The organism is Vreelandella alkaliphila, from assembly GCF_016107625.1.
Taxonomy (GTDB): domain Bacteria; phylum Pseudomonadota; class Gammaproteobacteria; order Pseudomonadales; family Halomonadaceae; genus Vreelandella; species Vreelandella alkaliphila.
Genome location: NZ_JABASV010000002.1, coordinates 171,260 through 284,815 on the forward strand (window position 1 = coordinate 171,260; position 113,556 = coordinate 284,815).

109 protein-coding genes (2 of these 109 only partly in view) are annotated in these 113,556 nt (G+C 53.8%); 55 read left to right on the forward strand and 54 right to left on the reverse strand.

Going from position 1 to position 113,556, the window contains the following annotated elements; genetic code table 11:
- On the forward strand, positions 1-82 hold the 3' portion of the coding sequence (locus tag JFC11_RS03965; protein ID WP_198348767.1) for a tyrosine recombinase XerC. Its footprint begins 827 nt before the window's first position; only the last 82 of its 909 coding nucleotides appear in the window; its start codon lies beyond the left edge, outside the window; its stop codon occupies positions 80-82.
- Between the two features lie 2 nt (positions 83-84).
- Complete coding sequence (locus tag JFC11_RS03970; RefSeq protein WP_038479591.1) at positions 85-822, forward strand: HAD family hydrolase; 738 nt, start codon at positions 85-87, stop codon at positions 820-822.
- 85 nt (positions 823-907) lie between these two features.
- Here JFC11_RS03970 and yihA read toward each other — a convergent pair whose 3' ends face one another.
- Positions 908-1,543 carry a ribosome biogenesis GTP-binding protein YihA/YsxC gene (gene yihA, locus JFC11_RS03975; protein WP_038479588.1) on the reverse strand — a complete coding sequence of 212 codons (636 nt, stop codon included), beginning with the start codon at positions 1,541-1,543 and terminating at the stop codon, positions 908-910.
- Between the two features lie 310 nt (positions 1,544-1,853).
- Between yihA and JFC11_RS03980 the strand changes: the two genes are divergently transcribed.
- The 10 genes from JFC11_RS03980 to dtd all read left to right on the forward strand — a co-directional run bounded on the left by JFC11_RS03980 (position 1,854) and on the right by dtd (position 10,573).
- Positions 1,854-2,483, forward strand: a complete 630-nt coding sequence (locus JFC11_RS03980; RefSeq protein ID WP_038479585.1) for a c-type cytochrome — start codon at positions 1,854-1,856, stop codon at positions 2,481-2,483.
- 105 nt (positions 2,484-2,588) lie between these two features.
- On the forward strand, positions 2,589-3,221 hold the full coding sequence (locus JFC11_RS03985) for a thiol:disulfide interchange protein DsbA/DsbL (protein WP_038479582.1): 633 nt from the start codon (positions 2,589-2,591) through the stop codon (positions 3,219-3,221).
- A gap of 2 nt (positions 3,222-3,223) precedes the next feature.
- Positions 3,224-4,054, forward strand: coding sequence for an endonuclease/exonuclease/phosphatase family protein (locus JFC11_RS03990; RefSeq protein WP_038479579.1), 831 nt, complete (start codon positions 3,224-3,226; stop codon positions 4,052-4,054).
- 101 nt (positions 4,055-4,155) lie between these two features.
- Positions 4,156-4,716 (forward strand): TRAP transporter small permease subunit, encoded by a 561-nt coding sequence (locus tag JFC11_RS03995; protein ID WP_038479576.1) that lies wholly within the window; start codon positions 4,156-4,158, stop codon positions 4,714-4,716.
- On the forward strand, positions 4,716-6,119 hold the full coding sequence (locus JFC11_RS04000; RefSeq protein WP_198348768.1) for a TRAP transporter large permease: 1,404 nt from the start codon (positions 4,716-4,718) through the stop codon (positions 6,117-6,119). The genes JFC11_RS03995 and JFC11_RS04000 overlap by 1 nt, the downstream gene beginning before the upstream one ends.
- Before the next feature lie 185 nt (positions 6,120-6,304).
- Entirely contained in the window at positions 6,305-7,414 is a 1,110-nt protein-coding gene (locus JFC11_RS04005) for a TRAP transporter substrate-binding protein (RefSeq protein WP_051626398.1), read from the forward strand.
- Positions 7,415-7,571: 157 nt separating this feature from the next.
- The gene (gene thiD, locus JFC11_RS04010; protein WP_095603421.1) at positions 7,572-8,402 is read left to right on the forward strand and encodes a bifunctional hydroxymethylpyrimidine kinase/phosphomethylpyrimidine kinase; all 831 of its coding nucleotides are present in this window, start codon (positions 7,572-7,574) and stop codon (positions 8,400-8,402) included.
- A gap of 157 nt (positions 8,403-8,559) precedes the next feature.
- A complete protein-coding gene (locus tag JFC11_RS04015) occupies positions 8,560-9,405 on the forward strand; it encodes a universal stress protein (protein ID WP_038479567.1) in 846 nt (281 codons plus the stop codon).
- Between the two features lie 70 nt (positions 9,406-9,475).
- Positions 9,476-10,057 carry a chalcone isomerase family protein gene (locus JFC11_RS04020; protein WP_038479564.1) on the forward strand — a complete coding sequence of 194 codons (582 nt, stop codon included), beginning with the start codon at positions 9,476-9,478 and terminating at the stop codon, positions 10,055-10,057.
- A gap of 78 nt (positions 10,058-10,135) precedes the next feature.
- Positions 10,136-10,573: a D-aminoacyl-tRNA deacylase gene (dtd, locus tag JFC11_RS04025; RefSeq protein ID WP_038479561.1), complete on the forward strand. Its 438-nt coding sequence runs from the start codon at positions 10,136-10,138 to the stop codon at positions 10,571-10,573.
- A 49-nt stretch (positions 10,574-10,622) separates the two neighbouring features.
- On the opposite strand, the gene JFC11_RS04030 is transcribed toward dtd, so the two are convergent.
- Positions 10,623-12,569 (reverse strand): ATP-binding cassette domain-containing protein, encoded by a 1,947-nt coding sequence (locus JFC11_RS04030; RefSeq protein WP_038479559.1) that lies wholly within the window; start codon positions 12,567-12,569, stop codon positions 10,623-10,625.
- Between the two features lie 29 nt (positions 12,570-12,598).
- On the opposite strand from JFC11_RS04030, the gene JFC11_RS04035 reads away from it, so the two are divergent.
- From JFC11_RS04035 to JFC11_RS04065, 7 genes are all read left to right on the forward strand, one after another.
- A complete protein-coding gene (locus JFC11_RS04035; RefSeq protein WP_198348769.1) occupies positions 12,599-13,171 on the forward strand; it encodes a TIGR02444 family protein in 573 nt (190 codons plus the stop codon).
- Between the two features lie 227 nt (positions 13,172-13,398).
- Entirely contained in the window at positions 13,399-14,445 is a 1,047-nt protein-coding gene (locus JFC11_RS04040) for a TRAP transporter substrate-binding protein (RefSeq protein WP_038479553.1), read from the forward strand.
- 298 nt (positions 14,446-14,743) lie between these two features.
- Positions 14,744-15,322, forward strand: a complete 579-nt coding sequence (locus JFC11_RS04045; RefSeq protein ID WP_038479550.1) for a TRAP transporter small permease — start codon at positions 14,744-14,746, stop codon at positions 15,320-15,322.
- 28 nt (positions 15,323-15,350) lie between these two features.
- Positions 15,351-16,634 (forward strand): TRAP transporter large permease, encoded by a 1,284-nt coding sequence (locus JFC11_RS04050; protein ID WP_038479547.1) that lies wholly within the window; start codon positions 15,351-15,353, stop codon positions 16,632-16,634.
- 21 nt (positions 16,635-16,655) lie between these two features.
- Positions 16,656-17,099 carry a universal stress protein gene (locus JFC11_RS04055; protein WP_009723217.1) on the forward strand — a complete coding sequence of 148 codons (444 nt, stop codon included), beginning with the start codon at positions 16,656-16,658 and terminating at the stop codon, positions 17,097-17,099.
- Between the two features lie 135 nt (positions 17,100-17,234).
- Positions 17,235-17,915, forward strand: a complete 681-nt coding sequence (locus JFC11_RS04060) for a BamJ family beta-barrel-assembly machinery protein (protein WP_038479544.1) — start codon at positions 17,235-17,237, stop codon at positions 17,913-17,915.
- The gene (locus tag JFC11_RS04065) at positions 17,916-18,965 is read left to right on the forward strand and encodes an alpha/beta hydrolase family protein (protein WP_198348770.1); all 1,050 of its coding nucleotides are present in this window, start codon (positions 17,916-17,918) and stop codon (positions 18,963-18,965) included.
- A 44-nt stretch (positions 18,966-19,009) separates the two neighbouring features.
- On the opposite strand, the gene JFC11_RS04070 is transcribed toward JFC11_RS04065, so the two are convergent.
- Together JFC11_RS04070 and JFC11_RS04075 are read right to left on the reverse strand one after the other, a co-directional pair.
- Positions 19,010-19,618 (reverse strand): SCO family protein, encoded by a 609-nt coding sequence (locus tag JFC11_RS04070; RefSeq protein ID WP_038479538.1) that lies wholly within the window; start codon positions 19,616-19,618, stop codon positions 19,010-19,012.
- A 5-nt stretch (positions 19,619-19,623) separates the two neighbouring features.
- The gene (locus tag JFC11_RS04075; RefSeq protein ID WP_038479535.1) at positions 19,624-20,127 is read right to left on the reverse strand and encodes a hypothetical protein; all 504 of its coding nucleotides are present in this window, start codon (positions 20,125-20,127) and stop codon (positions 19,624-19,626) included.
- Positions 20,128-20,233: 106 nt separating this feature from the next.
- On the opposite strand from JFC11_RS04075, the gene JFC11_RS04080 reads away from it, so the two are divergent.
- Both JFC11_RS04080 and JFC11_RS04085 read left to right on the forward strand, forming a co-directional pair.
- The gene (locus JFC11_RS04080; protein ID WP_038479532.1) at positions 20,234-21,148 is read left to right on the forward strand and encodes an AEC family transporter; all 915 of its coding nucleotides are present in this window, start codon (positions 20,234-20,236) and stop codon (positions 21,146-21,148) included.
- An 855-nt stretch (positions 21,149-22,003) separates the two neighbouring features.
- A complete protein-coding gene (locus JFC11_RS04085) occupies positions 22,004-23,005 on the forward strand; it encodes a 2-hydroxyacid dehydrogenase (protein WP_198348771.1) in 1,002 nt (333 codons plus the stop codon).
- A 30-nt stretch (positions 23,006-23,035) separates the two neighbouring features.
- Here the strand turns inward: JFC11_RS04085 and trmB are convergent, their stop codons facing one another.
- The 3 genes from trmB to thiS are packed head-to-tail and all read right to left on the reverse strand — an operon-like array spanning position 23,036 to position 24,874.
- The gene (gene trmB / locus JFC11_RS04090) at positions 23,036-23,806 is read right to left on the reverse strand and encodes a tRNA (guanosine(46)-N7)-methyltransferase TrmB (RefSeq protein ID WP_198348772.1); all 771 of its coding nucleotides are present in this window, start codon (positions 23,804-23,806) and stop codon (positions 23,036-23,038) included.
- A gap of 12 nt (positions 23,807-23,818) precedes the next feature.
- On the reverse strand, positions 23,819-24,613 hold the full coding sequence (locus tag JFC11_RS04095; RefSeq protein ID WP_198348773.1) for a thiazole synthase: 795 nt from the start codon (positions 24,611-24,613) through the stop codon (positions 23,819-23,821).
- Between the two features lie 39 nt (positions 24,614-24,652).
- Positions 24,653-24,874: a sulfur carrier protein ThiS gene (thiS, locus tag JFC11_RS04100; protein ID WP_009723207.1), complete on the reverse strand. Its 222-nt coding sequence runs from the start codon at positions 24,872-24,874 to the stop codon at positions 24,653-24,655.
- 203 nt (positions 24,875-25,077) lie between these two features.
- Between thiS and JFC11_RS04105 the strand changes: the two genes are divergently transcribed.
- Positions 25,078-25,455, forward strand: a complete 378-nt coding sequence (locus JFC11_RS04105) for a DUF423 domain-containing protein (RefSeq protein ID WP_198348774.1) — start codon at positions 25,078-25,080, stop codon at positions 25,453-25,455.
- Positions 25,456-25,463: 8 nt separating this feature from the next.
- Here JFC11_RS04105 and JFC11_RS04110 read toward each other — a convergent pair whose 3' ends face one another.
- Together JFC11_RS04110 and JFC11_RS04115 are read right to left on the reverse strand one after the other, a co-directional pair.
- Complete coding sequence (locus JFC11_RS04110) at positions 25,464-25,886, reverse strand: PaaI family thioesterase (RefSeq protein WP_038479517.1); 423 nt, start codon at positions 25,884-25,886, stop codon at positions 25,464-25,466.
- A gap of 67 nt (positions 25,887-25,953) precedes the next feature.
- On the reverse strand, positions 25,954-28,128 hold the full coding sequence (locus JFC11_RS04115) for a malate synthase G (protein ID WP_038479514.1): 2,175 nt from the start codon (positions 28,126-28,128) through the stop codon (positions 25,954-25,956).
- A 206-nt stretch (positions 28,129-28,334) separates the two neighbouring features.
- Between JFC11_RS04115 and JFC11_RS04120 the strand changes: the two genes are divergently transcribed.
- Positions 28,335-29,315, forward strand: a complete 981-nt coding sequence (locus tag JFC11_RS04120; protein ID WP_038479511.1) for an alpha/beta hydrolase — start codon at positions 28,335-28,337, stop codon at positions 29,313-29,315.
- Positions 29,316-29,403: 88 nt separating this feature from the next.
- Here JFC11_RS04120 and JFC11_RS04125 read toward each other — a convergent pair whose 3' ends face one another.
- Positions 29,404-30,714 carry an esterase-like activity of phytase family protein gene (locus tag JFC11_RS04125; protein ID WP_232482764.1) on the reverse strand — a complete coding sequence of 437 codons (1,311 nt, stop codon included), beginning with the start codon at positions 30,712-30,714 and terminating at the stop codon, positions 29,404-29,406.
- Between the two features lie 220 nt (positions 30,715-30,934).
- Between JFC11_RS04125 and JFC11_RS04130 the strand changes: the two genes are divergently transcribed.
- Positions 30,935-31,516 (forward strand): NADPH-dependent FMN reductase, encoded by a 582-nt coding sequence (locus JFC11_RS04130; RefSeq protein WP_198348776.1) that lies wholly within the window; start codon positions 30,935-30,937, stop codon positions 31,514-31,516.
- On the opposite strand, the gene JFC11_RS04135 is transcribed toward JFC11_RS04130, so the two are convergent.
- From JFC11_RS04135 to JFC11_RS04160, 6 genes are all read right to left on the reverse strand, one after another.
- Positions 31,513-33,021 (reverse strand): YifB family Mg chelatase-like AAA ATPase, encoded by a 1,509-nt coding sequence (locus tag JFC11_RS04135; RefSeq protein ID WP_038479502.1) that lies wholly within the window; start codon positions 33,019-33,021, stop codon positions 31,513-31,515. The genes JFC11_RS04130 and JFC11_RS04135 overlap by 4 nt on opposite strands.
- An 86-nt stretch (positions 33,022-33,107) precedes the next feature.
- Positions 33,108-34,013: an ABC transporter substrate-binding protein gene (locus tag JFC11_RS04140; protein WP_198348777.1), complete on the reverse strand. Its 906-nt coding sequence runs from the start codon at positions 34,011-34,013 to the stop codon at positions 33,108-33,110.
- A 170-nt stretch (positions 34,014-34,183) separates the two neighbouring features.
- Complete coding sequence (locus JFC11_RS04145; protein ID WP_422822558.1) at positions 34,184-36,301, reverse strand: TonB-dependent siderophore receptor; 2,118 nt, start codon at positions 36,299-36,301, stop codon at positions 34,184-34,186.
- A gap of 181 nt (positions 36,302-36,482) precedes the next feature.
- Positions 36,483-37,451, reverse strand: a complete 969-nt coding sequence (locus JFC11_RS04150; RefSeq protein ID WP_232482765.1) for a helix-turn-helix transcriptional regulator — start codon at positions 37,449-37,451, stop codon at positions 36,483-36,485.
- 49 nt (positions 37,452-37,500) lie between these two features.
- Positions 37,501-39,636: a TonB-dependent receptor gene (locus JFC11_RS04155; protein ID WP_232482766.1), complete on the reverse strand. Its 2,136-nt coding sequence runs from the start codon at positions 39,634-39,636 to the stop codon at positions 37,501-37,503.
- 187 nt (positions 39,637-39,823) lie between these two features.
- Positions 39,824-40,165 carry an accessory factor UbiK family protein gene (locus JFC11_RS04160; RefSeq protein WP_038479490.1) on the reverse strand — a complete coding sequence of 114 codons (342 nt, stop codon included), beginning with the start codon at positions 40,163-40,165 and terminating at the stop codon, positions 39,824-39,826.
- A gap of 363 nt (positions 40,166-40,528) precedes the next feature.
- On the opposite strand from JFC11_RS04160, the gene JFC11_RS04165 reads away from it, so the two are divergent.
- From JFC11_RS04165 to glnK, 3 genes are all read left to right on the forward strand, one after another.
- Complete coding sequence (locus JFC11_RS04165) at positions 40,529-40,867, forward strand: P-II family nitrogen regulator (protein WP_198348780.1); 339 nt, start codon at positions 40,529-40,531, stop codon at positions 40,865-40,867.
- 45 nt (positions 40,868-40,912) lie between these two features.
- Positions 40,913-42,160 (forward strand): ammonium transporter, encoded by a 1,248-nt coding sequence (locus JFC11_RS04170; protein ID WP_038479484.1) that lies wholly within the window; start codon positions 40,913-40,915, stop codon positions 42,158-42,160.
- Positions 42,161-42,363: 203 nt separating this feature from the next.
- A complete protein-coding gene (gene glnK, locus JFC11_RS04175; protein ID WP_009098335.1) occupies positions 42,364-42,702 on the forward strand; it encodes a P-II family nitrogen regulator in 339 nt (112 codons plus the stop codon).
- 143 nt (positions 42,703-42,845) lie between these two features.
- On the opposite strand, the gene JFC11_RS04180 is transcribed toward glnK, so the two are convergent.
- The gene (locus JFC11_RS04180; protein WP_038479478.1) at positions 42,846-43,622 is read right to left on the reverse strand and encodes a ferredoxin--NADP reductase; all 777 of its coding nucleotides are present in this window, start codon (positions 43,620-43,622) and stop codon (positions 42,846-42,848) included.
- Positions 43,623-43,805: 183 nt separating this feature from the next.
- On the opposite strand from JFC11_RS04180, the gene JFC11_RS04185 reads away from it, so the two are divergent.
- Positions 43,806-44,732 carry a LysR family transcriptional regulator gene (locus JFC11_RS04185; protein WP_009723195.1) on the forward strand — a complete coding sequence of 309 codons (927 nt, stop codon included), beginning with the start codon at positions 43,806-43,808 and terminating at the stop codon, positions 44,730-44,732.
- A 36-nt stretch (positions 44,733-44,768) separates the two neighbouring features.
- On the opposite strand, the gene JFC11_RS04190 is transcribed toward JFC11_RS04185, so the two are convergent.
- From JFC11_RS04190 to phnD, 8 genes are all read right to left on the reverse strand, one after another.
- Positions 44,769-46,625 carry a methyl-accepting chemotaxis protein gene (locus JFC11_RS04190; protein ID WP_198348781.1) on the reverse strand — a complete coding sequence of 619 codons (1,857 nt, stop codon included), beginning with the start codon at positions 46,623-46,625 and terminating at the stop codon, positions 44,769-44,771.
- Positions 46,626-46,931: 306 nt separating this feature from the next.
- The gene (locus tag JFC11_RS04195) at positions 46,932-49,049 is read right to left on the reverse strand and encodes a methyl-accepting chemotaxis protein (protein ID WP_198348782.1); all 2,118 of its coding nucleotides are present in this window, start codon (positions 49,047-49,049) and stop codon (positions 46,932-46,934) included.
- Positions 49,050-49,059: 10 nt separating this feature from the next.
- Positions 49,060-50,931 carry a methyl-accepting chemotaxis protein gene (locus JFC11_RS04200; RefSeq protein ID WP_198348783.1) on the reverse strand — a complete coding sequence of 624 codons (1,872 nt, stop codon included), beginning with the start codon at positions 50,929-50,931 and terminating at the stop codon, positions 49,060-49,062.
- A gap of 105 nt (positions 50,932-51,036) precedes the next feature.
- A complete protein-coding gene (locus JFC11_RS04205) occupies positions 51,037-51,468 on the reverse strand; it encodes a host attachment protein (RefSeq protein ID WP_038479465.1) in 432 nt (143 codons plus the stop codon).
- 87 nt (positions 51,469-51,555) lie between these two features.
- Positions 51,556-52,365, reverse strand: coding sequence for a phosphonate ABC transporter, permease protein PhnE (gene phnE / locus JFC11_RS04210; RefSeq protein WP_038479462.1), 810 nt, complete (start codon positions 52,363-52,365; stop codon positions 51,556-51,558).
- On the reverse strand, positions 52,359-53,168 hold the full coding sequence (phnE, locus tag JFC11_RS04215; protein ID WP_038479459.1) for a phosphonate ABC transporter, permease protein PhnE: 810 nt from the start codon (positions 53,166-53,168) through the stop codon (positions 52,359-52,361). The genes phnE (JFC11_RS04210) and phnE (JFC11_RS04215) overlap by 7 nt, the downstream gene beginning before the upstream one ends.
- Complete coding sequence (phnC, locus tag JFC11_RS04220; protein ID WP_038479456.1) at positions 53,155-53,961, reverse strand: phosphonate ABC transporter ATP-binding protein; 807 nt, start codon at positions 53,959-53,961, stop codon at positions 53,155-53,157. The genes phnE (JFC11_RS04215) and phnC overlap by 14 nt, the downstream gene beginning before the upstream one ends.
- Positions 53,962-54,018: 57 nt before the next feature.
- The gene (phnD, locus tag JFC11_RS04225) at positions 54,019-55,008 is read right to left on the reverse strand and encodes a phosphate/phosphite/phosphonate ABC transporter substrate-binding protein (protein ID WP_038479453.1); all 990 of its coding nucleotides are present in this window, start codon (positions 55,006-55,008) and stop codon (positions 54,019-54,021) included.
- Positions 55,009-55,165: 157 nt separating this feature from the next.
- Here phnD and JFC11_RS04230 point away from each other — a divergent pair, with 157 nt between their 5' ends.
- Positions 55,166-55,759 (forward strand): histidine phosphatase family protein, encoded by a 594-nt coding sequence (locus JFC11_RS04230; protein ID WP_038479450.1) that lies wholly within the window; start codon positions 55,166-55,168, stop codon positions 55,757-55,759.
- Here the strand turns inward: JFC11_RS04230 and JFC11_RS04235 are convergent.
- From JFC11_RS04235 to hemE, 8 genes are all read right to left on the reverse strand, one after another.
- The gene (locus JFC11_RS04235) at positions 55,756-56,163 is read right to left on the reverse strand and encodes a RidA family protein (RefSeq protein WP_198348784.1); all 408 of its coding nucleotides are present in this window, start codon (positions 56,161-56,163) and stop codon (positions 55,756-55,758) included. The two genes, JFC11_RS04230 and JFC11_RS04235, sit on opposite strands and share 4 nt — an antisense overlap.
- Positions 56,164-56,265: 102 nt before the next feature.
- Positions 56,266-56,994 (reverse strand): amino acid ABC transporter ATP-binding protein, encoded by a 729-nt coding sequence (locus JFC11_RS04240; protein WP_009723183.1) that lies wholly within the window; start codon positions 56,992-56,994, stop codon positions 56,266-56,268.
- 86 nt (positions 56,995-57,080) lie between these two features.
- Positions 57,081-58,181 carry an amino acid ABC transporter permease gene (locus tag JFC11_RS04245; protein ID WP_095603451.1) on the reverse strand — a complete coding sequence of 367 codons (1,101 nt, stop codon included), beginning with the start codon at positions 58,179-58,181 and terminating at the stop codon, positions 57,081-57,083.
- A 21-nt stretch (positions 58,182-58,202) separates the two neighbouring features.
- Positions 58,203-59,393 carry an amino acid ABC transporter permease gene (locus JFC11_RS04250; protein WP_038479441.1) on the reverse strand — a complete coding sequence of 397 codons (1,191 nt, stop codon included), beginning with the start codon at positions 59,391-59,393 and terminating at the stop codon, positions 58,203-58,205.
- A gap of 91 nt (positions 59,394-59,484) precedes the next feature.
- Positions 59,485-60,510, reverse strand: coding sequence for an amino acid ABC transporter substrate-binding protein (locus JFC11_RS04255; RefSeq protein WP_038479438.1), 1,026 nt, complete (start codon positions 60,508-60,510; stop codon positions 59,485-59,487).
- 265 nt (positions 60,511-60,775) lie between these two features.
- Complete coding sequence (locus JFC11_RS04260) at positions 60,776-61,786, reverse strand: amino acid ABC transporter substrate-binding protein (protein WP_038479435.1); 1,011 nt, start codon at positions 61,784-61,786, stop codon at positions 60,776-60,778.
- A gap of 92 nt (positions 61,787-61,878) precedes the next feature.
- Entirely contained in the window at positions 61,879-62,739 is an 861-nt protein-coding gene (gene speE / locus JFC11_RS04265) for a polyamine aminopropyltransferase (RefSeq protein WP_038479432.1), read from the reverse strand.
- Complete coding sequence (gene hemE, locus JFC11_RS04270) at positions 62,739-63,851, reverse strand: uroporphyrinogen decarboxylase (protein ID WP_038479429.1); 1,113 nt, start codon at positions 63,849-63,851, stop codon at positions 62,739-62,741. Before hemE ends, speE begins: the two co-directional genes overlap by 1 nt.
- Before the next feature lie 230 nt (positions 63,852-64,081).
- Here hemE and ribA point away from each other — a divergent pair, with 230 nt between their 5' ends.
- From ribA to trhA, 4 genes are all read left to right on the forward strand, one after another.
- Complete coding sequence (ribA, locus tag JFC11_RS04275) at positions 64,082-64,717, forward strand: GTP cyclohydrolase II (protein WP_030071109.1); 636 nt, start codon at positions 64,082-64,084, stop codon at positions 64,715-64,717.
- A 226-nt stretch (positions 64,718-64,943) separates the two neighbouring features.
- Positions 64,944-66,173, forward strand: a complete 1,230-nt coding sequence (gene fmdA / locus JFC11_RS04280; RefSeq protein ID WP_089040306.1) for a formamidase — start codon at positions 64,944-64,946, stop codon at positions 66,171-66,173.
- Positions 66,174-66,263: 90 nt separating this feature from the next.
- A complete protein-coding gene (locus JFC11_RS04285) occupies positions 66,264-66,596 on the forward strand; it encodes an FmdB family zinc ribbon protein (RefSeq protein ID WP_038479420.1) in 333 nt (110 codons plus the stop codon).
- 84 nt (positions 66,597-66,680) lie between these two features.
- Positions 66,681-67,379, forward strand: coding sequence for a PAQR family membrane homeostasis protein TrhA (gene trhA, locus JFC11_RS04290; RefSeq protein WP_198348785.1), 699 nt, complete (start codon positions 66,681-66,683; stop codon positions 67,377-67,379).
- Here the strand turns inward: trhA and JFC11_RS04295 are convergent.
- The 5 genes from JFC11_RS04295 to JFC11_RS04315 form a co-directional block, all read right to left on the reverse strand.
- Positions 67,376-68,002 carry a glutathione S-transferase family protein gene (locus JFC11_RS04295; RefSeq protein WP_038479414.1) on the reverse strand — a complete coding sequence of 209 codons (627 nt, stop codon included), beginning with the start codon at positions 68,000-68,002 and terminating at the stop codon, positions 67,376-67,378. The two genes, trhA and JFC11_RS04295, sit on opposite strands and share 4 nt — an antisense overlap.
- A gap of 62 nt (positions 68,003-68,064) precedes the next feature.
- On the reverse strand, positions 68,065-68,826 hold the full coding sequence (djlA, locus tag JFC11_RS04300) for a co-chaperone DjlA (RefSeq protein ID WP_038479411.1): 762 nt from the start codon (positions 68,824-68,826) through the stop codon (positions 68,065-68,067).
- 29 nt (positions 68,827-68,855) lie between these two features.
- A complete protein-coding gene (dxs, locus tag JFC11_RS04305; protein ID WP_198348786.1) occupies positions 68,856-70,781 on the reverse strand; it encodes a 1-deoxy-D-xylulose-5-phosphate synthase in 1,926 nt (641 codons plus the stop codon).
- Positions 70,782-70,810: 29 nt separating this feature from the next.
- Positions 70,811-71,707: a (2E,6E)-farnesyl diphosphate synthase gene (gene ispA / locus JFC11_RS04310; protein WP_038479405.1), complete on the reverse strand. Its 897-nt coding sequence runs from the start codon at positions 71,705-71,707 to the stop codon at positions 70,811-70,813.
- Positions 71,701-71,997: an exodeoxyribonuclease VII small subunit gene (locus JFC11_RS04315; RefSeq protein ID WP_038479402.1), complete on the reverse strand. Its 297-nt coding sequence runs from the start codon at positions 71,995-71,997 to the stop codon at positions 71,701-71,703. Before JFC11_RS04315 ends, ispA begins: the two co-directional genes overlap by 7 nt.
- Positions 71,998-72,280: 283 nt before the next feature.
- On the opposite strand from JFC11_RS04315, the gene serA reads away from it, so the two are divergent.
- Positions 72,281-73,525 (forward strand): phosphoglycerate dehydrogenase, encoded by a 1,245-nt coding sequence (serA, locus tag JFC11_RS04320; RefSeq protein WP_009723168.1) that lies wholly within the window; start codon positions 72,281-72,283, stop codon positions 73,523-73,525.
- Between the two features lie 74 nt (positions 73,526-73,599).
- Here serA and JFC11_RS04325 read toward each other — a convergent pair whose 3' ends face one another.
- Complete coding sequence (locus JFC11_RS04325; protein ID WP_095603456.1) at positions 73,600-74,289, reverse strand: pirin family protein; 690 nt, start codon at positions 74,287-74,289, stop codon at positions 73,600-73,602.
- 222 nt (positions 74,290-74,511) lie between these two features.
- Between JFC11_RS04325 and trhO the strand changes: the two genes are divergently transcribed.
- From trhO to ybiO, 5 genes are all read left to right on the forward strand, one after another.
- The gene (gene trhO, locus JFC11_RS04330; protein ID WP_198348787.1) at positions 74,512-75,471 is read left to right on the forward strand and encodes an oxygen-dependent tRNA uridine(34) hydroxylase TrhO; all 960 of its coding nucleotides are present in this window, start codon (positions 74,512-74,514) and stop codon (positions 75,469-75,471) included.
- A gap of 106 nt (positions 75,472-75,577) precedes the next feature.
- The gene (locus tag JFC11_RS04335; protein WP_198348788.1) at positions 75,578-76,384 is read left to right on the forward strand and encodes an enoyl-CoA hydratase; all 807 of its coding nucleotides are present in this window, start codon (positions 75,578-75,580) and stop codon (positions 76,382-76,384) included.
- 117 nt (positions 76,385-76,501) lie between these two features.
- Entirely contained in the window at positions 76,502-77,323 is an 822-nt protein-coding gene (locus tag JFC11_RS04340; protein ID WP_038479391.1) for an IclR family transcriptional regulator, read from the forward strand.
- A gap of 46 nt (positions 77,324-77,369) precedes the next feature.
- The gene (locus JFC11_RS04345) at positions 77,370-77,801 is read left to right on the forward strand and encodes a YqaA family protein (protein ID WP_198348789.1); all 432 of its coding nucleotides are present in this window, start codon (positions 77,370-77,372) and stop codon (positions 77,799-77,801) included.
- Positions 77,802-78,029: 228 nt separating this feature from the next.
- A complete protein-coding gene (gene ybiO / locus JFC11_RS04350) occupies positions 78,030-80,411 on the forward strand; it encodes a mechanosensitive channel protein (RefSeq protein WP_198348790.1) in 2,382 nt (793 codons plus the stop codon).
- Between the two features lie 92 nt (positions 80,412-80,503).
- On the opposite strand, the gene JFC11_RS04355 is transcribed toward ybiO, so the two are convergent.
- Positions 80,504-80,788: a BCCT family transporter gene (locus JFC11_RS04355; RefSeq protein WP_232482768.1), complete on the reverse strand. Its 285-nt coding sequence runs from the start codon at positions 80,786-80,788 to the stop codon at positions 80,504-80,506.
- A 285-nt stretch (positions 80,789-81,073) separates the two neighbouring features.
- Positions 81,074-81,820: an SDR family oxidoreductase gene (locus JFC11_RS04360; protein WP_038479381.1), complete on the reverse strand. Its 747-nt coding sequence runs from the start codon at positions 81,818-81,820 to the stop codon at positions 81,074-81,076.
- A 204-nt stretch (positions 81,821-82,024) separates the two neighbouring features.
- On the opposite strand from JFC11_RS04360, the gene folK reads away from it, so the two are divergent.
- Positions 82,025-82,471 (forward strand): 2-amino-4-hydroxy-6-hydroxymethyldihydropteridine diphosphokinase, encoded by a 447-nt coding sequence (folK, locus tag JFC11_RS04365; protein ID WP_198348791.1) that lies wholly within the window; start codon positions 82,025-82,027, stop codon positions 82,469-82,471.
- A 74-nt stretch (positions 82,472-82,545) separates the two neighbouring features.
- Entirely contained in the window at positions 82,546-83,367 is an 822-nt protein-coding gene (locus tag JFC11_RS04370; RefSeq protein WP_120387312.1) for a flagellin N-terminal helical domain-containing protein, read from the forward strand.
- 29 nt (positions 83,368-83,396) lie between these two features.
- Here the strand turns inward: JFC11_RS04370 and JFC11_RS04375 are convergent, their stop codons facing one another.
- Positions 83,397-84,950, reverse strand: coding sequence for a BCCT family transporter (locus JFC11_RS04375; RefSeq protein WP_198348793.1), 1,554 nt, complete (start codon positions 84,948-84,950; stop codon positions 83,397-83,399).
- Between the two features lie 344 nt (positions 84,951-85,294).
- Positions 85,295-86,038: a DUF481 domain-containing protein gene (locus JFC11_RS04380; RefSeq protein ID WP_198348902.1), complete on the reverse strand. Its 744-nt coding sequence runs from the start codon at positions 86,036-86,038 to the stop codon at positions 85,295-85,297.
- A gap of 208 nt (positions 86,039-86,246) precedes the next feature.
- Between JFC11_RS04380 and JFC11_RS04385 the strand changes: the two genes are divergently transcribed.
- From JFC11_RS04385 to urtE, 10 genes are all read left to right on the forward strand, one after another.
- Positions 86,247-87,932 (forward strand): ATP-binding protein, encoded by a 1,686-nt coding sequence (locus JFC11_RS04385; RefSeq protein ID WP_198348794.1) that lies wholly within the window; start codon positions 86,247-86,249, stop codon positions 87,930-87,932.
- A 33-nt stretch (positions 87,933-87,965) separates the two neighbouring features.
- Entirely contained in the window at positions 87,966-88,697 is a 732-nt protein-coding gene (locus JFC11_RS04390) for a response regulator (protein ID WP_038479369.1), read from the forward strand.
- Positions 88,698-88,890: 193 nt separating this feature from the next.
- Positions 88,891-89,886, forward strand: a complete 996-nt coding sequence (locus tag JFC11_RS04395) for a Bug family tripartite tricarboxylate transporter substrate binding protein (protein WP_198348795.1) — start codon at positions 88,891-88,893, stop codon at positions 89,884-89,886.
- 106 nt (positions 89,887-89,992) lie between these two features.
- Positions 89,993-90,475 (forward strand): tripartite tricarboxylate transporter TctB family protein, encoded by a 483-nt coding sequence (locus JFC11_RS04400; RefSeq protein WP_038479364.1) that lies wholly within the window; start codon positions 89,993-89,995, stop codon positions 90,473-90,475.
- A 49-nt stretch (positions 90,476-90,524) separates the two neighbouring features.
- A complete protein-coding gene (locus JFC11_RS04405) occupies positions 90,525-92,024 on the forward strand; it encodes a tripartite tricarboxylate transporter permease (protein ID WP_038479361.1) in 1,500 nt (499 codons plus the stop codon).
- 386 nt (positions 92,025-92,410) lie between these two features.
- A complete protein-coding gene (gene urtA, locus JFC11_RS04410) occupies positions 92,411-93,763 on the forward strand; it encodes an urea ABC transporter substrate-binding protein (protein WP_038479358.1) in 1,353 nt (450 codons plus the stop codon).
- A 101-nt stretch (positions 93,764-93,864) separates the two neighbouring features.
- Positions 93,865-95,478 carry an urea ABC transporter permease subunit UrtB gene (gene urtB / locus JFC11_RS04415; RefSeq protein WP_120386088.1) on the forward strand — a complete coding sequence of 538 codons (1,614 nt, stop codon included), beginning with the start codon at positions 93,865-93,867 and terminating at the stop codon, positions 95,476-95,478.
- A gap of 24 nt (positions 95,479-95,502) precedes the next feature.
- Positions 95,503-96,645 (forward strand): urea ABC transporter permease subunit UrtC, encoded by a 1,143-nt coding sequence (gene urtC, locus JFC11_RS04420; RefSeq protein WP_232482770.1) that lies wholly within the window; start codon positions 95,503-95,505, stop codon positions 96,643-96,645.
- Positions 96,642-97,478, forward strand: a complete 837-nt coding sequence (urtD, locus tag JFC11_RS04425) for an urea ABC transporter ATP-binding protein UrtD (RefSeq protein ID WP_198348797.1) — start codon at positions 96,642-96,644, stop codon at positions 97,476-97,478. The genes urtC and urtD overlap by 4 nt, the downstream gene beginning before the upstream one ends.
- Positions 97,478-98,185, forward strand: a complete 708-nt coding sequence (gene urtE, locus JFC11_RS04430; protein WP_198348798.1) for an urea ABC transporter ATP-binding subunit UrtE — start codon at positions 97,478-97,480, stop codon at positions 98,183-98,185. Before urtD ends, urtE begins: the two co-directional genes overlap by 1 nt.
- An 83-nt stretch (positions 98,186-98,268) precedes the next feature.
- On the opposite strand, the gene JFC11_RS04435 is transcribed toward urtE, so the two are convergent.
- The 10 genes from JFC11_RS04435 to JFC11_RS04480 form a co-directional block, all read right to left on the reverse strand.
- On the reverse strand, positions 98,269-99,189 hold the full coding sequence (locus JFC11_RS04435; protein ID WP_038479330.1) for a metal ABC transporter permease: 921 nt from the start codon (positions 99,187-99,189) through the stop codon (positions 98,269-98,271).
- Complete coding sequence (locus JFC11_RS04440) at positions 99,186-100,280, reverse strand: metal ABC transporter permease (RefSeq protein WP_120386093.1); 1,095 nt, start codon at positions 100,278-100,280, stop codon at positions 99,186-99,188. The genes JFC11_RS04435 and JFC11_RS04440 overlap by 4 nt, the downstream gene beginning before the upstream one ends.
- Before the next feature lie 3 nt (positions 100,281-100,283).
- Complete coding sequence (locus JFC11_RS04445; RefSeq protein ID WP_198348799.1) at positions 100,284-101,066, reverse strand: metal ABC transporter ATP-binding protein; 783 nt, start codon at positions 101,064-101,066, stop codon at positions 100,284-100,286.
- Positions 101,067-101,089: 23 nt separating this feature from the next.
- On the reverse strand, positions 101,090-102,058 hold the full coding sequence (locus JFC11_RS04450) for a metal ABC transporter solute-binding protein, Zn/Mn family (RefSeq protein ID WP_198348800.1): 969 nt from the start codon (positions 102,056-102,058) through the stop codon (positions 101,090-101,092).
- A gap of 285 nt (positions 102,059-102,343) precedes the next feature.
- Positions 102,344-103,714: a PepSY-associated TM helix domain-containing protein gene (locus tag JFC11_RS04455; protein WP_198348801.1), complete on the reverse strand. Its 1,371-nt coding sequence runs from the start codon at positions 103,712-103,714 to the stop codon at positions 102,344-102,346.
- Between the two features lie 84 nt (positions 103,715-103,798).
- A complete protein-coding gene (locus tag JFC11_RS04460) occupies positions 103,799-105,940 on the reverse strand; it encodes a TonB-dependent receptor domain-containing protein (RefSeq protein ID WP_198348802.1) in 2,142 nt (713 codons plus the stop codon).
- A gap of 703 nt (positions 105,941-106,643) precedes the next feature.
- Positions 106,644-107,759 (reverse strand): molybdenum ABC transporter ATP-binding protein, encoded by a 1,116-nt coding sequence (modC, locus tag JFC11_RS04465; RefSeq protein WP_198348803.1) that lies wholly within the window; start codon positions 107,757-107,759, stop codon positions 106,644-106,646.
- A complete protein-coding gene (gene modB, locus JFC11_RS04470) occupies positions 107,749-108,450 on the reverse strand; it encodes a molybdate ABC transporter permease subunit (RefSeq protein ID WP_198348804.1) in 702 nt (233 codons plus the stop codon). Before modB ends, modC begins: the two co-directional genes overlap by 11 nt.
- On the reverse strand, positions 108,447-109,235 hold the full coding sequence (gene modA / locus JFC11_RS04475) for a molybdate ABC transporter substrate-binding protein (protein WP_198348805.1): 789 nt from the start codon (positions 109,233-109,235) through the stop codon (positions 108,447-108,449). Before modA ends, modB begins: the two co-directional genes overlap by 4 nt.
- A 92-nt stretch (positions 109,236-109,327) precedes the next feature.
- Positions 109,328-109,714, reverse strand: a complete 387-nt coding sequence (locus JFC11_RS04480; RefSeq protein WP_089040353.1) for a winged helix-turn-helix domain-containing protein — start codon at positions 109,712-109,714, stop codon at positions 109,328-109,330.
- A gap of 316 nt (positions 109,715-110,030) precedes the next feature.
- Between JFC11_RS04480 and JFC11_RS04485 the strand changes: the two genes are divergently transcribed.
- The 4 genes from JFC11_RS04485 (at position 110,031) to JFC11_RS04500 (ending at position 113,100) form a co-directional block, all read left to right on the forward strand.
- Entirely contained in the window at positions 110,031-110,915 is an 885-nt protein-coding gene (locus JFC11_RS04485) for an urease accessory protein UreD (protein ID WP_198348806.1), read from the forward strand.
- Positions 110,916-111,012: 97 nt separating this feature from the next.
- Positions 111,013-111,294: a hypothetical protein gene (locus tag JFC11_RS04490; protein ID WP_198348807.1), complete on the forward strand. Its 282-nt coding sequence runs from the start codon at positions 111,013-111,015 to the stop codon at positions 111,292-111,294.
- Between the two features lie 19 nt (positions 111,295-111,313).
- Positions 111,314-112,828 (forward strand): PepSY-associated TM helix domain-containing protein, encoded by a 1,515-nt coding sequence (locus tag JFC11_RS04495; protein ID WP_198348808.1) that lies wholly within the window; start codon positions 111,314-111,316, stop codon positions 112,826-112,828.
- Complete coding sequence (locus tag JFC11_RS04500) at positions 112,825-113,100, forward strand: DUF3325 domain-containing protein (protein ID WP_083007594.1); 276 nt, start codon at positions 112,825-112,827, stop codon at positions 113,098-113,100. Before JFC11_RS04495 ends, JFC11_RS04500 begins: the two co-directional genes overlap by 4 nt.
- On the opposite strand, the gene JFC11_RS04505 is transcribed toward JFC11_RS04500, so the two are convergent.
- On the reverse strand, positions 113,101-113,556 hold the 3' portion of the coding sequence (locus JFC11_RS04505; protein WP_198348809.1) for a FecCD family ABC transporter permease. It continues 594 nt past the right edge of the window; only the last 456 of its 1,050 coding nucleotides appear in the window; the start codon falls outside the window, past its right edge — the gene reads right to left on this strand; the stop codon is at positions 113,101-113,103.

Below are 113,556 nucleotides of genomic sequence, written 5' to 3' on the forward strand. Positions count from 1 at the left end.
CACCCGCCTGGATTGGCAGCACTTGGCCGCAAGCTATGATGCTGCTCACCCCCGCGCAAAACGCCGCCCGACACGGAGTTAACCATGGCTTCTTTGCAAGCGATTACGTTTGATCTTGACGATACGCTATGGGACAACCAAGGCGTGATGTTAAAAACGGAAGAGGGTCACTATCGTTGGCTAATTGAAGCGCTGGCAACGTGGCGCAAAGCACGCCATGAAGCGCCATTAGCGCTAAGTTACCAGCAGGGGCTGGCTGATTATCTGGAGCGCCGCCAAGAGTGGGCCAAGCGGGTGCCAGAACGGCGTGGTGATTTTACCTGGCTGCGTTTGCGGGCGTTAGAAGCACAGTTGGAAGCCCAAGGCTTAGCACGTAGCAGTGCGTTGCTATGGGCTGCCGCTGCTATGAATGAGTTTCATCGCTTGCGGGTACAAGTAACGCCGCACCCCGAAGCCGCGGGGCTATTAACCGCGTTGAGCGAGCGTTATCAACTAGCCGCTATTACCAATGGCAATATTCACCTTAAGCGTCAGCCGTTAGCAGCGTACTTTCCAGTCGCTATTGCTGCAGGCGAATTACTGGCACCAAAACCAGATCCTAAGCCGTTTCTCACCGCCCTGGAGCGTCTGAATGTTGTGCCACACCAGGCCATGCATGTAGGTGACTCTTGGCAAGAGGACGTACTACCCGCACAGCAGTTGGGCATGCACGCCGTATGGATCGCCGCACAAGGCGACCAAACCTTGCCAGCACGCACCCACCGCATTGCCCACGTGAAAGAATTGCCCGAGCTGATCGAGTGGTTGGAGCGACGCTCGTGAAAAAGTGGCTTATTTAAGAAGACTGAGTTTGTTTGGCAAGATTCCGTTTAATGGTGAAAGCTTGGCTTGTTCGGCGATCCTTGGTTTACTCAGGGGTATGCAGCCACTGGTCGAGCTTTTGAGAAAGCGTATCTACACCGTCGCGCTTGAGCGATGAGAAGAGCTGAACGGAGACTAAGTCTTCCCACTCTTTAAGACGAGAGCGGACTTTTTGCAGCGCGGCACTAGCAGGGCCTTTTTTTAATTTATCGGACTTAGTAAGCAGAATGTGCACAGGCATTTCGCGCTCATCTGCATAGTTGAGCATCATTTGGTCGAACTCGGTTAGCGGGTGGCGCACGTCCATTAGCAGTACAAGGCCACGTAGGCTAAAGCGGCCACGCAGATAGTCAGACAGGTGCTGCTGCCACTCTAGCTTTACCGCTTCAGGCACTTTGGCGTAGCCGTAGCCGGGCAAGTCGACTAAGCGACGCGATTCGTCGTTCATGACGCTGAAAAAGTTGATCAATTGAGTGCGGCCTGGCGTACGCGAGGTGCGGGCAAGGGCATTTTGTTGAGTAAGTGCGTTAATCGCGCTTGATTTACCCGCATTTGAGCGCCCAGCAAACGCGACTTCTGCGCCGGTATCGTCTGGACACAGAGCAAGTGTTGGTGCGCTAATCATAAAACGCGCTGTGGGGTAGTTCAGTCGAGCGACTGGGTGATCATTGGCAGTAGACATGGTGTTAATCCTGAAAAACAGACGTATAAGACGGCCCGTTTCACCACGTTAACGTGAGTAAATGACGGTACCGCGACGAATTACCCCAAAAGCAGACCTGGACTTGCATTCCCGCCGCTAGGGTGATTCGTTATAATGCAAGCGGTTTATAACTGCGACCTGGGGCGCTAGTGTACCATCGCGCTCTAGCCAGCAGCGACCAACACGGCATGTTGTTCGTTTTGGCGGAGCTGACCCTGGTAAAGTGCTGAACCTGGGCAGCGCCCGGGATGCGTACCAGTCAATAATCAAACGGCATAGTGGAATAGCAATGAGAAAGTTACTGGCAAGCCTGGCAATTACCATGGGTGCCGTTGGCACCGTGCACGCTCAAACCGACCACCAAGCTGACGCGGATGCGGCGGCAGGTCGTGAACTGGCTCAAACCTGTGCGGCCTGTCATGGTCAGCAAGGTATCAGCGCAGTGGGTACCTTCCCTAATTTGGCAGGGCAGCAGATGTCCTATCTGGCCAAGCAAATCATGGATATTCGCGACGGCAACCGCTTGGTTCCCACCATGGCTGGTCAAGTCGATGCATTCTCTGATCAAGACGCTTGGGATGTTGCGGCTCACTTTGCAGGCCAAAACGCCAATCTTGGCCAAACTAACGATGAAGACTCAGAGTTTTTAGCACGCGGTGAAGAGCTGTACCGGGCGGGTGATATGTCCAAAGGTATTCCTGCTTGCAGTGCTTGTCATACACCTACGGGGGCTGGTATTGGCAGCGCGGTATATCCAGCGCTTTCAGGTCAGCACGCAGAGTATACGGTGTCCACGTTGCAAGACTTTGCTTCCGGTGAGCGTGCTAACAGCCCGAACAACATCATGGGTGATATCGCTTCCAAAATGAGCGATAACGATATGGAAGCTGTAGCGAATTACCTGTTAGGCTTGAACTAGTCGTAGCTAATCAAGGTTCCCTATCTCGCTGGTAATTAAAGAGATAGGGAACCTCTATGCATGCTCGGCAGTCACAGTCTCGCTCATTCTTGGAGAATTTTCGCTATGTTGAAAACGTTAATGGTCGCGATTGCTGGCTTAGGTTTATCTGCGGCAGTAAGTGCTCAGGAGTTGGTAGAGGGTCAGCACTACACACTGCTTGAGTCGCCAGTGGAGACACAGGTCGACGAAGGGCAGATTGAAGTGACCGAAGCGTTTTGGTTTGGTTGCCCGCATTGCTATCGGCTGCAAACACCAGTAAATGAGTGGTACGAAACACTTGAAGACGACGTTAGCATTGTGCATATGCCGGCTACCATGGGTGGTGCCTGGAATACCCACGCGACGGCATTTTATGCAGCAGAATCTCTAGGTATCGAAGATGAACTGCACGCTGATTTCTTTGAGGCCATTCATGAAGATGGTCGCTCACTGACAGATGAGGATGAAATCGCCGAGTTTTTCTCTAATTACGGTGTAAGTGAAGAAGAAGCTAAGCAGGCGTTGAAGGCGTTTGGCGTTCGTAGCGAAGTCAATAAAGCCAACAGCCGCATGCGTGAAATGCGCCTGATGGGTGTGCCAGCGCTAATTGTTGATGGCCGCTACGTTGTGTCGCCAAGCACGGCGGGTAGCTTGGAAAATATGCCGCAAATTGCGGATGCGCTTGTCGAGCGCGTGCGTAACGAGCGTGCACAATAACGGTGTTAAAGCATGGTCACGCAGGTGGGCAAGTAGGCTCGTCTGCGTTGTCTTTGGTTGAACGTGGCCATATCCGCTTACTGACGTTTAATTTGCAGGTAGGTATTCAAACGTCAGCGTATCACCACTACCTCACGCGGAGTTGGCAGCATGTTTTGCCTCACCCTCAACGTCTGGAACGCTTGGCGCAAATGGGTAATGTGCTAGAGCCATTTGATGTGGTGGGCCTGCAAGAGGTTGATGGCGGTAGTTTTCGTTCCGGTCGCGTAAACCAAGTTGAATACCTTGCCGCTAAAGCACGCTTTCCCCACTACTTTCAGCAGCTAAATCGTAATTTAGGGCAGTTTGCTCAGCACAGTAATGGGCTATTGTCACGTATCGTGCCTAGCCACATCGAAGAGCATCGTCTGCCAGGGATGTTGCCAGGGCGTGGTGCAATTCACGCACGCTATGGTGAGGGGCCAGATGCACTGCATATCTTTGTCGCCCACTTGGCGCTGAGTCAGCGCGGGCGTGTGCGTCAGCTGAATTACTTAAGCAATATTATTGAGCCGCTGCGCCATGTGGTGGTCATGGGTGATTTAAACTGTACGCCTGACCAGCTTCATGCTCATGAACGTTTTAGTACCTCGTTGCCACTTCACCCGGTTAAGCCGCTGCTTAGCTATCCATCCTGGCAGCCCCGGCGCGCCCTGGATCACATCCTGCTTTCCCAGACACTTGAAGTCGCAGATGTCCATGTACTGGACCATCTGTTTTCTGACCATTTACCGATTGCTGTCGATTTACCGTTACCTCCAGCCTGCCTAGCGGCGATTCGCCAAAGCGTTTAATAATAAGCTTGCTAGGCAGTTTATGGGCGCTGCATTGTCTGCGTATATGCGCTATTGTCTGGGGCGCTGACCCCCTTAGTCGTTTTACGCGAGACACTTCCATGTCAGATACAACACAACTACCTGCGTTTATCGCTGCGCTGGACCGCGCTTCGGAGTGGTTCGGACGTAGCCTTGCGTGGCTGATCATCATTATGATGTTGATTCAGTTCGCGATTGTACTGCTTCGTTATATTTTCAGCGTTAACAGTATTTTTATGCAAGAACTGGTGATGTACATGCACGCCAGTGTCTTTATGCTCGCTGCGGCCTACACCTTTCGCCACGATGGCCATGTGCGTGTCGATATCTTCTACCGTGGAATGACGCCACGTCGCCAAGCGATGGTTAACATCGTGGGTATTATCACGCTGTTGATGCCTGTGATGGCTTTTGTCATTGCTTCCAGTTTAGGCTACGTTGCTAACTCCTGGCGTATTATGGAAACCTCCTCCGATTATGGTGGCATTCCAGCCGTCTTTGCACTGAAAACGTTAATACCGCTCTTTGCCGCGCTGATGATCGTACAAGGCATCATTGAAGTGGTGCGCAACGGCTACGTATTTACTGGCCGGATACCCCCATCTGTTGGTGATGATAACCACCTTGAGGAGCGCGTTTAATGTTGGAATTTATGCCGCTTATTTTATTTGCCACCATCTGTATCGTACTGATGTTCGGCTTCCCGGTGGCGCTTTCGTTAGCGGGCACCGCGCTGTTGTTTGCAGGAATGGGCCTAGGCCTTGAGACCATCGGCGTCGATGCCAATTTCGACAGTGGTTATCTCGCCGCGTTGCCCAACCGGCTTTACGGCATTATGACCAATCAAACGTTATTGGCAGTGCCATTATTTGTCTTAATGGGCGTTTTATTGGAGAAGTCCAAAGTAGCTGAAACACTGCTTGATGCGATGGCGCTGCTGTTTGGTGCCATGCGTGGCGGTTTAGGTATTTCAGTGACATTGGTAGGTATGTTGATGGCAGCATCTACCGGCATTGTGGGGGCCACCGTGGTTACCATGGGGCTGATGTCGCTACCTACCATGCTAAAGCGCGGTTATAGCACCTCGCTGGCGACCGGCACCATTTGTGCGACCGGTACGCTTGGCCAGATCATCCCGCCCTCCATTGCATTGGTACTGCTTGGCGATGTGCTTTCGTCCGCTTACCAGCAGGCACAGCTCTCGATGGGTATTTTCAGCCCTAAAACGGTCTCTGTGGGTGATCTGTTTATGGGAGCGCTGGTGCCTGGGTTACTCCTGGTCGTTATGTACATGATTTACGTGGCTCTGGTAGCGTGGTTTCGCCCGCAAATGGCCCCAGCTGCAGACCGTGAAGAGCTAATGGCGGAGCTTGGTCACACTTCAGGCCTGGGGATGCTGCTGTTGAAAGGCTTAGTGCCGCCTGTGGTGCTAATTGTGGCGGTGCTTGGCTCGATTTTAAGCGGTTTTGCAACGCCTACTGAAGCGTCGGCTGTCGGTGCCTTTGGTGCCCTGGTGCTGGCGCTGGCTTATCGTCAACTGGATTGGGCAACGCTGAAAGACGTGCTGCGTTCAACTACCCATGTGACGACCATGGTATTTATGATTTTGATTGGTGCGGCGCTGTTTTCGTTGGTCTTCCGGGCCTACGGCGGCGAGCATATGGTCACCGACTTGTTCGAAGGTATGCCCGGTGGAGTGGTGGGGGCGACCATTATCGTGATGCTGGTCATCTTCCTACTTGGCTTTATTCTCGACTTTATCGAAATCACGTTTGTGGTGGTGCCCATCGTTGGGCCGATTCTGCTGGCCATGGGGCTTGACCCAATTTGGCTGGGCATCATGATCGCTATTAACCTGCAAACGTCATTCTTAACTCCGCCGTTTGGCTTTGCGCTGTTTTATCTGCGCGGCGTAGCGCCACCCTCGGTGCCGACCTCGGCAATTTACCGTGGGGTTATCCCGTTTATCCTGATGCAGCTTGGCATGCTGCTGATGCTAACGTTTTTCCCCCAACTAGCTACATGGCTACCTACTCAATTTTAGGCTACGTCTTTTTGATTAGTGCCAAGTTGAAAACTATCGTGACTATCAACGCAACTAAGTGGCAACCTTAATCAAAAGCAGCCAAGCTGCATAAACGAACGGCTTGTAACAAACCGCCTAGCCAATTGGGCTAGGCGGACTCCTCCTACCTATAACAGTAATAATAGAAGCAAGAGGGTTAATATATGAAAGCCAACGCTTTACCTGTCGCCATTGCGATGACAGCCGCTCTATCCACTAGTTTGCTGGTAGTTTCAAGTTTTGATAATCAGGCCCAAGCACAAGAAAACTTCCGCTGGAAAATGGTCACTTCCTGGCCAAAAAATTTCCCAGGTGTAGGGCAGGGGCCTGAGCGGCTCGCGCAACTGGTGGAAGAGATGTCCGATGGTCGCCTGACCATTGAAGTATTTGGTGCTGGCCAGTTGGTACCTGGGTTTGAAGTCTTTGATGCTGTGTCTGACGGCACTGCTGAGCTTGGCCACTCTGCTTCTTATTACTGGAAGGGCAAAGCCCCTGAAGCACAGTTCTTCGCTGCCGTGCCGTTTGGCATGAACGCACAGGAAATGAATGCCTGGCTGCATTTTGGCGGTGGCATGGAGTTGTGGAACGAAGTTTACGAGCCTTTTGGTGTGGATGTCATGGTGGCGGGTGCTTCTGGCGTTCAAATGGGGGGCTGGTATAACAAGGAAATCAATTCGATTGAAGACCTTGATGGTCTGAAAATGCGCATGCCAGGCCTAGGTGGTGAAGTGATGAGCCGTATGGGCGTTGCCATTGTGAACATGCCTGGCGGCGAAATCTTCACATCACTTCAGTCAGGTGCCATTGATGCGACCGAATGGATTGGCCCCTATAATGATTTAGCTTTCGGTCTGCATCAGGCTGCCGATTATTACTACTATCCTGGCTGGCACGAGCCGACGGTGATGTTTGAAACCATTGTCAACGAAGAAGCCTTAGCCGAATTGCCCGCTGATTTACAGGCTATTTTGACGACCGCAGTGCGCGATATTAATGCGAATGTGCTTGATGAGTACACCGCGCGTAATAACGATGCGTTGGAGACGTTGGTCAACGAGCATGAGGTTGAACTGCGCCGTATTCCTGACGACGTGTTGGCTCAGGCCCGTGAGCATTCAGAAGACGTTATTGCTGAATTGGCTGAATCAAGCGAGCTGGGTACACGGATTTATGACTCCTATCGTACCTTCCAGGATAAGGTCGAAAACTACCATGCGATTTCTGAACAGGCGTACTACAACGCACGGAATCCAGATGGAGACACAACGCAGTAGCGGCTCAATAGCGATGTAACTATGCTATTAGCATTCTGCTCCCGTTGAACACACAATGGCCGCCTAAGGGGCGGCCATTGTTTTAGTTAAGAAGCCCCTATTGAGCGCTGTACTTGGGTATTCTAGAGCGCTACTGAACCGTTAAGTAAGGAGCCCCATGTCCAACGATTCTCGCCTTCGCAATGTACTTACCATCGCAGGATCTGACCCCTCGGGTGGCGCTGGCTTGCAGGGTGATCTGAAAACTTTTTCGGCGCTGGGTGTCTACGGCACCAATGTCATCACTGCTGTCATCGCCCAAAATACCTGTGGTGTGGCTTCCGTTTATCCGGTTTCGCCTCACGCTATTCGCGAGCAGCTAGAAAACCTGATAAATGATGTGGCATTAGATGCCGTTAAAATTGGCATGGTCGCCAGCCGTGAGGTTGCCGAGGTAATCGCTGAAGTCTTGCGGCAAAACCGTCCCCGCTGGATCGTACTGGACCCGGTAATGGTGGCCAAAAGCGGTGATATTCTGGTCGATGACGCAGGCATTCGTGCTGTGCGCGATATATTGGTACCGTTGGCTGACGTAATTACGCCCAATTTGCCTGAAGCGGCTGTGCTCTTAGACGCCGAGTCACCGAATTCGCTGGATGACATGGAAGCGATGCTGCCAGCGCTGGTGGAGTTGGGCGCGCCTTATGTGGTGCTGAAAGGTGGGCACCTACGCGGAGATACCTGTCCTGACTTACTGGCAACCCCTGACGGCCACACATGGCTTCCTGCCTCGCGTATTGACACTGACAACCTGCACGGCACGGGCTGTGCTCTCTCGTCTGCGATCACTGCGTGTCTAGCAAAACTACCCGCCGATGCGGCGCCAAATGCGCCTAAGCAAGCGATTGGTGAAGCCAAGTTGTGGCTACATGCCGCATTAGAAGCGAGCACTCGGCTAAATGTCGGTCATGGGCGTGGGCCAGTGCACCATTTCCATGCGTGGTGGTGATGTAAATGACCTAGCGCAATAAGCGTGCAGAGCAGCAATCGAAAAGGTAAGACACACCTTGCAGTATGCGCAAACGAACACCATGCTGAACAGTGCCTGTTTGGCTATCTAACGTGCCTACTGACGGTGCCGACTTGATCGGCCAAGGAGTTGCGCCATGTCTCGCACGCTGCTGTTCGCTACGGACCTTTCTCAGGATAACCGCGCTGCGTTTGCCCGCGCTCTTCGGCTGGCCTATGCCCAAGGGGCGCAGCTCGACATTCTTCACGTCCTTGACCCTTACTTGCCCCACCGTGTTCTTCACGACGTTGAAAGCGCGGTTAACGAAGATATCAGTGCCACATTGACCGACCTGCGCGAAGATTACGCGCTGGAAGCGCCTTCGTTGCTTATTCAAACCGTTGTGGGGGCGCCTCATGTTGAAATTGTGCGAGAAGCCCACGAACGCAATGCCTCGTTAATTATTATGGGCATGCACCGTAAGCGCGGACAGAAAGATCTCCTTTTGGGAACCACCGTGATGCGTGTGCTGAGAAGTGCGCCCTGCCCAGTGGTGGTCGCCTCTTATCTACCAACTCAGCCTTGGCAACATATCCTGGTGCCGATCGACTTTTCGCTGACTGCTCGTCAAACGCTCAGGGAGGCGCTCATTCGCTTTCCAGAAGCTAAGTTGACGCTCCTACATGCCTGGAGCTTGCCTGGAGAGCGTGAGTTGGGCTCCCAGGCTAATTTTGCCCAGTGGAGAGACCATGAAGTAGAACGCTTACGTAGGACGCTGGATAACGAGATTGAGAGTTTAATGCGCGATCTTGATGGCGTCCCTGATGTTGAGTTAGTGCTCGAGCCAGGGCAACCTTGTGATGTGCTTCAAGATTACATGAAGCGACACTCTCCAGATTTGGTGATTATTGGAAGCCGTGGCCAGCCCCAGCACACCAGCCAAGTGACTGAAATGCTGTTAGGCGAACCTCACTGCGACCTCATGCTATGTCGCTCCTGGTAGTTGTTGTACGGAACCTTTATTTTTGTTTTGTGTATGTATAGTTAGTGTTCCGAAAAATAGAGGTTTCGCTATGCTATATGTACACAAACACCCTTTAATGCTGGGCACGCTGCTGTCAGTCGGTACACTTTTATTGGCACCCAGTGTGCTGGCAGATAGTGTGACTGAACGAGGAGAGCGTTTTGAGCGCGTCGTGGAAATTAACGGTCAGCACTACGCGTTAATGGGTAGTGGTGTGTTCCGCTATATGATCTGGACCGCCTATGCAGGGGCTTACTACCAGCTTGAGGGAGAAACTGAGCCGCTGCCATTGAGCGATGTCCCTCGTCGCCTTGAGTTAGCTTATTTTCATGACATTGAGGCGGCTGATTTTGCTGAAGCGACTGAGAAAACGCTAAAAGAGTCGCTGACACTCTATGAGTTTAGCCAGATTGAGGAGGACCTAGAGCGGCTGAATCAGCGCTATCGTGCTGTAGTGCCTGGTGATCGCTATCTACTCAGCTGGGATGGAGAGTCGCTGCAGCTCGCCCTGAATGGCGATGTGGTATTTGAAGATGACAGTGCTGAATTCGCCAGCGCTATGTTTGGTATTTGGTTGGGCGAGCGTCCTCTAAGCGATGATTTTCGCGATGCGCTACTGGGCCAGGGTTAATTCAAATAAGGGTTTTGTCTGACGCCTGTGCCAGCGAGTACACTGTATTTTCTTTGGGACACATCGCAAGAGGCAAGTGTGAAGGCACTGATTCAGCGGGTAAAAAACGCCAGCGTGACGGTCGAAGGTAAGATGGTAGGGGCCATTGACCATGGTCTCCTGGCTTTAGTGGGCGTTGAAAAGGGCGACAGTGAGGCTGATGCTGAAAAACTACTGCATAAGCTGCTGCACTATCGCGTTTTCAGTGACCAAGAGGGCAAAATGAATCATAACCTTCAACAGGCTAACGGAGGCTTACTGCTGGTATCTCAGTTTACGTTGGCCGCTGATACTCGCAAAGGTTTGCGCCCCAGCTTCTCTAGCGCTGCACCACCTGCTGAAGGCGAGCGCCTGTTTGACTATTTGGTGGCTAAGACATCCGCTGCCTGGCCCAACGTTGCAACCGGCCAATTTGGCGCTGATATGCAAGTGGCGTTAATTAACGATGGGCCGGTAACGTTCATGCTTGAAAGCTAGTTTACTTAATTTGACTAGATTAAAGCAGCCAGTATTAGTCAGCGCAGGGCTAGGCGTCTTCGCTGGCTAATAGCTCTGCTTCCATTGTTTCCAGCGCTTCCTCGGCGGCGAGCCACTGCTGCTCGGCGGTGTCCAAGCGGCTTTTGATTTTCGCCTGTTGGGCAAGTGCTTCGGTCAGTTCTGCTTTACGAGCGCTGTCGGTATAAAGTGTCGGGTCAGCCAAAATAGCTTCTACTTCTTCAAGCGCCTGCTGAGTTTTCTCCAGAGTTTTTTCAGCTTGATCACGCTCTTTTTTCAGTGGTCGCAGTTTCTCGCGCAGCTCCGCCGCTGCTTTGCGAGCGGCTTTTCGGTCACCGCTAGGCTGCTGACTTTGGCGTTCGCTTTTTTCGCTACGCGCATCGCGTCTGCCCTCTTCCAAACGCGCCTTTAACCATGCTCGATAGTCATCGAGATCGCCATCAAAGGGTTCAACACGATGGTCTGCTACCCGCCAGAATTCATCAACCGTGGCACGCAATAAATGCCGGTCGTGAGACACAAGAATGACCGTGCCCTCAAAACTTGCCAGCGCCTCGGTGAGCGCCTCGCGCATTTCCAAGTCCAAGTGGTTGGTTGGCTCATCGAGCAGCAGCAGGTTGGGTTTCTGCCAGGCGACCAGCGCGAGCGCCAAGCGCGCTTTTTCACCGCCGGAGTAAGTGCCAACTTCGCCAAAGGCGTCATCGCCCTTAAAGCCAAAGCCACCTAGGAAATTGCGAATTTCCTGGTCACTCGCCTTGGGAGAGAGCCGTTGCACATGTACAAACGGCGTCGTCGTCACGTCCAAGCTTTCCAACTGGTGCTGGGCAAAATAGCCAATGGCTAAATGCTCACCTGGCACGCGCTTGCCCTCTAGCAGCGCAAGTTCACCGGTCAGTGATTTAATCAGTGTCGATTTGCCCGCGCCGTTGGGGCCTAACAGGCCGATGCGACTACCGGGTAATAACGTAATGTTGACCTTCTCTAACTGCGCGACATCGCCTGTTTCGCTGCGATAGCCGAGGGTCGCTTGGTCAAGCACGAGCAGCGGATGTGAGGTCTTATCTGCGGCAGGCAGCGTGAAGTGAAAAGGCGAATCCGTATGAGCAACAGCAATATCCCCCATACGCTCCAGCATTTTTACACGACTTTGCGCCTGCTTTGCTTTGGTTGCCTGGGCGCGAAAGCGCGCTATAAAGCGCTCAATTTCTTCGCGGCGAGCCTGCTGTTTGGCTGCTTCTGCTTGCTGTAGAGCGAGTTTTTCAGCCCGCGTGCGCTCAAAGCGAGAGTAGTTGCCGCGGTAAAGCTCGAGCGTTTGATGATGCATATGCACAATGTGATCACACACGGCATCCAGAAAGTCGCGGTCATGAGAAATCAGCAGTAATGTGCCAGGGTAGCGGGTTAGCCACTGTTCTAGCCAAAGTAGGGCATCGAGATCCAGGTGGTTAGTCGGCTCATCAAGCAGTAATAAGTCGGAAGGCATAAACAGCGTGCGGGCTAGGTTCACCCGCATACGCCAGCCACCGGAGAAGTCTGACAAAGGCCGCTTAAGATCCGCTTGCACAAACCCGAGCCCCACTAACAGCTGTGATGCCCGCGATTCTGCCGTGTAGCCATCCAGGGTTTCGATAAGCCCATGTAGCTCGGCTTCCCGATGTGCATCGTCTGCTTTGCGCGCGGCCAGTAGATCAGCCTCCGCTTGTCGCAGCGCATAATCGCCATCCAGCACGTACTCCACAATGGGGCGATCCAGCGCTTCAACTTCCTGGGCCATGTGGGCTATCCGCTGGCCGCCGCTCATCTCGACGTCGCCCTGGTCGGGGCCGAGCTCGCCTAGCAGAAGTTTGAATAAGCTCGACTTACCGGCGCCGTTTGCCCCGATAATGCCTGCCTTTATACCGCTGTGGAGCGTAAGGTCAGCGTTATCGAGTAGCGTTTGTGTACCCCGTTGCAGGGCGACTTGGCGCAGTGCGATCATGCATTCTCCCGAAAAAAGTGGGTAAATCAATGTTCGATTCTAACCGATTCCAGCGCTTACAGCAGGCTCCACTATGGGATTTTGCGCTGACATTTTATGCCCAGCCTGGAGTCGAGCAAGCATGCCTTGTTCTGCAAGATAGTGCAGGGGTGGATGTGTGTGAGCTTCTAGTGCATAGCTGGCTCTACCACTACGGTCTTCAGGTAACGCCTGGCGCGCTGTCAATGGAGCGCAAAGCGCGGGAGTGTTGGCAGCAATCGATCACCGCTGTTTTGCGGCAGTTGCGTCGTGATCTTAAGCCACAAGCAGCAGAAAGTGAGGGCATTGCCCAGTTGCGAAAGACACTTCAGCAGGCCGAACTTCAAGCTGAGCGTGAGAACCTTCAACGCTGGCAACACTGGATATTGCAAACGTCTGAACTTAACCAGCAATTAACAAACTGCGCTATAAGTAAGCAAGATGTCGCACAATGGCTGCAAAGTAAGCTGTTTTATGATGGCCTTGCGTTTGATCAAGTAGTTGTGTCACCCGAGCGCGAGAACGCCAGAGAGGCGATTGCTATACTTGCGGAACGGCTTGACCGCTACGAGCGACCGCGCTAGCCTGAAATTAAGCTATTTTTGAATAACGCGTGTTTTAAGGTTGTTATTGCTTGTGTAACTGTTTCTAAACGTATTCAAAAAGATAGGCTTTATGAATGATGATTTTATAAATAGTTACTCTAAAGTCACTGGCAACTAACAGAGCGTTTAAGAGCGACACGCATTATACAAAAATTAAATATTAGCGCACTCGCATAGCGCGCTTACCACTGCTAGGGGAACTCTGCATGAAGGCAAGCAAGTTAATTTCGACTCGTTCAGTAACGACTAAGTTAATGACGACGGCGAGCGTTGGTGCACTACTATTTGGTCTCAGCGCAGCTGCTCAAGCAGATAACTGGCGTTACGCCCACGAAGAGTACGAAGGCGATGTCCAAGATGTGTTTGCTTACGCATTCAAAGACTATATTGAAGAGAATTCCGATCACAGCGTTCAGGTTTACCGTTTTGGTGAGTTAGGTGAATCTGATGACATCATGGAGCAGACCCAAAACGGCATTCTTCAGTTTGTAAACCAGTCGCCTGGTTTCACGGGTTCTCTTATCCCAGAAGCGCAAATCTTCTTTATCCCTTACCTGCTACCAACAGATGAAGAAACCGTCCTGACTTTCTTTGATGAGAGTAAGGCCATCAACGAGATGTTCCCTGAGCTCTACGCTGAACAAGGCCTTGAGCTACTGAAGATGTACCCTGAAGGTGAAATGGTCGTTACCACCGACGAGCCGATCAGCTCGCCGGAAGATATGAATAACAAGAAAATTCGTACCATGACGAATCCATTGCTTTCAGAAACGTATGATGCTTTTGGTGCAACACCAACGCCGCTACCGTGGGGCGAAGTATATGGTGGCCTGCAAACCGGCATTATCGATGGTCAAGAAAATCCGATTTTCTGGATCGAGTCTGGCGGTTTATATGAAGTATCACCGCACCTTACCTTCACAGGCCATGGCTGGTTCACTACCGCCATGATGGCTAACCAAGACTTCTATGAAGGCTTGTCCGATGAAGACAAAGAGCTAGTGCAGGAAGCGTCTGCTGCTGCCTATGATCACACAATCGAGCACATTAAAGGGCTAGCCGACGAGGCATTAGCTAAAATCCAGGAAGCTTCGGATGAAGTCACTGTGACACGTTTGGATGAAGAACAAATCCAAGCTTTCCGTGACCGTGCTCCTCAGGTTGAAGAAGCCTTTTTAGAAATGACGGGTGATAAAGGTGCTGAGCTGTTGGAGCAGTTTAAAGCTGATCTCGAAGCCGTAACTAACGAATAATTTACCGTTTAGTGCACTTGTTTTGAACGGTAAATCACCTAGGGGGGGCAGCCAGCGCTGCCCTTTTTTTATTTTTATACGCTCACCCGGTGCTGATAGCCATCTAACAAAAAAAAGCTCGTTACCTTGCGTAAAACACAGAAAAATTTACGTACATCCAGCGTTGAAGCGGAAAGAGTTATTAACCGTTACGCTACAAAATGAGTAAGGCTGGACACGCTCCGTTCGGTGGTCAGTGAAAGAAGAGGCACTAGGTTTTTAATCGTTAGCTGCCACGCTGCATAAGAGGAGATCGGCCATGACCGAAGAAGAATCCGAAAAGAATTACAGCTCTGGTTTGCCCGGCATACTAGGCGTGATCGACACTGCAATTAGCAAAATCGAGTCAGTCATACTGGCGATGGGGGTTTTGCTAATGGCGCTGAATACGGTCACTAATGTTATTGCCCGCTTTGTATTTGGCAATAGCATTATGTTTTCAGGGGAATTAAACCGTATTTTGATCATTATGATTACCTTTGCGGGTATCGGCTACGCTGCTCGACACGGTCGTCATATTCGTATGTCAGCCATCTACGATGCCTTGCCTGTCGGGGGGCGCAAGGTATTGATGATAGGTATTTCGTTCTTTACCTCCCTCGTCATGTTTTTCCTGCTGTACTACTCCGTGGTGTACATCCTCGATCTCCAAAGCAAAGGTCGCGTGTTGCCGTCACTCGGGCTACCTATTTGGATCATTTATATCTGGGTACCGATGGGTTTTCTCATTACGGGCATTCAGTACCTGTTAACGGCAATTAAAAACCTTACCTCTCGGGATGTATATCTCTCGACAGGGGTAGTTGACGGTTACAAAGACACCGAAACAGAAGTGTAAAGCAGGGCTTGCACTCTAGGGGAACGCTATGACGACGATAATGGTAGTCACCATGATTGCCCTGCTACTGCTGGGCTTTCCTATGATGATCCCGCTGATTACGGCAGCGGTGATCGGTTTTTATATGATGTTTAACGGCTTCGGCCAAATGGATACGCTGATTCAACAGATGATGGCGGGTATTCGGCCTGCTTCGCTGATTGCGGTGCCAATGTTTATATTGGCGGCAGATGTAATGACACGAGGTCAGTCGGCCAATCGCTTAATTGATATGGTGATGTCCTTTATAGGTCATATCAAAGGCGGTCTTGCGGTCAGTACGGCGGCCTCCTGTACGCTGTTTGGCGCGGTTTCTGGTTCTACTCAGGCAACCGTAGTAGCAGTGGGCTCACCGCTGCGACCCAAGATGCTAAAAGCGGGCTATTCTGATCCCTTTACGCTGGCACTGATCATCAACGCGAGTGATATTGCCTTTTTGATACCCCCAAGTATTGGCATGATCATCTATGGGGTTATTTCAGGAACATCCATTGGCGAGCTGTTTATTGCGGGTATTGGGCCAGGGCTTCTGATCCTGTTTATGTTTTCAGTTTATTGCATCGTTTACGCTGTGGTAAAAGGCGTGCCTACCGAACCCCGCGCTAGCTGGAAAGAGCGTGCTGTAGCTGTGCAAAAAGCACTGTGGCCGCTAGGCTTTCCAGTCATTATCGTTGGCGGTATCTACGGAGGCATTTTTAGCCCGACAGAAGCCGCTGCAGCTTGTGTGCTATATGCCGTATTGCTTGAGTTTGTGGTATTCCGTTCGCTCAAAATGAACGATATTTATGCGATTGCTAAATCCACCGGCTTAATTACCGCAGTGGTGTTTATATTGGTCGCTGTTGGTAATGGGTTCTCCTGGATAATTTCGTTCGCGCAGATTCCACAAATGATTTTGGAAGCGGTAGGCGTCAATGAAGCTGGGCCGACAGGCGTACTGATTGCAATCTGTATCTCTTTCTTTGTCGCTTGTATGTTTGTTGACCCGATTGTGGTCATTTTGGTGCTTACGCCAATTTTTGCTCCGGCAATTGCGGCGACCGGTCTGGATCCTGTTCTGGTAGGTATTTTGATTACGCTGCAGGTAGCCATAGGTTCGGCGACCCCACCCTTTGGCTGCGATATATTTACCGCGATTGCGATCTTTAAGCGGCCTTACTGGGAAGTCATCAAAGGCACACCGCCCTTTATCTTTATGCTGATTTTAGCGGCGGCGCTGCTGATCATGTTCCCGCAAATTGCGCTGTTCTTGCGTGATGTTGCCTTCCGCTAAGCAGTCACAAGGAGAACGCGGATGTTTAATCGCATTTTAATTCCCGTAGATGGCTCGAAAGGGGCGATTAAGGCGCTCGATAAAGCGGTTGGCCTGCATATGCTTACCGGTGCAGAGCTTTATTTGCTGTGTGTCTTTAAGCACCACAGCTTATTGGAAGCATCGCTTTCCATGGTGCGGCCGAATAAACTTGATTTGCCCGATGATGCACTGAAAGAGTACGCCACGGAAATTGCAGTCCACGCCAAGTCCTATGCCATAGAGATGGGGGCGGACAGCGCGCGAATAAGGGCGTTTGTGAAAGGCGGCCGCCCCTCACGAACCATTGTGCGCTTTGCCCGAAAGAGGGAGTGCGATTTAATCGTGATTGGCGCTCAAGGAACCAACGGTGAGAAAAACCTGCTGTTGGGTAGTGTCTCCCAGCGTGTGGCGGGTGCGGCACACTGTCCCACATTGGTCGTTTAAGACACCAAACTACTGAACTTAATAGCGGTCTTACTAACACCCGTTTTCTCAGGTAATGCAGCTTGAGGTGGCGGGTGTTAGTCTTTGAGCTACTCAAACATTTGGCGCGTTGCGCCGTTGGATAAGGTTTTTTACATGAAAGCATTGTTTTCTTCCACCGCCTTGGCGAGTTTGTTACTGGTTGCTCCGTTCGCGGCAGCGGCTCCTGAAACCGACGAACAGCGCCTTGCTTATAGCTTAGGTGTCACTCTAGGCGAGAGCATGCAGGCTGATATTGAAGACCTCGATCTAGATACATTTACGGACGGTATGCGCGATGTCTTTGATGGCAAAGAGTTGGCGTTAAGCGAGGAAGAAATGATGGAGGCGCTGGTCGCTTTCCAAGAGCGTTCTATGGCAGAGCGCGAGCAAGAAGCCGCTGAAATTGCCCAGCTTAATCTAGAGGAAGGTCAAGCTTACTTAGCGGAAAACGCTGAGCGTGAAGAAGTTGAAGTGACTGAGTCTGGCTTGCAGTATGAAGTGCTTGAGTCCGGTGACGGCGCAACTCCTGGCGCTGAAGACACCGTTGAAGTGAACTATGAAGGCATGCTGTTGGACGGCACCGTATTCGACAGTTCCTTTGAGCGTGGTCAGCCGGTGAGTTTCCAGGTAAATCAAGTCATTGAAGGTTGGCAGGAAGCGCTTCAACTGATGAGCGTTGGCGACAGCTGGATGCTATATATCCCTGCTGAGCTGGCTTATGGTGAAGGCGGCCAAGGCCCTATTGGTCCAAATGAAATGCTGACGTTCCGTGTTGAACTGTTAGGCGTCGAGTAAATGACACGTCCCGCCGCTTCTACATCTTGTTTTTTGGGTGCGCTGTTACTGCTGGGCAGCACGGTTGTTCACGCTGAAGCAGATGCCGTGCCTGGTGATTTACCTGCACTAAGCGCAGCGAGCGATCACGCGAGCGTGGTAGGTGTCTCTTCTGGCGGTTACATGGCCGCACAGTTGGCGGTTGCTTGGCCTGAGCGCTTTAGTGGTGTAGGTGTATTAGCGGCGGGCCCTTGGAGCTGTGCCCAGGGCGCGCTCAGTTTGGCCCTTAACCAGTGCATGAGCACCCGCCGTGGGTTGCCTTCCTTGGATGAGCTGGACCGTCGGCGCGAGCGTTACGAGTCGCTTGAGCAGGTGGGGGAGCGCGACGCATTAAGCCAGCTGCGTGCCTATGTATGGCACGGTGATGAAGATGACACGGTTTCTCCAGAGCTGGGGAGTTTGTTAGCAGAACAGTGGCAGCGCTGGCTGGCATCTTCAGAACAGCTGCGTTTCGTGCGCAGTGAGAACACAGGCCATGGCTGGCCCATCAAACTGCCGAAGCAGGCCAACGCTAGCCCCCAGGCACTTGGCGACTGTCGCCAGGGCGGTGGTAGCCATGTGCTTGCCTGTGATGAGAACGTGGCTGGCGATATGCTCTCATGGATTTACCCTGAGCGTGAGGCTAATGCTAGCGAGGGCGAAGTGATGGCCTTTGATCAGTCGGAGTTCGCGGTTAAAGGCTTGGCTGATGTGGGGTATCTGTTTATTCCTGGGGCGTGTGAGGCGGGAGGGTGTCCTGTCACAATAGCCTTGCATGGTTGTCAAATGAGCGTTGATGCCATTGGCGATACGTTTGTACGCCACAGTGGTTTGAACCGTTGGGCAGCAGACCATGGTCAAGTGGTGCTATACCCGCAGGCGGAAAGCAGTATGGCTAATCCTCAGGGGTGCTGGGATTGGTGGGGCTTTGCCGAAAGTACTTGGCAGCTCAACCCGCTGCACGACACGCGTGATGGCACTCAAGCCAGAGCGCTAATGGCGATGCTTGAACACCTACAAAGCACGCCTTAATTCCAAGTACATCCTAAATCCAGATACTTCGTCGTGTATTTTGGCTAGCTACCTAACTCATTCTCCAGCGCTGACACTAAGCCGTGCGGTGCTGGGGAGTAGAGCACTCTCTGTAAAATTTCACCGTTGCGGTTAACCAAGAAAAGCGAGGCGCTATGGTCAATGGTGTAGGCCATGGCTGAATCGGGTGCCTCTACTCGCCGCCAAATAACGCCATAGCGTGCTGCTACATCTTCAAGCTGCTCTTGACTGCCCACCAAGCCGATAAACGCATCACCAAAGAACTGCATATACTCTTCCATGCGTGGCAGCGTATCGCGTTCAGGGTCAACCGTTATCATTATCGGCACCACGCGTTCGCGCTGTGCGTCGCTTAGCTGGGCCAATGCCTGGCGTTTAACGGCCTGATTCATTGGGCAAACATCTGGGCAGTAGGTGTAGCCAAATGAAACAATCGCAATGTCGTCTTTATCTAGCTGGGAGAGAGAGAAATCACCTTGAGTAGACGGCATTTCTATTGGTCCCCCCGTCACGTCATCACTGCCTGGCTGGAAAGCAAACTGGTAAAGGCCGATAGCCGAAATGGTCAGCAAGACAAGTATTAGCACTAAGCCCAGCCAGAGTGCTTTACGATTGTTTGGTTTAGCGGCCATACGTACTAACTCCTAATCACGTCAAAGTCGAACCAACTGCCCAACTTGCCTTCCGGTGTTTCCAGGATAACCCGCGCCCGCCAGGGCATCACGTCTTGCGTGCAGATACCGACTTGCCCTTGGCCATGAAAGTGCCCGGGTGCAGTAGCGGTTAATCCAAAACGGTGTAAGCCCATATCCATATCACGCCCAATAAAGTCGACCGTCACATGGCTTGGGTTGAGGCCCTCTACTTCTACATCCAGTGGCAGAATATCCAGCGCGTCGATACGGCCATCGGCATCAACGGTCAGTGTTAGGCGGCCTTTATCGCCCAGTACTGCCGAGCACGTACTGGTGTGTAGGTTGCAGTTGGCATCTGGTGTAAACCATGCAATATCACCATCATCGCGCAGCCAATTGGCAAACACGTACCACGTGCAGGCGGCCAGTGAGATGCCCGTGATGAGGATAAGCACTTTCAGTGCTGGAAAACCCGTAAAGTAGACAGGTTTAGGCAAGTTCTTCATGGCAGAATGGTCACTACGCAGGCCGTAAGATGGAAGTTAGTTTCATGGTAACAGTAATCGCACGGATGTCGCTGTGCTGGGATGTCGCAGTTAACAAGGAATAACAATGGAGAGCATTACTGGTGCACTTGGGCCACTGTTTTTATTGATTTTATTGGGTGCTGCCATTGGCTATGGTCGTTGGCCAAGTGCTACGTTCTGGCCGCAAATGGAGCGTATGATCTACTTTGTGCTATTTCCAGCAATGCTGATAGGCACGCTGGCCACTGCAGATGTCAGCCAAGTACCGGTTGGGCGCATAGCGTTGGTATTGCTCGGCACGATGGGGGGGTTGGGTCTGTTGCTATGGCGCTGTCGTGGTTACCTTGGCTTAACGCCTGCGGCGTTCACGTCGGTGTTCCAAGGCGCCGTGCGTTTTAATACCTACGTGGGTGTCGCAGGAGCCGCGGCGCTGCATGGCAGCATGGGGGCGACTACCGCTGCTGTGGCGGTGGCACTCATGGTACCGGTGGTGAACGTAATGTGCGTCGCAAGCTTTGTCGCGGCAGGGACGCTGGGCAGTGGAAGCCTTGGCCAAAGTGCCCTCGCACTGGCTAAAAATCCGCTGATTTTGTCCTGCCTGGCAGGTATCGGACTCAATCTTTCGGGGGTTGGTTTGCCCGGTTGGAGCGAGGATACCGTAGGATTATTGGGAGGCGCGGCGCTGCCGTTAGGGCTCATTGCTGTGGGCGTGGCGCTGCGCCCTGCAGCACTGCTACGGCTTGATCGTGGCGTGATAGCGACGAATAGCATCAAGCTGCTGTTAATGCCTGCGGTGGTGCTGCTATTAGCGTGGCTGGTGGGGCTGGACCCTATCAGTCGTGATGTGGCGCTGCTGTTTGCAGCGCTGCCTACCGCCACATCTGCTTATATTCTTGCTCGGCAGTTGGGAGGTGATGCAGAGCTTATGGCGGCAATTATTACCGGCCAGACGCTGTTAGCGATGCTGACGCTGCCCGTCTGGTTGCAGTTAGTGGGGTAGTGTAAAAAAATTGTCTTAAAAATAAATAAAAAGTATTCGCATTTAGGTTGACGTGGTAAATGAGAATGATTATATTGTGATTGTCAGCGTTTAATGAGACGTTGGCAACCACGACAGAAACCGCCAGTTTCCTGTCATGGTTTCTCCCTCTCATTGCTAGTCACGGTCTTTTGCCGCTCCCGCTTGGAGCGGCTTTCTTTTTTTAATGCTCTACGTTTTTGTGATTTTCCTTGAGATGCCATGCGGGGGCTGTGGTCAGCGTTTGATGAGACGATGGCAACCACGACGCTATTTCAAAGATCAGCGCCAGTTTCCTGTCATGGTTTCTCCCTCTCATTGCTAGTCACGGTCTTTTGCCGCTCCCGCTTGGAGCGGCTTTCTTTTTTTAATGCTCTACGTTTTTGTGATTTTCCTTGAGATGCCATGCGGGGGCTGTGGTCAGCGTTTGATGAGACGATGGCAACCACGACGCTATTTCAAAGATCAGCGCCAGTTTCCTGTCATGGTTTCTCCCTCTCATTGCTAGTCACGGTCTTTTGCCGCTCCCGCTTGGAGCGGCTTTCTTTTTTTGATGCTCTACGTTTTTGTGATTTTCCTTGAGATGCCATGCGGGGGCTGTGGTCAGCGTTTGATGAGACGATGGCAACCACGACGCTATTTCAAAGATCAGCGCCAGTTTCCTGTCATGGTTCCTCTTTCCTTGCTAGTCACAGTCTTTTGCCCTTCCCCTGGAGCGGCTTTCTTTTTTTATAGCGGCATCTTTCTTTGATCTCGGTGAATACCTCCTCTGACGTTTGGGCAGACAATAGGCCAATCGCCTATGCTGATCATTTATCCAAAGCCAGGAGACATGCCATGCGCGTTGCCGTTTTTAGCGCTAAGCCTTATGACGAAACCTTCCTTACTCGTGCTAATGCCGCGAATCGACACGAATTAAGCTTTTTTGATGCGCGCTTGACCGTCGATACGGCGCCTCTAGCGAAAGGGGTTGAAGTTGTGTGCGCTTTTGTAAATGACCATCTGTATGCGGACGTTTTAGAGCAGCTACATACTAGCGGCATACGATTGGTAGCACTGCGCTCGGCGGGCTTTAACCATGTTGACTTGGCGGCGGCCGAACGGTTGGGAATTACCGTAGTGCGGGTGCCCGCTTATTCGCCTCATGCCGTAGCAGAGCACGCGGTGGCCTTAGTGTTAAGCCTGAACCGCATGACCTATCGCGCTTACAACCGAGTGCGCGAGGGCAACTTTGCCCTAGACGGACTGCTGGGGTTCGATCTGCATGGCAAAACCGTGGGCGTGATTGGCACTGGGCAGATTGGCTTGATCTTTGCCAATATCATGCATGGCTTTGGCTGCCGAGTAGTTGCCAGCGATCCTTTTCCAAACCCGAATGCCGAGCCGTTTGTGGAGTACGTGCCGCTGGCGTCGCTCTATGCTCAGGCAGATATTATCTCGCTGCACTGCCCGTTAACACCCGATACTGATCACCTGGTTAACGCCGATGCCATCGCGCAAATGAAGCAGGGTGTCATGCTGATCAACACTGGCCGCGGCCGAGTGGTCGATACTCAAGCGGTGATCGCTGGTCTGAAAAGCGGCAAAATTGGTCGCTTAGGGCTAGATGTTTACGAAGAGGAGGAGCAGCTGTTCTTCGAAGATCTATCGCACAAAGTGATCGATGATGATCAGTTCATGCGTCTGACGACCTTTCACAATGTGCTGATTACCGGTCATCAGGCTTTCTTCACTACCGAGGCGCTAACCAATATTGCTGAAACCACGCTGGCCAATATCGACGCCTTTGAAAGCGGTAGCGGTACGCTGCATCGCGTCGTCTACGATAAGCGAACGTAGACGACGCTGAGCTATCTTTAGTCGCTGTGTTTAAACGTCACGGCGGTAAATCAAATCCCATACGCCGTGGCCAAGTTTCTCGCCACGGGCTTCAAACTTAGTTAGCGGGCGAAAGTCTGGGCGTGGAACGTAGGGCGCTTTGTCGGCGCTGGCGGTATTCGCGTAGCCGGGTGCGGCGTCCATGACCTCGGCCATCCACTCGGCATAGGCTTCCCAGTCGGTCGCCATGTGGAAGGTGCCACCAGGTTTTAAGCGCGTACGAATCAGCTCAACAAACGCAGGCTGCACAATACGCCGCTTGTGGTGCTTCTTTTTTGGCCATGGATCGGGGAAAAAGAGCTGTAGCGTGGTTAATGAGTCTTCAGGCAGACACTGCTCCAGCACCGCTAAGGCATCTTCGCGGTAAACGCGCAGGTTGGTTAGGCCGCGTTTATCTACCTCATCTAGCAGCTTGCCCACCCCCGGCGCGTGAACCTCAATACCGATAAAGTCAGTGTCTGGGTGGCGTTCGGCTTGCTCGACGAGTGAGTTGCCCATACCAAAGCCAATTTCCACCACGCGCGGTGCTTCGCGGCCAAACAGGGTGTCCAGATCCTGACGCCCATCGGCAATCGTCAGTCCTAAGCGTGGCCAAACGTCTTCTAAACCGCGGCTTTGCGCTGGGGTCATGCGCCCTGCGCGAATCACGTAGCTCTTAATTCCCCGCCGGTGTAGCGGGGCATCAGCATTTTCAGGGCCTGTGGTGTTGCTCTCAGCGCCAGCAGTTTTGCTTTCAGGCGTGGTGTCGTTCGTATCGGTCATGGTGTCTCTGTATCAGCCGTTAATTCGGCCTGCAAAAGGCGAAGAGGGGTCGGCGCTTTGGCGGCGTGGCATACGGCCAGCTAAGAAGGCATCGCGGCCAGCTTCTACGGCAAGCTTCATGGCGTTAGCCATACGCAGCGGGTCGCGGGCGTGAGCGATCGCGGTGTTGAGTAGCACGCCGTCACACCCTAGCTCCATTGCCATGGCGGCGTCAGAAGCGGTGCCGATGCCCGCATCGACCAGCACGGGTACACTGCTTTGCTCAACAATCAGGCGTACATTATGCGGGTTTTGAATGCCATGCCCCGAGCCAATCAGCGAACCTAGCGGCATGATGGCGCAGCAGCCCATGGCTTCTAGTTCACGTGCCACAATGGGGTCATCACTGGTGTACACCATGACGTCAAAGCCATCAGCCAACAGTGTCTCAGCAGCTTTTAGCGTCTCAACCACATTGGGATAGAGGGTGTGATCGTCGCCGAGCACTTCCAGCTTGACCAAGTTGTGGCCGTCTAGCAGCTCACGCGCCAAGCGGCAGGTGCGCACAGCGTCTTTGGCGTTGTAGCAGCCCGCGGTGTTGGGCAGCAAGGTGTAGCGTTGGGGGGAAACGACATCGAGAAGGTTGGGCGCGTCGGCATCCTGACCCAAGTTGGTGCGGCGCACAGCAAAGGTGACAATTTCCGCTCCGCTTTGGGCAATGGCCGCGCCGGTCTCGGTAAAGTCTTTGTATTTGCCAGTGCCCACCAGCAGGCGGGAGCTGAACGCGCGCCCAGCAACGGTAAACGGTGTATCAGTCAGTGGCGTCATAGCGGTTCCTTTTGAAAGCAAAAACGGTGGTGGGCTACGCTAGCCGCCGCCGATGGCGTGAACGACTTCTATCTGGTCGCCATTGGCTAAATGCGTTTGAGCAAGCTGGCTTTTGGGCACGATCTGTTCGTTAATTTCCACAGCGATACGGCGCCCGGTCAGGCCTAATTGCTCGATTAGATCAGCGGCGCTAAGGCCAGCTGCCAGCGTATGCGATTCGCCATTGAGCGTCAGTTGTATCGACTCATTAGGAGTAGGCATAACGGTAAGTGTCCCATTCGGTGAGGCAAAGCACTGTCTATTGTAGCGGTTTCGCACCGCTCAAGGTATGTGACAACGTTAATCATCTCAGTGAAATATCGAGTGCGTATGTCGAGTACTTATCTCAAGTACTTATCTCAAGTACTTATCTTAAGTACTTCTCTCAAGTATTTATAATGAGTATTGATAAACAGGAGTAACGCATGCAGCGAGCAGACAAACCCTGGTGGTGCCTAGTCGCACTCTCAGGAGCATTAATGGTGATACTAGGCGCCTATGCGGCTCACGGGTTGGCATCGCGTACCACTGCTGCCATGGTCGACATCGTTGAAACTGGCGTGCGTTACCAAGCGTGGCATACGTTGGCCATGTTAGCGGTACTGGCTTGGCGCAGCCAGTGCCCTCAGCCAGGACAGCGCATCGTGCTAGCGCTATGGGCGTTGGGTATCACCGCATTTTCGGGCTCGCTGTACCTAATGGCCCTAGCAGGGCTTAGCGTTGGTATTGTAACGCCCATCGGTGGTTTGCTGCTGATGGCAGGCTGGTTAGGCTTAGCCGTCACTGCGCTGCTCAGCCGTTAGCGCGGTGGTTAGCCAGTTGGGCTGTCTGGCAGCGCATAGCTGGCGGTAATATGCGCAACCGGCTTAGTGTCATCGCTGGCAGAGAAAATCTGCACTTCGCCTACCGCTAAACGGCGGCCTAACTTGATGAGTTTGGCGTGAGCAACAATATCGTGCTCGCCGGAAGCGGCGCGTAAGAAATGGCAGTTCAAGTCACTGGTGACCGCCATGGCTTCGGGGCCTATTTGCGCCAAAATGGCCACATACAACGCCACATCAGCAAAGCCCATCATGGTCGGACCAGATACCCTGGGGCCAGGGCGAAGGTGTTGCTCACCGATGGTTAGTCGCAGGGTGGCACTCATCGCACCAACGCTTTCAATTCTGCCCATCCGCTGGGGGAACACCTCATCTAAAAAGTGCTCAATCTGCTCGGCAGTCATTACGGTCATTATTATTGTCCTTTATAAAAAAGCCCCGAGGCATGCGCCTCGAGGCTGATGATACCGCAAAGCGCGTTTACTTCGCCTTATGTACCTGACGCCACGCGTGAAGTAGTGGTTCGGTGTAACCAGAAGGCTGTACGCGGCCTTTGAAAACTAAGTCAGAGGCTGCTTTAAAGGCGGTTGAGCCTTCGAAGTCGGCGCTCATGGCCGTGTAGGTGGGGTCGCCAGCGTTCTGCTGATCAACCACTTTCGCCATACGCTTCAGCGTTTCTTCCACCCGCGGCGCATCGACAATGCCGTGGTGCAGCCAGTTGGCGATATGTTGGCTGGAAATACGCAGCGTAGCGCGGTCTTCCATTAGGCCAACGTTATGAATGTCCGGCACTTTCGAGCAGCCCACGCCATGCTCAACCCAGCGTACCACGTAGCCAAGAATGCCCTGGCAGTTGTTATCCAACTCTTGTTGAATCTCCTCATCCGACCAGTTGGCGTTTTCGGCTACTGGCACGGTGAGCAGGTCATCTAAAAAGTCGGGTTCGCCTTGGGCTTCCAGCTCGCGCTGTACGTCCGCTACGTTGACTTGGTGGTAGTGAAGCGCATGTAGCGTAGCCGCCGTTGGAGAAGGCACCCATGCCGTGTTAGCACCCGCTTTCGGGTGACCAATTTTTTGCTCTAGCATGCTATGCATCAGATCCGGCATTGCCCACATGCCTTTACCGATTTGAGCACGACCACGCAGGCCACAGGCTAAGCCTACCTGCACGTTGTTCTTTTCGTAGGCGGTGATCCACGCAGCGCTCTTCATATCGCCTTTGCGAACCATCGGGCCTGCTTCCATGGCGGTGTGCATTTCGTCACCGGTGCGGTCAAGGAAACCGGTGTTGATGAACACAACACGAGAAGCCGCTTCAGCAATACACGCCTTCAAGTTGACGGTGGTGCGGCGCTCTTCATCCATGATGCCCATTTTCAGGGTGTCACGACTCATGCCCAGGATGTCTTCAACGCGACCAAACAGTTCGTTGGCGAACGCCACTTCTTTCGGCCCGTGCATTTTCGGCTTCACGATATACACTGAGCCAGCGCGAGAGTTGCGTGGCTGATCGGCGTCTTTCTTCAGATCGTGCAGTGACAGCAGCGAGGTCACTACCGCGTCCAGAATACCTTCCGGCAGTTCGTTGCCATTTTCGTCCAGGACGGCAGGCGTGGTCATCAGGTGGCCAACGTTGCGCACGAACATCAGCGAACGACCCGGCAGTGTAACGGTGCTGCCATCAGTGGTTTGCCAAGTACGATCGGCGTGCAGCGTCCGCTTGAAGGTTTTGCCGCCTTTGTCGATGCTCTCTTCCAGGTCGCCCTTCATCAGGCCAAGCCAGTTGCTGTAAACACCGACTTTATCTTCAGAGTCGACAGCAGCAACGGAGTCTTCACAATCCATAATCGCGGTCAGTGCCGCTTCCACCACCACGTCTTTCACGTGAGCGGGGTCGGTTTTACCGATCGGGTGGCTGTCGTCGATCTGGATTTCCAGATGCAGGCCGTTGTTAGTAAGCAGGATAGCTTCAGGCGCGGATGCATCGCCGTTAAAGCCGATCAGCTTGCCGGAATCTTTTAGGCCGGTTTCACGACCGCCTTCCAGACTAACGACCAAGTGGCCATCACGAATAGCGTATTTCACCGCATCGCGGTGAGAGCCAGTGGCCAGTGGGGCAGCACGATCAAGCACACCACGGGCATAAGCGATAACTTTTTGGCCACGTTTCGGGTTGAAACTGGTGCCTTTTTCAGCGCCATCTTCTTCTGAAATCGCATCGGTGCCGTATAGGGCATCGTACAAACTACCCCAGCGAGCATTAGCGGCGTTTAATGCATAGCGGGCATTGCTCACAGGCACCACCAACTGCGGGCCTGCTTGAACAGCCACTTCACGATCTACATTGGCCGTGGTGGTTTTAACGCTATTCGGCGCATCCACTAGGTAACCAGCGTCTTTTAAGAAGCTGCGGTAAGCCTGCATATCGCTAACCGGGCCCGGATTTTCACGGTGCCAGGCATCCAGTTTTTCTTGGAGCGTGTCGCGCTCTTCAAGCAGTTGGCGATTTTTCGGTGTCAAATCATGGAACAGGGCGTCAACGCCAGCCCAAAAGGTGTTTTCGTCAACACCGGTACCCGGTAAAGCCTGCTCATTGATGAAACGGTCCAGGTCTGCTGACACCTGTAAACGGTGACGCGTGATACGCTCGCTCATGGGGTTCTCCTGTAAAGGTGCCCGTGGGATATTATCGTGCCACGGTCAGGGTAAATATATATTTATGGAAAATACTTCCACAACTGCGCGGGCATGTAAACAGCCGATGCCGTAAAGCAGCAAAATGCTCGACCAAATGATGAGAGCGACAGTGGTCTCCGCTGTCATTCAGCCAATGGATAGGTGGCGTTCACGGAGAGACGTTAATGCATAATTTCCAACACCTGGAAGGCTTGTTTAGGCAAGCAGCAGGCGAGTCATCGCTCTCCCAGCTTCGGCCGGGCGACACGCTAACGGACGCTGTGCATGACTATTTTCGCCACTACGGTTTAGAAACGCTATTAAACGACACCAGCGAAGTGCACGCGGGATTTATTGATACTGGACGCTTTGCTCTGTGGTGCCAAGTATGGAGCCCGCCTGTTCCCACTGGCACCGCGTTTGTGATTCATGGTTACTTTGACCATTTAGGCCTTTACCGCCATTTGCTCGGCTGCCTGCTGGCCAAAGGGTGGCGAGTGGTGTTGTGGGACCTTCCTGGTCACGGTCTTTCCAGCGGCCCACGCGCTGATATTGACGATTTTGACGACTATCAGCACTGCCTTGCGCATTTACAGACGACATTGCAAACCCAGGGCATGGCCCCTACGCCGTGGCTAGGTGTTGGGCAGAGTACGGGGGCGGCCATCTTGGCGACCGATGCGCTCACCCGTCGTGAAACGGCAGGCTGGGCCGGTATTGTGCTGCTAGCGCCATTGGTACGCCCCTGGCGCTGGAGTCAGTCTAGCTGGCTGCACTTGATTGCCAGCCCTTTTCTAAAGGAGCTACCACGTAAGTATCGCCCCAATTCCACTGATGAGCAGTTTACGGCGTTCCTACGTGACCAAGACCCGCTGCAACCTGAACGGTTAAGCGTCGCCTGGATAACCGCGATGCGACGTTGGATGCCCCGTTTACTAGCGTTGGAACCTAACCCGCTGCCGACGCTTATTTTACAGGGTGAGCAAGACCTTACCGTCGATTGGGAGTGGAATTTAGCGGTATTGGAGGAGAAATTTCCTAATGCCGAGGTCCACCGCCATCCAGAAGCCCGGCATCACTTAGTTAACGAGGCCGATCCCATTCGTGAAGTGTTGTTTGAAGCTCTTGATAGTTTCGTAGATAACGTTGTTGAGAGTGTTCAATAACGTAAATGTTTAAAGCTCAGGGGGGCAGCTTGAGGCTAGGGCGCCAGAGCGCGCCCTGCCTCGTGCTTAATTTCGCTACTGAGTTTCGCTACTGAGCGTTCAGGAAGTCCTCCACATTGAGCAGTATCAGCTCATTATCATCAGCGCGTCCTTGCTGGCGGCCAATCGAGAAAGGATAGTTGTTGTCATTGGCGACCACGATAGTGCTCTCATCGACGCGATCGACGTTCTCAATGGTCACAAAGGGAAAGTTAAAGGTGCCGTTGATCGTGCCGCGGGGTGCGATGCCATCTGGATCCTGGATGTTCATCAGGTCTATATAGGCGATTTTCTCAAGCACTCCCTGCTCGTCTGTACGGTCGAGGTCGATAAGATAGATACGTTTGAACTCAGCGGGGTTGTCTGCCCACTCTTCTCGCGGGTCACCCTGACGGCTATCACGCTCGATAATCAGGCCGCGTGTTCCGCCAATGAGGTTGAAATCTCCAATAGCATGATCCGCTGATTCCAAGGGATAGTAGCGGGTTGTGTCGCCCCACTCTCCGGTTTCAGTGTCGAGCTCGAACATTCTTAATACGGGAGTGCCATCAATGGTTTCCGGGGCGTTGGCGTTGCTGTCCCAGATCGGTTTTTCCAGCAAGGGATAGAGCGTTGTTTGATCTTCGGAAAGCGCCATGCCTTCATAGCCGCCGGAGCGAAACACCACCACCTCATCAGCGAGAGACGCGCCAGGGTTCGGGGTAAGGGCAAAGGCATTGTCAGGTGAGCGCATCAGAGTGCCGTCGGGGTCTGTGGCCAACACTTGCAGCACTTCACCCTGATTATCGACCTGGATAATCCAGGGGCCAAACTCATCGCCAATCCAGTAGCTATCGCCCACCGGCTGTATCGACTCAATATCGAAATCAGCGCCGGTTAAAAAGCGACCAGGAGTGGCTTCATTCATAATCGGGAAGGGCACTTTACGGTTTGGGTCCGATAGTTGAACAGTCTCCTCGACGATGACACGCCCGGTGTCCCAGTCAGTCTTTATGATGTTAAACATCAGAATGACGTCAGAGGAGTTGGCTTTAGAGCCAAAGCCATTATCGGTTAATACCAAGAAACGGTCATCGCCTAGCGAGCGAATACCTGAAAACCCCTGCAATGGCTGGCTGGGGAAAGGTAGCGCTAAGCCGGTGGCTTGCATGTTGGTATACAACTGCTCAGCACGGCCCTCTGGGCCAGTAAAACGGCCTGAAACGTTGTAGTGCTCAGCAGCGCCGGAAGGAGCCGCCACAAAGGTGCTGCCGGGTAGCTGGGCATGGCCGGACAATGTGGCGCTAAAATCCTGCTGGGCGTGTGCCGCACTGGTAAATACAAAGGCGAATAGGGCGGTCGCTAGTAACGGCTTGGTCATCACGGTTTCACCATTTAGGAAGAGAAAGTAGAGCAGCTTCAGCTTTTGCTAATTTTCACCCGTAATAGTGATAGTTGAATGACAAGGTGCAGACGTTTTAATGGCAGCAGGGTTTCACGTCGCGTTTGGCCCTGAGTCGTAAAATACGCCTTGCTCAAAAGACACAAATATTAAATGGTGGGACTTTAAGATACGTTCTTATAAAAAAGAGGAAATGGTAATGGCGTCATCAGTAGCAAAAGTTCTCGTATTAGCGGGCAGTGCCCGTGAAGGTTCGCTTAATAAACAGCTCGCGAAGCTTGCTGCCAAGCGCATTGAGGTTTTGGGTGGAAAGGCAACCTTTATCGATTTAAAAGACTACCCTTTCCCGCTGTTCGATGAGGACATTGAAGTCCAAGGCATGCCTGATAATGTACTGAAGCTGCGCGAAATACTGGCCGATCACCAAGCGCTATTGATCGCCTCGCCGGAGTACAACGGTTTTATTACGCCGTTGCTGAAAAACACGTTAGATTGGCTCTCCAGGCCTTACAACGATACGCCAGGGCTTGGATTATTCGCCGGTAAGTGGGCAGCGCTGGTGGCGGCTTCCCCTGGTGGGCTGGGCGGTATTCGAGCACTGCCCCTTGGACAGCAGTTGTTGGCTAATCTGGGGTTGGTCGTACTGCCGCAGCCACTATCATTGCCGAAGGCAGGCAGTGCGTTTAACGAGTCAGGCGCGCTAAAGGATGAGGCAACGGGTGGAAAGCTCGACGCCTTATGCCAACGGCTTGTCGATGTAATGGCCAATGACCATCGCTAGGCACCTTTCAACAGCCTATCCAACTGCCGGTAGCCGATAGCCTCGATAAAGTGAGGCTGGGTGGGCTTGGGTTCGCCTTGTAAGTCGGCCAGGGTAAGCGCGACCCGCAGGACGCGGTGGTAAGCGCGGGCAGAGAGTTTGAGTTTTTCCAGCACGCCTGCCAACCAGGCGCGCTCTTCATCGTTAAGCGCGCAGGCGGCTTCTAAGGCTTTGCCGCTTAGCTGGCTATTGAGTGCGCCTCGCGCCATTTGGCGCTCTCGGGCGGCCATCACTCGCTCGCGCACGGCGCTGGAAGGTTCGCCTTGGGTTTGGGCGGTGAGTTGCTCGGGCGGCAGGGCGGGCACTTCCACTTGCAGGTCAATGCGGTCTAGCAGCGGGCCAGAAAGGCGTGCCTGATAGCGCTGAATCTGGCTGGCGCTGCACTGGCAGCGCTGACGCGGATCGCCCAGGTGGCCGCAGGGGCAGGGGTTCATAGCGGCAACGAGCTGAAACTGTGCCGGATAACGGCGTTCATGACTGGCGCGTGAGAGGTGAATTTCCCCCGTTTCCAGTGGCTGCCTTAACACTTCTAAGACGTTGCGGGAAAACTCCGGCAGCTCGTCTAAAAACAGCACGCCGTGGTGAGCAAGCGAGATTTCCCCAGGTTTGGGCTTTGAGCCCCCACCCACTAACGCGGCGGCGCTGGCGCTGTGGTGGGGCTGGCGAAAGGGGCGCTGGCCCCAGTCTGCTTCAAGCGGTAGCCCACAGACTGAACGTACAGCGGCCACCTGCAGCGCATCGTCTTCGCAAAGCGGCGGCAAAATGCCCGGTAAGCGGCTAGCGAGCATGGTTTTTCCGGTGCCAGGAGGCCCTGCTAGCAGCAGGTTATGGCCACCAGCGGCCGCCACTTCCAGTGCGCGGCGTGCCTGCTGCTGACCGCGAACGTCGGCTAAGTCGGCAATGGGGGCCGTGGATCTCACCGAGGCAGACAGTTGGTGGGGCGGTATTTTCTCTTGTCCCAGCAAGTGAGCAACGACCTGCCATAGGGTGTCGGCAGGTAAAACCGGTAAGTCGCCTGCTAACGCGGCTTCGTCGGCACAGGCGCGGGGAATAATCAGTGCTTTGTTGACGCGCCGCGTGGCGAGAGCAAAGGGTAATACGCCGGGTACGGCGCGTAGTTTGCCATCCAATGCCAGTTCGCCTGCGCACTCCATGCCTTCTAGCGCATCTACTGGAATCTGGCCAGAGGCGGCCAGAATACCGAGTGCAATCGGCAAATCGAAGCGGCCACCCTCTTTAGGTAGGTCGGCGGGGGCAAGGTTGAGGGTAATGCGCTTGGTGTTGGGGAAATCAAACCCGGCATTGATGAGCGCGCTGCGCACCCGCTCGCGGCTCTCTTTGACAGCGGTTTCCGGCAGGCCCACCAGCGTTAGTCCCGGCAAGCCGTTGGCTAGATGTACCTCGACATGCACGGCGGGTGCTTCCAGCCCAACCCCTGCGCGCGTGGCCACAATGGCTAGTGTCATGGCGCTCCCTCGCTAGTTTTTTATTCCTGACATAACCCTACGTTAATTGGAACGTTTAAAAATAGCGTGTGCCTGGAAAACTGACCTTAGTTAACAGTTGAGTCGGTTACTTGAGCTGGGCTGCCTGCCGACAGTGCAGCAAACAACTCTCTTGCAAAACGCTGGGCAGAGGGCAGTGCGCCAAAGCTCCATACCGGCGGTAGGCGAACTATCCTGTCATGCCTGACGCTGGGAAGTTGCTGCCACAGGCCGCTGTTTGCAAGCTGCTCTTCGACTCCGATGGGCAGTGGATCGATGATCACCAGCGTTGCTTCTGGGTAGCGCGCCAGCGCTTCAATCCCCACCAGTGAAAACCCCCAGGCATTGGTCGCTTGATCCCAGGCATTGGGGAGGTCGAGCTGCTCCAGCACGGCGTTGTATAAGCTGTTTTCCCCAAACACCCGCACGTGACGGGCATCCATAAACTGTACCATCAGCAGCGTCGCAGTTTCAGACTGAGATAGGGGGCGAGATTCGCGCAGCGTGGTCATCAATATTTGGGTCTCTTCAATAAGCTGCTCGGCCTGGGGCTGGTGCTTGGTTAACTCGCCCAGCTCACGGGTCAGGGTTTGCATCTCTTGCCAGGTATCGGTGCCGGGCGAGTAGAGCGAGAATGAAGTGACCGGGGCAATGCGCTCCAGGCGCGGTGTTAAACCGGCAAACATGGGCGAGATCAACGTCTGTTCCGGAGGCACTTGGGCCAGCAGTTCTAAATTAGGTTGGGCGCGTAGTCCCATATCGGTGGCACTGTCGGGTATCTGTGGCTCGCCCACCCACTGGTGATAATCACTCTGTTGGGCAACGCTGCTAACCGGCGCATCAATGGCTAGTAGTGTTTCAGCGATGGTCCAGTCCACCGTGGCCCACTGCGCCTGGGCAGTAGAAACGCTCAGCATACAAACGGCGAACAGCCCGCAGCGCGCGAGCAAAGAGAACAGGTTAGTGTGGCGCATGGTGGTGAGAGGCTATCCAGAAAATAAGAACTGTATTTAAACGATAATATTTATTGTTTGCAAACCTGTATTCAAGGAAAAATGCCCAGGCTGAGTGGCCTGGGCAGGTGGGGTTACAATAAATTAGCAATACTTAGATAAGTGCTTGGAACGTCGCTTAGCACAAGCGTTTAGAAACGGTAGTGAACGCTGGCGGTCACACCGCGCTCGGCGCCGAAGTAGCAGTACTCCAGCGAGTTGCAGGAGGCCACGTACTCCTTATCCAGCAGGTTGTTCACATTGAGGCGCGTTTCCACCCCTTCAACGCCGAGTTGGCTTAGATCGTAGCCAATAGTGGCATCCACCAGGGTGTAGTCAGGGACAGTTTCAGTGTTGGCTCGATCGGCGGCAATATCCGCATAGTGGCGTACGCCAACACCGACATCCACGCCGTTTAGCCAGCCCTTATTGGCCTCGTAGTGGCCCCACAGCTGTACTTGGTGGCGTGGGGAGTAAATCGCGTTGTTGCCCTGGTTGCCATCATCGCTTTTAGCGTAGGTGATGTCGGTGAAGCTATAGCCTGCCTGAACCGAGAGGGTATCCGTTAGCTGGGTTTGTGCTTCCAGCTCCAGTCCTTGGGATTCAATTTCACCTACCGCGCGGTAAGGGTCGGATGGCTGCACCTTGGTCGCGACATTCTCTTGGCTGATATGGAACAGCGCTGCACTGAATTGGCTGGCGCTGCCGTTAGGCTGGAATTTTAGGCCGGCCTCCCACTGTTCGCCTTCCATTGGTTGAAGCAGGTCGCCACTCTCATCGACGAAACTAGTGGGGGTGAAGGCAGTGGAGTAGCTTAGGTAGGGCGCTACACCATTATCAAACAAGTAGACCACACCGGCGCGGCCGCTGAACTGGGTATCGCTAAGTGAGCTGGTGTCACCGCTATCGCGGTTGGTATTGTCGATATTCACCCAGTCGTAGCGGCCGCCTAGCGTAAAGCGCCAGTTATCGACGGCGATTTGATCCTGTAGATAAACACCCGTTTGATCGATCTCGTGGCGTTCACGGGTAGGTGCGTAAAATTCAATCGGCCCGCTGCCATAAACAGGATTAAAGGCATTGACGGGGTGGAAATACCCAGTGGGCCACGATACGTCGTTTTCCCGCTGTTGGTAATCAACCCCGACAAGCAGGGTGTGATCCATAAAGCCGCTGCTGATGGTGGCTTCAAGCTGATTGTCGATAGTCCAAGCTTCTAGAGATTCATCGCTGCCAGAATAGTAGCGGGTTAATTCGTCAGAGGTGGGTGACGTCCAGCCATAGCCATAGACTTGATTAAGCACCACATCGGAGTTGAGATAACGCAGTAGCTGGCGGCCCGTTACGTCGTCATTAAAGCGATGCTCCAGGGTATAGCCAGCCATGCGCTGAGTACGCTCGTAGGCGTTGTAGTCGGCTTCGCCATCAAAGAAGTTGTTACTGATCTGCTTGCCGTTCCTGGGTACTACCGCTCCTTCATAGGGCACGCCGGAGTGGTAGCCGCCTTCGGGTTCATCCTGTAGATAGGCCTCAACCGTTAGGCTGGTGTCGTCGGTGATATCCCAGGTTAGCCGTGGCGCAATGGCATAGCGCTCCTCTTCGGCGGGGCCAAACTGGGTGTCGGCGGTACTGGCAATACCGGTCAGGCGAAACGCTACTCGCTGCTCTGCGCCAATCGGCCCAGTGAGGTCAAAGGCGGCACTGCGCTGGTTATTATTGCCTACCCGAAAACGTAGCTCACCGCCTTGTTCAAATTCAGGGCGCTTACTGTTTAGCGCCACCACACCACCCGGCGACGCGCGGCCATAGAGCACCGAGGCAGGCCCGCGTACCACTTCAATGCTGTCTAGAAACCACGGATCGATGCGCATACTGCTATGGGAGTTGGCATCGCCCATCACTTTAAGACCATCTAAGAACGTGTTGCTCAAGCTGCCGTCAGAAAAGCCACGTAGTACCAGGTAGTCGAAGCGGTTGGAGGCACCCACCTGGTTGCTGTAAACACCGGGCGTGTAATCGGTGGCGCGCTGAACGGTGCTGACCCCACGGTGATCCATTTGTTCGCGGGTAATGGTAGAAACGCTTTGCGGCGTTTCAATAAAAGGGGTGGTGACTTTAGTGGCCGCCTGCTGGGCGGTTACCGTCACAGTGCCTAGCGCTGTACTTTCCAGAGTACTTTCCTGCGCACTTGCCTGAGCGTAAACCGATGGTGCCGCGAGCGCCGCGAGAATAGCGGCACTGAGTGGAGAGCGTAACAAACGGCGAGGCATAAAAGACATGGGGGTGTACCTGCAATAAGAAGCAATTAACTAACGTGTTAATGAGAATTATTGCGTTTAATTGCTTTGGAAAGGTATGCGCTATGACAAAGAGGTTATGCGTGCTGCCAAAAAATGCAGCGCAGGGGAACTTACGGCAAGACGTTATGGGTAGTACGTTATGGATAGTACGTTAGCGATACTTGAAGACTTCATGCGGCGTGACACCAAAGGCCCGCTTATATGCTGTAGCAAAGTTGCTGGCGTGGCGGTAGCCGCAGGCGTGGGCAGTTTGCTGCACGCTATAACCTTTGCGCAAGTACGCCTGAGCTTGGGTCAGGCGACAACGCCGTAGGTAGTCGAATATCGAGCAGCCGTAACAGCGCTGGAACTTGGTGCGTAGGCTACTAGGGCTCATAGCGGCATTTCGGGCTAACTGCTCCAGCCGGTAATTCTGGTTGGGATAATGTTCGAGCTGCTTGCGCAAGAGCTCCAGGCGTTGGTGGTCGCGATGCGAAAGGTCTGGAGGGAGGCCTTCTTGTGTGTTTTTGTCACCGGGTTCCAGGCCAGCGGCAGGCAGGCCATGAGCTAGCAACTGGAACGCAAGGCCTTGCCATAATAGGCACAGCCGTTCTGCTGGCCAGTTCGATGCCAGTGCTGTCTCTAGGCTATGGCGAAGGAGCGGTGGTACTTGCCAAGTGTGTAGCACTGGGGTGGCTGGAGGGGCAACGTTAACAGGCGAGGAAGAGAGAGGCTCGAGACCATCTAGAATCGACACGTTGAGGGTGCTTAAGCGTTGTGGTGCAGGCTGGAATACCTCAAGCCTGGTCTGCTGGTTGAAGTGTGCACTGAAGGCGTCGCCAGCCTGTAACTGAAATGACTGGTGGCCGAGCCCCACATGGATGCAGCCCTCAAGTACCACACTGAGAAACCACGGAGCGGTACGACGGGAGGTGGAGGCATAAGCGTGCAGGACATCAAGATCTGAGTGCGTCACGCGTAGGGCCGGGGTGATCTCGATATCCATCACACGCCCGCGAGCTACGTAAGGCGATGGGGGGCGGTCAGGCGCTTCGGGAAAGCGGTAATCGATCCCGAAGCGCTGACCAAGGGCCAGCAGGTCATAGGTGGTGAGTGGCGCGAGTGTGTCGAGTGTCGCCATTCCCATTACCTCGCTGTTGAGCGGCTGCCTGCGAGTAGCGGGGCGGTGCTTAATACGCCATCGACCAGTTCAGGGTGTAGGTACGTCCGCGCCCTTGATAGTCGTAGAGGTATTCTGGACCGTAGTAGGGCGAATAGAACATGGCGGCCCGCTGGCCCCAAACGGTGGAGTACTGATCATCGAGTAGGTTCTGTATGCCCAGACTCACGGTGCCAAAATCGGTCTCCTGGCTGAGCGATAGATCGAGGGTAGTGTTGCCATCGATCTCACGATCCGCATCGTCTTTCAGGTCGAAAGTATGGCTGGCTTGCAAGCGCGCCGAACGCACGTAGTCGGTCCAGCCGATAAAGGCAGTGGAAGAGGAGAGCGAAGCATAGCGGGCGTCACGCTTCTCCCACTCCCCTTGGTCGTTCTCCTGCTCGGAGCGCACCAAGTGTAGGGTGCCGCCGACCTCCAGGCCGTTGTCGAAGTAACGGGTTACCGCGCTCTCTAGGCCAAAGTCGCGCTTCTTTTCGTCCACTACGCTGACGCTCAGATCCTGGGCGTTCTCTACCGCTTTGTCCGACCAAGCGTAGTAGAGTGCCGTTTGAGCCATCCAGTTACCCCCCTGGTAGCGCCAGCCTAGCTCCACCTGATCTGTCTCGATGGCAGATAGAGGGTTGTTATTGACACTCACCTCGGGGCTCTTGCCGTAGTATTTGGCGGGATCTGGCAGCTCGAAGCCCTGGCTAAACTGCAGCCAGTTCTGGTGACCGTTGCCGTAATCGTAGAGGGCGCTGGCATTCAATAGCGTGGCTTCGTAATCGTTCTTACCGCCGGGAATACCCTGGAAATCGTCCACTTCGACATCCATATGCTGCTGCCGCAACCCTGCGGAGAGCTTAAGCGCCTGGGTGGCTTGCCAGTCACCTTGGACGAAGCCCGAAAGCCCGTCCACCTGATAGCCTGGATAGCGGGGCTCAACACTTGAAGCCTGCTGCACCAGACCACCGGTGGTATCCGAGATATCGGTATCGAACAGCATCTGGCTGGCATCGAATTTTTCTCGATCCAGGTCGAGCCCGTAGGTCAACGAAACGTCATCACCCAGGCGCGACTCAAATAGCGCTTTAATGCCGCTTAAATCAGTGTTTTGTTGCGATGCGCGAAACTGCAGACCGTCGGCGACTGGGTAGGGAAATGCCTGAAAACTGGACTCTTCCTCCCGGTGAAACGCCTGCAGGTAGAAGTTTTGCCCCCACAGGTTAGCGTGGTGATAGTTGACGTTGACCAGCTTGCGGTCGGTTTCCGGATCGCGCTGTGAACGGTAGCCGTCGCGAATCTCGGCATCGTTCAAGTTGGGCGTGGCTGCGTCGAGGTTGGGAAAGTAAACACCCCGATTACCTTCGTAGCCGGAACGATACAGCTGGGCGCCCAGTTCCAGGCTCTGTTCGTCGGTCAAACGGAATGAGAGGTTGCCCAATACATCAATGCTGCGATTGTCCTGCAGGTCGGTCTGGGCAATATCGGGAAAGATCTCTTGGCCGCCGCCGTCGTAGTGACGGCCGTTGTCCACAATTGAGGTACCCAGGTAGCCCTGAACCCGCTCATTGCCGCCGCTGATCGATTGCGACAGGCGTCGATCCATATCATCGCTGTTGTTGAGGCCCGTGGTGATGCCAGCTTCGGTGCGCCAGTTCAGGCCTTCTTCGCCTTTGCGCGTAATGATATTGATCAAGCCCCCCGTAGCACCGCCGCCATACAGGCTGCTGGCGCCGGAAAGCACTTCTACACGCTCAATATTGAAGGGGTCAATGGCGTCGAACTGACGGGAAAGCCCACGCGAACTGTTCAGAGATACGCCATCGATAAGCACCTGCACGCCCCGACCACGCATGTTTTGCCCATAATTGGTGCGCCCTTGCGGTGCCAGATCCAGCCCCGGCACAAGTTGCCCCAATGCCGTCTTTAGGTCTGCACCATTGCGGGTCTGCTGTTGCAGCATCTCTTTGTCAATCACCCATACCGCGCCAGGTATCTGACTGATCTGGGTCGGGGTGCGGGAGCCAACCACTACCATGGTATCTTCAGCGTTTGCGTTTAGCGTGGATCCAGACGTTGTGTTTTGGGCGAAAACATTGCTGGAAAAGCCTAGTAATAGACCCGTGCCAATGAGTGCAGCCGTTGAAGAAGACCAGTCAGACATGATGAACAATCCGCGAGCAGTTAGGGAATAGGAGGCGGAGAGTATCACCACAACAGTCAATGTCAATGATATTGATTCGTGTTTATTGAGTGGGTATGACGCTCTTTACGTCATCAACATCAACGTATTAAGCCACCACTTAGTGTCGGCAATAGGCGTCGTAAGCCTATTGCCGTCCGTTCTGGGTTTAGGCGGGCTTGTTATCCTCTGAACCATCACTGTTCGGTTCAGGAGCGGGGGTTGGTGGTGCTTCTGCTTCAACGGGGGAAGGGCTCGTTGAGGTAGAAGCTTCCACGGCTGCCTCAAGGCTGGCCACTTGGCGCTCTAGAGCTTCAACGCGGGAGCGGGTGCGCTGTAATACATCCATCAAAATATCAAAGTCTTCCCGTGACACCAGCTCCAGCCTGTCAAAGGCACCACGCACTACCTGCTGTACGCCTTTTTGGATATCTTCCGGGGCTTGGGACGCGTTCTGTAAACGATCCCCAATTTGCTGGGCTAAACGGCTAATGCGATCTTGAGGCGCCATCGCTCTCTCCTTAAATGACCACGCATAAATGTGCACTGCTTACTAACTATAAGGATACGCAACCCGCAGTCGATGCGCATGCATCGTTTACAAATTAGCCTCTGGCTTCTCTTTATCGGCGGGGTGTATCGAAGGAGTGCATCGAAATGGAGCGCCGCGTTTTTATTAATGTTCTTTTATGGTGCAAGCAGGCAGTGGCGGCTGCTGCTAAGTCTTCCTTGCCACCGAATAATCTTGAGTTTTATAAAACAAACTGCTGACTTATAAGAAAAAAAAGTTGGGTGGCATGGTATGCGCATTAACGAGATAAGCAGTTAATTCGGGCGGCGCTGCCGCTACCTAATCCAGCAGGGGAGATCCGGGATGAAACTCATCACCGCTATCATCAAGCCATTCAAACTTGACGACGTTCGTGAAGCGCTCGCTGACAACGGCGTTCAGGGCATCACGGTGACTGAAGTTAAAGGCTTCGGTCGTCAAAAGGGGCATACCGAGCTGTATCGTGGTGCGGAGTACGTCGTCGACTTTCTACCCAAGATAAAAGTTGAAGTGGCCGTGGACGACACCCGGTTAGAGAGCGTATTGGAAGCGATCTGTAGCGCGGCTAACAGCGGCAAGATCGGTGACGGCAAGGTGTTTGTGACACCGCTTGAAGACGTTATTCGGATTCGGACAGGCGAACGCGGTGCAGACGCCGTTTGAAGCTGTTTTTTCGGATCATTTCTATAGTTCAACGGGGAACTTAAAATGAATGAGTTGACTGATCTGAGCTACGCGCTCGACACGTTTTACTTCCTAATTTGCGGCGTGCTCGTCATGTGGATGGCCGCTGGCTTCTCAATGCTTGAGGCTGGCTTGGTACGTTCAAAAAACACCGCCGAGATTCTGACCAAAAATATCGCGCTATTTGCGATTGCCTGCACCATGTACTTGCTGGTGGGTTACTACATTATGTATTCCAGCAGCGCGGGTGGCTTCCTACCCAACCTTGGTTTCTTGATTGGCGCTGAAAACAGCGTGGATGCAGTGACCGCAGGCGGTGATGATGCGCCTTACTACTCAATGCGCTCTGACTTTTTCTTCCAGGTAGTGTTCGTGGCCACTGCCATGTCGATTGTGTCTGGTGCGGTTGCTGAGCGCATGAAGCTGTGGGCTTTCCTGGCCTTCGCAGTGGTGATGACAGCCTTTATTTATCCGGTGTCTGGCTACTGGACGTGGGGCGGCGGCTGGTTGTCTGAAGTCGGCTATTCCGATTACGCGGGTTCCGGCATTGTTCACTTAGCAGGTGCCGCGGCTGCCTTAGCGGGTGTATTGGTGCTTGGCCCACGTAAAGGTAAGTATGGTAAAGATGGGTCTATCCACGCGATTCCAGGCGCCAACATGCCGCTGGCCACACTGGGTACTTTTATCCTTTGGATGGGGTGGTTCGGCTTCAATGGTGGCTCTGAGTTGAAAATGTCTGATATCAGCTCTGCCAACAACGTTGCTCAAGTGTTTGTTAACACCAACGCGGCCGCTGCCGGTGGCGTGCTTGCCGCACTGATTCTTGCCAAACTGTGGTTCCGTAAAGCGGACCTTACCATGGCGCTTAACGGTGCACTGGCTGGTCTTGTCGCGATTACTGCGGATCCTCTGTCGCCCTCTGCGCTAGGCGCTGCGGTGATTGGGGCGGTAGGTGGCTTGATCGTTGTCGCTGCGATCGTCACGCTGGACAAGCTGAAGCTTGATGATCCGGTCGGCGCTATCTCGGTACACGGTGTGGTGGGTATCTGGGGCGTGCTGGCGGTTCCGCTGACCAATGGCGACGCTTCTTTCGGCGCACAGCTGATCGGTATCGTTGGTATCTTTGGCTGGGTATTCGTTGCGAGCCTGGTGGTGTGGTTGGTGCTGAAAGCCATCATGGGTATCCGCGTTAGCGAAGAAGAAGAGTATGAAGGTGTCGATATTGCTGAGTGCGGTCTTGAAGCCTATCCCGAATTTAGCGTTAAGAAATAAGCTTACGCTAATGAAATGAGCTGGCGTGCTCTTTTGGCCTCCCCTAGCGGGAGGCCTTTTTGCCTTAGTGCATTGTTACAATCCATTGGCGCTGATTTTTTATTCTCTGCCTGTAGCGGTGTATGCTTAACGCTAACGGGCTTGGCTAACAGCAGTGTCCCGCCAACCTTTAATAAAAGGCCACCAAGCTAGAGGATGTCGCAATGAAATTGATCTCAGCCATTATCAAGCCGTTTAAGCTTGATGACGTACGCGAATCGCTCTCTGATATCGGCGTGCAGGGCATTACGGTAACGGAAGTGAAGGGCTTTGGCCGTCAGAAAGGTCACACAGAGCTATATCGTGGTGCAGAGTACGTGGTGGATTTTCTGCCCAAAGTAAAGCTAGAAGTTGCGGTAGATGACGATATGGCGGAACAGGTTATTGATGCCATTACGCAGGTTGCCAATACAGGCAAAATCGGCGACGGCAAAATCTTTGTCATGCCGCTGGAGCAGGTGATCCGTATTCGTACCGGTGAAACCGGTAAAGACGCGGTTTAATCGCGACGGGTGCTTCGCAGCCTAAAATTACCAAAACGCCCCGCTAAGCGGCCTGCTTAGCGGGGCGTTGCGTTGTTACTTCCGAGTTGGCAAACCTTTCCTTGCCTTCTATTTCTGACTCTTCACTTCTTACTTTTCACCCCTTACTTCTCAACAAAGGCACGCTCAATCACGTAATCGCCCGGCTCGCCCATCCGCGGGGAAATATTCAGGCCCAATTCGTCTAGCAGCGCGCTAGTGTCGTCGAGCATGGCGGGGCTGCCGCAAATCATCGCGCGGTCTTGGCGCGGATCAATCGGCGGAAGACCGGTATCTTCAAACAGCTTGCCGCTGCGAATGTGATCGGTCAGGCGCCCCATGGTGTGGAATTCTTCACGGGTAACCGTGGGGTAGTACACCAGCTTCTCGGCAATTTCTTCGCCTAAATACTCGTGAGCAGGCAGCTCTTTGGTAATAAAGTCGGCATAGGCAAGTTCAGATACTTCGCGCACGCCATGTACCAGCACAACTTTTTCAAAGCGCTCGTACACTTCTGGGTCTTGGATCAGGCTCATAAACGGTGCAAGGCCTGTTCCGGTGGAAAGCATGTAGAGGTTGCGGCCGGGAAGTAGGTCATCGCATACCAGCGTGCCCGTAGGCTTGCGGCTGACCATAATTTGGTCGCCAACTTGAAGGTGCTGCAAGCGCGAGGTGAGCGGGCCATCGGGTACTTTGATGCTGAAAAATTCCAGATGGTCTTCGTAGTTGGGGCTGGCGATGGAGTAAGCACGCATCAACGGTTTGCCGTTCACTTCCAGGCCAATCATCACAAACTGACCATTTTTGAAGCGTAGGCTACGCTCGCGAGTGGTGCGGAAGCTGAACAGGGTGTCGTTCCAATGGTGAACGCTGAGGACTTCTTCCAAGGCAAACTTGCTCATGCTAACTCCTCCAATGGGCAGAGTGGCCTAAGCCTCGTCTGCCATATTCTAAAAAAGCATAAAAGATGGCTAAATATGTTGCTGCTAATTCTAAATAAAGAGAGATATATCTGTTAAGCAAATTATACTGATAACACTTATCTAAAAAATAGATATGCCGCCGAAACAAGATAGGTTGTCTCTATGCATTACACCCTGCGCCAGTTGGAAGTCTTTGTGGCGGTCGCCCAGCACGAAAGTGTTTCTCAGGCGGCGCGTGCTCTTGCTATGTCCCAATCTGCTACCAGTACGTCGCTCGCGGAGCTTGAGCGTCAGTTTGACTGCCAGCTTCTCGACCGCATGGGAAAACGGCTGAAGCTTAATGCGTTAGGCTTTCAACTGTTGCCAAAAGCGGTGGCCTTGCTGGACAGGGCCGAAGAGGTAGAGGAACTGTTGCGCGGCCAGCAGGGCGTAGGCGCATTAGATGTGGGCGCAACGCTAACCATTGGCAACTATCTAGCCACTCTGTTGATCAGCGATTTCATGCAGCGCTACCCCGGCAGTCGGGTGCGGCTAGCAGTGCGTAACACGCGTCACATCATTGAGAGTGTACGCCAGCACTCGCTTGATTTAGGGCTGATTGAAGGGCAGTGCGACGACGATATGATTATCAGCCAGCCATGGGTAGAGGATGAGCTGTGCGTCTTCTGCTCGCCGCGCCACCCGTTGGCGGGTCGCGAGCATCTTGAGCTGGAACAGCTGTTGCGTGAAGACTGGATTATGCGCGAGGAGGGCTCTGGCACCCGCATGACCCTTGAGCACGCCGCGCGGCATCGGCGTAGTCGGTTTAATACCCTATTGGAGCTTGAACATACCGAGGGTATTAAACGGGCAGTAGAATCAGGCCTGGGGATTGGCTGCGTTTCCAGGCTAGCACTGCGTGATGCTTTCCGGCGTGGCAGCTTAGTGCCTCTGCCAACACCGGAATTAGACTTAAAACGTCAGTTCACTTTCATCTGGCACCGCCACAAGTACCTTACCACGGGGGTACGAGAGTTCTTGCGACTTTGCCGCGAGATGACCGCGGGTGCCAAGCGCAGCGATGATATTCCACTGCCGCCGATTCCTTAGTCACTCAATACGATAGTCACTCAATACGATAGTCACTCAATACGATGGCAAAACGTTGGGCGAGTTGACTGCTAGGGGAGCCGAAGGGTGTCGAGACAGCTTGAAGCTGCTGATGGTGCCCTTAAGATGATCAGCTTGCTCTTTCAGCTGTTCAGCGGCAGTGGTGGACTCTTCCACCATGGCAGCATTCTCCTGGGTCATACGGTCAAGTTCAGACACGGCGATATTGATCTGCTTGATGCCATCGCTCTGCTCACTCGTGGCGGAGTTGATTTCTTCCAACACATCGGTGACGCGAGTGATATGAGCGACTATATCCTGCATGGTTGCGCCCGCGTTTTGCACTAATGCGGTACCGTTATTGACTCTGCTTTGTGAGTCTTCAATGAGTTTTTGAATATCGTTGGCGGCTTCACTGCTGCGCCCTGCTAATTTGCGTACTTCATCAGCAACTACTGCAAAACCACGGCCATGTTCCCCTGCCCGGGCGGCTTCTACGGAGGCGTTAAGGGCCAGCAAGTTGGTTTGGAAGGCAATACTGTTCATTAGCGTGACGATTTCGCCAATTTTATGGGAGGCCTGGGAAATATCTTCCATCGTGGTAACCACATTGGCGACCACTTGCCCGCCTTCTTTAGCTACTTTCGAGGCCGTTTGAGAGAGCTTGTTGGCTTCTTGGGCCGAGGCCGCGGTGTGCTCCACGGTGCTGGTTATCTGCTCTACTGAAGCGGAGGTCTGCTGCAGGCTAGAAGCCGCGTTATCGGTACGGCGGGATAGATCCTGGCCGCCCAGGGCAATTTCGTTAGCGGCATGGTGCACCGATTCACTGCTGGTGCGTACATCGACCAATACCGCTTCCATTTTGCCCACAAAGCGGTTGAAAGCACCGCAAATCTGGGCCACTTCATCACGGCCCTGCTCGGGAAGTCGTCGGGTTAGATCGCCTTCGCCGCTGGCAATGTCATCCAGGGCATCACGCGCCCGTTCTAGGCCAGCGAAAGTACGTTTAAGCCACAGGCTCAACAGCAGAGCCGTGACAGCAATGATGGCGATTAGCGTCAACAATGAAGACTTGAGGATGGCACGCAGCCCTGCAGTGGCTTCATACTCGTCTAATGCCACGCCGAGTTCCCAGTCGGTTCCTGTGATGGGGGTCACTGAGAGTCGTTTATCCAGGCCATCGACTTCGATAGGCTCCCACGCGTCTTGCACAGTACTTAGCTGTTCGATGGACGCAGGGGACAGGGTGTCGCTAATTCGGCTCAGCGGTTTGAGCGTCAGTGCAGTGTCGGGGTGGGCAATCACTGTCTCGCCACCGCTACTTAGAAAGGCAAAACTCGAAGGTGTTGGCCGAATAGCGTTGACCTGACTGACTAGATTGTCGATGACGACATCGCCGCCGATCACCCCATACAAACGGCCATTACGCTTGACTGGCGTAGCAAAGGTAACCACTAGCTGATTGCTATTAGCGTCCACGTAAGGCAGCGAGACGATAGTACGATCCTGCTTTGTTGCTGCTTGGTACCAGCCACGCTGGCGTGGATCATAATCACTGCCTGGCACCCAGCCGTCGGACGAAAGATGGCTACCATCGGCTTGGCCGAAAAATGCCGTTAGGAAACCGCCTGACTCTGCTACCTGAATGAGTGGCGCAAGCGGGTCATTATCGATCACTGGCGTGCGCGCGGCTTCTAGTATGGCGGCTCGGGCATCAATCCACTCCTCAATGGCCAGGGCGTTACCCTGTGCAATTGAGGCCAACTGCTGAGTTACCTGCTGGTCATTATGTGTTTGCAGGGTCAGGTAGCTGACTGAGGCATTAATAGTCAGTGCTAGCGTAATTACCATTAACGTGATGATAAGAATACGCAAGCGTAGGGACGACAGCATGAATATAGTCTCGCTAGTTAGGAAAGCTAAGGCCTGAAATAGGCCACTTTGTAGGTACTATCTGATAAGTACTATCTGCAGCCCTACTATCGGCACCAATGATTACGACTTTAGGCGTATGCTTAAGATCGTGTAGTTATCGGTTCGCAAGAGGGAAAACACGCCCTGGAGTAAACTGAGCTAAGGCAGGATGGATTACGAGGTGGGCCTCGAAATGAGGCCTGGCAGGATAATGGCCGCCGGAGCCCAGCGTAGCGATGCACCTCCGCTACTGCTGATCTCATGGCGGCCTGATTTAATAGCCGTTTAGTACTGTGCCAGCGTTGGCGCAGGTAGTGTGTGCTGGCTCTGTGGGTGGCGGCTGTCATGTGCTTCAAGCGTGAAGCCACCCACCAGTGCATCGAGCCGATCCGCCTGATCTTTTAGCTGTTCGGCGGCGGTGGTGGACTCCTCCACTAGGGCTGCGTTTTGCTGAGTCATCTGATCTAGATCGGTGACGGCAATGCTTACCTGACTGATACCATCGTTTTGTTCTCGCGCGGCCGTGCTGATATCGCCGAGCATTTGAGTAACGCGCGTCACGCTTTGAGCCAGTTCATGCATAGCGGCTTCGGCATCACGCACCATTTGGGTACCGCTTTCTACCTTGCCTGCCGAGGCATCGATACGTTGGCGAATATCTTTGGCGGCGTCGCTGCTGCGCGAGGCGAGTTTACGTACCTCATCAGCCACGACGGCAAAACCACGACCATGCTCCCCAGCACGGGCAGCCTCTACGGATGCGTTTAGCGCCAGTAGGTTAGTTTGGAAAGCGATGCCATCAATGACGCTGACAATGCTCTGAATTTCATCAGAGTTGGTGCGAATATCCGTCATCGTGGCGACCACCTGCTCAAACGCACTGTCAGTACGGGACGCGAGCTCAGAGGCGGTTTGGGAAAGCCCGCTGGCTTCCTGAGAGGCGTGGGTGGTGTGACCAACGGTACTGCTGATCTCTTCCATGGCTGAAGAGGTCTGTTGCAGGCTGGCGGCGGCCTGTTCGGTACGCCGAGAAAGATCATGCCCTCCTTGGGTAATCTCATTGGCCGCATGGTTAACCGCTTCGCTGCTGCGCCGTACATCCAGCAAGATGGTTTGGATTTTCTCCGCGAAGGCATTGAACTGTTCTGCTACCGCTGCACTCTCGTCGCGGCCATGAACTGGCAAGCGTTGGGTAAGGTCACCATGTCCTGTCGCGATCTCTTCCATCCGGTTGGCTAGGCGTTTAAGAGGGCGTGCGATTCGTCCACCAATCCACCACAGTGCGCCGACACCAATGGCGGCCAGCAATAAGCCCACCAGTGTCATACCGAGGGTGTTTTGCTGACGCTGCTCACTAAGCACGTCTTGCAAGGCGTTCAGCTCGGCCAGTACCACTGACTCGGGAAGCTGCAGTACCAGCACCCAGGGCTGACCCGTATTGCCAAGAGCGATAGGCTGATAACGCTGGAACATACCGTCGGCCGTGCTGCTGTGTAGGTTGCCCTGCGTTGTTGCCTGCTCAATGCCTGCCAACAGCGTGTCACTTAGCGAATCGCTAGCGGGCAATCCTAAAGCTTGCCCCCCAGCGGTATCAGCTACCAAACCGCCACGTCCCGCCACCAGTGTCATCCGGCCAGCGCCGTTATAAAGCGCCTGGTTAGCATCGCTTAACAGGGTTTGGATAAAGTTAAGCGCTAAATCAATCCCCGCCACACCGCGAAACTCGCCATCTACCAAAATCGGTGCGTTGAACGAAGCGACTAGCTGGGTTTCGCCGCCGAAGTCGTAAGCTGCAGGGTCGATAATACAAGGAGCTAAGGTTTCCCGTGGACACAGGTAGTACTCGCCTTCGCGCACGCCGCTTGCCAGGGGCGTTTCGCTCTCTATGTCCTCACCTAGCGGCAGTATCGCCAGCTCGCCATCATCAGTGCGGTACCACCAAGGCATAAAGCGGCCGCTGGCGTCATGGCCGTAGCGCTCGTCACCTGCGTAGCGAGCGTCATCTCCAAAGGCGTTAGGCTCCCAGCCGATATAGGCATCCAATAGGTCTGGGTTATCGGCGACGGTTTGGCGCACAAGGTTTGATAGCTGTCGGCGGCTTAGGTAGAGCGCGCGTTGGCCTTCTGCATCATCCATGCCCATTAACGCATTGGTTGTGGCTAGTTGGCTGGCCAGCGTCATTGCTTTGTCCAGCTCGCGCTGAATGCGCTGGCCTTCCGCTTCGGCAATGGCGTTTAAGCGGGCATTCAGCGCGCCTTCCATGAGCTCACTGGTGTGGTCATCCACGGTTTGTTGGGTATGAGCGGCAGCGATCAGGTTATACACCACCAGGGCGGCCACAATGGCTAACAGGCAAGGACCTGCAAGTGCCACGACAAAAGAGCGTAATGAGCGAAAATGCATAGTGTAATCCCTAGGCGATATGGCGACGTTGGTTGTCAGGTGTTTGATAGGGCACTTGCAAAGCAGGCGTAGCAGCGTGGGACAGTTTAAAGCTGCTGATAGTCCCTGCGAGATGCTCTGCTTGCTCTTTCAGTTGCTCAGCAGCAGTAGTGGACTCTTCCACCATGGCAGCGTTTTCCTGGGTCATGCGATCAAGCTCGGCAACGGCAATATTGACTTGATTAATGCCATCGCTCTGCTCGCTGGTGGCTGCGTTAATCTCCTCCAGTACATCGGTAACACGGGTGATATGGGCAACAATATCTTGCATCGTCGCACCCGCATTTTGTACCAGAGAGGTGCCATTGTTGACTTTGCTTTGTGAGTCTTCGATTAGCTTTTGAATATCGTTGGCAGCTTCGCTACTGCGTCCCGCCAGTTTGCGGACCTCGTCGGCCACTACGGCAAAGCCGCGGCCATGTTCGCCGGCACGGGCCGCTTCTACAGAGGCGTTGAGTGCCAGCAGATTGGTTTGGAAGGCAATGCTGTTCATCAGCGTGACAATTTCACCAATCTTATTAGAGGCTTGAGAAATGTCTTCCATTGTTGTGACGACATTTGCCACCACTTGGCCACCTTCCTTCGCAACGTTTGATGCTGCATGGGAGAGCTGGTTGGCTTGCTGGGCGGATGCGGCAGTATGCTGAACGGTGCTGGTTATTTCCTCGATCGACGCAGACGTTTGCTGCAGGCTTGCGGCCGCGTTATCGGTACGGCGTGATAAATCCTGACCACCCATGGCAATTTCGTTGGCCGCGTGATGAACCGCTTCACTGCTTGTACGGACATCAACTAATACGGCTTCCATTTTGCCGACAAAACGGTTGAACGCGCTGGCAATTTGGGTCACTTCATCGTTGCCTTCTTCTGGCAAACGTAGGGTTAAATCGCCATCTCCCGAGGCAATGTTATCCATCGCGCTGCGCACGCCAAGCAGTCGACGAAGCATCAATGAAAGCAGAACTCCAAATATAACGGCGGTGATGGCCGCGACAATCAGCAAAGTGATAATCGAGGTAGTCGCAATGGCACGCAGGCCTGCGGTGGCTTCGTGCTCATCAAGCGCCACTACTAACTGCCAGCCACTACTGCCGCCCACTGTGCTGCCCATCAGCAGCTTGCCACTGTTTTGCAGCTCAAGCGCTTGAGGCTCTTCGGCCTGGATAATCTTGGCCAAGCTGTCGTTGGTTAGATCGCTGCTCAACACTGAGGACGGCTCAAGCGTTAACTCTGCGTCAGGATGCGCTACGAGCGTGCCATCTTCCGTCGTCAAAAAACCAAAGCTTGAAGGTGTCGGGGCGATACTGGCCACAATATCAATGACATCTTCAATGGTGATGTCTGCGCCAATGACAGCAGCGAGCTGCCCGTTACGGTAGAAGGGGCGTGCAAAGGTAACGATTAACCCCCCTGTTTGGGCATCGACATAAGGCGTTGTGATAATGGTGTCTTTGGCGTTGGCAGCGTCCTGATACCAGGGGCGTTGGCGAGGGTCATAATCACTAGGTGGCTGCCAGTTATCAGAAAAAACAGCATCAGACGTGGAGGGATAAGCCATATAGGCAGTCATGAAGCTTCCAGAATCAGCCAACTGACGCAATGCGGCAAGTGGGTCGCTGCTGCCAACAGCATCATCCATGCTGGCCAGCATGGTATAGCGAGCGTTAAACCACTCATTAATTGCCTGGGTGTTACCGTTAACGACGGCACTGAGATTGCGGCTTACTTGTTGATTGTTGTGATGCTTGACGGTGGTGTAGCTGGCTATGCCATTAATGATGAGGGCTACAATAATGGCCGTGAGGGCGGCTAGTAAGATGCGGGCTCGTAGGGAGGAAAACATGGTCGCTCTCTAAATCGTCAGGGGTCAGACGACTATCGGCAAAAGCGACCACTTCTTTAGCAGAAAAGCGTGCTTAGTGGGAAAGCGAGAGTGACGTAGAGAGCATTAGCGTAAGTCGCTAACGGCGTTTTGAATATCGGCCAGGGAAGCTTTACTCAAATCTTTTGAAAGCGTGTGAATGACCAACTTGTGGGTGGTGTTATCGAGCTTTTCTCGCAGTAGCCCAAGAAATTTCGGCGGCGCGACCATAATAAGCTTTTCCATGCTGTTATCGACGCGTGCGTCATATAAGCGCTTGGCAACTTCTTTGGCAAACAACTCATTTTCATGCTGCGAGGCGGCGCCCTCCTCTCCTGACGAGCGCGATGAGGTTGACGTAGATTCATGAACATCGGCACCGCGGCGATCGGTGATTAAATCACCTTCATGCAGCCTGCCTGCTGCGTGTACAAGGCTCTCATGCTCAGTGAGATTCAACGCATCACGGGTGAAAATACGCGCGCGGGCGGCGTCAGCTACCACGATATAGGTGGTCATCGTCGTACGTCCTCCTTGTCGTTAGTTACTCTCTAACCATGGCAATCATTTGCCGTTTGGTCAAACACTTGCGTAGCTAAAAAGGGGTTAAAGCACTTTGCTGCGCAGTAGGCTAGTAATGGCTTCGCCTATCAGTACCAAAATGATAATCGCGATCAAAATAGTAGCGACTGTCGGCCAAGCAAAGGTGTCGATAGCGCCTTGTAGAATCACGCCAATGCCACCTGCGCCAACGAGTCCCAGTACGGTGGATTCCCGGATGTTGATATCCCAGCGCAGAATCACGATGGCAAAAAAGGCTGGCATCACCTGGGGCACAATGGCGTAGGCGACCACTTTTGCCTTGGAAGCACCGGTGGCTTCCATCGCTTCCACCGGTCGGCGGTCGATTTCTTCAATGGCTTCACCCATTAATTTGCCGATAAAGCCAATCGAGCGAAACACAATCGCCAGAATCCCTGCTAACACGCCGGGGCCAAAAATAGCCACGAATAACAGCGCCCATATAATCGTATTAACTGAGCGGCTGGAGACCAGAATAAAACGCCCCAGCCATAGGCAAGCACGATTGGGGGTGGTGTTCTGTGCGGCGATATAGGCGACTGGCAAGGCGAGAAAAATAGTCAGAAATGTGGCTAACGTTGCGATATGTACCGTTTCCAGCAGCGCGTTCAGAATATTGCTTAACCCGGCAGCGCTGGGCGGCCACATGCGCGCACCCAAATTAGACATTTGGTTGGGAGCGTCCCATACCCAGGGCCAGAAAATATCAATATCGCGAACCGCCCAGAACACCAGCATCAGTGTGCCTAGCAGTACAGCGTAGCGGATTAAGCGTTCTTTACGGTCGTAGCGATGCCAAACACGGTCGGCAAGTTGCTGAGCGTGATCTACCATATTTTTTTCCTCACCCAGCCGCTGATGCCTTCACTCAGTAAAATAACCGCAATAATGACCAGTAGAATCGCAAAGGCGAAGTCGTAATCATAGCGACCAAAGGCATTCATTAATGTGCCACCGATACCGCCTGCACCGACGATGCCGACCACCGCAGAGGCGCGTAGGTTGCTATCAAGCTGGTACATCGATAGACCGACCTGGCGGGGCAATATTTGTGGAAAGACGGCGTAATAAAGCGTGGCAATGTAGCCTGCTCCTGCCGCGCGCATGGCTTCTACCTGCCCCCAGTCAATCTCTTCGATCTCTTCTGCTAGCAGCTTTCCAACAAACCCGATGGAGTAGAGAGTCAGCGTTAAAATACCTGCCAGCGGCCCAAAACCAACGGCCGCCACGAATAAAATAGCCACGATCACGGGGTGAAAGCTGCGCGAGATAATAATGACCGCGCGGCCAATCACGTAAATGGGCATCGGGGCGATGTTACGAGCGGCCATCACCGCAAAAGGAATCGATAAAAAAACGCCTAGTAATGTGGCGAGAATGGCAATTTGGAAGCTCTCTTTAAAGCCTGTCAGCAGCAACTCGTAACGTTCCAGGCTGGGGGGAAAGCCCCCGCTAAAGATGCGTGCTGCCCGCGGTAAGCCTTCTGAAATGCGCGCCCAGTTAAACGGCAAAGAACCGAAAGCCCACACCAGATAAATCGCAGCGACAATAAAAATGCCGTAACGGATGATGGGGTTGGCAATAAATGGCGGCTTTTTCCAGATGCGCGGGGGAGAAGGGGAGTCAGACGGCGTCATGTCGTGGCTCCTCTACGCGGGCATCGGGCTGCTCAGTAATGGCATCGTCAGGCGCTTCAATACCACCATAAATGGCATCTAGCGCGTCTTTGTTAAAGTCCGCAGGCACTCCATCAAAAATCATCTTGCCGTGGCGTAAGCCGACAATGCGCTCAGTGTAGGTTTTTGCTTGCGCAACGTTGTGAATATTGATCAATACCGGTAGCGAAAGCTCACTGGCAAGGCTCTGCAGCAGTATCATGATCTGCTCGGACGTGCGCGGGTCGAGCGATGCCGTTGGCTCGTCGGCCAGCAGCAGGTCAGGTTCTTGCATTAATGCCCGTACCACCCCGACGCGCTGGCGCTCACCGCCGGAAAGTTCATCGGCACGTTTATTGGCGTAATGAGCAATCCCAACGCGCTCCATGAGAGTAAATGCGCGCTCTATATCGGCTTGAGGGTAGCGACGTGAGATTGCTTGATAGAGATTAACGTAGCCAAGCCGCCCAGCAAGTACGTTCTCCATGACGGTGAGGCGATCCAACAAGTTAAATCCCTGGAATACCATGCCAATTTTGCGCCGAGCACGGCGTAACTCAGCGCCTTTCACATTCACCAGTTCGGTGCCGTTGAGTTTGATAGAGCCCGATGTAGGTTCTACTAAGCGATTGATACAGCGAAGCATGGTGCTTTTACCAGCACCGGACGCACCGACAATAGAAACAACGCTGTTGTCCTCTACCTTAAGATCGAGTCCTTTCAGCACCGCCTCGTTGTGGCCATAACGTTTGACCAGATTGGTAATTTCCAGCATGTGATTGTTTCCATCGAAAGTCGAATAATTGCGCCGCCGGAGACGGCGCAATCGCTGTTACTCCAGGTTTTCTCGTGTATAGCTCACGTCATTAGCTGCCTGGATGGTACGAATCACTTGCCAGTTATCTTTGTAATTAATCGGAATAAATTTTTCGACTCCTTCAAACTCCTCGCCAAGCTCGGTACCGACAAAATCGAAGGTAAAGAAGGCTTCCTCGATTTTTTCTACAAGATCTGGGTGTAGGTTGTGGGCGTAGTTATAGGAGGTAGTGGGGAATCGGTCAGATTCGTAGATCAGACGCACATCTTCCTCATCGTAAAGACCACGTGCTGCCATACGCTCGACTACTTCAGAAGCAACCGGCGCGGCATCGTAATCCCGAGCGACTACGCCCAACATCGATTGGTCATGGCTGCCCGAGTAAACGACGTCGTAATCCTCTTCGGGGGTGATACCAAGCTCTGGTAATAAGGCACGCGGCGCTAGATTACCGGAGTTGGACGTTGGTGAGGTGTGGGCAACACGCTTACCCTTGAGGTCTTCCAGGCTCTCAATATCTGAGTCTACGTGGGTAAATAGCTGCAGGGTGTAGCCGAACTGACCATCATCTGACCCCATCAGTGCAAAGGGTACCGCGCCTGCTAAGTTAACGGCAAAAGGGGTAGGGCCGGTCGAGAAGCCAGCAATGTGTAAGCGCCCGCTGCGCATGGCTTCCACTTGTGCGGCGTTAGATTGGACAGCAAAGAAGCGCACATCGCGTTCGGTAACGTCGGATAGATGATCAATAAAGGGCTGCCAGATATCCGAATAAATGGCCGGATCCTCTACTGGGGTATAGGCAAAAATAAGGGTGTCCGGGTTTGCCCACCCAGACTCGTCGCTTGGCCGATCAGCCACCATGTCGCCGTTTTCATCGCAGTACAGTGGATCCAAGTCACCGCGCTCGCATTCTGCCAAGGCATTGGTAGAGAGGAGTGCGAAGGGGAGCAGTGATGCAGCCGCTAGCATGGCAAGCGGGCGCTTGCAGAAACGTGATGTTTCCATAGTTAGCCTCTTATGTGCGTTATTTTTGTGTTGTGCTATCCACTATCGAATTCAGCGCTTCTTTTACTGCGCGTGCGTTTCGCAAGTGGACATTTGTAGCGCTAGATGTTTATTTTTCGAAAACGATCTCTCTCAATCTAGGATTTATTACAAAGATATGTCAAACACTTTCACAGCCACTTTCTACCATTGGCGAAATCGCTATCTTTTGATGCGCCATGGCCATAGCCAAGCGAATGAACAAGGCCTCATTATTAGTTCGCCTGGGCGTGGGCTTTGCGATTTCGGCTTGTCACCTCTGGGCGAAGAGCAGCTCTCAACCGTCATTGAGCAATGGCGTTGGCCGACGCCCACCAAGGTGGTGCACTCGGACTTTTTGCGGACAACACAAACCGCTGATCGAGTCGCTAAAGCGTTTGGCTTAACGCTGGAGAAAGAGGAGCGCCTTCGTGAGCGCTACTTTGGTGAGCTCGATGGCCAATCGGATCGGCATTACCCTGACGTATGGGCGTTAGATGCCCAGGATGCTGGCCATCAACAGCATCAGGTGGAGGCGGTAAGTCACGTCGCCAAGCGTATGTGCGCAGTTGTTGAGCAGCTGGAGCGTCGCTGCGAAGGCGAGACGGTGTTGGTGGTGAGTCATGGCGACCCATTACAGATACTGCTCACAGCGCTCGCCAATAAACCGCTAACGCAACACCGCGAGCAGCCTGCCCTGCAGCCTGCCAGCATTACCCCGCTGGGGAGTTAGTCGGTTTTGGGTGAGGGTGCTGGTGAGGGTGGGATCCAGGCAATCATATCCACTTCTACATCGGCCCCGCCGGCAAGACCGGTGACGCCAATACAGGTGCGGGTTGGCAGCGGCTGTTTGAAGTAGCTGGCATACACGCGATTAACCTCGTCAAAGTGGCCCATATTGGTAATAAATACGCGTGACTGCACGACGTATTCAAAGCGACTGCCCACTTCTTCCAACATGATGGCTAGGTTTTGCATGACGCGATGAGTTTGTTCGGTAAAGGTGCCCAACAGCATTTCGTTGGTTTCAGGTACGGTGGGCATCTGGCCGGTAATAAATACCAAATCGCCCACTCGGCAAGCGTGCGAAAAGGGAGCAATCGGCTGTGGGGCGCGGTCAATAAATAGCTTTTCCATCTTGAACGGTCTCTCTTGTGTCGATGAGTTGGCGCCGCTCGATATAAGCGAAATACAAAGATGGGCCTTCAATGAGGCCCATTGCTTTATCAATTGCTTTACTTAGTGCCCCAAAATTTGGCTCAAGAATAGCTGGGTACGTTCTGACTGCGGGTTATTAAAGAACGGCTCAGGAGCGTTTTCTTCGATAATTTGCCCTTGGTCCATAAAAATCACCCGGTCGGCGACGGTTTTGGCAAAGCCCATTTCATGGGTCACACACAGCATGGTCATGCCTTCATTAGCAAGCTCCACCATGACGTCGAGCACTTCCTTGATCATTTCTGGATCAAGCGCCGACGTTGGTTCGTCGAATAGCATCACGTCAGGGTGCATGCACAGTGAACGGGCAATGGCGACCCGCTGCTGCTGGCCGCCGGAAAGCTGCCCCGGGTACTTAAGCGCCTGTTCAGCAATACGCACCCGTTCTAAGTACTGCATAGCCATTTCTTCTGCCTCGCGGCGCGGCTTTTTTTGCACCCACATGGGCGCTATACAGCAGTTTTCCAGCACTGTTAAGTGAGGGAAGAGGTTGAAGTGCTGGAACACCATGCCCACGCTACGGCGGATCTGCTCGATACGCTTAACGTCTTGGGTAAGCGGTACGCCGCCTACCACGATATCGCCTTGCTGGTGCTCTTCCAGATGGTTAATGCAACGAATCAAGGTTGACTTGCCCGAGCCTGAAGGCCCGCAAATAACGATACGCTCGCCGCGCTTTACTTCCAGGTCGATATCGCGCAGCACGTGAAAATCGCCGTACCATTTATTAACGCCGCGCATTTCAACCATCAGGTCAGAAGTGGGGGTGCCAGAGATGTTGGTGGCTGCTTGAGTCATGTCTCTATCCTGCTAAAAAATCGTTAATAAAAGCGGCGTTAGCGCTTATGGCCGGTGTGCAGCTTGCGTTCTAAATACTGGCTATAGCGCGACATGCTGAAACAGAAGATCCAGAACATGAAGGCGGCAAAGACATAGCCTTCTAGCGAGAAGCCTAGCCAGCGTGAGTCAGCCAACGCCGCTTGTACGATCCCCAATAGGTCAAATAGCCCGATGATCATGACCAGGGTGGTGTCTTTAAACAGCGAAATGAAGGTGTTCACGATGCCGGGGATCATCATCTTCAGCGCCTGAGGAAGCACAATCAGGCCCATGCGTTTCCAGTAGGTCATGCCGAGCGCAGCGGCAGCCTCTTCCTGACCCTTAGGGATGGCCTGCAGGCCACCACGAATAACCTCGGCCATGTAGGCACTTTGGAACAGTGTTAAGCCGATTAGTGCGCGTACTAGGCGGTCGACGCTCATATCGGAAGGCAGGAAAAGCGGCAGCATTACCGAAGCCATGAATAGCACCGTAATCAGTGGTACCCCGCGCCAGAACTCGATGAATACCACGCAGAAGCTTTTCACAATGGGCATATTGGAGCGTCGCCCCAATGCCAGCACAATGCCGATTGGCAGCGCGCCAACCATACCGACGGTGGCCAGCAGTAGGGTCAGCATTAAGCCACCCCAGCGGTGCGTGGGCACGCGAGGCATGTCAAAGTAGCCGCCGTGCAGCAGCACATAAGCAACGATGGGGAAACCGACGAGAGCGAATACCGCCACCCAACGTTTGAGGGGCAGGCGGGGAATTGCTAGCCAGGCTATCAGCGTAAAGAAGCCAGCAAAGACGATGTTGGCTCGCCAGATTTCTTCACGGGGATACAAGCCGTAGATAAACTGGGTAAAGCGTGCATTGATGAAGACCCAGCAAGCTCCTTCCCGAGAGCAGTCATCCCGTGTGGTACCTATCCAGTCAGCATTCAAAAACGCCCACTGAACGGTGGGAACAACAAGCAAATAGAGTATGTAAAGCCCGATCAGGGTAAAGATGGTATTGATCGGGCCATTGAACAGATTGGTACGTAGCCAAGCAATCGCCCCGACAGAACTACTGGGGGCTGGCCGCTCTTTAATGATTGTTTGATTATGGATCATGTAAACATCCTCACCGTCGGCCTAGCGTTCAACCAGTGCCACTCGGGCGTTGAACCAGTTCATAAACATGGACACCAGCAGGCTGATGGTTAGGTAGACCGCCATGGTCATTGCAATGACCTCAATGGCTTGGCCGGTCTGGTTCAGCGTGGTGCCTGCAAACACCGAGACAAGGTCGGGATAACCGATGGCGGTTGCCAGCGACGAGTTCTTAATCAAGTTCAAGTACTGGCTGGTTAGCGGCGGAATAATGACGCGCAGTGCCTGAGGGATAACCACCAGACGAAGTACCAGGTTACGTGGCAGGCTTAGTGCCTGGGCAGCTTCCGTTTGCCCGTGCGAAATTGCTTGAATGCCAGAGCGGACAATTTCAGCAATAAAGGAGGCGGTATAAATCGACAGTGCCAGCCAAAGCGCGAGGAACTCAGGGATTACCGTAATACCGCCACGGAAATTAAAGCCGCGTAGTTCCGGCATTTCCCAGGTAACCGGCACGCCAGTGGCAACTAGCACTAACAGCGGTAAGCCAAAAATCAGCAAAAACGAGATCCAGTAAGCCGGCAGGCGTTTGCCTGTGGCTTCATGGCGACGCTTGTTCCATATCACCAGGGCAATACTGGCAACAATGGCGACAAGGAAGGTAAGAGGGATCAAGCCAAAGCCAGACTCAAACAGCGGCTGGGGTAAATACAATCCGCGTACGTTGAGAAAGAGAGCCTCGCCAAATGCCAGGCTATCTCTGGCGCTTGGCAACGTGCGTAATACCGCAAAGTACCAGAAGAAAATTTGTAGTAGCAGCGGGATATTGCGGAAGGTTTCGATATAGGCGGTGGCTAAGCGCGCCAGCAGCCAGTTAGGCGACAGGCGGGCGATGCCAACAATAAAGCCAATGATGGTCGCGGCCAATACCCCTAGGCCACCCACCAACAACGTATTCAGTAAGCCAACCAGGAAGGTACGGCCATAAGTGCTCTGAGATGAGTAGTCGATCAGACTCTGCACAATCCCAAAGCCTGCGGTGTTGCCCAAGAAACCAAACCCGGTGGTGATACCACGTGCGGATAAGTTGTCTTGGACATTACCGACAATGTAGAGCAGAAAGGCTGCCACAGCGGCGACGAGGAGTAGCTGGAAAATAAGCGCACGTTTGGCGCGATCTCGCCAAAACGGCGGCTTGTGGCCAGCGGGACGAGTGTTAGGACTTACGGACATGGAAGGCGTCTCCGCGATACGGACGGTCAATCAAATGGCCCGCCGATGCCCTTGGAAGAATGGGGCGGCGGGCCGGGGTCAAACGAGACGCTTAGCGAATCGGCGGTGCGTACTGGAAACCACCTTGATTCCAGAGGGCGTTAACGCCGCGCTCAATTTCAAGCGGAGAGCCCATACCGACGTTGCGCTCAAAGCTTTCGCCGTAGTTACCAACTTGGCTCAGGATGTTGTAAGCCCAATCGGCTTCTAAGCCCATACCTTCACCGTAGTTGCCATCTTGGCCAAGTAGGCGGGCAACATCAGGATTCTCAGAGCTGAGCATCTCTTCGGCATTTTCGCTGGTGATGCCGTACTCTTCGCCGTTAAGCATGGCGAATAACGACCACTTCACGATGTTAAACCATACATCGTCACCTTGACGCACCACCGGGCCTAGCGGCTCTTTGGAGATAACGTCTGGCAGAATCATCGCGCCAGACGGGTCATCTAGCTGAATACGCAGTGCGGCTAGCTGGGAAGTATCGGAGGTGAGAACGTCACAGCGGCCAGCCTGGAAGCCACCCACGGTTTGCTCAGAGGTATCGAAAACGATGGGGTCGAATTCCATGCCGTTGGCACGGAAGTAGTCTGCTAGGTTTAGCTCAGTCGTGGTGCCAGACTGAATACAAATAGCGGCACCGTCCAGTTCAGATGCGCTGGAAATACCCAGGTCGCGGGAGACCATAAAGCCTTGGCCATCATAGAAGTTAACGCCAGTGAAGTTGAGGCCCAGCGTGGTGTCACGAGTGGTGGTCCAGGTGGTGTTGCGTGAAAGTACGTCGACTTCGCCAGACTGCAGGGCCGTAAAACGCTCTACAGCGTTCAGAGAAATGTAGTTCACCGCATCAGCATCACCGAGAACGGCAGCTGCAACAGCACGACATACGTCAACGTCGAGTCCTTGCCAGTTACCTTCATCGTCCGGGGCGGAAAAGCCTGGCAGGCCGTCACTGACGCCGCACTGTACGGCGCCACGTTCCATCGTGTCTTCTAACGTATCAGCTTGAGCAGTGGCGACACCGGCCAACGTGATAGCACCCGCGGAGGCCAGCAGTACCAAGTGTTTTTTATTCATCATGGTCGTTCCCCTTACTCGATTTAATGTCGTTATGCATGCAGATGCATGACACTAAAAGCTAGCAAGGAAGGTGCCAGAAAGGATATGTCGTCAAATTCAGCGCTTTTCAACGCAAAATGCCAGCTGTATACGAAAGTATTGGTGCAAAAAGGAACATTAGCGACTAGCGATTGCTCTATTTTGGTGCGAGTCGCTAACGTTGCTGATAGTTTTAGAATAGTAGGTTTAAGCGTTACAGATTAACGGGTTTGAAAGATAAACAGGATTAGCGAATAGGGGGTGCGTATTGAATGCCACCATCTTTCCACAAGGCGTTTAAGCCTCTGGCAATCTTGAAGTCAGAGTCAGCACCGACGTTTTTATCAAAGATATCGGCGTAGTTACCCACCTGCTTGATGATTTGGTACGCCCAATCGGTATTGATGCCCATTGGCTCACCAAAGTCACCATCTTGACCAAGCAGGCGCATGACATCAGGATTCTCCGAATTAAGCTGTTCATCTACGTTAGCTTGTGTAATGCCTAGCTCTTCCGCATTTAGCATGGCAAACAGCGACCACTTCACAAGATTGAACCATTGGTCATCATTTTGACGAACGGCTGGGCCCAGCGGTTCTTTCGAGATAATTTCAGGGAGCACGACCGCCATGTCGGGATCAGCAAGCTGCATCCGTTGGGCATACAGTTGGGAAGCGTCGGAGCTTAAAACATCGCAACGGCCCGCTTCAAAGCCAGCAATAGATTGCTCAGGCGCATCAAAAACGACAGCATCATAAGTCATGCCGTTGATACGAAAGTAATCAGAAAGATTGAGTTCGCTGGTGGTGCCGGACTGGGTACAAACTGCCGCGCCATCAAGCTCTTTAGCGCTTTGCACGCCTAGATCGCTGGCCACCATAAAGGCTTGGCCATCGTAGTAACTTACGCCGGTAAAGTTCATCCCCATCGTCGTGTCACGGCTCGAGGTCCAGGTCGTGGTGCGTGATAGGACATCGACTTCGCCAGACTGCAGCGCGGTGAAACGTTCTACCGAGTCGAGTGGCACGAAGTCTACTTTTGTCGCGTCGCCAAGCGCCGCAGCGGCAATGGCACGGCATACATCGGTATCCAGGCCCCGGTATTGGTCGTCGTCATCTAATGACGAAAAGCCTGGCTGGGCAGCGTTAACGCCACAACGTACGCTATCGCGCTCCTGAACGGTTTCCAGCGTACTGGCCATGGCCATCGCAGGTACTAAAACACCAATTCCTACTCCCAACCAACGAACGGTTTTCATTTGTTATTCCTTAACGTGAAAGGGCAAGTAAACGTAAGCACATAAAAAAAGCCGAGCAATGCTCGGCTTTTTGGCTATTCGCAGGCGCTAAGTTATGCGAAGGCTTTACGCATAAAAGGCGGCAGCGATAGTGCACCACGGTGAGCATCACCAGTGTAGTACTGTAGCGGCATTTTATGCTCAGCGGCAGCCTGTTCGCGGAAGCTTTCAACGCTGGTCGCTTTACCGGCCAAGGTAACGCTCCACCAGCCAGAAGGGTAAACCGGCTGTGGGAAGGGCAGTGTGGCCACGCTATCAAAGCCCGCTTCACGCATGTCGTTACGCAGTTCGCGAATAATAGAGCCGCTGTGGTAAAGCGGTGATTCGCTTTGCTGCACCATCACGCCGCCATTTTTTAGAATACGGTGGCAGCGCTTCAGGAAGTCGGTTTTAAACAGCCCTTCGGCGGGGCCGACCGGGTCGGTAGAGTCGATAATCAGCACGTCGATGCTCTCATCGGCAGCGTCGTCTACCCACTTCACACCATCTGCAAACAGTAGCTCGGCACGCGGGTCGCCGTTGGCTTCTACCAGCGCTGGGAAGAAGCGCTCGGCGGCCTTAGTCACTTCTTCATCGATGTCGATTTGCGTCACTTTTTCAACGCCTGGATGACGCAGCACTTCCTTCAGCGTGCCACAGTCGCCACCACCAATAATCACCACCCGTTTGGGGTCTTGATGGGTGAACAGCGCCGGGTGGGCTATCATTTCGTGATAGAGGAAGTTGTCGCGATCGGTCAGCATCACGCAGCCATCGAGCACCATCAGGTTGCCGTAGGTCTCCGTGGTATAAACTTCCAGGTGCTGGTAGGGGCTTTGCACATCCAGCAATTTCTCAGTGACTTTCAGCGAGAAAGCGCTGCCGTGGCTATCAAATACTTCGGTAAACCACTGGTCGTCGCGTAAATCGCTCATTACTTTGCTCCTGGGCGCGGGGCGTTCGTTTGGGTAGGAATGCCTTGATGATACTGCGGGCTTAAATCGTGCAGCGCCTCCATAAAGGCGGTGACGTGGTCAGGGTTAGTGAACTGGCTGATGCCATGGCCCAAGTTAAAGACGTGGCCCGGGCCGTGGCCGTAGCTCTCCAGTACGCGAGCCACTTCGGCGCGAATGGCCGAGGGGCGGGCGAACAGCACGTTGGGGTCCAGATTGCCCTGCAGCGCGACTTTATGGCCCACGCGGGAGCGGGCGTCGGAAAGCTCGGTCGACCAATCGATACCTAGCGCATCGGCGCCGGCACAGGCGATGTGTTCCAGCCATTGGCCGCCGTTCTTGGTAAACAGAATAACCGGCACGCGGCGGCCATCGTGTTCACGAATCAGGCCGGAGACAATTTGCTCCATGTAGCGCAGCGAAAATTCCAGGTAGGCGGGGGTTGAAAGCGCACCGCCCCAGGTATCAAAAATCTGTACCGCTTGAGCGCCAGCGCGAATTTGCGCGTTTAGGTAGTCGGTTACCGACTGTGCCAGGGTATCCAGCAATTGGTGCATGGTGTCTGGCGTATCGTAAAGCATGGTTTTCAGGTGACGGAAATCTTTGCTAGAACCGCCTTCCACCATGTAGGTGGCTAGCGTCCAGGGGCTACCCGAAAAGCCAATCAACGGCATGCGGCCGTTCAGCTCACGACGAATGGTCGATACGGCACGCATCACATAATCGAGATCGCGCTCGGCGTTGGGTACCGTTAACGCTGCAACCTCTTCTGGGGTGCGCACGGTTTTTCTGAATTTAGGGCCTTCACCGGTTTCGAAATAGAGCCCTAGCCCCATCGCATCTGGGATTGTGAGGATGTCGGAGAATAGAATAGCGGCATCTAGCGGGTAACGCTCAAGGGGCTGTAGCGTTACTTCACAAGCTAGGTCATGGTTGCGACACAGATCCATAAAACTGCCAGCATCGGCGCGGCTGGCGCGATATTCTGGCAGGTAGCGGCCTGCTTGGCGCATCATCCACACCGGAGTGCGGTCGACGGGCTGGCGAGCCAGCGCACGAAGAAAACGGTCGTTTTGCAAAGGTGTGGTGGTCATAAACACTTGCTCTTGAGAAGTTTGCCCGCATTGTAAGGGAGTCATTGTACTTGAAGATAACGGTACTTGAAGATAACTGTATTTGAAGGTGGCCATTGTACTTAAAAACGTACTTAAAAACGCCTCTCCCTGTTGAGACCGTGAGGCTACCGACGCTTCCTGATAGAATGTTTTCTTATTTTTCCAACACCGGTGTGGTTAGCTGGTTTGGTTAATCAACGAGGTAACCTGTGACCATTCGCTTCATTGCCGCTTCCCGGCTGCCCACACCTTGGGCCACATTCACCATGCACGGCTTCGAAGACGAAGCCACGGGTAAAGACCATATCGCCTTAACGCTAGGTGATGTGAGCGGCGGCGAGCCAGTACTGGGGCGCGTGCATTCTGAATGTTTAACCGGCGATGCACTGTTCTCAATGCGCTGCGACTGCGGCTATCAGTTACAAGAAGCGCTCAAGCGTATTGCCGAAGAAGGGCGTGGTGTGCTGTTCTACCTGCGCCAGGAGGGGCGAGGTATTGGGCTGTTGAATAAAATCCGCGCTTATCATCTGCAAGACCAAGGTGCTGACACGGTTGAAGCCAACGAGCAGCTTGGTTTTGGTGCGGACATGCGTCGCTATGACCTGTGTGTGCCGATGCTTAACCACTTGGGTATCACGGCACTAAAACTGATGACCAATAACCCTAGAAAGGTTGATGCCTTAACCCGAGATGGTGTGAATGTGGTTGAGCGCCTGCCGATTACCACAGGCCTAAACCCCCATAATGAGCACTATCTCTCAACGAAAGCGGGCAAACTTGGCCATATGATGGCGCTGGACGATTTTACCCAGGCCAGCGACGTCGATATTGAGCGTAAAGGGTGACTAAGCCCTTTTGTCACGCTACTGAACCGCTCTTCTGTCTGAAAGACCCTAAAGCCTGCTCCCCTGAGTATCTGTTGAGCAGATGCTTGGCTGAGTTTAGTTAAGGCTGCGTAAGAGTCGAGATGTAATTAGCTTATAACTGCCTGAGTGACTATTTTGCATAGTGGGGTAGGGGAAACGATCTTCTCTACACTGACTATCCGACGTTACGTGACAGAGGTTTGTTATGGCTGAAACAATTATTAAAATTGACCTTAAACAATCGCCTTACGAAAACGAACAGATCCATAATCGCTGGCATCCCGATATACCCATGGCCTGCATGGTAAAGCCTGGCGACGACTTTATTGTCGAGTGTCATGACTGGACTGGCGGGCAAATCCATAACAATGATAGCGCCGACGATGTGCGTGATGTGGACCTAACTCAGGTTCACTTTTTATCAGGTCCCGTGGGGGTTGAAGGTGCTGAGCCTGGTGATTTGTTGGTGGTCGATATTCTCGATATTGGTACCTTTGAAGAGAGTCAGTGGGGGTTCAATGGCTTTTTTTCTAAACAGAATGGCGGTGGTTTTTTAACCGAGCACTTCCCAGAGGCTCAAAAGTCGATCTGGGACTTTAATGGCATGTTCACCAAATCCCGACATATTCCTGGTGTAGAGTTTGCGGGTTTAATCCACCCGGGTTTGATTGGCTGCCTACCGTCAAAAGAGATGTTGGCTGAATGGAATAAGCGAGAAAAAGCACTTTACGATACCGAGCCTGACCGTATCCCTCAGTTAGCCGCGCTTCCCTACGCCGATACGGCGCATATGGGCAAATTGTCAGGCACTGCAAAGCAACAAGCTGCCGCTGAAGGCGCGCGAACAGTACCGCCCCGTGAACATGGTGGTAATTGTGATATCAAAGACTTATCGCGCGGGTCGACAATTTATTTTCCCGTTTACGTTAAAGATGGTGGCTTGTCGGTAGGTGACCTGCACTTTAGTCAAGGTGATGGGGAAATCACCTTTTGTGGCGCTATTGAGATGGCCGGTTGGATCCACTTGCGGGTTAACCTGATCAAAGGCGGGATGGAGAAGTACGCCATCAAGAACCCTATTTTCAAACCGAGTCCTATCACGCCGAAATACGATGATTACCTGATTTTTGAAGGAGTGTCGGTAGACGAGCAGGGTAAACAGCACTACCTGGATGTGCATGTGGCTTATCGTCAGGCTGTTCTCAATGCCATCGAATATCTCAAAAAGTTTGGTTACACCGGTGCTCAAGCCTACTCCCTGCTAGGCTGCGCGCCCGTACAAGGGCATATCAGTGGCGTTGTCGATATTCCCAATGCTTGCGCAACACTTTGGCTGCCAACGGATATTTTTGATATTGATGTGAAGCCGAATGCCAATGGGCCTGGAGCGCAAGTCGCCCAGGGAGCTGATCTGCCGCTCTCCAAGGACAAGTAGAGCGCCCTCAGCCACCGCTGCATTGAGAAAGGCAGCGACACGCCAGTATCGCTGCCTGTTTAAAGTGGATGCTAACAAGGAGAAAGTGGTATGCCTCTCTACGACTATAAATGTGCTACCCATGGCTTGTTCCACGAACTGGTTCCACTGCGCGAAGTAGGTGATGCTTGCGCTTGCCCAACGTGTGGAACCTTGTCACCACGAGTACTGCTGGTCGCCCCTCAGTTATTAACGATGGATCCAGCGCGGCGCAGTGCCTTTGCGCGGAATGAAAAAGCCGCACATGAGCCCAGGCATGGCAACCAGCATAGTGAGCACGAAAAAGGCTGTTGTCATCAAGAACGTCATAAGCCCCAAGTATTTTATACGGCGGAAGGTAATAAAATGTTCCCTTCCGCACGGCCTTGGATGATAAGTCATTAAAGCCACGTTACCTGCGCCAGCGTTGTAGGTATTGAACGCATGGAGTGATAATGGTGGGGCGTGGCATATCAGGAGCGCCCCAGGATGAAAGCTCTAGATGAACAACGGCATGACGTGCTGCCTCAAGAGCAAGGCGAGTTCAGCATTGTCGAAGAGTGGTTACATAGCGTTACCCACGGGGTTGGTGCTGTGCTCAGCTTGGTGGGTATGGTCGTACTGCTGGTAGTAGCGAGCTTAGCCGCCCACGTCGACCCTTGGAAAATTGTCAGCCTGAGCCTGTACGGCACCACGCTAGTCCTGCTTTATACTGCCTCGACTTTCTATCATGGCATTTCTCATCGACGCTGGAAGCAACGCTTCCAGCTGCTTGACCACTGCGCAATTTACTTGCTTATCGCGGGCACTTATACGCCTTTTCTGCTCGTTAATATGCGCGGCACCACGGGATGGGTCTTATTTACCGCCGTGTGGTCGCTAGCGCTAGTGGGGATTGGCTGCAAACTGCTATGGCCACAGCGTTTCGCGGTACTACGCGTGGCTATCTATTTACTGATGGGCTGGATGATCGTCCTGGCTTCTAGAGAGATGGCGGCCAGTTTATCGATGACCGGCATCGCTCTGCTTGCCGCAGGGGGAATCATCTACACGCTAGGGGTTATCTTCTATGCCGTGCGTGCCATTCCCTACAATCACGCTATTTGGCATCTGTTTGTGATTGCCGGAAGTATTTGCCACTACTTTGCTGTCTACAGCGCTGTTCTACCTCATGGGGCGGTTACCTAGCGATCAACTGCCGCTTCTTGCTCTTTTTCCATGGCACGGGCTAGCGCTGGGCGATCAGCGTGACGTGCGCGGTAGACCGCTAGGGGTTCAGGCAGTCGGTGTTTCATACTGGCTGCCCACGTTAACGTATGGGTAAGGAAGATATCTGCCAGGGTGAACGTCTCGCCGACTAACGTCTCCTGGCCCTTGTAGCGGCGTTCTAGTGCTAGCAGTGCCCGCTGAAATTCCCAGGCGGCGGTAGGCAATACTGAAGGCACGCGCTTATCTTGGGGGAGCGCAAATTTATGCTTGGCCTGAAGCCACAGCGGTTGCTCGAGTTCGGTGACGATAAAGCTTAGCCACTGGTCGACTTGCGCTCGCTCAGCGGCGCTTTCTGGCAGAAGGCTGCCATCACCGTATTGCTCGGCTAGATAACGGCAGATAGGTGCCGATTCAAACAGCGTTAGCTCGCCATCTTCAATCACTGGCACCTTGCCATCTGGATGGCGGGCTAGGTGCTCAGCGGTTTGTCCCTCGCCTCTATCCAATGCGACATGTTGGCAACGGTACTCTAGGCCGAGTTCTTCAAGTGTCCAGGTAACCCGCATCGAGCGAGAGTTCGGAAAACTGTAGTTCGTTATCATGAGGCAGCTCCTAAGCAGCGCGGTGAGATTTTACTGTAGCGAGTGCTTAGAAACCTGTCGAGCTACCGGTCTCGGGCGCTACGGATGCGTTCGTATGCGTTGCCAATTTCGCTGGTGCGCGCCTGGGCTACTTCACGCATGCTTTCTGGCAGCCCTTTACCAGCGAGTTTGTCGGGGTGGTTTTGGCTCATCAGGCGGCGGTACGCTTTTTTAATTTCGGCGTCGCTGGCATCTTCACTCACCCCTAGTACTTGATAGGCGTCTTTCAATGCCTCTTCGCTGGAACCCTGCGAATTCGCGGCGGCACCGTGAAGCATGGCTTCAATCTGCTGCACTTCCGCTTCACTACAGCCAACCCCACGGGCCACGCGCAAAATCATCTCGTGCTCGGCAGGATGCAGCACGCCGTCGGCAGCGATGGCGGTTAACTGAACCTGCAAAAACACCTGGCGTAAAACCGGTTGGCGCTGGGTTAGTCGGTTAACGTTCGCCAGTTCGGCATCTAGGTTGAAGTCGTCGGCGCGTCCGCGCTCGAAGGCGGCTCGCGCTTTGGCCCGCTGTTCGCCTTGAAGATGCATTTGGTCGAATAGCTTTTCGGCCACGCCAAGCTCGCCATCGGTGACCTTACCGTCGGCTTGGCACAAGCAACCCATTACCGAGAAGATCGATTCTAAAAAGCCTTCTTGGATTTGTGTGCGTGCTGCGTTTAAGCGGCGGCTAATGCGGCGCCCTAGCCACCAGCCCAACCCACCGCCTACCAGCAGGCCAATGGGGCCGCCGACAGCAAGGCCAATCAGGCCAAACAAAATAATCAGAAATAGCATGGTGTTCTCAACCGTTGAAAAGTTAAAAGTTACGGGAGACGAGCGCGAATAGCGCGCTCGATACCGTCGGCATCCAGACCGCAGTCGCGTAGTAACTCTGCGGGGGTGCCGTGTTCAACAAAGGTGTCAGGCAGGCCTAAATTGAGCACTTCGATTTGTACCCCTTCCGCGTGCAGCAGCTCGTTCACTGCGCTGCCTGCGCCACCGGCGATCACATTCTCTTCCAGAGTGACCAGCAGCTCATGTTCATCGGCGGCATGCAGCACGGTGTCTCGGTCCAGTGGCTTGATAGAGCGCATATTGATATGCGTTGCGTCGAGCTTTTCGGCAACCTCAGCGGCGGCGCTGTTGACGCTACCAAATGCCAGCAATGCAATGCGCACACCTTCAGTCCCAGCATCGCGGCGTAGCTGTGCTTGGCCAATGGGCAGCGGCTCTAAGTGTTCAGGAATGGCTGCGCCCGGGCCTGTGCCACGAGGATAGCGAACCGCTGCTGGGCCTGGGTGATGGTAAGCGGCGCTAAGCATGGCGCGGCACTCTGCTTCATCAGCAGGGGCTAAAATCACCATGCCCGGAATGCAGCGTAAAAAAGACAAATCCATGCTGCCGTGATGCGTTGGCCCGTCTTCACCCACAAGGCCTGCGCGGTCAATCGCAAATGTTACGTCTAGATTCTGGACGGCAACATCGTGAATAAGTTGGTCGTAGCCGCGCTGTAAGAACGTGGAATAGATCGCCACAACAGGCTTCATGCTCTCGCAGGCCATACCCGCAGCAAGCGTTACGGCATGTTGCTCGGCGATCGCGACATCAAAATAGCGCTCAGGATACTGCTGGGAGAAACGAATTAAATCCGAGCCTTCGCCCATGGCGGGGGTAATTCCCATCAGCCGTGAATCGGTGGCTGCCATATCGCACAGCCAGTCGCCGAACACGTTGCAGTACTTTTTCTTAGCCGGTGCCTTGGGCGCTGCTGGGGGCTTCACCAGTGGTGCACTGGCAGTGGCGCTGGGCTTTTCTAGCTTAGTGATGGCGTGATAGCCAATCTGGTCAGCTTCGGCGGGCAGAAAACCTTTACCCTTAACTGTTTTGACATGCAGAAACTGAGGGCCATCCTGGTCGCGCAGGTTGCGCAATGTTTCGGTGAGCGCCTCCAGGTCGTGACCATCGATTGGACCGATGTAGTGAAAGCCCATTTCTTCAAATAGCGTGGCAGGGCTCACCATACCTTTCATGTGCTCTTCGGTGCGCTTAGCAAGCTCGAGTGCGCCCGGCAGATGGGAGAGCACTTTTTTGCCTTCTTCACGCATCTTAAGGAAGGGCTTGCTAGACAGCACGCGGGCTAGATAGGTCGCGATGCCGCCAACATTTTCCGAGATCGACATCTCATTGTCGTTCAGCACCACCAGCATATTGGCGTTAACGTGGCCTGCATGGGCCAGTGCTTCAAACGCCATTCCCGCAGTGAGTGCGCCATCGCCAATAATGGCGCACACACGACGTGGGTCGTTTTGCGCCTGGGCGGCTAGCGCCATCCCCAGGGCAGCTGAAATCGACGTGCTGGAGTGGCCTACACCGAAGGTGTCGTAATCGGATTCTGCGCGACGGGGAAACGCTGCAAGGCCGCCATGCTGGCGAATGCTGAGCATCGCTTCGCGTCGCCCAGTTAAAATTTTATGCGGGTACGCTTGATGGCCTACGTCCCACACCAAACGATCTTTGGGCGTATGAAAGGCGTGGTGCAGCGCTACGGTCAGTTCCACAACGCCCAGACCTGCACCGAAGTGGCCGCCTGTCACACCCACGCTGTATAGCAAGTAGGCACGTAGTTCGTCAGCCAACTGGGCAAGCTGCTTAGCATTCATGGCCCGCAGCGCAGCGGGATGATCAAAAGAGTCGAGCAGCGGCGTTGCCGGGCGCTCGCGGGGAATCTCGTCGAACAGCTTCATAGGCATGTTTTCATGGACAGGGTCATGGACATCGTTTAGTGGTCGCGCTCGATCATATAGTGGGCAAGGTCGGCCAGCGGTGCGCCTTGCTCGCCAAGCGGGGCGAGGGCGGCAATGGCCTCTTCGATAAGCATATTTGCTTTGTGCTGTGCGCCGGAAAGTCCCAGTAAGCTAGGGTAAGTCGGCTTGGCACGTGCAGCATCAGCGCCAGAGATTTTACCCAGTGTGACGGTATCGCCCGTCACATCAAGGACATCGTCATGAATCTGGAAGGCTAGACCAATGGCGCGGGCGTAGCGAATCAGAGCGGCAAGCCGGGGGTCGTTTTCATCCACTGCGACTAAGCCGCCTAAGCGCACTGCGGCCACAATCAGCGCGCCGGTTTTGTGGGCGTGCATATGAGCTAAGGCATTCACGTCCGGATGGCCCCCCACGGCGGCTAAGTCTAGCGCTTGGCCTGCGACCATACCTGCCCGGCCAGAGGCAACGGCCAGCGTGGTGACCATGCTGCTAAGCCGTGGATGGGGCTGGCTGGCAAGTACCTCAAAGGCCAGTGCTTGCAGTGCGTCTCCCGCTAAAATCGCGGTGGCTTCATCGAACGCTTTATGTACGGTGGGTTGGCCGCGACGCAGGTCGTCATCGTCCATGGCAGGCAGATCGTCATGAATCAATGAGTACGCATGAATCAGCTCAATGGCTGCTGCAGGGGCGTCCAACGCGTCGTCCCGCGCCCCTAGCGCGTTACCTGCGAGATATACCAGCAGTGGCCGCAGGCGCTTACCACCTACCAGTAGGCCGTGACGCATAGCGGCTTCCAGGCGTGGCGCGACGGCTGGTTGGGAGTCAAACAAGGCTGAAAGTGTGGCATCCACCCGTGCGTTACTCGCATGGCGCAGCGTCGCCAGTTGAGAAGCATTAGCCGTCGTTACCATGGCGGCGTTTCCTCGCTGTCGTTGCCGTGATTAGTGGCATTGTCCGTTTCTGGCACCGTCGCGAAAGAGGTAACGTCAAGCTTACCATCGCGGTCTTCACTTAATGCGCGAACTTTTAATTCGGCGTTGTCGAGCCGCTGCTGGGCTTCACGCGTGAGTCGCACGCCTTGTTCAAACGCGGTCAGAGCGTTCTCCAATGAGAGTTCGCCGGACTCAAGGCGTTCCACAATGGTTTCAAGCTGTGAAACCGTTGCGGCGAAATCTTGCGCTGGTGGAGTGTTATCGCTCATTGGGTAAGGCCTACTATTTTGCTGGCGCCCTGACGCTGATTACGGGCGGCGAATGTGACGATAGCCGTGTTATCAAAAAATAAACGCCCAGTATACACCGAGCTAAGGGGGTGGCGTCTGCCCTCATCCTGGGTCAATTCTGCTACTTGCGTCTGGTTCATCTTGTAAACGCACACTTTTCATCATCTCAAGACGCCGAGAGCGGCAGTGATTGTGCTACCATATGGGCCTTCCGTGAACCGATACACGGCGCATGCCGCCGACCATAGAGGTTGATTCAGCCATGGCCAAAACGTCCCTGGACAAGAGCAAGATCAAGATCCTGCTGCTCGAGGGCGTCCACCAAAGCGCGGTGGACAATTTTCACAACGCAGGTTACGAGAATATCGAGCACCTGCCGACATCGCTAGATGAAGCGTCGCTGATCGAAAAGATTCGTGATGTGCACTTCATCGGCATTCGCTCGCGTACGCAGCTCAATGAGCGCGTATTTGACGCGGCAGAAAAGCTGGTGGGCGTTGGCTGTTTCTGTATCGGAACGAACCAGGTTGATTTGACGGCAGCCCTTAAACGCGGCATCGCGGTGTTTAACGCGCCGTACTCCAATACCCGTTCGGTCGCAGAGTTAGTGCTGGCGGAAGCCATCATGCTACTACGTGGTATCCCCGAGAAGAATGCTCGCGCCCACCAAGGCGGCTGGCTGAAATCGGCGAAAAACTCCCACGAAGCTCGGGGCAAAACCCTGGGTATCGTTGGTTACGGTAGCATCGGTGCGCAGCTTTCAGTGCTGGCAGAATCGCTTGGTTTCAACGTTATCTATTACGATGTGATCACCAAGCTAGGCATGGGGAACGCGAATCAGGTAGCGAGCCTGGAGCAGCTGTTAGCACGCTCTGACGTGGTCAGCCTACACGTTCCTGACTTGCCTGCTACGCGCTGGATGATTGGCGAGAAAGAGATCGCAGCCATGAAACAGGGTGCCATCCTGATTAACGCAGCTCGTGGTAGCGTTGTTGAGATTGAACCACTGGCAGAAGCGATTAAAGCTGGCAAGCTGAACGGTGCCGCTATTGATGTCTTCCCGGTAGAGCCGAAAGGCAATGATGAAGAGTTCCAAAGCCCGCTACGCGGCCTGGATAACGTGATTTTAACGCCCCATATCGGTGGTTCTACCCTGGAAGCTCAGGAGAATATCGGTATTGAAGTGGCTGAAAAACTGATTACTTATTCGGATAATGGCACCACGGTTACCTCTGTTAACTTCCCAGAAGTAGCGCTGCCTGCTCACCCGGATAAGCATCGTCTGTTGCACATTCATGACAACGTGCCTGGCGTGTTATCGCAAATTAACCGCGTACTATCTGAAAACGGCATCAACATTTCAGGTCAGTACCTGCAAACCAATGACAAAGTGGGCTACGTGGTCATTGATGTCGATAAAGCCTACGGCCCACAGGCCCTGGAAGCATTGAAACAAGTTGAGCACACGCTGAAAATTCGCGTGCTGTACTCGGCGCATAACAGCTAAACACTGCTGTCAGCGTGATCATCTATAACGGCCCCACTTTCGGGGCCGTTATAGGTTTCAGGGCTGAGGTTGCGCTAGGCTAGGTCAAACAACAGCACTTCGGCTGCTTGTCCGCCTGCCACGCTAAACGTCTCACCCGGTTGAAAGGCAGCGGCATCTCCAGAGCTAAGAGTTTCGCCGTTAACGTCGATCGTGCCTTTCACCACATGCAGCCAGGCATAGCGTGACGGTGGGGCCGCCGCCTGCTCGCCAGCGTCGAACAAGCCAGCGTAAAGGTTAACGTCTTGGTTAACGCTCACCGACCCTTCGCGACCATCTTGAGAAGCGACTAAGCGCCACTGGCCTTGGCGTTCAGCGGTTGGAAAGGCTTTCTGCTCATAGCTAGGGGCAATGCCGCGTTTGGCAGGCTCGATCCAAATCTGCAGGAAATGCAGCCCGTTCTCTTTTGAATGATTAAACTCGCTGTGCAATACGCCAGTACCTGCGGACATACGCTGTACATCGCCCGGGCGCATGACTTCACCGTTACCCATATTATCGCGATGCTCCATTTCCCCTTCCAGCACATAGGAGATGATCTCCATATCCTGGTGAGGGTGGGCGCCAAAGCCATTGCCAGGGGTTACCCTGTCTTCATTAATTACCCGCAGCGCTCGGAATCCCATATGGTTAGGGTCCACATAGTTGGCGAACGAAAAGGTGTGGAAAGAGCGCAGCCAGCCGTGGTCGGCATAGCCTCGCTCGTTAGAACGACGGATGTGCATGGTGTTCTCCGAAAGCGTCGTAAGGAATAACACCAATATACGCCCGCTCGCCTGGCGCGTGGGGTGAAGCTTTTTAGATGGTCAGATCGAATAAATCGACGATTGATCAGCGCCCCCTAGCCATCGTTAGGCAGAGCAGCACTTTGCCTGAATTGTTTGCTAAACTATGCGCGTTTATTTATCCGGTCCGCCCTTTGCGAGGGCGACTACCAGGAGTATTCCATGACGGAAACCACCCAAATGCCGCCCATTGTGGTCGCGGCACTGTATAAGTTTGTCACTCTGAACGACTTTGAAGCACTGCGTGAGCCACTGCGCCAGACGATGATCGATAACGGCGTCAAAGGCACGCTGCTGCTGGCCAAAGAAGGTATTAACGGCACCGTGGCGGGTACCCGAGAGGGCATTGATGCCCTGCTGGCCTGGCTGACCGCCGACCCTCGCTTAAGCGATATTGACCATAAAGAGTCCTACTGTGACGAAACGCCGTTTTACCGTACTAAGGTGAAACTGAAAAAAGAGATCGTCACCCTGGGCGTGCCGGATATTGATCCTAACGACACCGTTGGCACCTACGTGGAGCCGGAAGATTGGAATGACGTGATTTCCGACCCGGACGTGCTGGTGATTGATACCCGCAATGATTACGAAGTGGCGATTGGTAGCTTTGAGCGGGCGATTGACCCGAAAACGACCACCTTCCGTGAGTTTCCTGAGTACGTGCGTGAGCACTACAACCCGGAAAAGCACAAAAAAGTCGCGATGTTCTGCACCGGCGGTATTCGCTGTGAAAAGGCCTCCAGCTTTATGCTAAAAGAGGGCTTTGAAGAGGTCTATCATCTTAAAGGCGGTGTGCTGAACTACCTCGAAAAGGTGCCGGAAGAGCAGTCTTTATGGCGTGGTGAGTGTTTCGTGTTTGATAACCGCGTCACCGTGCGTCACGACCTTAGCGAAGGTGATCATGAGCAGTGCCATGCTTGCCGTATGCCTATTTCGCTTGATGATATGCAGTCGTCGGCCTACGAGTCGGGCATCAGTTGCCCTCACTGCATCGACTCACTCCCCGAAAAAACCCGTGCTGCTGCCCGAGAACGTCAACGCCAAATCGAACTGGCTAAGGCCCGCGGTGAACCCCATCCTCTAGGTTATAATCATCGCAAGGGCAACCGCGCAAACGCATAACTCACGAGGCCTCCTGCTCTTCAGGAGGCCTCTTTGGTCGTATCTCGCTAACATTAGCCTTTGTACGCGCTAGACTGAGCAACACTCGACTGTCTAGGAGCTTTCTATGCCTGCCTCTTCAGGTGCGCCACTGGCGTCTTCAGATCTTCTGCAACGCACTGATTATCACGGGGTAACGACCCTTACTTTAAACCAGCCTGAACGCTTTAATGCATTGTCTGAGGATATGTTGACGGCGCTGCAACGTGCGCTTGATGACATTGCCGAGGATGAGCATGTGCGCTGCGTGGTGTTGGCCGCGAACGGCAAGGCATTTTGCGCAGGGCATGACTTAAAGCAGATGCGTGCGAACCCTAACAAAGCCTACTACCAAACACTGTTTGCTCGCTGTGGCGCGGTGATGCAGTGCATCGTTAACTTACCTGTTCCTGTGATTGCTAAAGTTCAGGGCATTGCGACGGCCGCTGGCTGCCAGCTCGTCGCTAGCTGTGATTTGGCCGTGGCGGCTAGCAGTGCCCGTTTTGCCGTTTCAGGAATCAATGTGGGGCTTTTCTGTTCGACACCTGCAGTGGCACTGTCGCGCAATGTGTCGCGAAAGCGGGCGATGGAAATGCTGCTGACCGGAGAGTTCATCAGTGCCTCCCAGGCCGCGGACTGGGGACTTATTAACCGGGTTGCCGAAGAGAGCGAACTCGATAGTGCCGTTGACGAGCTCACTGCGAGTATCTGCGCCAAGAGCGCTGTGGCGGTGCGCACTGGCAAAGCCATGTTCGCACGGCAGCTAGCGATGCCGTTAGAGGAAGCCTATGCTTTTGCTGGCGAAACCATGGCGTGCAACATGTTGGCAGACGATGCAGCTGAGGGTATTGATGCCTTCATTGCCAAGCGTCCACCCCAGTGGCGTCATCGCTAGTAACTCTTGAGATATCATTGGTGGAATTTGTTTCCGTAAACGCGACAGCGGCCCCGCTGGCGCGTTATCCTCCCTCACTTTATGCCTTCAGGAGAGGCGCTTTCAGGAGAAAGTAAGGTGAGTGACGTAAAGCGTAGGTCAGTCGGACGTCCGGCGGGGGCCACCAAGGCGAGCGGTGGGCACAGCCAATCATTAGTACGTGGCCTCACGCTGTTAGAGCATTTGTCGGCAAGCCCATTAGGGCTGGCTTTATCGGAGTTGGCGGAAATGGCTGATCTCGCGCCATCCACCACTCACCGATTGCTACAAGCGCTACAAAGTCAGGGGTTCGTGACGCAAGAGAGTGAGCAGGGACTTTGGCGTATTGATGTTAAAACCTTCCGCATTGGTAATAGCTTTTTAGAAGCACGTGATGTCGTCGCCCAAAGCCGGCCCTTTTTACGCCGTTTAACTGCAGAAACGGGTGAAACCGCGAATCTGGGGATTCGGGATGGTGCAACGGCGGTCTTTCTTGCCCAGCATGAGTCACCGCAGATGATGCGGATGATTACTCGTTTAGGCTCGCGGGCGCCGCTGCATGCTTCTGGGGTGGGCAAAGCCCTACTAGCTTGGATGAGCGAAGACGAGCGTATCGCGCTGCTTAAAGGTTACGACCTTGCCCGTGTGACTGAAAATACCCTGCATCAATCCGATGAGCTGTTGATCGAAATGGCGACTATTCGGGCTCAGGGGTTTGCCTGCGACCGTGAGGAGCATGCGGTGGGTTTACACTGCGTGGCCGCCTGTATTCACGATGAGCATGGCACGCCGCTGGCGGCCATTTCAGTCTCTGGACCCATGGCACGTATTCCTGAAGAGCGTCTATTGGCGCTAGGTGCGTTAGTGCGCACAATTGCCGACGAAATCACTCTACAGCTGGGTGGCCAACTGCCCCGATGAGCAGTGCTTCGCGGACCAGTAGTGACTGACAAAGGCGGCACCCATTATGTTTAGCCTATTCTGGGTGGCGCTAGCGAGTGCTACCTTATTGCCTGGCGGCTCAGAGGTGTGGTTGGCACGGCTGTGGTGTTTAGGCGAGCCCGCGCTTGGGCTGTGGCTCGTCGCAACCGCTGGCAATACGCTGGGCAGTATGATCAATGTGGCGCTGGGACGTTATGCTCGCCAGTTTCAACATCGCCGCTGGTTCCCTGCATCGCCCACCGGGCTAGCGCGCGCAGAGCGTTGGTATAAACGTTTTGGTGAAGTTAGCTTGCTGCTTTCGTGGGCTCCCGTTCTGGGTGATCCCCTTACTGTACTCGCAGGTATCTTTAGACTGCTCTGGTGGCGTGCGTTGCTCTGGATTGTGGTGGCTAAAGGGGCGCGCTATGCGCTGCTGTTGGCGCTAGCCCACCAATGGCTGGCGCCGCTTTGCGGATAAATCTACAGATGATGACAACTTAAGTGGCGTTGACGTAATAAATATTGACGAAGCTAGTGGCGAGCCACACCCTTTTTCTCATGTTACCCTGTTTATCTTTTATACAAATCTTGCATCCTCGTGGAGTGCAATGTGAATAGCGTGCACTATGATGTGCATAAAACGACGTACAAAAAATGAGTTAGTAATGACATTGAGTAAAAGACTCACCCAAAGGGAGGTTTAGGTGTGACGCCATTACGTTTATTCCCCTGGCTAGGCATCTGGTTATTGATGCTATTCGCCTTTCTGACAACGCCAGCACTGGCTCAAACTACGCTAAGTGCGCAGAGCGAAGACGTCGCTAACGCAGAAGAGCAGCCCTCTTATTCGGCTCTTGCCGATCTGCTGGAAGATGAGCAGGCACGCCAAGAGCTGATTGAGCTGTTGCGAAACCAAGCGTCAGCGTTACCCAATGAGCTTACCAGTGACTTATCACCAGAGGCCGCCGCCCAGGGCAGCAACCTTGCCCCTGAGGATGTGTCGCTGCCCAGGCAGCTTGCAGAGCTAACCAGTCGTGTGGTTGGCGATGTGGGTGGACAGATAGAGCAGGCAGTGGCCGTGGTGGGCAACCTGTTTACCGGCCAAGGCGCCAGCTCGTTCGACATGGCCGCGTTTGTTAGTGCGGCAATTAATCTGGGTATCGTGATTGTTGCGACGTTCGCGATATTTTTGCTTTGCCGCCGTTTGGCTAAACCGTTATTCACTAAAATTAGCGGGTGGTCTCAACAGGGCAGCGGTTTAACGCCCGTGCTGCGTTTGGTGTTGTGTGTTGCTATTGCTGCCGTCGTAGATGTGCTGTTGGTTGCTTTTGCTTACGTTGGCGGTAACTTGTTGGCGGCATTTGCGGTGGGGGAAACGGGAGAACTCTCTACTCGTGCCTCGCTATTCCTGAACGCTTTCTTGGTTATTGAGCTGTTGAAAGCCGGTGTGCGTATGCTGTTCTCTTCCCGCTATGAAGGGCTGCGCTTGTTACCTATTTCAGCAAAAGAAGCTTCCTACTGGAATCGCTGGTTAGCGCGTTTAATTGGCATGGTCGGCTATGGCTTGATGGTGGTCGTGCCGCTGGTCAATTTCTATATTGCGGCGACCTTGGGTCAAGCAGTCGGCACCTTTATTATGTTGCTGGCCTTCATCTACGCGGTCGGCGTCGTGCTTAAAAACCGTGTACGCCTGCGTGATAATCTTAACCAGATGGCAGCGCGAGCGACGATGACCGCTAGCCGCGTGTCGCTGCGCTTATTTGCTCGAACCTGGCACTTATTCGCATTGCTCTACTTCCTGATGGTGTTTGTGCTGACGTTGACACGCCCTGGGGATGCATTGCCGTTTGTACTGTTTGCCACATTGAAGACATTGGCAGCCGTGGTCATCGGCCTTTTGATCTCGGCGTTCCTGACGCAAACGATTGGCCGTCGTATTCAGCTATCCGATGATCTGCGTCGTAAGCTACCGATGCTGGAAGTGCGCTTAAATAGCTATGTGCCCAATGCCCTACGTGTGCTGCGTACCGTGTTATTAATAGCGGTCATTATGGTCGTCTTGGATGCTTGGGGAGTGTTTAACTTAGCGGCATGGTATGCCTCCGAACGTGGCGCGAACCTCGTCGGGAAACTTACCAGCGTCGCCATAATCTTGATCATTGCGTTCGGTGTGTGGCTGGGGCTAGCGAGTCTGATCGAACATAAGCTCAACCCGGAAACGGGGCATGGTGAGCCTTCTGCGCGTGCTAAAACGCTGCTGAGTCTGTTCCGTAACGCCTTAGTGATTGCCATGGTGACGATGACCAGCATGATCGTATTGTCGGAAATAGGCATTAATATCGGGCCGCTCATTGCTGGTGCCGGTGTGTTGGGCTTAGCGATTGGTATTGGCGCCCAAAGGTTGGTGCAGGATGTTATTACGGGTATCTTTATTCAGGTAGAGAATGCCATGAATACCGGTGATGTGGTGACGGTAGGCGGCGTTACCGGTACTGCCGAACGATTAAGTATTCGTTCGGTAGGGATACGTGATTTGTCGGGCACCTATCACATTGTGCCGTTTTCCAGTGTTGATACTGTGTCGAACTATATGCGTGAATACGGTAACCACGTCGGTGAATACGGTATTGGCTATAACGAGAGCATTGACGAGGCGATTGAACAGCTGCAGTTGGCGTTCGAAGATCTGAAAGAGAGCGAAGAGCACAGCCATAAGCTGCTGGCTGACCTGACGGTCGCAGGCGTTACCGCGCTGGCCGACAGCTCTGTCAATATTCGTGTGGTGATCAAGACGACGCCGGGCGATCAGTGGGGTGTTGGTCGTGCTTATAACCGTTTAGTGAAGTTGCGCTTTGATGCAGCAGGCATCGAGATTCCATTCCCGCATACCACACTCTATTTCGGTGAAACTAAAGGTGGCAAAACACCTCCCGCTAATGTGCGCGTGTTGGACTCCACTGCTGAACGGAAAAAGGTAGAAACATCGCCAATCCGTCAGGAAAGCGAACAGCCATCCAATCAGTCAGTGCAGGCCTCAAAAGAGTCTGATCATCTAAAACCTGATCATGGTGATGTTGACGGTGTGTAATAGAATGCCGATTATTGACACGGCTAACTAAACAACAACGCCGCCCCAAGGGGCGGCGTTGTTGTTGAAACATCCGCTTTAATTCATATTCGTCAGAACGTTAGAACGCCGTACTCCGGCCGATCGTCTTCGCCGCCCAAGCGAATATTGCCGTAACGGCTGAGTGCTATCCACAGCAGGAAAACCAGCCAGAAACTAACCCCAAAGATAAAGAACCAGCCAAGATTGGTAACCACCCAGCTACGGCCAGCGGCAAAAATGCTTCCGATCATCTCGGGGGCAATAATGAGTGCGACCAGAAACAGCACCATCAAGCCAGCCGAAGTAAAAAAAATGGTGGGGTCTGTGCGCAGCCCCAGTCGCGCGAGTTTTTCCATGAGAAATTCCTTTTTATTGTTGGAATAGTCGCCTAGATGAGTTGTATGCCAGCTGAAATAAGACGACTTTCACGAGTCTACAGACAACTCTTCTGCCCATGGAAGGCGGGAAATGTGACCTTTGATTAAATCGTGCAGGGCTTAACGTACCGTCAACGAAAAGCTGCCGAATGACTTAATAAGCATCGGCAGCGTATGGCGTAAGAGGGCGTTAAAGACAGATTTTAAAGACAGGTTTTAAAGATAAGTTTGAAAGATAGATTTGAAAGATAGGTTGGAATGCTTTCAGCCTGGATAGTTTTCGGAATGTTGCCCTTCAAGATTGATCGACTCCCCCCCATCGACAAAGAGAATTTGCCCAGCAACAAAGTCATTGTCTAATAAATAGTGCAATGCTTGTACAAGGTGGGAGGGATCACCCTGGTGTTTAACGGGTATACCTTCAATTCGCCATTGAATATAGTCGCTGGTGCGTTGAGAAGCGGGCAGTACCACGCCGGGAGCAATACCATTAATACGCAGGCGTGGTGCAAACTCTAGCGCTGCCATACGCGTCATATCAGCAAGGCTCTTTTTCGATAATAGATACGCGGCATACGGGTACTGGTGATAGGCCACTTTATTATCAATAATATTAATGACCTGGCCTCTATCTACGGCGTCTGCAAAGTAACGTGTGAGCAGCAACGGTGTGAACATATTGACTCTAAACTGCGTTTCCAGCATGGCCATGTCGGTGCCTGAAATGGGAGCAGGTTCATATGCAGAGGCGCTATTAAGAAGCACGTTTAAGTTTGGGAAGTGTTGTTTGGCGGTTGTCACAAGCTCTTCAAGAGAGTCGCTTAGGAAGTTGCATGGCAGTATTTCGCAGCGCTGTCCTTTGGCGCGAATCGTCTTGGCAACGTCTTCGGCTTCACCACGTGAGCTATTCACATGTAAGGCAATATCATAGCCCTTAGCCGCTAGGGCTTCGGCGAAATAGCGTCCCAAACGTGTTGCGCCGCCAGTGATCAGTGCAGCTGATGAACTCATGCAAGTTCCCCAAGTGGATTAACGTTAGCGTTGTGTATGACTTTCTGCGTGAGCGTAGCGTTTGTCAATATCTTGTACATAGCTTGAACAAAATAGCAGGCAAGCTAATCTTACGTATCATCAATATGACCTGACAACCGCCTTCGAATTTTGACGCTAAGCGCCGGGTTTCTAAATTAGGGTCTACAAGATTAGGATGCAGCTATGCCACTCTCGTCGTTAAGCACTACGCCAGATACGGCCCTCCATGAATGCTTAATCTCTCTCGGTACCAATATTGAGCCGGAACATCACTTTCACGAAGCTCTGACTATTTTGCGCAGCGAGTGTGAGCTGATAGCCAGCTCAGAAGCGATTCGCACAACGCCGGTTGGCTATCAACACCAGCCGGACTTCCTGAATGCCGCGTTACTCGTGCGTACCTCCCTTGATCACGACGCTTTCCGTGCTTACTTAAAAGAGGTGGAAAACCGTCTGGGACGTGTGCGAGGTCCCATTAAATCAGGGCCTAGAACCATGGACTTGGATATTGTGGCGTGGGACGGAGACGTCATCGATGAGGGGTACTACCTGCATAGTTACGTGCGTCGCCCGGTAGATGAAGTACTTGCTGCCAGCCGCCGCACACTTAAACAACGAACATGTTCATGATTTTTGCGGCGCGGCCGATAATAGCAATGTAGCCTCCTACACTTGGGCAGGCTGACCTTCCTCGGAGACGAGTGTTGCTAAGCCTAAACACAAATCTGATGTCCCTTATCGTGCAGAATAATCTGCGCAGCAGTCAGCAGGCGATGCAGACCGCTATGGAGCGTCTTTCTTCTGGGCTACGCATCAATAGTGCCAAGGATGATCCGGCAGGGCAGGCGATTGCCAATCGCATGGGGGCTCAACTACGTGGCATGGAGCAAGCCATTCGCAATACCAATGATGGCATTTCCATGGCGCAAACAGCGGAAGGTTCGCTCGACCAAATTAACGATAACTTGCAACGTATTCGTGAGTTGAGTGTTCAAGCGGCTAATGGCACTAACTCTTCCGATGATCTTGGTTCAATTCAAAATGAGATCGATCAACGCCTAGAAGAGATTGATCGCCTTGCCGAGCAGAGTAATTTCAACGGCATCAAGTTGTTTGATAGTAGCAAAGCGGTAAATATTCAGGTGGGTGCTAACGATGGCGATAGCATTGCGGTGCGCTTTGCAGCCATGAATAGGCAGGCATTGGGGCTGGACAGCTTTAGTGTTTTAGATGATGGCAGCGCCACGGATAACCCGCTAAAGGCGATGGATGATGCTATTCAACAGGTGGATCGCCAGCGGAGCTATTTAGGCGCGGTGCAAAATCGCTTCGAAAGTGTGATCGATGGACTCAATACCAACATCATTAATACGTCTGCTGCTCAGTCGCGCATCCAAGATGCTGATTATGCCCGTGAAGTTTCCAATCTAATTCGCGCGCAAATTCTACAGCAGGCCGGTATCGCTATCTTGGCTCAAGCCAACCAGCAGCCGCAGATGATTCTGCGCCTACTGGAAGGTCTATAACATAAGGGCTACATAAGGACTATTAACCGTTACTCGATAATGCCTTGCTCGCGCGCCATGGCGTAGGCTGCCTGTGGGCCATTCCACAGCGATGGCAGTAAAATCAGTGAAACGGGAATCGCGGTAATCACGATAAATTGCTGTAAGGCGCCAATTTGTCCTGCTCCCATATACAGCAGCACTGCCGCCATTAGCGCCATGTCAATCCCCCAGAAAGCACGCACGTATGGGCTTGGGTCATCATGGCCAGCACCTACTACAGCAATGGCATAACTCATCGAATCACCTGTGGTGGCCACAAAAATTGTCGTCAATAATAATATTGCCAGTGCCATCCAGGTGCCGCCGGGGAGCGCTTGGGCCACGGTAAGCGTCGCTACATCAAACTGGAAATTATTTAGTGCCTCTGCCAGATCAATGACGCCCGTGAGCTGATAATAAATGCCTGAGCCACCCAGCAGAGTGAACCATACGGTAGTCGCAATCGGGGCGAGTACCGCCACGGCAAGAATCATTTCGCGAATACTACGCCCGCGTGAAATACGCGCTACGAATATCGCCATCAGGGGTGCATAGCCAATAAACCAGGCAAAGAAAAAGACTGTCCACCACTGCATCCACCATGCGGGAGCGGTGTCGGCGGTCATGGTTGCCATGGTGAAAAAATTACTAATGTAAGCGCCCATGCTCGATACATAAGTGTTGACCAAAAACAGCGTAGGGCCAAACACGATAATCACCGCGCCAATGGCAAGTGCCAGCAGTACGTTAAAGCGGCTAAGCAGTTGAATGCCTCTATGAACACCACTCATCGAAGAGAGCACGTAAATGCAGCCTAGTACCGCAAGGATAATAAGTTGCCCAAGGTAGCCTTCGGGAAGGCCGAACAGCTCATGCAAGCCAAAACTAACCTGAGTGGCTAGAAATCCAATGGGGCCGACAGTACCTGCTACCAACGCAATCACGCAGCAAGCGTCTACCACGCCACCTAGCGGGCCACGCATAAGCCGCTCGCCAAAAACCGGGTAAAGCAGTGTGCGTGGCTGCAGTGGCTGGCCTTTCACATAGTGGGCGTGGGCAAGCACCACCGCGGTTAGCGAGCCAAGTACCGCCCAGGCCAAAAAGCCCCAGTGCATGAACGATTGGGCAAGGGCGCTTGAGACGGCTTCGGCGGTGCCGGCTTCGGTGTCAAAGGCAGGTGGTGTTACCACAAAATGATAGACCGGTTCTCCGGCGGCGAAGAAGACACCACCCCCTGCTAGCAATGTGCACAGAATAATGGATAGCCACTTGAATGTACTCATTTCTGGTGCATCGAGATTGCCAATCTTGGCTTTTGCCGCTGGCGTAACTGCCAGACCAATGGCAATAAAAAAAGTCAGTAACAGTAACAATTGAAAGTAGCTGCCTAGCACCAGGGCTGTCCAAGCAAAACCGGCGCTGATTGAGTTGGCGACAAGATCAATGTCATAAAAGGAGAGGCCAAGAAACGCCAAGATGAAACCGATGCTAAGCACCAGTACGATGGGGTCGCCGAGGGAAAACCGCGAAGTACCCTCGCTTGTGTTGGCAGGGTGGTTCATTAAGAACACCTATGTTTAATGAGGGGGATGGGTAAGCAGAGCACTGAGCTTAACAAAACCGTGCGTGAGTAGGCGTAACGCCTAAAAGCATTCGATTTTCGAAACAAAAAAAAGCGCCATTCAATGAATGGCGCGAGGACAGGAAACTGTGGGTAGTATATCTTGTCCATAGACCAAAGTCTAATGCTGAGAGGGAGATTGCATAAAAATGGCGCGAAAAATAAGCGAGATGCACCATTATGAATAGGTTAATGGCAGTCATAACTGGTTAGGCTGTTATTTAAATATTTGATAATAAATGAAAAATAATGCGGAGCATTGTTTGGGGAGGAAGCCGTCGCGCGTTACCAGTGATAGAGCAGTGATGCGCTGGTGGTACTGTCAGTGCGTTCGCTGGTATCTTCAGGCGGCTGCGAGTTGTGTTTGATTTCATGGGAAAGACGTAGCGAAAGTCGTGAATTTAGCCGAGCCGTGAGTGCCGTTAATGAACGCGCTGTGGTGTTCTTGCGGGTATATTCCACCGACATTTCCTGGGCGATATCAGCATAGTCTGAGAATCCAAATTGATAGTCGAGTGCTGTATAAGCAACTGCCAATTGCTCATTATCGGCGTCGCGTAATCGGTCATTACGATACCCTGGGCCTGCTTCTAACGATAGTGAGTGTTGCTCACCGGATAGCAATTGACGGCCATAGCCACCAATGGCAGAAAGCTGCTGGTCGTAGCCAGCAAAGCGGTCTTTTTCCCAGCGGGCAAAGCCAAACAAATAGTGGGGCCCGCTAAAGTCAAAACGCTCTCTGCCTGCCACTAAATATTGCTCAGCACTGGTTTCTCCATTTTTGCTCACATTGCGGACTTCACCGCGCAGCGAGTGGGTGAAGTCTCCCGTCAGCCATGTCAGGCGTGTTTTTCCAATCAATGTTTGGCTATTGGTATTGCCGGAAAGGTGGGTAAAACCAAGTTCGGCATCGCCGCTGAACATCGGCGTATCATCTTGTGGCGGTGGTGGGGCGTAAAATGGATAAGCAGCGGCGGAAGTTGCCCATAGCGACAAGCTAGCTAATAAGACATTTCTTAAGAAACTCAACACGTAACTCCTCCTGAGTAGCGGTCTTTGTGAGCGGCTGCGATGTTGCAGGATGAGAGTTCGTCATGCACGCTTTAAAAGCGCTGAGTATATCGATAAAAACAAAATCAGTGGCTGCTAAATAAGCAAATAGTCGAAAAAGCGCAACGGCTAACGCCGCTTGGCGCTGCATGCCATAATGACGCTGTCGCGCCTAGTGAGTTCCTTTATGACCGCCCCACGCCCACGTACGTTGGCCGAATTACAGCGCTGGCGCCGTACTCGTGCCAAACGCCGCTGGTACAAGCGAAGTTTTCGCCTGCAAGTCATGCTGCTGGTCGGCTTTCTGCTGGCGGGTATGTTGCTAGCGCAGGGCACCTATCTGAACCACCGTAAAGCAGAAATTATCACTCACCAAATGGGCGAGCGGGCATTGGCAGTGGCCAAGACCGTCGCGGGCATGCCGCAAATTGTTAATGCTTTCTCGACACCCGATCCTGCGCTGATTATCCAGCCGCTTGCTGAACGCGTTCGTCATGAGACCGGTGCCCGTTATGTTGTGGTAGGTAATGCCCAGTCGATTCGTTACTCGCACCCAGTGCCTGAGCGTATCGGCCAGCCAATGGTGGGCGGGGATAACGATCAGGCGCTGATTTATGGTCAGTCATACGTATCGGAAGCTACCGGAACGTTAGGCACCGCCATGCGCGGCAAAACGCCCATCTGGGATGAAGAGGGCAACATCATCGGGGTGGTTTCGGTGGGCTTCATGCTAGAACGAGTAGATATGGATGTGGCCCGTTATACCAGCTTGGGGTGGGCGCTGGTGGCGCTGATGATTTTGCTAGGATTTGCCGGGGCCTATTGGCTGTCGCAGCATCTTAAAAAAGTCATCCTTGGTTTAGAGCCTTATGAGATAGCCCGCTTGGCCATGGAAAAAGAGGCCATCCTGCAATCTATCCACGAAGGTATCCTGGCGGTTAACCGCGATGGTCAGATCACGTTAGTGAATCAGCAGGCACGCCGTTTTCTAGGGCTATCGGATGAACAGGTTTTGCTGGGGCAGCCAATCCGTGAGGTGGTGCCCAACTCGCGCTTAAGCGAGGTGTTAAAGCACGGCGAGCAGGAGTTTGACCAGGAAATGTGGCTGGGTGACCATCCTGTGGTGGCCAACCGCGTGCCTATTTTGCACGAAGGTGAGATCGAAGGTGCCGTGGCGACATTTCGCAGTCGCCGCGAAATTATTGATCTTTCCCAGGCACTTACCCAGGCAAGTCGTGATGTGGATATGCTGCGTGCCCAGGCCCACGAGTTTTCCAACAAGCTTTACACCATTTCTGGTCTCCTGCAGCTTAACCGCGTTGATGAGGCGCTAGCGCTGATTCATCACGAAACCGAACGTGCCCAGGCGCAAATGAGCTTTTTAATGCGTCACGTAGCTGACGCAGTACTCAGCGGCATCTTGTTGGGTAAATTGACGCGAGCACGAGAGCTAGGCGTCGCGCTGGAAATTGATGAACAGAGCTCGCTCTCTTGCCCACTGACGGTCACTGGGCAAGAGGTCATGATGAGCGTTGTGGGCAACTTATTAGATAACGCCTGTCATGCGGCGCTTAATGGTCCCAACAGTGACACCCCGAAAGTTCGCCTGTTCTTTACGGATCTGGGCGAGCAGCTGTTGATTGAAGTAGAGGATAACGGCTCAGGTGTGCCCGGCGAGCATGCGGAATCGATCTTTCAAGATGGGTTTTCTACCAAAACCGGTAAACATCGTGGCATTGGTTTAGCACTGGTCGCGCGGTTGTGCCGTCAGCATGGCGGCGAGGTGACATTAGAAGAGAGCGAGTTAGGCGGCGCGTGCTTTATTGCCGTGCTGGATCGCGCGCTTTGCGACCCAATAGCCACAACGCCTTAAATCATAATAACGACGCCAGGAAGAGGAAACACTATGTCTGCGACGCAGTACGGTATTTTGGTCGTCGAAGACGATTTTCGCATTGCCGATATCCACAAAGCTTTTATTGAGCAGAGCGACGGCTTTTATGTGGTGGGGTTGGCACGTAACGGCAACGAAGCAAAAGCCTTGATGGCTCAGCATGCTGATGCTGTTCAACTCATCTTATTAGATGCTTACTTGCCTGATGTGGAGGGCCTGGAGCTGCTATGGGCCATTCGCCGCGACTATGTGCATGTGGATATCGTCATGGTGACAGCCGCCCGCGAAGTAGAAACCATCAGCGAAGCGTTGCGTGGTGGCGTCTTTGATTATCTGATTAAACCAATTGAAGCGACACGTATGACGCAAATGTTGACACGTTTTCGCCGCGAGCGAGAGGCATTGGCGAATCGGGCTGAAATGAGTCAAGACGAGCTGGATCAGGTGCTTGCTCGCTTACAACCAGGTGAACCTGCGCGGCTAGCTACGCGCACGTTACCTAAAGGCATCGACCGCTTGACCCTGCGCTGTGTGGTGGATTCGCTGGCTGCCGAGCATGATTCCCAAACGGCGATGCAGGTAGCGCAGGCAATGGGCGCAAGTCGTTCAACAGCGCGGCGTTATCTGGAGTTTTTAGTAGCCGAACAAGCGGTTAATGCAGAAATTGGCTATGGCGATGTTGGCCGCCCTGAGCGCCGTTATCGGCTGCTGGAATCCTCTTCCACATGGCTGGAATCACTGTAAACGAGCCGTTCTAACCAGCCGTGAACAAAATGAACAAAACGCACAAAAAGCACTTTTTGCCATTAATGGTCATAAGCTTGTCGCGAGGAGTAGCGGTCTTCTAATGTGAAGGGTGTAACCACACAAAGATACGTAGATAACAACCATCTATAACACAGCTAATACAACAACATAGCTAATGTGGAGAACGCCCATGACCATGCTTCCCCTAAAGCGCTTTGCCGTGCTTGCTTTACCGATGGCAGCCCTTGCCATGACAACGTCTGCCAGCGCCCAAGAGTGGACACCGAGCCGTTCGATTGAGTTTGTTGCACCCGCCAACCCCGGTGGCGGTTGGGACACACTAGTGCGCACCATGTCCCGCGTTATTCAGCAAGAAGAGCTGGCCGACGAAAGCTTTGCAGCCATTAACGTGCCTGGCGGTGGCGGTGCAGTTGCCTGGGCTCAGGTAGCCCGTGATAACGGCAATCCGCATAAACTTTTCGCCACCAGCCCGCCGATGATTTTGGTACCTCTGGCAGGCGCATCGCGTTACGACCACACCGATTTTACCCCGATTGCGCGCATCAATACCGACTACTCGATTATTTTGGTAGCGGCAGACTCCGAGTATCAAAACCTGGATGATCTTTTTACAGCGCTTAAAGAGAACCCTAGCTTAAGCGTGGGCGGTGGTAGTGCGCCGGGCTCGATGGATCATATCTCGGTTGCTGGTCTTGCTTCCGCGGCGGGGATGGAAGCCTCCTCGGTCAACTACATTCCCTTCTCAGGTGGTGGCGACGCCATGACTAACCTGATGGGTGGCCATATCGAGGCAGTCATTGGCGGTGCCGGTGAAGCGGTAGGTCAGTTGGGTGAAGGTAGCCAGCTGCGCGCGCTGGGCGTTTCTTCCGAAGAGCGCCTGGGCGGTGGACTGGCCGATGTACCCACTTACCAAGAGCAGGGTTACGACTACACCTTCGATATTTGGCGTGGCGTAATGGGCGCGCCGGAAATGCCTGAAGAGGCGGTTGAATACTACGAGGCGCTCTTCGCCGAGATGCTCGAAACTGATGCATGGCGCGAAGCAAGCGACCAGCTGGGTTGGATTGATGCCTACCAGGATAGCGACGCCTTCGCTACCTTCCTGGATGAGCAGCAAGAGCAGTTCAGCAGCGTGTTGACCGACCTGGGGCTGATGCGCCAGTAAGCGCTCGTCCCAAAGGCTCCCCCGGTGGCAGCGTGCCACCGGGATCTTCTGTCTGATACCGCAAGGGTCTTGCTGTTCAGCAATGACGTCTTCGGAGAACTTTCCCATGACTCGATTCAATACCAACCAATGGCTAGCGCTTGTGTTGGCGTTAGTGGCGGCTGCTTATCTGGCAATGGCCTGGCAAATCCCCAACTTTCCGCTGCCCCGCCCAGTGGATTCAGACCTATTTCCAAAAGTGCTAGGTGTTTCCTTGCTATTGCTGTCGGCGTGCTTGTTTTTTGAGCGTCCTGGTCCTATTGCGGGGGCCGATCAGATTGATCAAGCCGAAACCCAGGGGCCGCTACTGCTAACGCCTTGGGCGCGGGTGATCGTCACCGCCATCGCCATTGCGGCCTACGCGTTCCTGCTCGTGCCGTTAGGCTTTGTGCTGGCTTCGACGCTACTGTGTGTTGGCCTAACCGCTTACTACGGCTACCGCCGCCATGGGGTCAATCTGGCAACATCGCTTGGGGTGGTGTTGGCGCTGTATTTGACCATGACGCGGGTAATGGATGTTTACCTACCCACTGGCGTGCTGCCGTTTTAACTAAGCCGCGCTTGCCCACTGTTAGCGGGTTTAAAAGAGAGACACTCCCATGGATGCCTTTAACAATCTAATGTACGGCTTTGGCATCGCGCTTGAGCCTATCAATATCGCTTACGTCTTTGCCGGCGTCTTTGCTGGCACCATTATCGGCATGTTGCCCGGCCTTGGGCCGATCAGCGCGTTGGCGCTGATGATCCCGATTACCTTCGCTATGGAGCCCTCTTCAGGGCTGATCTTGATGGCCGGGGTGTATTACGGCGCTATTTTCGGCGGCTCCACCTCATCTATTTTGCTTAACGCCCCCGGCGTGGCGGGAACGGTTGCGACCTCTTTTGACGGCTATCCGATGGCCAAGCAAGGGTTGGCAGGCAAGGCGCTGGCGATTGCCGCTTACTCCTCCTTTGTTGGCGGTACGATCTCCGTTGTTTTCTTGATGTTGATTGCGCCGCTGCTCTCCAAAGTCGCGGTGAGCTTTGGCCCTGCTGAATACTTCGCGTTGATGGTGCTGGGCTTAACCGCGGTTGTGTCGCTATCCGATAAGTCGCTGGTCAAAGGCTTAATTGCCGCCGTTATCGGGGTAATGATCTCGATCATTGGGATTGATATGCAAACCGGCACCGAGCGCTTTACCTTTGGCTCTATCCACCTGCTCGACGGTGTCGATTTTCTGGTCGTCGCGCTGGGTATCTTCGCGTTAGCCGAAGTGTTCTACATGTTGCTGCGCGGAGGCGGTGGTAAAGAAGCACCGCGTAATGCGATTGGTTCGTTAAAATTGACCCGCAGTGAAGTGAAGCAGATTGCAGGGCCGGTTAGCCGCAGTTCAGTATTGGGCTTCTTTACCGGCGTTCTGCCGGGCGCAGGCGCGACCATCGGCTCGTTTCTTGGCTACAGCATGGAAAAACGCATTGCCAAAGATGGCGATACGTTTGGTAAAGGCAATATCAAAGGCGTTGCTGCGCCAGAAGCGGCAAATAATGCGGCGTGTACCGGTTCGTTTGTACCGCTGTTAACCTTGGGTGTGCCGGGGTCTGGCACCACCGCCGTACTGCTTGGCGCACTGCTGGTGATGGGCGTTAATCCTGGCCCGATGATGCTTGAACAGCGCCCGGATGTGTTCTGGGGCGTGGTCGCCAGTATGTATATCGGCAATATCTTCCTGCTGGTGCTTAACCTGCCGCTGATTCCGCTGATCGCCAAGATTCTCGATCTGCCCAAGCCGTTGCTGCTATCACTGATTTTGATCTTCTGCATGATCGGTGTTTACGGTATGAGCTTCAGCGTGTTCGACCTACTGTTACTGCTTGGTTTTGGCTTGGTTGGCCTAGGGATGCGCTTGTTCGGTTTCCCTGCCGCGCCGCTGATTCTGGCGCTCATTCTAGGCAACATCATGGAAGAGTCCATGCGTCGCGCGCTGCAGATCTCCGGTGGGGATTGGACGACCTTTATCGACAAGCCGATTTCGCTGTCTTTACTGGTCATCGCTGTACTGTCGCTTGGTTTACCGTTGCTGAAAAAGCGCCGCACTAAGCGTTTGAATACTGCGGAATAGAACACAGGTATGCGTGTAAAGCGTCCTAGGGTCTCCTAGGGCGCTTTTTTTTGTGCAAGAAATAGGCGGGATTAATAGGCGTATGCAACAGAAAGCGCACTATTGGTGCGAGGTGTCGTTGTGGTGCATAAACAGCGTGCATTTTTTGGATGCTGGCGCGCCACGATAGTGCGGCCGGTGAAGATGGGGCTGCTTTTTTTAAAACTAACCTTTTGATTTTAAGCTTTTTAGTGTTTCTTTTTGTAGTGTGGCGCAAACCTTGCAACAGCTAGGAGCTAGTGGATGCACCAAGCCCCGTAATAACCGTTCCCACGTTACATAACGGGAGTCCTTGGCCGCGAAGCTCAAATAACGAGCCCCGTTACAAGGGGCGCAAGGAGGTTCAAGTGACCACATTGCAGCGCAAGACACACCCTCGTACTGTTGGCCGTTTCGCTACTGCCTTAATGGCCGCCGCCGTCATGGGGGCCAGTACACAAGCCATTGCCCAGGATGACGACCCGATCAAGGTCGGTATCCTTCACTCACTTTCAGGCACCATGGCGATCAGTGAGACGGTTCTTAAAGACACCGTTGAGATGCTTATTGAGCAGCAAAACGACGCGGGTGGCTTGCTGGGTCGCCAACTTGAAGCAGTTGTTGTCGACCCTGCCTCTAACTGGCCGCTATTTGCTGAGCGTGCAAGAGAGCTATTGGCGCAAGAAGAGGTCGACGTGATCTTCGGCAACTGGACCTCCGTTTCCCGTAAGGCAGTACTGCCGGTAGTGGAAGAGCTTAACGGCCTGTTGTTCTACCCGGTGCAGTATGAAGGTGAAGAGTCCTCGGAAAACGTCTTTTATACCGGTGCCGCCCCCAACCAACAGGCGATTCCCGCGGTTGAGTATCTGATTAATGAAGTCGGCATCGAGCGCTTTGCGCTGGTCGGCACCGACTACGTTTATCCGCGTACCACCAACCGTATTCTCGAAGCGTTCCTCAAAGATGAGCATGGCATCGCTGATGAGGACATCATGATCAACTACACGCCGTTCGGCCATTCAGACTGGCAGAACATCGTGTCAGAAATACGCCGCTTTGGTGAAGAGGGTAAACCCACGGCGGTTATCTCAACGATTAACGGCGATGCCAATGTGCCGTTTTACACCGAACTGTCTAACCAAGGCATTGATGCTGCCGATATTCCAGTCATCGCCTTCTCTGTGGGTGAGCAAGAGCTCACCGGCATTGATACGGGGCCGTTAGTCGGCCACTTGGCGGCCTGGAACTACTTTATGAGCGTCGATACTGATGACAACTACGACTTTATCGACGCTTGGATCGACTATACCGGCGACGAAGAGGCTGTCACCAACGACCCCATGGAAGCGCACTACATTGGCTTCAACATGTGGGCCGAAGCGGTGCGTAAAGCAGGCACTACCGATGTCGATGCGGTAAAAGACGCGATTATCGGTGTCGCCGTGCCTAATCTTTCCGGTGGCTATGCGGCGATGATGCCCAACCATCACATCACCAAGCCGGTGCTGATTGGTGAAGTTCAAGACAATGGCCAGTTCGATATCGTCTGGCAAACGCCTTCTACCGTAGCGGGCGATGCATGGTCTGACTACTTGCCTGGCTCACGTGACTTGATTGCCGATTGGCGCAAGCCCATGGAGTGCGGCAACTTCAACGTGGTGAATGGCTCGTGTGGCGGCAGCACCGCCGCAGAAGAGGCTGAAGCGGCCCTCGCTGAGTAAATGATGACCCCTCGCTGCTTGGCTAAACGCTGAGTGGTGGGGGGGCACGCTACCTCCCTTTTTTAGATCACTGTTTCTAATATAACCAAAGGAAGAACCCCATGAGGCGTTTCTTTTCCTTAGGGTTGCTGTGCCTGCTGTTGTTAAGCGTCACAGTCACCGCCCAAGCACAAACAAGCGCCACCGTTGAGGCTGATGACGCAGCGGCGCTTGAGCTACTAAACGCGCTGGACGTGCGTTCCTATTCCGCCAAAGGCGAAGCGATCAACGCTATTTTGCAAAGCGATGATGAGCGCGCGCGTGATTGGCTGCAGTCCTTGTTGGATGGTCGCTTGCAGCGCACTGACGACGGCCGCTTTGTGGTGGTGCTCGATAATCAAGGTCGCGATTGGCCAGTTGCAGATGCGCTGACCAATGAACCGCTGGGGGAGATGTCCCGCCGTGACCTGGATCGTATTGGCATTAATAACAATTTACGCAACCAGCTACGCAGCGCTATTGCCGTAGTAGATTTGTATTCGCCAAACGTTGAGCGTCGGCGTATTTCAGCCAGCCGACTACTGGGCGAGGTCGATGAAGAGCTGGCCGAACCGCTCAGTCAACTGATCGCTGAAGAAGAAGATGCCGAGGTAGCGCGCAGGCTTACCCAGGCGCTGGCGATTTACCAAGTTGAAAGCGGCGAGCTTGAAGGCGTTGAAACGCTGCGAGGCAGTTTGCATCCACGTGTTCGAGTAGCGCTTAGTCGGGCAGCGAATAGCGATGACTCTATTATTGCCGATGCCGCCAATGAAGCGCTGAGCAGCATTGAGCAGAATCTCAAAATTAACCGTGGCCTGGAAACGCTCTACTTCGGGCTTTCGCTTGGCTCGGTACTGGTGTTGGCGGCGATTGGCCTGGCTATTACCTTTGGCGTGATGGGCGTTATCAATATGGCTCATGGTGAGCTAATCATGCTCGGCGCTTATACCACCTGGATGATGCAGCAGCTGTTGCCCGGCCAGCCAGGGTTGGCGCTAATTTTGTCGATCCCCGCGGGCTTTATGGTGGCCGCGCTGGTGGGCATTGCCATTGAGCGAGGCGTTATTCAGTTCCTGAAGGGCCGCCCGCTGGAAACGTTGCTGGCGACGTTCGGTATCAGCTTGATTTTACAACAGCTGGTGCGAACGGTGATTTCACCGCTAAACCGTACGGTCATAACGCCCGAATGGATGAGCGGTTCATTAGTGATTAACGATGCGCTGTCGCTGACGCTTAATCGTATGTTTGTACTTGGTTTTGCACTGGTAGTGTTTGCCGCGCTGATGCTGATTATGCGCCGCACGAGGCTAGGGCTTGAAGTGCGTGCAGTGACCCAAAACCGCGCCATGGCACGCTCCATGGGTATCCGCGCCACGCGGGTCGATATTATGACCTTCGCATTAGGGTCTGGCGTCGCTGGTTTGGCAGGCGTTGCGTTATCACAACTGACCAACGTCGGCCCCAATCTGGGCCAGAACTATATTATTGATTCCTTTATGGTCGTCGTTTTCGGCGGCGTGGGAAATCTATGGGGCACCCTGGTGGCCGGGCTTTCCCTGGGCATTATCAACCAAGTGTTGGAACCCTGGGCAGGCGCCGTGCTGGCCAAAATTATTGTCCTGGTGTTCATCATTCTATTTATTCAAAAACGCCCGCGTGGACTCTTCCCGCAGAAGGGCCGGGCTGCGGAGGGCTAAGCGATGTCATCAACGATCTCATTAATGACGCAATCATCTTCACGCCAGTTTTGGCTAACCCGCCCGTTTGGCGAACGGGCCACGCAGATTTTTCTTGGCGTGCTGTTTGCCGCCCTGCTACTGGTTACGGTGCTCCATTTAGCGCTGCCCCAAGGCCACCCGTTGCACGTTAATGCTTACACCGTGAACCTGTTCGGTAAGTACTTAAGCTACGCGTTGCTAGCAGTGGCGGTGGATTTGGTATGGGGCTATTTGGGCATTCTGAGCCTGGGCCACGGGGCGTTTTTTGCCATTGGCGGTTACGCCATGGGTATGTACCTGATGCGCCAAATTGGTGACCGCGGTACTTACGGCGACCCGGTACTGCCGGATTTTATGGTGTTTCTCAACTGGGACAGCCTGCCCTGGTACTGGCTCGGATTTGATATGGCCTGGTTTGCGTTTGCCATGGTGCTGTTAGCCCCTGGGTTATTGGCATTAGTATTCGGCTTTTTAGCGTTTCGCTCGCGGGTTACTGGGGTGTATTTGTCGATTATTACCCAGGCGCTGACCTTTGCCCTGATGTTGGCATTCTTCCGCAATGAGATGGGCTTTGGTGGCAACAACGGCTTAACCGATTTCCGTGAGTTGCTGGGCTACAACCTGCGCAGCAACGACACTCGCTTAGGGCTGTTTATTGCCACTGGGGTTGCGCTGGCGCTGGGTTATATCCTGTGTCGAGCGATTGTTACCAGCAAGCTAGGTCGAGTATGTGTGGCAACTCGGGATGCCGAGGCCCGCACGCGGTTTATTGGCTATCGGGTCGAACGCTTCCAGCTGTTTGTGTTCGTGGTTTCCGCCATGTTGGCAGGCTTGGCTGGCGCGCTTTATGTCCCTCAGGTAGGGATTATCAACCCCAGTGAGTTCTCGCCAATTTTCTCGATTGAAATTGTGCTGTGGGTGGCACTGGGTGGCCGCGCCACGCTTTATGGAGCGGTTATCGGGGCGATCTTAGTCAACTACGCCAAAACCATCTTCACCGGCGTGATGCCGGATGCATGGCTGTTTGCCCTGGGCGCGATGTTTGTCTTGGTCACGGTGTTGCTACCCAAAGGCGTGGCGGGATTATTGCTCCACCTAAAACGCCGCAAAAAATCCGCTACCTTGCCGAAGGAGGCTACCGCATGAGCTTGTTGCAATCGCTAACCACGCGGGATCGGGTATTTGATTTTATGGCTCCTCAGGCCTCACCGGTGGATGTGCGCCATGGCCCGATTCTGTATATGGAAGATGTCTCGGTGAGCTTCGATGGCTTCAAGGCAATCAATAACTTAAACCTGACTATTGATGACGGTGAACTGCGCTGCATTATCGGCCCTAACGGGGCCGGTAAAACGACCATGATGGATATCATTACTGGCAAAACACGCCCCAACGCAGGCAGCGTGTGGTTTGGCAGCCGTCATAATCTACTGCAAATGAATGAACCGGATATCGCCAGCTTGGGAATTGGTCGTAAGTTCCAAAAGCCCACGGTATTTGAAGCGCTGAGCGTGTTTGAAAACCTGGAGCTGGCGATGGCCGCCGACAAGCGTATTTTTCCCACGCTGACTGCCCGTATAACTGATGAAATTAAAGATCGTATCAATGAGGTGCTTGAAACGATTGGCTTGGCCGAGCTGCGCTACCAGCCAGCAGGGATTCTTTCCCACGGTCAAAAGCAGTGGCTGGAAATTGGCATGCTGTTAATGCAGCGCCCGCGTTTACTGCTGGTAGATGAACCCGTCGCCGGGATGACGGAACAGGAGATGGAGCGCACCGCAGAGTTACTAACAGGCCTGGCGGGTAAACAGTCGGTGGTTGTGGTAGAGCATGACATGGGGTTTGTACGTTCCATTGCCCGTAAAGTGACCGTGTTGCACCAAGGCGGCGTGCTGGCAGAAGGCAGTATGGATCAGGTATCCAGCGACCCGAAAGTGGTCGAGGTGTATCTGGGTGCAGACGACGAGGAGGCTGCCTAATGCTGGCGATTGAAAAGCTCAACCAGTTTTACGGGGAAAGTCACACCTTGTGGGACTTAGATCTCGACGTGCCTGAAGGCCAGTGCACCTGCGTGATGGGCCGCAACGGGGTAGGTAAAACCACCTTAATGAAAGCCATTATGGGCGAAGTGGCCGTAAAGAGCGGCCAACTGCGCTATCAGGGTGAGGGGAGCGACATTGAGCTGACCAAAAAAGCCGTTGAGGCACGTTCCCGTTTGGGCATTGGCTTTGTCCCCCAGGGACGGCAGATTTTTCCGCTGCTCACGGTGGAAGAAAACCTGCGTACCGGCTTGGCAGCGCGTGGTGATGGCCTGAAAAAAATCCCCGAGCGTATCTACGAGCTTTTTCCGGTGCTGAAAGAGATGAAGCACCGCCGTGGCGGTGATTTGTCTGGCGGTCAACAGCAACAGCTAGCGATTGGCCGCGCGCTGGTGATCGAACCCAAACTGTTGATTCTGGATGAACCGGGAGAGGGCATTCAGCCCAATATTGTGGCGCAAATCGGTCAGGTGATTCGCCAGTTGATCAAAGAGGATGGCTTAACGGTACTACTGGTCGAGCAGAAACTGCCCTTTGCCCGCAAATACGCCGACCGTTTTGTGATTATGAATCGCGGCCGTCCGGTCGCCAAAGGCGAGATCGCCGAGCTTTCTAACGAACTGATCAAACAACACTTGACCGTTTAAGTTATCCACACCCGGTTACCTCAACCAAGCAAAGCGCCCGCCATCAGGCGGGCGCTTTGCTGATGCAGCGGAGAAACCGGCGTTCACAGATTGGCAGGCGGCTCCACCGGCGACTGACGGTCGCGGCGGCGCTTGAGAAGCTGCGTGGCGAGGCCATAGCGCGGGCCCAACAGAAAGGCAAGTATCAAGAACACGCCGGTCATGACGGCCATCATGCCGCCAATGGAGACGTTGAAATACACGGCGAGGTAGTAGCCGGAAATACTTGAGGCGATGGAAATTAGCGCACCGATGATAAACATCATCCACAGACGGTCGGTGAGTAGGTAGGCGGCTGAGGCGGGCACAATGGCAAAGGCGATAAACAGCACCGCACCCACCGCATCAAAGGCCGCAACGGCAGTGGAACTGGTCAGCATCAGTAGCACGTAGAACAGGATGGTTGGCATAAAACCGAAGGTTTTTGCCAGCGCCGGGTCGAAGGTGGCCAGTTTCAGTTCTTTGTAGAACAGGCCGATAAAGCCGTAGTTAAGCAGTGTCATAATGCTCATCGAAACGAGCGCCTGGGGGATAGGCAAGCCAAACAGGTCGATGGTATCCAGCCAGACAAAGCCGATTTCGCCAAGCAGCACGGTGTGGGTGTCGATATGTACATCGTTGGCGTAGACATTGAGTAACAGCACGCCGATGGAGAAGAGGGCGGGGAAAACCAGACCGATGGCGGCATCCTGTTTTACTCGCTTGGTGTTGGCCAGTGCTTCGGTGAGCAACACGGTTAATAGCCCAGTTAATGCGGCGCCTATTAGCTGCACGGGCCCGCTCTGCTGCTTTGTCAGCAGCCAGACAATCACAATGCCAAACACAATTGAGTGGCTAATCGCATCAGTGAGCATGCTATTGCCGCGCAGCACAAGGAAGGTACCCACCGCCGAGGAGGCAATGCCAACCATGGCACCTACCAGAATAATGGGCAGCGCCGTGTCGGTCAGTAATTCAGCAATCATGTCACGACCTCTTCGAAGGTGGCGACCACCTGTTTCGCTGCCTTTTCTCCCCGCGACGTTAGCGCCCATCCGGTTCCGCCATCAGGAGAGCGTATAAGGTATCCTTGACGCTTAAGTTGACTCAACACCCTGCGCACGCCGAATGTTGTGCGGTAGTGTTGTGAAGCGGAGGGATGCTTGTAAAGCGCGTAGAGCAATTGCTGCTTCTGCAATGCTTCTTTTTGGCGGTAATGCTTGATGAAGCCCCATAGCAGGCCCCGGCCGGGGGCAAGCGCCAGTGAGATGATTACAATAGCCGTTGCGGTGAGAATCACCAGCGGGCCGGTCGCCAGACCACGGGATAGGGTACTAATGGTTGCTCCCGAGACCCCACTGACAATACCGATACCAGCGGCAATAACCAGCATCCCCCCCAGATGACGGCTCCACTGCCGGGCCGCTGCTGCTGGCGCCACGATCATGGCGGCCATTAATATCACGCCAACCATTTGCAAGCCGACCACCACGGCGAGCGCCACCATAGCGGTAAGCGCGGCTTCGATAGCGTTGACGGGCATGCCGAGCGAGCGGGCGTACTGCCCATCAAAAGTGACCAGCTTGGCTTGTTTCCAGAAGATGGCGAGCAGCGTGAGTGTGACAAGGGTGATGCTACCCATTACCCACAGATCCGAGCGTAGCGTAGCGGCGGCCTGACCGAACAGAAAGGCTTCGAGCCCCCCTTGGGAGGCGTTGTTGGTACCCTGGATATAGGTCAGCAGCACGATGCCAATGGCAAAGAAAATGCTTAGGCAAATTCCGAGAGCGGCATCGGTTTTCAAGCGGCTTTTGCGGGTCAGCAGCAGCATCGTCAGCGCGGCTAACGAGCCGGTGGCCAGTGAGCCAATGATAACGCTGCCCATATCCCGACTGCCGGTGATGATGAAGCTTAAACACACGCCGGGCAGCGCCGCATGCGAAATGGCGTCACCGAGCAGACTCTGGCGGCGTAACACCGCAAAACAGCCCAGAGGGCCGCTGATCAGCCCCAGTAGCGAGGCACCAATCACCACGTTTTGAAAGGTGTAGTCAGACAGAAGGTCGAGCCACTGCATGGGTTATTTCACCTTTGAAGCAGTGAACATCAAGGCGTCGCTATCGTTCAGCAGGGCAATCTGGCCACCGTACGCCTGACGCAGATAATCAATATTAAACACGTCTTCAGCCTTGCCGCTGGCAATCACGCGTACGTTAAGCAGCAACAGCCAGTCGAAGTAATTACGTACGGTTTGCAGGTCATGGTGGACAACAATCAGCGTTTTACCCGCATCGCGCAGGCGGCGCAGAATGTCGATAATGGCGCGCTCGGTGGTGGCATCAACCCCGGCCATGGGCTCGTCGAGAAAGTACACATCGGCCTGTTGTACCAGTGCGCGGGCTAGAAACACTCGCTGCTGCTGGCCGCCAGAAAGCTGACTGATCTGGCGGTCGGCATAGGCGCTCATTCCCACCATCTCCAAGGCTTCCAGCGACTCCTCACGCTCTTTACGCCCTGGGCGCCGGAGCCAGCCCAGGCGACCGTAAAGACCCATGGTGACCACATCCAGCGCGGTGGTCGGGAAGTCCCAGTCGACGCTGGAGCGCTGCGGCACATAGCCAACGCGCCTGCGCTGTGAGGCGTAGGGGCGCCCATGCACCATGACCTCGCCGGAAAGCGATGGTACAAGCTCCAGCAGGCTCTTGATTAGCGTGCTCTTACCCGCCCCGTTAGGTCCGACAATGCCTGCCATCACGCCGGTAGGAATCTCCAGGTTAATATCCCAGAGAACGGGCTGATTATGATAGCTGACGGTCAGGTTCTGAATGCTGAGCGCCGTGTCGGTCGTTGCGGGTGTCGCCATTGTTGCAGTGCCTTATCGAATGATTAGTGAGCGAGCTTCCACTCGTTAGCCCAATCGTTCATTTCATCGGGAAGCGGTGCCAGGGTACCGCCAAGCGCTTCGACAATATGCTGGGTGTTGCGGTAGATCATCCCCATATAAGTGCCATCGACCGTGTCCGGGTCGCCCATGGCATCGGAGTAGAGTTCGCCGCCAATTTCGACAGTCTGGCCCCGTTGTTGGGCGGCATCAATAACTGCCTGAACCGTGCGCGGGTTGATGGTGCTCTCGATGAAAAGGGCTGGAACCGCGCGATCCACCACAATATCTGTCATGTTGCGAATATCAGCAATCCCCGTTTCCGTTTCTGTGCTAATGCCTTGTATGCCTTCCACGTCGATATCGTAGGCGCGGCCAAAGTAACCAAAGGCATCGTGAGCGGTGACCAGAATGCGTTGCTCATCGGGAATGCTGGCAATACTGTCTGCCACCCATTCGTGCAGGGCAAGCAGTTGCGCCTGATAACGCTCGGTATTGGCATCAAACGTCGCGGCGCAGTCGGGGCGCGCTTCACTCAGCGAGGCATTGAGCGTGGGCAGTGTTTGCGCCCATAAAGAAACGTCCATCCACAGATGAGGATCGATGCCGTACACATCCTGTGAGGTAATCAATGACGCGGGGTCAATCGAGGCAGGGGCTACGGCAAGCGTAGGTGTGCGCTCGGAGAACCTTTCCAGTACGTCGCCTAGCTGGCCTTCCAGCGAATAGCCTGAGTAGAAAATCTGTTCTGCGTTTCGCAGTGTTGCCACATCGCTAGCGCTTGCCTGATACAAATGGGGGTCTACGCCGGGGCCCATCATGGCTTCCACATTAACGCATTCGCCGCCTACTTCCTGCGCCACATCGGCAATCATCCCAATCGTTGCCACCACGTTTAAGGGCGTCTCATCGGCAGTTGCCAACGCACTTAAAGGCAGCGCTCCCAATAGAATCACGGCATATTTTGTTGCCATTATTTAGCTCCAGACTCGTCATGAGGTAGATGGGGTTAAATTGCTTTGTGTAAACTGATTGTCTTAAGGAAAGAAGTATAGCCTTGGCTAAGTTTGTGGCGCGATTAATCCAATGTCAAGCAGATAAAAGGCGTTGAGGTGAGCTGAAAGGCGAGCCCGAGTGATGGTGGGAATAAACATCAGGCGCATGGGAAAATGGCGCATTGATGTAAAGGCACCATTTTCCCAGCTCCTCATTAATTACCGCATAGGATTGATGATGGGGGATGAGTTGTTGAGCAATACTTAGGCGGTTTGACTGGCTAAACGCCGTTCCTGTAAGCGTTGAACGACAAACCAGTCAACGATAAGCATAAAGATCAATGAGGCGCCGACGAGTGGAAAAATAATTCCACCGATCACCAGCATGACAGTCAGGCCACGAAACACCCGTTTATCGCTCGGTAGTGGGGGGACTCCCATCGCGCCGGAGGGGCTTCGCCTCCACCACATCACCGCCGCTGACACTGCCAGCAGAGTGATGGCTAGGCAGACCGCCAGGAAAAAGAGCTGATTGAATAATCCAAACTGCTGACCCATATGTACGTTAATACCAAACTCCAACCAGCGGCCCATGGGCCCATAGTCGGCATAGCCCATGTCGATCAAGCGTTCGCCAGTGTACTGATCAAGGTGCACCACGCGCTGTTGGCTAAGGTCATTGGGGTAGACCGAGCCGGTGTACACACCGGTTTCTGTGGTCGGTAGGCTTACCGCATAGCCGTGATGCAGCCCCAATTCATCGAAGATGGCGACAGCGCCGTCAAGGCCGATGCTCTCTACCTGACTTGGCCTCTGCAAGGATTCTGGGACTTGCGCCTGTTCGAGTGACCAATTTGTCGGGCTTTGCGCGTTTAAACGCGCCTCCGACATAGGCACTTCAACGCGCACACCGGCGGGGTAGCCAAAATTGTTACTGTTGGCCCACTGGTTAACCTGCCCACCCCACACGCCTGACCAGGGCATGCCCGTGATTGCCAGAAAGACGATAAAGGCGCCGACAAATAGCCCGGTAACCGCATGTAAGTCGCGCCAGAATACCCGACTTTTCGGCTTGCCACGTACGCTAACCACGCCGCCTGCGCCTTTACGCCGTGGCCACCACAGATAGATGCCGGTGAGCACCAGCAGAATTGACCAGCCGCCAGCTATTTCAATCAGTTTGCGCGCCGTTGGGCCAAAGTATTTCAAGCTGTGTAAATAGCGAACAGTCCACATGACTGTGCCACGGTCATCCAGTGCTCCCAGCACATTGCCAGTATAGGGATTCACGTAAACCGCTAACCGCTCGCCCTCTGCGGTGTTAATCGTGATCTCTGCGGAGCTTTTCGGCGTCGCGGGGTCGGTGAATTTTACGGCGCTACCGGGATGAGCCGTCAGCGCCGCGCTTACCAGCGCAGAGGGAGGCAGCGCGGCCTCTTGAACGGCCACGCGCTTAACATCAGCGTGTATCAGCGCGTCAAGTTCGTCTTTGAATAAATACAGCCCGCCAGTGATCGCCAGACTAATCATAAACGGCAGCACCAAAAGGCCGGCGTAAAAATGCCAGCGCCAAACGGCGCGATAAAGATCGAAGGTTTTGCGTTTACCTTCTTGTGAGGGGGGCGCGGTCGTCATCTATTGTCTCCAGACCACCAGGCAACGAGCCTGCTGGTTTAATGAGTCAGGGGAAACAGGTGCTCTACTGAGCACCTGAGTGAATCAGAAGCTGAAGTCGGCCCGTGCCCACACCATCCGGCCAGGCTCGTTAATACCGCGATCCAGATCAGCGGGGTAGCCAAAAGCGGCGTTACCGGCTAGGTTCAAGTGCTCGGTGTAAGTGGTATCGAAAACGTTATCCACACCCACACTCAAGGTTAGGTGGTTGCTTGCGTGATACGCGCCATTAAGCGAGAACACCCCGAAACCTGAGGATGATTCCAGGTCTTGGCCGACGACATTGCCTTTTTCGAGCGCAGTGCGGTTTTGTGCTGCGACACCACGCCATAGGCCGCCCACGGAGTAAGCGTCGCGTGCATAGGTCAAGCCAATATTAGCTTCCAGCGGTGGGATTTGAGGTAAGGCCTCATCGTCGTCGGCATTACGTCCCCAGGCATAGACCAGGGATGCATTGCCCACCCAGTTGTCGGTTATTTGATAGCTGGCGCCCACTTCAGCACCTGCAATCTGGGCATCAATGTTATCGATTTGAGTAGTGCCCATGCCCGCTGTGTTGTAATCAAACAGAATAAAATCGTTTACATATCCTGCATATCCGGACACCCACGCGCTCAAGCGCTGGTCGTTGTACTGAGCACCGATATCCAACTGGGTGGTTTTTTCAGCTTGAACGCCATCGAAGGCATTCAAGCTGCCGGCCGGGCCTGCTTTGTTGGAACTTAGCTCCCAATAGTCAGGAAAGCGTTCCACATGCCCAACACCGGCATACCAAGTGATTGGTGCTGAGGCTAAATCTTGCTCGTAGCGGACAAAGGCGCTGGGCAGAGTGTCACGGCGGGTAAGGCCTGCGGTAGCCGTATCCAGACTCTCGTCACTGACGCGATAGCGATCTACCCGGGCACCACCAATCAGGCGGTCACGTTCACCTATATACCGGGTGACCTCGCTGAAAGCGCCGAACTGGGTCTGCTCGTAATCGGACTGCCAATGTTCGCTATTCAGGTTGCGGTGCACCTGATGTTCAACGTCGACGCCAGCGATCCAGGTCGTGTTTTCCCACTCCCAAGTGGACGCAGCACGCGCACTTCGAGTACGGCGATCAACCCGCATGGCCATGCCGTTACTCATATCCATGCCGTTACTCATATCCATGCCGCCGCCCATATCCATGCCGCCGCCCATATCCATGTCCATGCCGCCACCCATGTTCATGCTGCCCGGTGAACGAAGGGTAAAGTTATCCATAATATGGTCGGCGTAGGCATAGTTGGCCTGCATTTCCAGACGTTTCCAGTGCTCGCCTAAATTCTCGTGCTGAAAACGTATGCCCACGGTTTCGCGCAGAAACTTACTGCCATCCATGCCCCGTCCGGCATAGCGCGCTTCACCGTCTCCTCGGCCAGCGGTGACTTCAAGCCAAGTGTCGTCGTCGGGTGTCCAGCCTATGGCCACGTCGCCGTTCCATTTATCCCACTGAGAGGGCACAGCGTTGCCGTCGCCATCTTTATAGTCGTTGGCCTCTGATTGGTTGCCAGTAATGCGCAGATAGCCTGCTTGATTACCCACTGCGGCATCAACGCGGCGATCAAAGCGCCCATAGGTGCCCAGCATGACGCTGCCATCTACACGTACGCCCGCTTCATCGAACTCTTCTGGGCCGCGGTCAAAGCGCACCGTTGCCGCTGAGGCACCTGGCCCCCAAAGAACGGACTGCGGCCCTTTGGTGACAGTGAGACTGTCGTAATTTTCAGGTGAGATGTAAGACGTCGGCGCATCCATGCGCGCCGGGCAAGCGCCTAGCATTTGGCTACCGTTGGTCAGCACGCGTAGACGCGAGCCAAACATGCCACGGAAAACCGGGTCACCGTTGGTACCGCCGTTACGAATGGCAGAGAACCCCGGAATGGTCTGAAGGTAGTCGGCACCGTCGCTGGCAGGGGCCGGTTGGCGCGGTATGCGCGGGTCAGTTTCCACTGTAAGTGGCGAGCTTAGCGGTACAGCGGTGACGACCATGGTATTGAGCGCATGGTGATGGTCGTGGTGAGCTGCAGGCGACTGCGCCCATGCGCCTTGAACAGCCACGCTAGATGCCGCGGCGATGCTTAATGTTAGTGCGTGTCGTTGAAAACGGTTTTTTAAACGGACAGGCGTAACGACGCCATGCCCAATAGCTAAATGCGACATGATGATCCCTTTTTTTGATGAAGACAGCCAATCGCCTGAAGCGAGCTTCAGGCTGAAAGGGCTGACGATGTGGCGTTAGACACGTCGAAGAAAGGGCGGAGCTCGCGTTAGCGCGTGAGGATAATTATCACAGGACCGCATAGCCTGTGTTGGTTGCGTCAGCAGTTGACCATGCGTGATAAACGCTTGCTGGCTGATCGCGGGAAGAACGGTTGGTGTTGTTGGAAACTGTTGCCAGACGGCGCAGTAGCCACATTGGTGAAACCAGTTGAATATCGGCTCTACCGCTTCAGTATGGCCTGAAGAGTGATGGTGTTGACTTGCTTGCGGGGCCGCGTGTTGATGATGGTTTCCGTTCTGGTGACTAGACGGATGGCTAGAGGAATGGTCAGTGCCGTGATTAGCGTGATGTTGCCCACCCGCTTGATACTGCGAAATTAGCGGCCCGCCCAGTAGGAGATGCATCGCTACAAACGCCATATAAAGCGCTATGCGATACCAAAGAGTCCCTACTGAACGTGATAATTGCATTTACTCGATACGCTATTTGGGCCGTGTTATGTTGTTTCATATAGATTGCTTGGCAATTTTAGCTGAAATTTCCTTATGAAAATGTGAGCGCTGTGCGGCCAATTGACACGTAGATGTTATTGGCGTCGGATAAAACGAGTACTAAATCAATTAATAGCTCTGACGTTGCGTATTAGTAATGCAAGATCGATACACTGCGCACCAGCGCTGTCACCTGCTTACCTACAGCGAGTTCCATCTCATCTGAGGATTTGCGAGTTAAGCGTGATCTAAGGTGAATAGAGCCAAGGCTCAAAAGCAGCTCCACCGAGTGTGGGCTGGTGGGCAACGTTTCCATTTTTTCAATGGTAGCCGCGAGCTGATTACGGTAGCTGGTGTCCTTTGTCGGTGAGAGTGCCAAGGCAATATCCCGCGCAAAGATACGTACGCGCAAACGGCTGCCGATAGGCGCTGATATACCCGGTATTATTAATTGGTGACACTTATCAAGCGCAAGATTAGTTAGCTGGTATACATCGTCATGTTCGACAACTCGACCTTCGATAATCGAGGCAGCATCGAACCCTCCCAGCTCCTCGGTTAAATCAAAGCGCTGCAAAAGATCATGCAATGGATCGCTAGCGATAACGCGCCCCTCTTTCATCAGTACGAGATGATCAGCAATTGCAGAGATCTCTTCGGGGTCGTGGCTGACGTAAATCACCGGGATTTGAACCTGGCGAGTCAGTCGCGCAATGAAGCGCAATAGCTCTTGCTTACGTGGCCCATCCAATCCGGAGAGTGGCTCATCCATTAGCAGTAGCTGAGGGTCGCTCAGTAGTGCTCTGCCTATGGCGACCCGGCGTGCTTCGCCGCCCGAAAGGGTACCCGGTATCCGAGCTAGTAAATGTCCGATGCCAAGCAGTTCGACAATCTCATCGAAGCGGTGAGCTGCTCGTTCAGGCATGCCGTAGGTAAGGTTGCCTCGCACTCGGTAGTGAGGAAAAAGACGCGCCTCCTGGAAAACAACGCCAATGCGCCGTTGATGAGCGGGTACATTCTGGCGCTGTTGGGTGTCTAGTAGCACCTGATCGCCGAGTTGAAGTTTGCCTACGTCGGGTGTGTCCAGGCCTGCAATAATGCGCAACAGGCTGGTTTTGCCACTTCCTGATATGCCAAAAATACCGGTCACGCCGCTAGCGGGCAGCGTTAGCGATGCTTGCAGCTGGAAGTTGCCAAGACGCTGTTCGACAGAGAGCGATAGCGATGAAGTGGAAGAGACGTCGGGGGACGCTGGACTAATAGGCATCACGTTCCTGTAAACGCTGTTGGGTGCGGCGCGCTAGCCATTCAGAGGCAATTAACGAGAGCAGGGCAATAATGATGGCGAGAAAACATAGCCGTGCGGCAGCGGCTTCCTGACCGGGCGTTTGAATTAGCGTATAGAGTGCTAGGGGCAAGGTGCGCGTTTCACCAGGGATATTAGAGGCGAAAGTGATAGTGGCACCGAACTCTGAAAGCGCGCGAGCAAAAGCCAGCACGGTACCTGTTAATAGGCCGGGGATCGCCAGCGGCAATGTGATGGTGGTGAATACCCTCCAGCGACTAGCGCCTAGCGTGCTGGCAGCCGCTTCGAGTTTGGGGTCAACGGCCTCAATGGATAAGCGCAGAGCCCTCACCAGTAGCGGAAACGCCATTACGCCGCTAGCAACGGCTGCCCCTTGCCAAGTAAATGGCAATGATACGCCTAAGTTGCTGTAAAGCCATTGGCCAAACACCCCTTGCCTGCCCAAGCCAATTAACAGTAAATACCCCACAACCACGGGCGGCAGAACCAGTGGTAAGTGTATTAAACCATTGACGAATGCTTTCCCGCGAAAATGATAGCGGGCTAGCCACCAAGCGACGGCAATGCCTGGAGGCAATATCCATGCAACCGCCGCTAAGCCGATCAGTAAACTTAGACGAATAGCCTCCCACTCCGCTGGAGAAAGCGTCACGGTGCACTGATGCTTGTGTCAAAACCGTGCTCGGCAAAGATAGCGAGGGCTTCTTCACTGGCTAGCCACTCCCGTAGCGCCACGGCAGCAGCGTTTTGCTCGGCATCAATCAGGGCAATGGGGTACGTAATGGAGTCGTGGCTAGCGGCTGGAAATAATCCAAGTACCCTGACGGCTTTGCTGGCAAAGGCATCCGTTTGATACACCACACCGATGGGTGTTTCTTCGCGCTCTACCAGTGCTAACGCCGCGCGCACATCATTGCCACGGGCTAGACGCGGCGCCAGGGCTTCCCATTCGCCCAGTGTCTCCAGCGCTTGCTGGGTATAGATACCGGCCGGTACATGGTCAGGGTCTCCCACGGATAGACGGTCGCGCTCGCCTAATAGCGTTTCAATAGCGATGCCTTCCCCTGGGGTGAATTGCATTGGCACGCTATCGCTGGCACTGACTAGTGCCAATCGGTTTTGCAGTAAATCCCTACGTTGCTGAACATTGATGTGCTGATCTTCAATCCAATCCATCCACGTCACATTCGCGGAAAGAAATAACTGTGCGGGACTGCCGCTGGCAATTTGTCGAGCAAGGGTAGACGACGAAGCATAAATCGCGGTCACATCAACGTCATTATGTGTTTCATAAACCGCAATGGCATCGTTTAGGGCATCGGTCAGCGACGCAGCGGCCGCAACGTGCACATTGTCGCTTGCGAGCGCTGATGCCGTCGGAAGGCTAAATAGAATAACGCTGGCAAGCAGGCGATTGTTCACACCGAAGTTAAGCATTGTTTTATTCCGCTATTTCCACATGGATATAGCGGAGGTTAGCGAATACTCAGCGCGTGTTCAATGACAAATAACGCGTGGCTGGATGGTGATCAATCATTGTCGCGCTCGGCATCATCAGAAGGTGACAGAAGCGCTAGCAGTGCTTTGGCATCGTCAGGCGTTGCCATCACAAACTGCTTTTCCAGTGCTCGGTAGTGGGTAAGTACTTGTTTACCCGTCTCGGTTAGGTGTGCTCCCCCCCGTGCATTTCCACCGGAACTTGTGACTACCAGTGGCGATAAAAAATAGCCGTTCATAGTTTCGAGCAGTTGCCAGGCTTTTTTATAACTCATGTTCAGCGCGCGGCCCGCCGCGGAAATTGAGCCGGTTTGATCAATCATTTCCAAAAGATCAGCTTTGCCAGGGCCAATCACCACGTCGTGGTTTAACGCTAAGCGCAGTTGGAAGGTAGGGGAAGGGTGGTGGGTGCGTGTCATTGTTGAACTCTGCTGATGACTATGTGCTTATCAGTTTAGCAACGATACAGTACCCAACGCTTACCATTTAGCGATCGGCAAAGAATAAGTCGCTGCTTAGGTTAACGAGGCTAGAGCCTTTTAACAGCGTTGAAGGTTGCTCTGATTTGGTGCGCTTATCCGTTTTTGTGTTCTTTTTTGGTGCTAAAAGTCGTTGGTAGCTAACAATCTAAAGGCTTAAGTTATTGTGTCGACAAAGAGACGTGGTTTTTCACCATTTTGGCGCATTCCTTGCATTTCAAGTTGAAATATTGACCAACAGGAAGCGATAGCGCCCATGACTCTGTGTGAACTTGCGACACCTGCTGCTGGCTCAGGCCATCGCTTTGATGGCGAGCGCCACTGGGCGGCATCGCTGGCGCTGCGTTTTGCTAACCGTGAGGGTATTACCCGGTTGGTGCAGGCTCGTCACCAAGGGCCGCTACGAGTACAGCGGCCGTTTTACCCAGAAGGCAGCACGGAAGCTTGCCATGTGTACGTGCTGCATCCTCCCGGTGGTTTAGTCAGTGGCGATGCCCTGACGATTCGCGCCCACATCGAGCGTGGTGCTCATGCGCTGCTCACCACGCCTGCGGCTAACAAGCTTTATAAAGCGGACAGTCAGGGCGTCGCCTGGAACCAACAGACTGAACTTAACGTGGCAGATGGCGGCACCCTTGAATGGCTGCCTCAGGAAACCATTGCCTTTGATGGCTCCAAAGGCACTCAGCGAACGCATATTGCGTTGCATCGCAGTGCCCGCTGCCTGGGCTGGGAAATCATGGCGCTAGGCCGCCCCGCCAGTGAAATTCCCTATGTGACAGGCCGCATTGAGCAGCACTTTCGTTTAACCCTAGATGGCAAGCCGCTGTGGCTTGAACGCCAACCATTAGACCCTGCACATCCGCGTTTTAATGGGCGCTGGGGGCAGGGGGGCGCCACAGTGCAAGCCACGCTGTGGGCGGTTGGTTTAGAAGATGCCGGTGCGGCGATTGATGCACTACGTGAAGCGCTGCCGGACAACCCGCGTTGGGCGGTCACCGTTCGCCAGGGCGTACTGTTATTACGTTACCTCGGAAACTCACGTAATGAAGCCTGGGCGCTGTGTGAGCAGGCTTGGCATTTACTGCGCCCGCGTTGGATCGCTCGTGCCGCCCACACGCCGCGCATCTGGTTAACCTAAACGTTATGCAGCAGGTACTAAATAAGTTATTACCACTAATGCAAATGAAAACCTTTTGCATTAAAATGGCAGTTTGTGACCTGCACCGAGATGCACCATGCTGCTCAACGTCTTATCCTCTTCCTATTGGCTGCTGATCTTACGCATCCTGGCCGCGACGCTTGGCGGCTATATCGTTGCTGCACTGTTCTCGGTGGCAGCGCTTGGCTTACCGCTAGATATCATGATGTCTCTGCGTATCGGAATGATGGGGAGCTTCATTATTTGGGCGGGCGTGGCGACTTGGTCATTCATCACGCCGAGTTTGATACGCCTTTGGGGGGCTATCGGTCTCGCCACTTGCGGCCTTCTATTGGTGGCTACCTATGGCATCCACTAAGCGCAGCGTGAGGCGTAATATGGCTCAGCTGCACACATGGTGCGGCTTGTTAGCTGCTTGGCTGCTGTTTGCTGTTTTCCTGACGGGCACCCTGAGTTACTTCAAAGAGAGTATTTCGTTATGGATGCAGCCCGAACTACCGAGTGTCGCCGCGAACGCTGAGTGGGACAACCGACGCCTAGCGGATTACTGGCAGCACTATCTTACTGAACATGCTTCCTCAGCGAGAAGCTGGCAGATCACCTTCCCTAACGAGCGCGAGACGGTCTCGACAGCCGTCTGGTTTGGGCAGGATGGGAGAGAGCAGTCGGTACTTGACCCAACCACTTTGTCGTTGGTTACTCCGCGAGAAACGCGTGGGGGGGATTTTTTCTACCGATTCCATTTTCAATTGCATCACCTCCCCGCCGTCTATGGCCGCTGGCTCATTGGTATCGCCACCATGATGATGTTCGTGGCAATCATTAGCGGCGTGATAACCCATAAAAAAATCCTGCGCGACTTTTTTGCTTTCCGGCCCCAAAAGGGCGCCCGTAGCTGGCTTGATGCGCACAATGCATTTTCTGTGTTAACGCTGCCTTTTCAGCTAATGATTACCTATACCGGCTTGATAACGCTCATGTCGCTCTATATGCCTTGGGGAGTAGAGCGCGCCTTTCCCGATGCTGACGCGCGTCGCCAAGCGACCAGTGAACTGCATGCCTTTCCCCTCTCTGACTCAGCCACGGGGCAGCCTGCAGCGTTATATGCCCTTAGTGAACTGGTCGATGATGCTGAAGCGCATTGGCAGAAGCCGGTGCAGTCCTTAAGGGTTAGCCACCCGGGTGATGCAGGTGCGCGTGCCGTGGTTTGGCAAAGTATCCACGAGGCGTTATCTGCGCACCGCCCACAACGTATCTATGAGGCCAGTTCGGGCGCCTTGTTAGCAGAAACTCAGTCGCAACGTGTCGATGAACAAGCACACGGCGTCATGGTGGGGCTACATGCAGGTCGTTTTGCTAACTGGGGCATGCGCTGGATCTATTTTGCCTTGGGCGCTGCTGGGTGTGGCATGGTGGCAACCGGGCTACTGCTATGGACGTCAAAGCGTAAGCATAAGAAGGGCAGTGTGGTGGGGATCTGGTGTGTCGAGCGGCTTAATATAGCCACGCTGGCCGGCATGCCGATTGCCGTATTGGCCTTTTTAGCCAGCAACCGACTTTTACCGGTGGCGCTTAGTGGTCGTGCCCAATGGGAAATCTATTTTTTCTTTGCCGCCTGGCTGCTGGCGTTGCTACACGCTGTTTTAAGACGCTCGGCCTCGCAGGCGTGGCGGGAGCAGTTAACTCTGATCGTTATCTTGTTACTGTGCCTACCAACGCTGAATCTCTTGGCCCCTTCCTATCGTGTTCTAGGTGAGCTTGCCGCAGGTAATTGGCAGCGTGTTAGCGTTGACCTGATGTGTTTGGTCGGCGCGCTGATCATCGTATGGCAGATGAAACGAGCCGCTAAAAAAGCGAGCACCCGTGTGCAGACTATTCAGGTGGCGTCATGATGCTCCTCACGATTCTGGCACTCTGTACACTGGGTTTTGCATTAATTGCGCTATCGGATAGCCGCCATCGACGCCGTTGTGGCCTTAAGCCTGCTCAACAAAAGCCTTGGTTCTGGGCGGGCAGCGCGATACTCGGTTGGCCGCTTTGGTTGGCGATGGAAACCTGGAGCACAGGGCTGGCAATAACGCTATGGCTTGGTTGTCTAAGCATCTCGGCGGGAGTGGTATTTCTTGGTTTGGCGATGTTTGAGCGCTTCCGCCAGCAGCCGTAATTACCCCCGCCGCTGGCGATTTAATAAATAAACCAAATAGATACCGCCCAGCCCAGCCGTTAAAACACCGACGGGTAACGCCCCAGAAGGCAATGAGTACTGAGCCGCTAAGTCTGCCGCTAATAGCAGCAGGGCTCCGACCACGCCTGCCGCTAAAGGGAGCGGCCCAGGCTTTCGCCAAAGGCGTAACGCCAACTGGGGTGCGGCAAGGGATACAAACGCAATCGGCCCTACCGTCGCGACCGCGCCACCTGCTAGAAAAGCCCCCATTAAGGCACTTAATAAGCGTGAGGCTGCTAGATTAACGCCGAGGCTTTTGGCGACGGGGTCGCCAAGCGCCATAAGGCGCAGCTGGGGCGCTATCAGCACAATACCGGGCAGTAACAGCAAACACAGGCCAAGCATTGGCCAAAGATCGTGCCACTGGCGTCCTGCTACGCTACCGCTAAGCCAAAT

What these genes read in the sequence shown, in the direction of transcription:
- JFC11_RS03970 (WP_038479591.1), top strand. Translation starts at nt 85, where the DNA reads ATGGCTTCTTTGCAAGCGATTACGTTTGATCTTGACGATACGCTATGG.
- yihA (WP_038479588.1), bottom strand. Translation starts at nt 1,543, where the DNA reads ATGTCTACTGCCAATGATCACCCAGTCGCTCGACTGAACTACCCCACA.
- JFC11_RS03980 (WP_038479585.1), top strand. Translation starts at nt 1,854, where the DNA reads ATGAGAAAGTTACTGGCAAGCCTGGCAATTACCATGGGTGCCGTTGGC.
- JFC11_RS03985 (WP_038479582.1), top strand. Translation starts at nt 2,589, where the DNA reads ATGTTGAAAACGTTAATGGTCGCGATTGCTGGCTTAGGTTTATCTGCG.
- JFC11_RS03995 (WP_038479576.1), top strand. Translation starts at nt 4,156, where the DNA reads ATGTCAGATACAACACAACTACCTGCGTTTATCGCTGCGCTGGACCGC.
- JFC11_RS04000 (WP_198348768.1), top strand. Translation starts at nt 4,716, where the DNA reads ATGTTGGAATTTATGCCGCTTATTTTATTTGCCACCATCTGTATCGTA.
- JFC11_RS04005 (WP_051626398.1), top strand. Translation starts at nt 6,305, where the DNA reads ATGAAAGCCAACGCTTTACCTGTCGCCATTGCGATGACAGCCGCTCTA.
- thiD (WP_095603421.1), top strand. Translation starts at nt 7,572, where the DNA reads ATGTCCAACGATTCTCGCCTTCGCAATGTACTTACCATCGCAGGATCT.
- JFC11_RS04015 (WP_038479567.1), top strand. Translation starts at nt 8,560, where the DNA reads ATGTCTCGCACGCTGCTGTTCGCTACGGACCTTTCTCAGGATAACCGC.
- JFC11_RS04020 (WP_038479564.1), top strand. Translation starts at nt 9,476, where the DNA reads ATGCTATATGTACACAAACACCCTTTAATGCTGGGCACGCTGCTGTCA.
- JFC11_RS04030 (WP_038479559.1), bottom strand. Translation starts at nt 12,569, where the DNA reads ATGATCGCACTGCGCCAAGTCGCCCTGCAACGGGGTACACAAACGCTA.
- JFC11_RS04035 (WP_198348769.1), top strand. Translation starts at nt 12,599, where the DNA reads ATGTTCGATTCTAACCGATTCCAGCGCTTACAGCAGGCTCCACTATGG.
- JFC11_RS04040 (WP_038479553.1), top strand. Translation starts at nt 13,399, where the DNA reads ATGAAGGCAAGCAAGTTAATTTCGACTCGTTCAGTAACGACTAAGTTA.
- JFC11_RS04045 (WP_038479550.1), top strand. Translation starts at nt 14,744, where the DNA reads ATGACCGAAGAAGAATCCGAAAAGAATTACAGCTCTGGTTTGCCCGGC.
- JFC11_RS04050 (WP_038479547.1), top strand. Translation starts at nt 15,351, where the DNA reads ATGACGACGATAATGGTAGTCACCATGATTGCCCTGCTACTGCTGGGC.
- JFC11_RS04055 (WP_009723217.1), top strand. Translation starts at nt 16,656, where the DNA reads ATGTTTAATCGCATTTTAATTCCCGTAGATGGCTCGAAAGGGGCGATT.
- JFC11_RS04060 (WP_038479544.1), top strand. Translation starts at nt 17,235, where the DNA reads ATGAAAGCATTGTTTTCTTCCACCGCCTTGGCGAGTTTGTTACTGGTT.
- JFC11_RS04065 (WP_198348770.1), top strand. Translation starts at nt 17,916, where the DNA reads ATGACACGTCCCGCCGCTTCTACATCTTGTTTTTTGGGTGCGCTGTTA.
- JFC11_RS04070 (WP_038479538.1), bottom strand. Translation starts at nt 19,618, where the DNA reads ATGGCCGCTAAACCAAACAATCGTAAAGCACTCTGGCTGGGCTTAGTG.
- JFC11_RS04075 (WP_038479535.1), bottom strand. Translation starts at nt 20,127, where the DNA reads ATGAAGAACTTGCCTAAACCTGTCTACTTTACGGGTTTTCCAGCACTG.
- JFC11_RS04080 (WP_038479532.1), top strand. Translation starts at nt 20,234, where the DNA reads ATGGAGAGCATTACTGGTGCACTTGGGCCACTGTTTTTATTGATTTTA.
- JFC11_RS04085 (WP_198348771.1), top strand. Translation starts at nt 22,004, where the DNA reads ATGCGCGTTGCCGTTTTTAGCGCTAAGCCTTATGACGAAACCTTCCTT.
- trmB (WP_198348772.1), bottom strand. Translation starts at nt 23,806, where the DNA reads ATGACCGATACGAACGACACCACGCCTGAAAGCAAAACTGCTGGCGCT.
- JFC11_RS04095 (WP_198348773.1), bottom strand. Translation starts at nt 24,613, where the DNA reads ATGACGCCACTGACTGATACACCGTTTACCGTTGCTGGGCGCGCGTTC.
- thiS (WP_009723207.1), bottom strand. Translation starts at nt 24,874, where the DNA reads ATGCCTACTCCTAATGAGTCGATACAACTGACGCTCAATGGCGAATCG.
- JFC11_RS04105 (WP_198348774.1), top strand. Translation starts at nt 25,078, where the DNA reads ATGCAGCGAGCAGACAAACCCTGGTGGTGCCTAGTCGCACTCTCAGGA.
- JFC11_RS04110 (WP_038479517.1), bottom strand. Translation starts at nt 25,886, where the DNA reads ATGACCGTAATGACTGCCGAGCAGATTGAGCACTTTTTAGATGAGGTG.
- JFC11_RS04115 (WP_038479514.1), bottom strand. Translation starts at nt 28,128, where the DNA reads ATGAGCGAGCGTATCACGCGTCACCGTTTACAGGTGTCAGCAGACCTG.
- JFC11_RS04120 (WP_038479511.1), top strand. Translation starts at nt 28,335, where the DNA reads ATGCATAATTTCCAACACCTGGAAGGCTTGTTTAGGCAAGCAGCAGGC.
- JFC11_RS04125 (WP_232482764.1), bottom strand. Translation starts at nt 30,714, where the DNA reads ATGACCAAGCCGTTACTAGCGACCGCCCTATTCGCCTTTGTATTTACC.
- JFC11_RS04130 (WP_198348776.1), top strand. Translation starts at nt 30,935, where the DNA reads ATGGCGTCATCAGTAGCAAAAGTTCTCGTATTAGCGGGCAGTGCCCGT.
- JFC11_RS04135 (WP_038479502.1), bottom strand. Translation starts at nt 33,021, where the DNA reads ATGACACTAGCCATTGTGGCCACGCGCGCAGGGGTTGGGCTGGAAGCA.
- JFC11_RS04140 (WP_198348777.1), bottom strand. Translation starts at nt 34,013, where the DNA reads ATGCGCCACACTAACCTGTTCTCTTTGCTCGCGCGCTGCGGGCTGTTC.
- JFC11_RS04145 (WP_422822558.1), bottom strand. Translation starts at nt 36,301, where the DNA reads ATGCCTCGCCGTTTGTTACGCTCTCCACTCAGTGCCGCTATTCTCGCG.
- JFC11_RS04150 (WP_232482765.1), bottom strand. Translation starts at nt 37,451, where the DNA reads ATGGCGACACTCGACACACTCGCGCCACTCACCACCTATGACCTGCTG.
- JFC11_RS04155 (WP_232482766.1), bottom strand. Translation starts at nt 39,636, where the DNA reads ATGTCTGACTGGTCTTCTTCAACGGCTGCACTCATTGGCACGGGTCTA.
- JFC11_RS04160 (WP_038479490.1), bottom strand. Translation starts at nt 40,165, where the DNA reads ATGGCGCCTCAAGATCGCATTAGCCGTTTAGCCCAGCAAATTGGGGAT.
- JFC11_RS04165 (WP_198348780.1), top strand. Translation starts at nt 40,529, where the DNA reads ATGAAACTCATCACCGCTATCATCAAGCCATTCAAACTTGACGACGTT.
- JFC11_RS04170 (WP_038479484.1), top strand. Translation starts at nt 40,913, where the DNA reads ATGAATGAGTTGACTGATCTGAGCTACGCGCTCGACACGTTTTACTTC.
- glnK (WP_009098335.1), top strand. Translation starts at nt 42,364, where the DNA reads ATGAAATTGATCTCAGCCATTATCAAGCCGTTTAAGCTTGATGACGTA.
- JFC11_RS04180 (WP_038479478.1), bottom strand. Translation starts at nt 43,622, where the DNA reads ATGAGCAAGTTTGCCTTGGAAGAAGTCCTCAGCGTTCACCATTGGAAC.
- JFC11_RS04185 (WP_009723195.1), top strand. Translation starts at nt 43,806, where the DNA reads ATGCATTACACCCTGCGCCAGTTGGAAGTCTTTGTGGCGGTCGCCCAG.
- JFC11_RS04190 (WP_198348781.1), bottom strand. Translation starts at nt 46,625, where the DNA reads ATGCTGTCGTCCCTACGCTTGCGTATTCTTATCATCACGTTAATGGTA.
- JFC11_RS04195 (WP_198348782.1), bottom strand. Translation starts at nt 49,049, where the DNA reads ATGCATTTTCGCTCATTACGCTCTTTTGTCGTGGCACTTGCAGGTCCT.
- JFC11_RS04200 (WP_198348783.1), bottom strand. Translation starts at nt 50,931, where the DNA reads ATGTTTTCCTCCCTACGAGCCCGCATCTTACTAGCCGCCCTCACGGCC.
- JFC11_RS04205 (WP_038479465.1), bottom strand. Translation starts at nt 51,468, where the DNA reads ATGACCACCTATATCGTGGTAGCTGACGCCGCCCGCGCGCGTATTTTC.
- phnE (WP_038479462.1), bottom strand. Translation starts at nt 52,365, where the DNA reads ATGGTAGATCACGCTCAGCAACTTGCCGACCGTGTTTGGCATCGCTAC.
- phnE (WP_038479459.1), bottom strand. Translation starts at nt 53,168, where the DNA reads ATGACGCCGTCTGACTCCCCTTCTCCCCCGCGCATCTGGAAAAAGCCG.
- phnC (WP_038479456.1), bottom strand. Translation starts at nt 53,961, where the DNA reads ATGCTGGAAATTACCAATCTGGTCAAACGTTATGGCCACAACGAGGCG.
- phnD (WP_038479453.1), bottom strand. Translation starts at nt 55,008, where the DNA reads ATGGAAACATCACGTTTCTGCAAGCGCCCGCTTGCCATGCTAGCGGCT.
- JFC11_RS04230 (WP_038479450.1), top strand. Translation starts at nt 55,166, where the DNA reads ATGTCAAACACTTTCACAGCCACTTTCTACCATTGGCGAAATCGCTAT.
- JFC11_RS04235 (WP_198348784.1), bottom strand. Translation starts at nt 56,163, where the DNA reads ATGGAAAAGCTATTTATTGACCGCGCCCCACAGCCGATTGCTCCCTTT.
- JFC11_RS04240 (WP_009723183.1), bottom strand. Translation starts at nt 56,994, where the DNA reads ATGGTTGAAATGCGCGGCGTTAATAAATGGTACGGCGATTTTCACGTG.
- JFC11_RS04245 (WP_095603451.1), bottom strand. Translation starts at nt 58,181, where the DNA reads ATGATCCATAATCAAACAATCATTAAAGAGCGGCCAGCCCCCAGTAGT.
- JFC11_RS04250 (WP_038479441.1), bottom strand. Translation starts at nt 59,393, where the DNA reads ATGTCCGTAAGTCCTAACACTCGTCCCGCTGGCCACAAGCCGCCGTTT.
- JFC11_RS04255 (WP_038479438.1), bottom strand. Translation starts at nt 60,510, where the DNA reads ATGATGAATAAAAAACACTTGGTACTGCTGGCCTCCGCGGGTGCTATC.
- JFC11_RS04260 (WP_038479435.1), bottom strand. Translation starts at nt 61,786, where the DNA reads ATGAAAACCGTTCGTTGGTTGGGAGTAGGAATTGGTGTTTTAGTACCT.
- speE (WP_038479432.1), bottom strand. Translation starts at nt 62,739, where the DNA reads ATGAGCGATTTACGCGACGACCAGTGGTTTACCGAAGTATTTGATAGC.
- hemE (WP_038479429.1), bottom strand. Translation starts at nt 63,851, where the DNA reads ATGACCACCACACCTTTGCAAAACGACCGTTTTCTTCGTGCGCTGGCT.
- fmdA (WP_089040306.1), top strand. Translation starts at nt 64,944, where the DNA reads ATGGCTGAAACAATTATTAAAATTGACCTTAAACAATCGCCTTACGAA.
- JFC11_RS04285 (WP_038479420.1), top strand. Translation starts at nt 66,264, where the DNA reads ATGCCTCTCTACGACTATAAATGTGCTACCCATGGCTTGTTCCACGAA.
- trhA (WP_198348785.1), top strand. Translation starts at nt 66,681, where the DNA reads ATGAAAGCTCTAGATGAACAACGGCATGACGTGCTGCCTCAAGAGCAA.
- JFC11_RS04295 (WP_038479414.1), bottom strand. Translation starts at nt 68,002, where the DNA reads ATGATAACGAACTACAGTTTTCCGAACTCTCGCTCGATGCGGGTTACC.
- djlA (WP_038479411.1), bottom strand. Translation starts at nt 68,826, where the DNA reads ATGCTATTTCTGATTATTTTGTTTGGCCTGATTGGCCTTGCTGTCGGC.
- dxs (WP_198348786.1), bottom strand. Translation starts at nt 70,781, where the DNA reads ATGCCTATGAAGCTGTTCGACGAGATTCCCCGCGAGCGCCCGGCAACG.
- ispA (WP_038479405.1), bottom strand. Translation starts at nt 71,707, where the DNA reads ATGGTAACGACGGCTAATGCTTCTCAACTGGCGACGCTGCGCCATGCG.
- JFC11_RS04315 (WP_038479402.1), bottom strand. Translation starts at nt 71,997, where the DNA reads ATGAGCGATAACACTCCACCAGCGCAAGATTTCGCCGCAACGGTTTCA.
- serA (WP_009723168.1), top strand. Translation starts at nt 72,281, where the DNA reads ATGGCCAAAACGTCCCTGGACAAGAGCAAGATCAAGATCCTGCTGCTC.
- JFC11_RS04325 (WP_095603456.1), bottom strand. Translation starts at nt 74,289, where the DNA reads ATGCACATCCGTCGTTCTAACGAGCGAGGCTATGCCGACCACGGCTGG.
- trhO (WP_198348787.1), top strand. Translation starts at nt 74,512, where the DNA reads ATGACGGAAACCACCCAAATGCCGCCCATTGTGGTCGCGGCACTGTAT.
- JFC11_RS04335 (WP_198348788.1), top strand. Translation starts at nt 75,578, where the DNA reads ATGCCTGCCTCTTCAGGTGCGCCACTGGCGTCTTCAGATCTTCTGCAA.
- JFC11_RS04345 (WP_198348789.1), top strand. Translation starts at nt 77,370, where the DNA reads ATGTTTAGCCTATTCTGGGTGGCGCTAGCGAGTGCTACCTTATTGCCT.
- JFC11_RS04355 (WP_232482768.1), bottom strand. Translation starts at nt 80,788, where the DNA reads ATGGAAAAACTCGCGCGACTGGGGCTGCGCACAGACCCCACCATTTTT.
- JFC11_RS04360 (WP_038479381.1), bottom strand. Translation starts at nt 81,820, where the DNA reads ATGAGTTCATCAGCTGCACTGATCACTGGCGGCGCAACACGTTTGGGA.
- folK (WP_198348791.1), top strand. Translation starts at nt 82,025, where the DNA reads ATGCCACTCTCGTCGTTAAGCACTACGCCAGATACGGCCCTCCATGAA.
- JFC11_RS04375 (WP_198348793.1), bottom strand. Translation starts at nt 84,950, where the DNA reads ATGAACCACCCTGCCAACACAAGCGAGGGTACTTCGCGGTTTTCCCTC.
- JFC11_RS04385 (WP_198348794.1), top strand. Translation starts at nt 86,247, where the DNA reads ATGACCGCCCCACGCCCACGTACGTTGGCCGAATTACAGCGCTGGCGC.
- JFC11_RS04390 (WP_038479369.1), top strand. Translation starts at nt 87,966, where the DNA reads ATGTCTGCGACGCAGTACGGTATTTTGGTCGTCGAAGACGATTTTCGC.
- JFC11_RS04395 (WP_198348795.1), top strand. Translation starts at nt 88,891, where the DNA reads ATGACCATGCTTCCCCTAAAGCGCTTTGCCGTGCTTGCTTTACCGATG.
- JFC11_RS04400 (WP_038479364.1), top strand. Translation starts at nt 89,993, where the DNA reads ATGACTCGATTCAATACCAACCAATGGCTAGCGCTTGTGTTGGCGTTA.
- JFC11_RS04405 (WP_038479361.1), top strand. Translation starts at nt 90,525, where the DNA reads ATGGATGCCTTTAACAATCTAATGTACGGCTTTGGCATCGCGCTTGAG.
- urtB (WP_120386088.1), top strand. Translation starts at nt 93,865, where the DNA reads ATGAGGCGTTTCTTTTCCTTAGGGTTGCTGTGCCTGCTGTTGTTAAGC.
- urtC (WP_232482770.1), top strand. Translation starts at nt 95,503, where the DNA reads ATGACGCAATCATCTTCACGCCAGTTTTGGCTAACCCGCCCGTTTGGC.
- urtD (WP_198348797.1), top strand. Translation starts at nt 96,642, where the DNA reads ATGAGCTTGTTGCAATCGCTAACCACGCGGGATCGGGTATTTGATTTT.
- urtE (WP_198348798.1), top strand. Translation starts at nt 97,478, where the DNA reads ATGCTGGCGATTGAAAAGCTCAACCAGTTTTACGGGGAAAGTCACACC.
- JFC11_RS04435 (WP_038479330.1), bottom strand. Translation starts at nt 99,189, where the DNA reads ATGATTGCTGAATTACTGACCGACACGGCGCTGCCCATTATTCTGGTA.
- JFC11_RS04440 (WP_120386093.1), bottom strand. Translation starts at nt 100,280, where the DNA reads ATGCAGTGGCTCGACCTTCTGTCTGACTACACCTTTCAAAACGTGGTG.
- JFC11_RS04445 (WP_198348799.1), bottom strand. Translation starts at nt 101,066, where the DNA reads ATGGCGACACCCGCAACGACCGACACGGCGCTCAGCATTCAGAACCTG.
- JFC11_RS04450 (WP_198348800.1), bottom strand. Translation starts at nt 102,058, where the DNA reads ATGGCAACAAAATATGCCGTGATTCTATTGGGAGCGCTGCCTTTAAGT.
- JFC11_RS04455 (WP_198348801.1), bottom strand. Translation starts at nt 103,714, where the DNA reads ATGACGACCGCGCCCCCCTCACAAGAAGGTAAACGCAAAACCTTCGAT.
- JFC11_RS04460 (WP_198348802.1), bottom strand. Translation starts at nt 105,940, where the DNA reads ATGTCGCATTTAGCTATTGGGCATGGCGTCGTTACGCCTGTCCGTTTA.
- modC (WP_198348803.1), bottom strand. Translation starts at nt 107,759, where the DNA reads ATGCCTATTAGTCCAGCGTCCCCCGACGTCTCTTCCACTTCATCGCTA.
- modA (WP_198348805.1), bottom strand. Translation starts at nt 109,235, where the DNA reads ATGCTTAACTTCGGTGTGAACAATCGCCTGCTTGCCAGCGTTATTCTA.
- JFC11_RS04480 (WP_089040353.1), bottom strand. Translation starts at nt 109,714, where the DNA reads ATGACACGCACCCACCACCCTTCCCCTACCTTCCAACTGCGCTTAGCG.
- JFC11_RS04485 (WP_198348806.1), top strand. Translation starts at nt 110,031, where the DNA reads ATGACTCTGTGTGAACTTGCGACACCTGCTGCTGGCTCAGGCCATCGC.
- JFC11_RS04490 (WP_198348807.1), top strand. Translation starts at nt 111,013, where the DNA reads ATGCTGCTCAACGTCTTATCCTCTTCCTATTGGCTGCTGATCTTACGC.
- JFC11_RS04495 (WP_198348808.1), top strand. Translation starts at nt 111,314, where the DNA reads ATGGCTCAGCTGCACACATGGTGCGGCTTGTTAGCTGCTTGGCTGCTG.
- JFC11_RS04500 (WP_083007594.1), top strand. Translation starts at nt 112,825, where the DNA reads ATGATGCTCCTCACGATTCTGGCACTCTGTACACTGGGTTTTGCATTA.